Below are 115,343 nucleotides of genomic sequence, written 5' to 3'. Positions count from 1 at the left end.
ATTTAGAGGAACTTATTTAATTTGGAAAAACTTAGGATTAAATTAACGCCTATGATTTTTAGATACAAAAAGTTATAGAGAAGGTATTTTAAATATTATTTTATCTTGAAAAATAGTAGTATTGAAAAAAATGAGGTTGTTTTATGACACCTTTTACTAACACTTTTTACTTTCCTAAAATCTCTAGGATTTTGAAACAGTATTATTATCCTATAGGATTTTGGAAAGTTCCAAAATTACTAGAGGTTATGGGAATGAGGTGTTCCAATTGATATGGGCTTACGTCCTAGAAAATATGGGTGTGGAAGATTTGAGAAGTAATCAGTCAGTTTTTTTACTGATTAAAGACCTAAAAATTGAAGATAAGTATTTGTACTTTGATAATACTTTTGAAAGACCTGAATTAGAAAAACTACTGGATTGCATGGGAATTGGCGATAAACTAATAATTAGGTCTGTTGAAGATATAGCAGATAGCTTATCAGAATTAGCAAATATTTTTCAAAGGTTCTCTGAAAAGAAAATTGTTTTATGTAGTTGTGTGGAGCCTTTTTTATGCGAGGAGGATTATCAGGAAAATCTAAATGGATACGTAAAGCTGTATCTTTATTATAACCAGAAGAAAAAAGACACTGCTTATCAAAAGGCATTATCTGAAGGTAAAGTTGGTAGACCTTTAAAGACGGTAGAAATTGAAAAAGCCATTAATATGTATGAAAGTGGTCAATTTAAAATCTCCCAAATCGAAATGATTACAGGGGTGTCCAAATCTACTATTTACAGATATGCAAATAAAAAACAATAAGGGGGTATTATTATGGCTTTTAAAATAAATGAGTTATCAGGAAAGCTAGGAGAAATAATTGATAAATTGGGTGTTACATTAGGATGTGCTTTAATAGAAGAAATTAAGAAGATTATCAGTTATGGTCACAAACTTGTTTCTATCATATTCCTAAATTAAATCTGGAAATCTACAAATGTGAAGTGCATGAATACTGTGATATAGAAAAGGATTTTGAGTTGTCTGAGAATATGTTTATGATATTTGATAGTACTAGTAAAGATTTGCTTTATACACATTCTGGTCTGGAGATTATGGATTGCTTATATAACCACTGCAATAAGGTTTTAAAGAAAAGGTATTCTATTGGGAGAGTAAAAAACTTAGATTGCACCTACATATTAGAAAAAGGATTATCCAAACCAAAGTTTGAGATAATCCCCCTTGAAAGTGTATCTTCAACTCAAAATACCTATTAATCCATTACTACTAAGGGATTAAGATATAGAGTTCTATCTTTTTCAAGATAAATATAGGAGCTGTCGCATTAGCTGATTAAAATCAGCTAATGCGACAGCTCCATCTTAATTTAAGTATTCGGTAAGGCATAGCCTTACCGATATTTTTCTTGAAAAATATACAGGTACAAAAATCCTTAAAACCTTAATACTTATACCCCATTGTGCATGAGAGGTATCATGTACAAGTTGCCCTCCTGAGTTATGAAAGAAGGCATAAAAAAAGAAAGGTTCTATCCTCTCCTACTCTCTTGTTTTTAATTGGTCATTTCAGTAGCATAAGCCGGAGTGACACTACCTATAATAGTAGCCAACACTAAACCACTAACTAAAACCTTACTCAACACAGCCTTAAACTCTGTTTTACAACTGGATTTACGACCATGTGTTGTTTCCATTAGGATTTCTTGATTTTTTGACATTCGAAAAACCTCTTTCTCTTTTTATTTTTCGATATTTTCTTTCTTAATTATATCACAGGAAAATGTTGGATATCAACTTAAGTTGTGAAGGGCAATCTTTGCCCTTCAGGTATCGTTATTTTTATGATTTCCCTTGAGTTTGCCCTTGAGGGAAGGGCAAAAGGAATTATAGACCACAAATTAAACCTAGTTCTAATTTGAAAGAAATACATAATAAAACCCTCATAAACACCTATTTTAAGGATTTATGAGGGTTAATTTACTTAATATTTAGTTTTTTCTTTGTATTTTGCTTTACATACAAGCTGTGTCATGGTTCCCATTGGACAATAAACACACCAAGATTTTGGTTTATAAAGCATCATCGTGATTATTCCTAAAACAGAAGATGTCAGCATGATACTATAAAACCCAAAAGCAAATTGTGCAATCCATGGCGTTACTCCACTGATATCTACCCAGTTCCAAGGTACCTTAAAGGTCCAAATTAATGTAACCACTTGCTTTAAATCTTTTACACCACTAAATACCAAATAAGTGGTAAATAGCATCACTATAAACATACTTAAAAAGAAAACTAAAAAGCCATATCTAAACCACTTGCTTTTTAAAAAATGAGGGATATCCCTATTTCTAGAGAGTTTAAGCTTTGTTCCCATTAGTTCCAGCATCTGTCCTCTTCCACAGTAGCGATTACAATATTTTTTTCCACCACCTACTAATGCAATAATAAGTGGAATAAAAAAACATAGAAGCCCTAACCATGCAAATAATATATTAAACAAACCTAAAATCAAATAAGTTATACTTAAAATCCACATATAATCCGTCAATTTCTTTTTATTTTTTTGCATTTTACTCCACCTCCATTGTCTCAATAGTTATGACCGATGCGGGACATGCTTTAGCACATTTGCCACATCCAACACATTTATCTTTTTCTAACTTCGCAAATACACCTTGCTCTATCGTTATAATTTGAAGTGGACATACTTTAACACATGAGCCACATGCAACACAAAACTCCGTATCAACCAATGCCTTTCTTTTTATTTTTGCCATCTCTTTACCTCCTTGTTATTCATTCCTTTAAAGTATATACACTAGAAGTATTTTATTCTGTAACTTAGTCACATAGGCGGTAATAACCTATTTAAGTCTTATTAAACTATGTTATAATGAAAATAAAAACTATGTAAAGAAGGATTGTATGATGGAAACGATTAAACTTACAGAATATAGCCATGGAGCAGGCTGTGGCTGCAAAATTGCCCCTGCCGTACTCGAAACTATTCTTCAAAACTCTCGTGGCACTATGACTTTTCCTAACCTTTTAGTGGGTAATGCTACTAAAGATGATGCTGCTGCCTTGGATTTAGGTAATGGTACAGCTCTTCTTAGTACTACTGACTTTTTTATGCCTATTGTAGATGATCCTTATACCTTTGGTAAAATTGCTGCAACGAATGCTATTAGTGATATTTATGCAATGGGGGGTAAACCACTTATGGCACTTTCTATATTGGGCTGGCCTATTAAAGTATTACCACCCGAAATCGCTGGAAAAGTCATTGAAGGGGGACGCGCTGTCTGTGAAGCTGCTGGCATCCCTCTTGCCGGTGGACACTCCATTGATTCCCCAGAACCTATTTTTGGTTTAGCTGTTTCAGGTCTAGTGGAAACTAAAAATCTTAAACAAAATAATAAAGCACAGGAGGATTGTGAGATTTTCCTCACTAAACCCCTTGGAATTGGCATCCTTACTACTGCCCAAAAAAGAAAGAAAATAGAAGAAGGACATATTGAACCTGCCATAGAAGCCATGTGTACCCTCAATCAAATAGGTAGTCAGATTTCAGCTCTTGATGGTGTTGTGGCACTCACTGATGTGACCGGCTTTGGTCTTTTAGGTCATCTAGGTGAAATTTGTGATGGCAGTAATATCTCCGCTACTATTTACTTTGATCGTATTCCACTTTTACCCCATGTTCATAAGTACCTTGCTTTAGACTGTATTCCTGGTGGTAGTCGTAACAATTTTGCAAGCTATGGTCATACCGTATCTGAAATGACAGAAATCCAAAGAAATATTCTTTGTGATCCTCAAACCTCTGGTGGCTTACTTGCTATTATCAAAAAAGAAAGTGTTGAAGCTTTCTTAGAAATAACTCAAACTGTTGGTTTAAAGCTCTCCTCTATTGGTGAAACTTGTAAACGTAAAGAAAAACTGATACAGGTGATTTAAATGTCTACTGAACTTACTCATGATTTTAAACAAATCGTTTTAAATAATACGTCCCTAATAGATGTGAGAGCTCCTATTGAGTTTGAGAAGGGTGCTGTTCCAAACGCTGTTAACCTACCTATTATGTCAAATGAAGAAAGACATGTGGTCGGAACTTGTTATAAAGAAAAAGGAAATGCATGTGCTACTGCTCTTGGTTATCAACTTGTTTCAGGGAAGGTTAAAGAAGACCGTCTTGAGGCTTGGCGTACCTATCTACTCGCCCATCCTGATGCTTTACTCTATTGCTTTAGAGGAGGCTCCCGTTCACGTATCGCACAAGAATGGATAAAGGAAGAGTTAGGCATAGAAATCACACGTCTTGAAGGTGGTTATAAAGCTTTTAGAAATTATCTTCTCCAAGTATTAGAGACCCCACCTGTTTCTATTACCCCTTTACGTCTAGGTGGCTTTACAGGTTCTGGTAAAACGCTGTTACTTAGAGAACTCAAACAAGCCATTGATCTAGAAGGACTTGCTAACCATAGGGGCTCTTCTTTTGGAAGCCATATTACCCCTCAACCTACTCAAGTAAATTTTGAAAACAGCTTGGCCTATGCACTTATTCATCATCAGGCACACAGCTACCGCTATATGCTTGTGGAAGATGAAGGAAGGCATATTGGCTGTAACTTTGTTCCTAGAGCTTTAGGTGACTACTTTAACAGTGCAGGTCTTATTGTATTAGAAGTGCCCTTAGAAGAACGTATACAAATTACACTCAAAGAATATGTAGTAGATTCTCAAGAAGCCTATCAGCATGCCTATGGTGAAGCAGGACTCTCTCAGTGGTATCACTATATCACCGAAAGTATACGTAAAGTACAGCAACGCCTAGGTGGTGACCGCTATAAACAGTTTTTGAATACCTTTGATACGGCTTACAAAGAGCAACTTGCTACTGACACCTTTACCCCTCATGAAAATTGGATTTATCTTTTTCTTCATGATTATTATGACCCTATGTACCGTTATCAACTTTCCCAAAATGAGGAGCAAATTGTCTTTCAAGGTAGCAAAGCTGACATTCTTGACTATCTTCAGCAGCTTGAATACTGCAATGAGCTTTAATAGCCACTAAAAATAGCGCCAAGCTTCACATGCATTGAAGCCTGGCGCTATTTTTAGTGGCTATTTACACAGTAATAGTCTTTTCTGCCGTCATCATTAAATGAACGATTTCTGCCATATCTGTACGTCGCCCTACTTGTAAAACTTCTTTAAGCCCATAGTGGTCGATGCAGGTGCCACAAGCTACTAGCTCTACTCCCTGTTCTTCAAGTCCATGGAGTACTTCTAATAGAGTAGACTGTGGACCTAAGTGCTTTACTCCTGAGTTATAAAAAATAATGGTCTGAGGCTTTTCCTCATTTGCCCATATCTTCCTTAAAAAAGCACCTATTAAAGAAATGCCCAATGTCTCATCGCCTTTTCCAAATGTTTCACTGTTTACAATTATAACTGTATTCATTAGTTCCTTTATCTCCTCATTATCCTTATGGTATGATTCAAACGCTTACCTTATTATATCATAAAACCCCTTTATCTGTTGTGATTGTTTTTACCGACTCTTTAAAGCCCACTCTATGTTCAGCAATGTACACTCCACCTATAATCAAAATCCCTCCTAAAATGGCATAAAAAGAAATGGACTCCTTTAATAATAAACCGGAACAAATCATTGTAATAAAGGGCATGAAATAAATAAAATTATTGGCAGTTACTGGGCCTATGTGCCAAATGGCTCTGTTCCATAAAACAAAGCATATGGAAGAGGCTAAAATACCTAAGAATAATAAATGCGCCATAATACCCGGTGATTGCAAAAGTGTAGCATCCCATCTATAGCCTGTCACTATAACACCAGGTAGCATAGTGAGAATGGAATAAAAAAAGGTTTTACGGGTCACATAAATCCCATTATAAGTATGTGGAATTTTTTTAATTAAAATAGAATAAATGGACCAACTAATAGCTGCACCTATTGCCAAAAAGTCTCCTAATGGGTTCATTTGCACGACAAAGCGCCCATTGAGTACAACCAATGTTACTCCTAAAAAAGAAAGAATAGAGCCCATAATGGCTTGCTTTGAGAACTTTTCTTCCCTTATTAAAAAATGTGAAAAAATAGCTGTTAAAATAGGTGCTACTGCTACTAAAATACCTACATTAGAAGCCAAGGTATATTGAAGTGCATAATTCTCTGTTAAAAAATAGAGTGTCCCTCCAAAAATACCAGCTCCTATAAAGAGTGCTTCTTCTTTTAAACTTTTCATTTTATAAAATTTAGGATGCATCAGCCACAGGAGCACATAGGCTATCATATAGCGATTAAACATAATTTCTACAGGTGTTAATGTGTTTAATAATAGTTTAGTAGAAATAAAAGTGGTACTCCAAATCACCACTACCAAAAATGCTATCACGTAATAAATCCAGTTCTTTTTCATACTTCTCCCTCTACATTCGTTCTTTTATCTGTTCTTTATCTCCCAAGCTATTCTTTTCTTTGTTCAATGTGAATCCCTCATTGATACATAGGAGCTATCCTTTATATAAAAGCGCCATAATTTATCTTGATACTCTTCTGCATAAGGAATATTAATGCGCTTAGCCTCTACTATGTCACCCTCTATCGCCTCACCTTCTGCTAACCACAACGCCCCCTTTTTATTAACTGGCTTCGCATTTAAAGTTTTATCAATTCGTAAAGCTCTACAGAGTTTTCCGGGCCCATTTGTTAAATCTTGCATTTTTTTGGATTTCATTTGCCTATTGGCTTTTGCAAAATCTAATGCCCTTTGATCGAGTGGCTCTACTGCTCTAATTAAAATACACTCTGGTATTTCTTCTTCATTCATCACGATATTCAAACAATTGTACATGCCATAAATGAGGTAAATATAAGCAATTCCACCCGCTTCAAACATGGGTGCTGTACGATTTGTTTTTTTACCACCAAAAGCATGAGCAGCCTTGTCTAAAATACCCATATAAGCTTCCACTTCAACTATTTTAAAACCATAATCTTCTCCTTGATAGGTTCTCACCAATGTTTTCCCTAAAAGTGACTTAGCACCTATAAGGGCACTTTGTTTATAAAAATTTTGACTAAGGGGTGTCATTTCTCGTCTTCCTCTCATTCCTTAAATAATTGCCCTTATTTGTATTCTAGTATATACTAATTTAACTAAAATATAAACATACTTTCCTACCACTTACTCATTCTATTAAGTATAGCCCCTAAAAAACAACTGACTCACCCTAAGCCATGATGAATTATAAGTGGCAAATAAGGTGAGTCATTATTTTTTAACATAAATCTCTCTCATGCTAATATACTTTAACTAGATACTCTTTAGGAGATTATTATGTCCCAAGTTAACTTATTCGAAATAGGTCAAATAGAAAATGAGCTTAAAGAAATTGAAATACTTATTTCATCTCTCCATCACCTGGAACTTAAATATGCCTATCTTCAAAAGATCGCCTCTATTAGAGAACAACTCATTCAATCCTTATTATTTCATTACAATGTGAGAACTCCAACTACTCCCTTTACCTTAGCACAGTTACAACAAAACTATAACGGAAAAAACAATCAACCCGCTTATATTGCAATTGATAATATCGTCTATGATCTCACTTATGAAGCAACCTGGGGAGGTGGCACTCATTTTGGTTTACAAGCCGGCGAAGATGTGAGTCATGCTTTAGCAAACTGTCATAGTCAAAACAAAGAGGAAATTATCAGTAAATTGATGCCTGTTGGTATTTTAGAAAGTCCGGTGATTCCATGAGTTTTTCTCCTTGTCCTATGTTCTATATCCAAACACCTCGAAAGTCATCTTCTAAAATAAACTGTATATGGCTAGAAACCTCGGGCTGTTTTGGTGAGGTTATCTCTTTTTTAAATGGTGAGCATCCAGGTCCTGTAGATTTTCTCCAAGATATGTGTCATGTTGTGTATTTTGGAAGTTTAATGGGTGATGAAGGTGAAGCTGCTTATACACACATCTTGGAAGTTCTCAAACAGAATGAGCCCCTCCTTTTTATTGTAGATGGTGCTATTCCTCTAAAAGATCAAGGCCTCTACACAGTTGTTGTTAACTATCAAAATAAACCTATTACGGCTCTTGAATTAGTGAAGCAGATTGCACCACATGCTGACTATATCATTGCAGCAGGTACCTGTGCTTGTTTTGGTGGGCCTACTGCCGCTAGACCTAATATCTCCGATGGAAAACCTTTGAGTGAAATTCTTTCTTCTACGATTATTCATATCCCAGGGTGCCCTAGTCACCCTATATGGATACTTGGTACCATTGGATATATTCTTCAATACGGTATACCTAAGTTAGATAACTTAGGACGTCCGTTAATCTTCTTTGATCAAAAAATACACGAACATTGCCCTAGACGTTCCTACTTTGACCAAAAAATATTTGCCAAAAATTTTGGTGATCCAGAATGTCTATTTCAACTTGGTTGTAGAGGTCCTGTAACAGCTACACTCTGTCCCCTCATTCGTTGGAATCAGAGCAACAATTGGCCTATTGGTGCGAATACAACTTGCATTGGTTGTGCGAATCGTGGTTTCCCTGATCAAATGGAACCTTTTTATAGCCTATAATAAGGAGATTTTTCTATGTCTAAAAAAACGCTTATCATTGATCCTATCACCCGAATTAGTGGTCTATTAGAGGTACAAGTACATATTGAAAATCATACTATTACCGAGGCAACATGTGGTGGGATGCAACTTAGAGGCTTTGAACAAATGCTACAAGGTCGCCCCCCATTAGATGCTATTTATCTCACAGTTCGTACGTGTGGTATTTGTTCGCTCAATCATGCCCTCACCTCTACATTAGCATTAGAGGATGCCTATCAGGTTATCCCCTCTCCTAATGGACGCCTCATTCGCAATATCTGTCTTGGCCTTGAAATGCTCCAAAACCATCTTAGGCACCTTTGCCAATTTGTTTATCCCGACTATGTGAACTTTGAAGGTTTATCTCCCGTAGCCAAATCGAATCCTTCTTTATGTGATTTTCGTCTACCCTCCCACATTAATCTTTTTCTTGTAAAAGATTATTTTACTGCACTTACCTTAAGCCGTAATGCACATACCGCACTTGCTGCTTTTACTGGTAAAGCACCTCATGCCCATGGTGTTTTTGTCGGAGGTATTACCACTACACCTACTATCGTAGCGTACGAACAAGCTCAATCTATTATTAAGGAAATCTTAGATTTTGCAACCTCTTCTCTGGTTCCAAACCTCTATACCTTAGGAGACTACTATCCAGAATACTATACACTGGGTAAAACTCAAGGTGCCTTTTTAAGTTATGGACTTTATGATCAACCTTCTGATCCTATCTTGTACGGTCCTAGGGGGACTTTTATTAATCACCATTTAGCTCCCCTTGATATCCATCTCATTACGGAGAGTTTCTCTTATTCTTGGTTTAATGCACCGGATGAACCCCTTCCCCTAGAAAGTATGCCTCCCGTTCCCAACCGTCAAAAACAAGGTGCTTATTCTTGGGTGAGCGCTCCAAGATATTTGGGCTTATCTTTAGAAGGAGGACCTTTAGCCAGAATGACGATGAGTGGTCTTTATAACCATGGCTTTGCCACTATGGACCGTCTCATTACAAGAGGTCTAGAAATCCAAAAATTATGCGAATGTCTTTTAGCCTTTTTAGAGCAAGTCACCTTAGAAGATTTTTATAATAGTGACTGGGTGGTTTCTGAAAATGCTCAGGGCATAGGTTTAACTGAAGCTTGTAGAGGTCCATTGGCTCATTTTATTCAGATTGAAAAAAATACTATAAAAAATTATTCTCTCTTACCACCTTCTACTTGGAATCTTTCTCCTAAAGATAACCAGTCCCAGCCTGGTCCTTGCGAGAGCGCCTTACTAAATACACCTATTCAAAACATAGACCATCCTGTAGAGATTGGAAGAATTGTTCGCTCTTTTGATCCTTGTTTAAATTGTGCTGCACATATTACAAGTCCTTATAAAAAGGATTTTATAATACAGGTGATTTAATGATTAAAGTCTTTGGAATTGGTAACCCCTTGTTAGGAGATGATGCTATTGCCCTTCACCTTCTTAAACAGCTTGCTGGCAATCCTCTTTTGATGCCCTACATGAGCTTTTTTCAAGCAGAAACCGATTGTTTTTATGCTTTGGAAGAAATAGAGCCTGATGATTTTATTATTATCTTAGATAGTTGCCATTTCGAAAATACTTTAGGAACTGTCTTTTATATGCCTCTTGATACTTTTCCTAGCCTCCCTTCTCTTTCTGCTCATAGCTTTAATCTTTTAAATGAATTACGCATTTACTTCCCCCAAATACAAGGTTTTTTTATTGGTATTGAAATACATGAGATTAAACCTTCCCTTATACTCTCTCCCCCTCTAAATGAACTTTTACCTGAAATTCATTTAGAGGTTGCTAGTTTTCTTCATGCTTTGATTCACAATCCCTAAAAAGCAACAACTCCCTCTAGACTTGCTCCTTTTTATTAGCAAATTCTTGGCACTTGAAGGGTTGACAAAGGTGCTAGTACATAATAAGTTCCCAACTTTGTTTTCACCCATACCTTCTTCTTATGCACCTTAACCACCTTTCCTATAATAGCAGCCCCTCTGCCTAATTCAAAAGTATGTAGTCTTTTAAGCAGTTGATGGCTTATACGTGCATCACAAACAATCACTGCCTTTCCCTCATTTGCACTATAAAAAGGGTCTATTCCTAGCAGTTCACACACCCCTTGCACACATGCCTGGATAGGAATTTTACTTTTTTCTATTTCTATACCTAATTCTGAACTACTAATGATTTCATTTAGTACAGTTGCTAGACCCCCTCTTGTAGGGTCACGCATCATATGTATTTGCCCCTCAAACTCCTCACAAAGAGTGTTTAGCATCCTACCTAATGGTGCACAATCACTTGTTATTCTTGTTTTTAGTGGCACTTCTTCTCTCGCTAAAAGTAATGCTATTTCATGTTCTCCAATACTTCCCGTTATAATGACATCATCCTCTGCCCTTATTTCCGAGGGACTAATACTTCTTTTATGACGCATGATCCCGATCCCAGCTGTATTAATATAAAGGCTATCTCCCTTTCCATTAGGTACAACCTTTGTATCACCTGTGACAATTTGCACGCCTGCTTCTTTACTCGCTAAATGCATGGATTCAACAACTTTTTCTAAAACAGTTAGCTCTAACCCTTCTTCAATAATCATACTGCAACTTAAATATAAGGGTTGGCTTCCCCTTACTGCTAGGTCATTAACCGTCCCATATACCGCTAACTTCCCAATATCTCCTCCTGGGAAAAAAAGAGGTGTCACCACATAAGAATCTGTTGTAAAGGCAATCCTGCCCTGTCCCATTTCTAGATAAACCGCATCACTATTTTGTCTCAAATACGTATTATCAAAGTACTTATAGAATAATTCTTCAATTAAAACTCTGGATTGTATTCCCCCGCTTCCATGCAGTAGTTCAATAACTCTCTTCATTTTTGCCTCCTTCCTTAAAGTGATAGGCTATGGCACATGCGCCTTCTACCGTAACCATACAAGCGCCTTGAGGATGCATGGGTGTACAGGATTCGCCCCATAAAGGACACTCTTGTGGTTTTTTTCGTCCCCTTACCACTAAGCCACATAGACATAATCCCATTTTGTTATAAGAGTCACCTGTTTCCTCGTTACTAGGAATGATTTCAAAATTTTTATACGCTTCTTTCATGCCATACCCTGAGAATGGCACCTTCCCTATGCCTCGCCATAAGCTTTCCCTTGTTTCAAATACTTCCCTCATCTGATTTTGAGCTAAAATATTCCCCTCACTACTTACCACATTGCCATATTCATTTGTACACGTTGCCTTACCTTCTACACATAAAGCGATCAATCTTGCTAATGCCACTAAAAGCTCATCCATTTTAAAACCTGCAATCACCCCTGGAATACCATAATCTATAGAAATTTGTGTGAAAATCTTTTCTCCAAGAATAACAGCCACATGCCCTGGATATAAATACCCTTGTATGTTTTCTTGATTAGAAATCCAATTTAATACAGGTATCATTCGCTTAAGTCCACACCATACTTTTAGGTTTAATAAATTTAATGCTTTTGCTTTCTTAATAACCCATGCTATTAGTGGTGCTGTTGTCTCAAAAGCAATCGCTATAAATATCACCTGTTTGTCTGGATAAGCTGCTGCTATTTTTAAACACTCTAAGGATGAGTAAATCATCCGCACACGCTTACGGTTTATGCCTTGCATTTGAGGCAATCTCAGTAAATCACCAAAACATACTATAATGTTTTTTTCATCTTGGCAATAACTTCTTATATCTATCAAATAAGCATCAGGTGTGACACAAATGGGGCATCCTGGGCCAGAAACCAACTCCATTGTAGGTGGTAAAATTTGTGTCAATCCATATTCACTGATTGCTTTTGTATGGCTCCCACACACTTCCATGATTCGTATCTTGGGTCCTTCATAATGACTAATATAGTCTATTACCTTGCTCCTTGTAGCATCCTCTAATAGCTCTTCCCCTAATCTCATTTAGTGTTCTCCTAAGCTTTTTAAAAATGCTTGTGCTTCTTTGGCACTCTGCTCTTCAATCTTTCCAATAGCATAACCTGTATGAATGAGTACCCATTCCCCTACTTTTACATCCTCTAAGAAAATGATATTAATTTCTTCTTCAATCCCCCAAATGGATACCCTTGCCTTTTCTTGATAAACAGCTATAACACGTCCTGGAACAGCAATACACATTATCTCTCCTCCTTTTGGAGTTTTACCCAAGCAAGAGCACATTGACCTAGTGAAATACCGCCATCATTAGTAGGTACTTGTTGCTGCCAATACACTTTAAACCCCTTTTTTAAAAGACCATTTATGCATCCTTCTACTATGAAATGGTTTTGAAAAACCCCTCCACTTAAGGCAACTTGATTCAAATGATAGCTATAACGTAGCTTTTCACACATTTCTACCGTCATGCAAATAATGGTTTGGTGAAATTTTGCAGCGAGTGTAGATACTTTTTCTCCTTTACTTTGGTCTCTTATAAGAGCTTTGAACATGCGCTCAAATCCAATCACCCATTTACCCGACTCTTCTTTAGCCATGTCATAAGGGTAACTCTCTTGTGTTAAGTCTTTTACCTGATGCTCTAACCAAATAGCCGCCTGTGCCTCATAACCAATTTCTTCGCCTTTTCCTAGCAATGCAGCCACCCCATCAAAAAGCCTCCCCATACTAGACGTATACGGTGTAAAAAGAGACTTTTTCCAGCTTATAGCAAGCAATTGCTCCCCTTCCTCTAAGGCTATCTTTGCAAACTGATTATAAAGCTTATGACGTCTTGCACTTAAATCTATACCAAGTGCTTCTTCTAAATGCATTAAGTAACTATAGGCCATCCTCCAAGGTTCTCTAATGGCTTGCTCCCCTCCTAGCATTTTTACATACTGTAAATGCCCCACTCGCTCAAGTCCCTTTAAATCGCCTACAAAAAATTCTCCTCCCCAAATCTGACCATCTTCTCCATATCCTGTCCCATCATAAATCACACCTATAACTGGATCCATTAGATGATTTTCTGTTATACAGCTCGCCAAGTGCGCTTTATGATGTTGAATGCCTATTAGAAACTTCTCTTTAAATTCCTTTGCATACTGTGTGGTTATATAGTGGGGATGCAAATCATAGGCTATCCATTGTATATCACAATCTAAAATTTTCTTAAAATGTTGTATACTCTTCTTGTAAAATGCCAAACCATTTATTGTGTCTATACTCCCTAAATGTTGACTTAAATAAGCCTGATCTTCTCTTAAGATACAAAAAGTATTTTTCATATCTCCTCCACAAGCTAGTCCACTTATTGGTGCGAGTTGCAATTGCTCTTTTAAATAAGTTAGCGTAATGGGTTGAGGGGTATATCCCCTTGCCCTACGAATGATTTGTTCCTTTCCCCCTATTACACAGGTGACACTATCATCTATTCCTATTTCGATTCTTCTCTTATGAAAAAGTACATAATCTGCCATACCTTCTAAATGAGAAAGCGCCTTTTCATCCTCATAGTCTATAGGCTCACCTGACAAATTACCACTCGTCATTACCAATGCTTCTAACCCTTCCTCAAACAACAAATGATGGATTCCCATATAAGGTAACATCAGCCCAATCCGTTCTGTATCTGGAGCAAGTACATCACCTAAAGCAAAATCTAGATTCTTTTTCACTAAAACAATAGGTGCTTGATGGGATGTTAAAAGCTTTGCTTCCTCATCACTAACTTCCCCATATTTTTTTGCTGTTTTTAAATCCTTCACCATTATGGCAAGGGGTCTTAAGTCCCTCTTTTTTCTCTCTCTTAGTTTTTCAATCAACTCTTTCTTAATAAGTGTTGCTAAATGATAACCACCTACTCCTTTAATCGCTACAATTTGCTCCTCTTGCAATTTATATCTTAACTTTTGAATCGCATCTACTCTATGGTCTCTTCTTTTGTTTATTCCATCCCATAATAGCAATTGGGGCTCACATTCAGGACAACAAATCGATTCTGTATGAAAGCGATGATTAGAAGGATTCTTATATTCCTCCTCACACTTTTCACACTTTACAAAATCCACCATCGTTGTTTGCTCCCTATCATAGGGTAACTCCTTAATCATCGTAAATCTTGGTCCACACTGAGAACAGTTGATGAGAGCATCTCTATATCTTCTATTGGTAGGTGTATACAGTTCCCCTAGGCATCTATCACATATCTTTCTGTCTGGAGGTAATTCAATCCTACAATCCACTCTTTTTTCGCTTTCTCTAATTATAAATTCCGATTCTTTTATAGGTACTTTCTGTTTTGTTAGAATTTTATTTATTTGAGCAGCCTCTGGTTTTTCATCTACCAACGCAACAAGAAAGGCCTCTATTTTTTCTCCTTGAATCTCCAGTACAACACCTTCTGCATTATTAAATACCCATCCCGATAACTGATACCTTTGAGCCAACTGATACACAAAAGGTCTAAAACCAACACCTTGTACTCTCCCTTCTATTTGAATGCTTATCCTATTAACCACATTAGCCCTCCTTACATCTGAGCTCCTCTAATTTATTAAGAAACCATGCTTCGAGTTCTATAAGTCCTTTCTCCGCTAAGGTAGATACTTCGAACAGCTTAACCCCCGGATGAATGGCTTCTATATCCTTTCTAAAAGCTAACGCATCAAAAGGAACATAGGGTAAAAGATCCATTTTACTAAGGATAATTGCATCACTTACCTCAAACATCAGAGGATATTTCTTTGGTTTATCATTTCCCTCTGTGACACTACTTAACATCATTTTAAAATGTTCTCCTATTTTGAATTCAGCAGGACAAACCAGATTACCTACATTTTCAATAATAATCATATCAAGTTCATCTATAGGCAGTTGCTCAAGGGCTTTTTCAATCATAAAGGCATCTAAGTGACAGGCCCCTTGGGTATTAATTTGAACGACAGGAATGGCTATCCTTTCAAGCCTTTTTGCATCCTCTGCCGTGTAAAGATCCCCCTCAATAACCCCCACATTTATTTTTTGCTTTAAACTTATTAAAAGTTTTTCTAATAAACTGGTTTTTCCAGCACCAGGTCCACTCATCATATTAATCATTACTATTTTCTTTTCTCTTAGTAAAGCTTGTATACGTGTATGACAAGCATCATTTGTAGCCAGTATGCTAATAGGTGTCTCTAGCATCTCCTTCCTCCCCCTCTACTTCACTAATTTGTAATTCATAACCTGAGATTATTTCTAAGTCATTTCCTTTACAATAAAGGCATCTCTTTCTTTCATGGGTTATCGCACTTGTCTGATGACACTGCCTACATACTGCCTTTGCTGATACGCGCTGGATGGTCATTTGGCAATTTTTAAGTCCATTAATAGACTGAGATTGTAGCATAGCCTCAAATGCAAAAAGGAGTGCTTCTGGCATGACATTAGAAAGTTCTCCTATTTGCACGGTTACCTTTTCAATGCTCCTCATCTGTTGATTTTTTATTAATGCATTTAAACACTCTATAATACCCATAGCTAAGCTTACTTCGTGCATATTTCCATCCTTATAAACTTATCTTATTTATATCTATTACTTTTTCTATTAAGTTATTCCTATTTGCGTAACGCTTTGACTTCTTCTATCGTAAGTCCTAGTCTGCTGGCAATGGTCGCATCGTCTAATAAATCCAATAATGCCTTAGCAGCTTGTCTTTTAGTAAAAATAAAAGACTTACCTTACTTATCATTCACGATCTTTAACAAGTAGGGTAAGTCCTTATTCTCTTTTAATAACGTACGTCTAATAAACACATCGCTTTTGGCTTTGCCATAGGATAGCCTGCTGCTCTTTGCTTTTTGTCCATAATATACTGTGTTTGCTCAGCTGTTACGGTGCCTTTTCCTGCTTCAATTAATGCTCCTATCATCATCCTGGGCATATGAAGCAAGAAGTCATCGGCCGTCACTTGGATTGTTATCCGATTACCTACTTGGTTAATCTCAATCTCATTGATGGTTTGCATGGTAGATTTACCATTTGGTTTAAGACTTGTGAAGCTTTGAAAATCATGCGTTCCTTTAAAAACAGCTGCTACTTTTTCCATATTTTCAAGGTCAAAGGTCTCGTCCATATGATGAACATACTTTCTCTCAAATACATTTCTTTGAGCTGCACAATTAATAGTATAGCCATAGGTCTTAGCTTTTACATTATAGCGGGCATGGAAACGCTCATCTACTTCTTCTATACTTTTTACTACAATATCCTCTGGCAAAAATTCATAGCAATAATCTAGCATGCATTCTGGACTTAAGTGGCATTCTGTTTTGAAATTTGCCACATAGTTTTCTGCATGAATCCCTGCATCAGTACGTTCACACCCTATAATAGACACCTTTTCCTCTGCCATCTTTTCAAGTACTGCTTCTAATTTATGTTGCACCGTTAAGTCTGTATCCTTTTGAAGCTGAAAACCTTTATAACGACTTCCATCATATTGAACGATCATTTTAAAATTTCTCATTGTATTTACCTTTTCATATTAAATTTAGACTTTACATAAAGTCTATCCTCATTATATACCATTTTATGATTTTTGTATCTCTCCTTAGGTAGATTGTAGGATAGGTCCACTTAAATCATACATGACTTTAGCATAGTTTGTCTTAATAAGTTCCTTTGCTACAATATCGCCTGTGGTCTTGTCAATACATTCCCTGAAAACTTTCCCCGTACGATAAATACCATCTTCTTCCTGCTTAAAATATTCATCTTCTACTTTTATATGATATTTTGTATCACTGGTCTCACTAGCTCTTATCTCACCATGTAAATACTCCTCAGATGTATAAATAATAAGCTGATATGTATGATTGGTATTATTTTTAAAGCGATAATCTAAATAATTATACATAATAGATGTCCCTGTTCCAAAAGGAATGACTCTACCATAATCTGGAAACCAATCTACCCCTTCATGATGATGATGTTCAACAATATCTAGAGGTGTATGAAGAACAAGCCAGTGAATCAAATTAGTAAACTGGCACATGCCTCCGCCAATACCTTGTGATAGTTTCCCTTTTCCAATGGTAAGCCCTACTCTATACCCCTTCTTTTCCGAGCACTTCCCTACCAATTTCCAAAAAGAGAACACTTCTCCTGGTCGCACCAGAATACCTGTCACCTTTGGCGCTACTAATTGTAAGTTGTGTGCCTTATTTTCTTGTAATGCAAGATTGGTATTACCTAGACGTCTTCTTATAAGCGACTGATACTCATAAACAAGTATAGGTAAAGGCACCTCTGCTTTCTTTTTAGCTATTTTTTCATGTGAAATAATATTTTTCATATGTCTCGTTAACTGGCATTTTATAACTGAGATTTTATACGTCATTGGTGAGATTTCACAAAATAATTTTCTTTGCTTCATATGCTCCCCCTCTAAAAAATTTTACTAAACTAAATTGTATTTAAATCATCTGCTCCCTATCATTATTATAGTCAATCTATGCTTTTGGGGCTTACCATTTGCTCATGAACCTACACTTTGGATAGCTAGAACATCCCTAGAACTCTTTTCACACATTATCTTCTTATTTTACTGCTCTTAACATAAGTTCACTGCCACATTTTGGACAAATACCACTATGATACGTTGTCAATCATTCAAATAATTGGTCTCTATTATTGATTAACTCCACTGCAATTTCCCTCACTTGACACTATTATTTTTAAATTACTAATATTCTAACACATTGTTTGCCTTTTAAAAATATTTTATCTAAATAATGCTTCTCTGTCTTGCATGTCCTTAATGTACTATTTCACCAATCTATAAAAAGGGATAGACTTTTTTTATAGATAGTCTATCCCCTCTTATTTGAAACTATTATTTCATTTTTGGAATGGTTATTTATTTCACACAGTACTCTTCAAGATAAGCTTCCATTCTTGCCTTCATGGCGTCGTCGATGTAGACTTTACCATCGATTTCAACGTTGTGAATGGTATCAATGATTTCGCGGACCGTTACAATCGGGTAGGTTTTAATACCAAATTCTGCCTCGATTTCTTGGATGGCTGTTTTATCACCTTGACCTCTCTCCATACGGTCTACAGAGATTATAAGCCCTTCGATTTGGACGTTTGCAGCACCTTTGAGGATGGGGAATACTTCTCTTACAGCTGTTCCTGCTGTGATCACATCTTCAATGATGAGAACTTTGTCACCATCTTGTAGCTTGTAACCTACCATAGAGCCACCTTCGCCATGGTCTTTTTCTTCTTTTCTGTTGAAGCAGTAGTTTAGGTCTTTGCCAAATTCATTTGATAGGGCAATGGCTGTAGCGACTGATAAAGGAATCCCCTTGTAAGCTGGTCCAAAAAGAGCATCTACCTCTCCTTTACCATTTTCCATAATACTTTTAGCATAAAATTCACCCAGTCTAGCTGCTTGTGCACCTGTTTTGTAGTTTCCTGTATTGACGAAGTAAGGTGTTTTACGACCACTTTTTGTTATAAAATCTCCAAAAGTTAATACCCCTGATCTTACCATAAATTCGATAAACTCTTTTTTGTAGCTCATTTCCTTCATCCCTTCAATTGTTGTTTTTTCTTTCTATTAAGCTTTTACTACTCCTTATTGCTTTAAAGTAAACCTCTGTTTAAAAAGAAAGGAGAGTTGCCTCCCCTACCTTTATATTATTTTCTATCTTTATCCCTCAAAAGCATCTCTTATTTCTTGTAAATTTTTAAATCCATAACGCTCCATATAGTCAATAAGCTCTCTTTTAATAGCAACAGGTGCTGTTGGACTCGCAAATGCCGCTGTACCGACTGAAATAGCATCAGCACCTGCCATAAGGAATTCCACCACATCCTCACCTGTCATGATACCACCAAGTCCGATAATGGGGATATGGACTGCACGCCTTACTTGGTAAACCATACGTACTGCTACAGGTTTGATGGCTGGGCCTGAAAAACCACCCATTTTATTTGCAATCACAGGGCGTTTACGATGTACATCGATACGCATCCCCATTAAAGTATTAATAAGGGAAACAGCATCTGCACCTTCTGCTTCTACTGCCTTGGCAATGGAGGCAATATCCGTTACATTAGGTGAAAGCTTCACAATGATAGGCTTTTTACTAATTCGCTTCACTTCACGTGTCACCTTTGCTGCCATATCACAGGAGGTTCCAAAACCAATACCCCCTTGTTTCACGTTAGGGCAAGAGATATTCACTTCTAGCATGTCCACATCAGCTTCACTTAAACGCTCCACTACATCACAATACTCCAAAATACTATGTCCTGCCACGTTGGCAATAATCTTAGTATCAAACTGCCTTGCAAAAGGTAATTCATGCTCCATATAATAATCTACACCTGGATTTTGAAGGCCTACGGCATTAATCATTCCACCATAAGTTTCTGCAATTCGAGGTACTGGATTTCCATCCCAAGGTGTACTTGCAATCCCTTTGGTAATCATAGCTCCTAGTTCACTTAAATCATAAAACTCACTACTCTCATGGGGTGAGAAAGTACCTGAAGCTGTTGTAATAGGATTTTTAAGGGTGATGCCTGCAAGGTTCACACTCAGGTCAATGCCTTTATCTCTTGCCATTTGATCCAGCTTTGTTAAATTACTCATCCCACTTCACCTCGCTTCCTAAGAAAACAGGTCCATCTTTACATACTTTTTTATGCTCAAAGCCTTTTTCATTGTCTGCTTTTGTTTTGCAAACACACCCTACACAGGCACCATAGCCACAGCCCATACGTTCTTCAAGAGAAACTTGAATAGGTACATTCACTTCAGAGCAATAAGCTGCTAATGCTTTCAGCATCACTTTAGGTCCACAGCTATAGAAGTAATCCCCTTTAATGCCTTCAGCTTGAATCAGTTCAAGTACATTCCCTTTAAAGCCTACTTTCCCACTATCTGTAGCAACATAGACTTTTACGCCTAAGTTTTCTAATTCCTTTACTAAGAAAGGTTCCTCTCTAAAACCTAATACAGCGATTTTTTCACCTTTGATATGCTTAGCAAGTTCCACTAATGGAGGTACGCCAATACCACCACCTACTAAAACAGAAACAGGTGCTTCTTGTACCTTATAGCCATTTCCCATTGCACTACTGATCCGAATGGTATCTCCTGTTACTAGAGTCGCAAACTCTTTTGTTCCTTCTCCTACTACGCCATATACCAGTGTAAGGGTGGTCTCACCTATTTCACAAATACTAATGGGTCTAGGCAGTAAGGTACTTTTAGAGGCTGGATACACATTAACGAACTGCCCACACTTTGCATTTTGTGCTATTTCTGGTGCTTCTATAATCATTTTAAAAATCATAGGGGCAATTTCATCTTGCCCTATGATCTTTCCATTTACTACTTGTTTACTCATGACGACTTACTCCCATATCATAAATATCTGTTTGCTCTGTAGTCATTTGTTTAGACACAATATCAGCTAAAGCTCTTACGGTGTCTAGTGAAGTTAAGATTTGGATAGATGCTTCAATGGCTAAACGTCTGATTTTGAAACCGTCACGTTTAGAATCATTTCCTTTAGTTGGTGTATTAACCACCAGGTCAATCTCACCACTTCTAAGGAGTTTAAAGATTTCATCTGTTTCTTCTACAAATTTATGACCTTTAACTGGTGATAATTTTTCTACCACTCTTGCTTCAATACCGTTTTCTTGTAATTTCTTAGCTGTGCCTTCTGTAGCTACAAATTTATAGCCCATGCTTGCAAAGCGTTTGGCAATCACTGCGAACTCATCTTGATCGTATTTTTGAACTGTGGCAAAGATGGTGCCACCTTGCATTGGAAGTGATTTGCCTGCTGCAATAAAGCCTTTATAAAGTGCTTCTTCTACTGTTGTGCCTACACCCAGTACTTCTCCTGTTGACTTCATTTCTGGTCCAAGGCTTACTTCTACTCTTGGTAATTTTTCTGTTGAGAATACGGGTACTTTCACCGCATAGAAATCTTTTGGTTCTGGATAAAGTCCTGTGCCATAACCAAGGTCTGTAATTTTCTTACCAAGCATGGCTTCTACAGCAAGGTCAATAATGGGTACACCTGTTACCTTTGAGATATAAGGTACTGTACGGCTAGAACGTGGGTTAACCTCGATAATATAGAGATCATTTTTGTATTCAATATATTGAATATTAATCATACCCAGTACTTTAAGCTCTTTAGCAAGCATTTGTGTACAGGTGATGATTTTTTCTTTAATATGCTCTGGAATATTGACACTTGGATAAAGTGTTGTACTATCTCCTGAGTGAATACCTGCTCTTTCTAAATGTTCCATGATTCCTGGAATAAGGATGTTTTCACCATCTGAAAGGGCATCTACTTCAATTTCACGTCCCATGAGGTAACGGTCAATAAGTACTGGGTTTTCTGGATCTCTCTCAAAGGCATTAATGAGATATCTTTCTAATTGATGCGCTTCATAAGTGATTTCCATGCCTTGACCACCTAGTACATAAGAAGGACGTACAAGTACTGGGTACTCTAATTCCTCTGCTACTTTAAGTCCTTCTTCAACGGACCAAATGGCTTTTCCTTTTGGACGTTTGATGTGAAGTTTTTCTAAGATTTCATCAAATTTTTCTCTATCTTCTGCTTCATCCATGTGTTTTGGATGGGTACCCAGTACAGGGATATTCATTTTTTCACAGAATTTAGCGAGTTTAATCGCTGTTTGACCACCAAATTGAAGGATCACACCCATTGGCTTTTCTTTTAAGTAAATGTGGTAGAAGTCTTCATCTGTTAATGGCTCAAAGTAAAGCTTATCCGAGGTATTAAAGTCTGTACTGACTGTTTCTGGGTTATTGTTCACAATGATGGTTTCAATGCCTTTTTTCTTAAGCGCCATGATGGCATGAACAGAGCAGTAATCGAACTCAATCCCTTGACCAATACGAATGGGACCTGAACCAATAACCATGACTTTCTCTTTATCAGATACTTCTACTTCATCTACTTCATCATAAGTGGAGTAGTAGTAAGGTGATTCTGCTTCAAACTCACCACCACAAGTATCAACCATTTTGTAAACAGGTACAATGTTCCATTTAAAACGAATGTCACGAATATCCTCTTCGCTCACACCGATTAAATCTGCAATCGCTTTATCTGAGAAGCCTCTTTTCTTAAGCTTGCGTAAAAATTTGGGTGTGAGTTCATCAAAGTTCATTTCAGAAAGAAGCTCCTCTTGCTCTACAATCCAACGGAATTTTTCTACAAAGAAAATGTCCATGCCTGTAATTTTACAAACTTGCTCTTTTCTATAGTGACGACGCAGCATTTCTGCTAGGGCAAAAATTCTTTCATCATCTGCTGTGATGACTTTTTCTTTCAGTTCATCTAAGCTACATTCTTCAAGCTTTTTATGTTTAAAGCTAAATTTACCTATTTCAAGTGAACGGAGACCTTTTAAGAACGCACTTTCAAAGTTGTTACCAATGGACATGATTTCACCGGTTGCCATCATCTTTGTGCCAAGTGTACGTTTAGCTGTGTAGAATTTATCAAATGGCCATTTGGGTATTTTACATACCACATAGTCAAGTGTTGGCTCAAAACACGCATATGTCTTACCTGTTACCGTATTTGGAATTTCATCAAGGCCATAGCCAAGGGCAATCTTAGCGGATACTCTAGCAATGGGGTATCCTGTTGCTTTAGAAGCTAAAGCTGAAGAACGGCTTACACGAGGATTAATCTCGATAACTGCATACTCAAAGCTCTCTGGATGAAGAGCCAGTTGTACGTTACAGCCCCCTCTAATATCACAAGCTGAAATAATGTCTAGTGAGGCACGACGTAGCATTTGATATTCTCTATCTGAAAGTGTTTGAGAAGGTGCTACTACAATACTATCTCCTGTATGAATACCCACTGGATCAATATTTTCCATGTTACATACTGTAATAGCTGTCCCATAGTTATCACGCATCACTTCATACTCGATTTCTTTCCAGCCCTTAATACATTTTTCAATCAGTACTTGGTGTACACGAGAAAGGTGAAGACCACTTGCACAGATTTCACGAAGTTCTTCTTCTGTTTCTGCAATACCACCACCTGTACCACCTAGGGTATAAGCTGGTCTAACCACTACGGGGTAACCAATTTTTCTTGAAAATGCTACAGCTGCTTCTACCGTTTCTACAATTTCACTTTCGATACAGGGTTGATTGATACGTTTCATAAGGGCTCTAAAGAGTTCACGGTCTTCCCCTTCTTTGATAGCTGAAATTTGTGTCCCAATCACCCGTACATTGTATTTCTCTAAAATACCTTTATCATTTAATTCTACTGCTAAGTTAAGGGCTGTTTGACCACCTACACCTGCTAAAATACTATCTGGTCTTTCTTTCGCAATCACTTTTTCAAGGAATTCTAAGGTTAAGGGTTCGATATAAATTTTATCTGCTATTTCTTCATCTGTCATAATAGTCGCTGGGTTACTATTGACAAGGACTACTTCAATACCTTCTTCACGAATGGCTTGGCAAGCTTGTGTTCCTGAATAATCGAACTCAGCTGCTTGACCGATAACAATAGGACCTGATCCTATAACTAATACTTTTTTGATGCTACAATCTTTAGGCATTTAATTTTCCTCCTTGCATAACAGTGATAAATTCGTCAAAAATATGTGCTGTGTCTGTTGGACCTGGGCATGCTTCTGGGTGGAACTGAACACTGTAAATATCTAAGTCTTTAAAATACATGCCTTCTACCGTTTGGTCATTCATATTGGTATGTGTGACTACGGCACCTTCTGGCAATGTTTCTACATAGTAGTTATGGTTTTGAGAGGTAATGTATACACGGTTTGTGATAAAGTCTTTCACCGGGTGGTTACAGCCATGGTGACCAAATTTAAGTTTCGCTGTATTCCCACCAAGTGCTAAACAAAGTAATTGGTGTCCAAGACAGATGGCTGTAATCGGTTTTTTACCAATTAAGACTTTAACTGTTGCAACTGTATCTGGTACATCTTTAGGGTCAGCTGGACCATTTGATAAAAAGATCCCATCTGGGTTAACAGCCAAGATTTCTTCTGATGTAGCTGATGCTGGGAAAACAGAAAGCTTACAGCCTCTTGCTTCAAAAGAGCGAAGAATATTACTTTTAATACCACAGTCAATAACTGCAATATGTGTGTTATTTCCTTCAATCACATAGCTTTCCTGAGTGGTTACTTCTGAAACAGCCATTTGGTTATTAAAGGCATCTATTTTAAGCTTGATTTGACTTGGCGTGAGTTCTCTTACAGCAATGATGGCGCGCATGGTACCATGTTCTCTTAATACCCTTGTTAAAGCCCTTGTATCAATACCTTCAAGACCGATTACTTTTTGTGACTTTAAATAACCATCTAAAGTCAGTTCACATCTAAAGTTATTGGGATAATCACTATTTTCTCTGACGATTAAAGCACGCACATGAGATTTGCTACTTTCCATATCTTCAAGGTTAATCCCGTAGTTTCCGATAAGGGGATAAGTCATCACTACCATTTGCCCATAGTAGGAAGGGTCTGTTAAGATTTCTTGATAACCTGTCATCCCTGTATTAAATACGACTTCTCCAATTGTTTCTTTAAGGTATCCGAAGGCCTTACCCTCAAAGACCATCCCATTTTCTAAAATTAACTGAGCTTTCATCAACGCATCACTCCTTGTAAGTCATCTCTCATAGCTAATACTGCTTTTTTAGCCGCTATGGCAAATTCTTTTTCTGTTACTTCTTTATCTTTTTGATAAGCTGCAATAATTCCTCTTGAAGAGTTCACAATGATTCCATTTCCGTCCTTGTCAAAATAATCTTTTAGATCTTCTGCCTTACCACCTTGTGCCCCATAACCTGGTACAAGGAAGAACGTATGTGGCATACGTTTTCTAAGCTCTATACCTTGCTCTTTATAGGTTGCACCCACTACAGCCCCAATTTCACTATATCCCATCGTTCCCATAGCCAGCTCCCCCCATTCACTCACAAGGTCTGCTGTTTTATCATAAAGAGGCACTCCGTCTACAAGAAGATCTTGTAATTCTTTGCCACTTGGATTACTGGTTTTAACAAGTATGAAAAGTCCTCTGTGGTAGTCGTTACATGCTTTAATAAAAGGTTCTATTCCATCAAAGCCCATATAAGGATTTAAGGTCACTGCATCTTCTTGCCAAAGATCCATGTGTACGCCTTCAATCTCTACTCCTGCAATATGTCCTGCATAAGCAGCAGCTGTTGAGGCAATATCTCCTCTTTTCACGTCCCCAATGACTACTAACCCTTTTGCTTTGGCATAAGCAATCGTCTCTATATAAGCTCTTAGCCCTTCGAGGCCATATTGTTCATACATAGCTATTTGAGGTTTTACTGAGGGAATAAGATCGTGTACCTCATCTATAATGGCTTTATTAAATTGTAAAAACATTTCTGCCACAGCCTTTGGCGTTTTACCATAAGTCTCTAACATTTCCTCTTTAATAAAGGTAGGAATCATGGCATAAGTAGGGTCTAAACCTACAACAGTTGGGTTTTGAGTTGCTTTAATTTTATTTATCAATTGATCAATCATTTATAAATCTCCTTTTCCAAGTGGTTGGCCTCTATTTTGCATTTTTATGCATTAAATATTATAAATATTCTATCATAAACTTTTGTTTTTGTGAACTAGCTTCTCTCTATTCTTTATGCTTTTTGATAAATTATTTTTCCGTTCACCAAAGTCATACAAACTTCACCCGTTACTTCCATTCCTCCAAAAGGTGTATTCTTAGATTTCCCTACAAAAGTTTTTGGGTCAATGGTATAGGTTTCTTTAGGGTCAATGATGGTAATATCCGCTACTTTACCTATTTCTATGCTTCCTTTATCTAAACCTAATATCTCTGCAGGCTTCGTACTCATCTTTTCAATTAACTCCATAGGAGTAAGGTAGCCTTCTTTTACAAGATGTGTATAGCTTACTGCAAAGCTTGTTTCAAGACCTACAATCCCAAAAGGTGCTTTATCAATTTCTACATTTTTTTCATCGTAGTGGTGTGGCGCATGATCTGTGGCAATCACATCAATGATGCCTTCTTTAAGCGCTAGCTTCATCGCTGCTACATCTTCTTTAGTGCGAAGTGGAGGGCTCATCTTTTTGTTAGCATCGTAATCCCCTAAAATGCTGTCATCTAGCGAGAAGTAATGAGGAGCTGTTTCGGCTGTCACTTCTATACCTTGCGATTTAGCAAAACGAATAAGGTCTATACTCCCTTTTGTACTCATATGGCAAAGGTGAAGCTTTACCCCAGTGTACTTCGCAAGTAAGATATCCCGTGCTACGATGATTTCTTCTGCTTCTCTTGGAATGCCTTTAATCCCAAAAAGTTGTGCATTTTCACCTGCATTCATCGTCCCTCCTGTCAAAGTACGGTCTTCAGTGTGAGAAAGGATTGGAAGATTAAAGGGTTTAGCATATAACATGGCCTTTTTCATAAGTCCTGCATCCTCTACTGTTTTACCATCTTCACTAATGGCACAAATGCCATGCTCTACCATTTTACCAATGTCCGAAAGCTCCTCACCCTTTTGCCCTTTTGTGATGGCACCTATTGGAAGGACATTCACACCATTTGCTTTGGCTGCCATCGCATGAATGTACTCGACAACACATTCATTATCAATAACAGGCTGCGTATTGGGCATACAGCATACTGTTGTAAAACCACCTTTTGCTGCTGCACGGCATCCACTTTCAATATCCTCTTTATGTTCAAAGCCTGGTGCACGAAAATGGACATGCATGTCAATAAGACCTGGTACAACCCATTTACCTTTGGCATCAATGATCTCATCAGCCCTCTGACCATCACCCTCACCAAAAGCAATAACTTTCCCCTCTTCTATCCATACATTGGTTACTTCTTCTTGTTTTGTTTTAGGATTAATCACTAACCCATCTTGAATGCATATCCTCATCGTTGTTTTCTCCCTTCATTTAACTGTGTAAGTATGGCCATACGAATCGCTACTCCATTGGTTACTTGTTCATCTATAACAGATACTTTGCTGTCAATCAGCTCAGGCATTAATTCTACTCCCCTATTAACAGGTGCTGGATGCATTAAAAGAGCCTCTTTATTAGCTTTTGCAAACAACTCTTCATTTAAACCATAAAGCTGGCTATATTCTCTTAGGTTAGGGAAAAGACCACCTTTTTGACGCTCCAGCTGGATGCGTAAGCCCATAACAATATCCGCTCCTTTTAGAGCTTCTTCTATATTGTTGGTTACTCTGCACCCTAAGCTTTCCATGCTTTTTGCTGTAAGTGTACCTGGTCCTGCTAAAGTCACATGGGCACCAAGAGCTGTTAAAGCAAATACATTGGATCTGGCTACCCGGCTATGCGCAATGTCTCCTATGATTGTTACTTTTAAATCTTTAAAGCCCCCCTTTTTTTCGTAAATGGTATAAAGGTCTAAGAGAGCTTGGGTAGGATGCTCATTGGCACCATCTCCTGCATTGATAACAGAAGCCTTTACATTTTTAGCTAAGAGATGGGCAGCACCACTCATTCCGTGGCGGATAATCATGTATTCAATTCCCATACGATCAAGCGTAATACCTGTATCTACTAACGTTTCTCCTTTTTGTACACTACTTGTAGCAATACCTAGGTCTACCATATGAGCGCCTAGATAAAGACCTGCCATATTAAAGGCTGTACGGGTGCGTGTACTATTTTCATAAAAAAGTGTAATGATACTTTGGTTCTTTAAAAGAGTGAGTTTAGTTTTTTGACCTGTAACAATAGGCTTCATCTCCTGAGCGAGCTCCAGTAAACTCATGATTTCTTCTTTTTCTAAACCTCTTATGCCCAATAAATCTTTGCTGCGTAACATAGATACACCTTCCTTTTATAAAAAGTATTTTTTCTGACAAAAAGAAAAGGCAATGAAAAGATAAGTGACCTTATCTCTCATTGCCTTTAAGCTAAAAAAAGAACCAACATTTCTTAAAGCATAAGTCTGCTTACTTATGCCTCTTACAAAAAAAGTTGCTTCTCTATTTTTTATATAATGATTAGACTGACTGCGTAATTTATTAACTAAGTTTCTCATAGCTTCTCCTTTTTGGTCTCTCTGTACCAAGCTTAAAGGTTATATATTATTCTATTTTCTGTTTAATAGAATAGCATACTTAAAGACCCCTGTCAACATTTTAGTCCTCTCATTTACGATAAATCTATCAAATTTTCTTGTATTTTTAATATAGACATTCTGCTCCTTCAGGTAATGCACTTCTAACAACTTGCTCCCATTTCTCACCTAATACCTTATCCATAAAGACGATATTGCCTCTATCTGTTTCTGTTCGAATAAGTCGACCACACCCTTGCTTAAGTTTAAGCCCCATTTCTGGATACTCTACACGCGTAACGGGATCTAACCCTTGAGCTTTTACTTCTTTGCATTGTGCCTCTATAAGTGGATCTGCCACTGGAAAGGGTAGTTCCCATATCACTACTAATGTTAAAGCATTGCCTGGTACATCTATTCCTTCCCAAAAACTTGAGCTTACCAAGACACTCGTTTCATTCTCTTTGAATTTTCTAATTAAATACCCTCTGTCTGCTTGGTCCTCATAAAGCACTTCAAAAGGTAATGTTGATCTTTGTAACTGCTTTCTAATTTGACCCACTTCACTTAAGGTACGTGTTAGCACAAGTGCACGTCCCTCATTATTTTTAAGCAACTCTCTAAGTTTTTCTATACGTTCACTCCTATTATGGGCGTCTTTAGATGTAGCCTCCTTGAATGTGGTAAAAGCTATTTTTACTTGCTTTTCCATATCAAAAGGACTTCCTATAGATGAACTAGAAGGAGCTTTTAATCCCATCTTGCGTATGAAGTACTCAAAGTCTCCTTGGCTACTTAAGGTTGCAGAACTAAAGATAATAGGTAACTTTTTGGTGTAAAGCATTTGATCCAATAGCTTTTGTAAATGTCTTGGTACGACCACCAAGCTTTCTTCACCACTCTCTAACCAGAAAATCACCTCATCCCCTGCACTTTTGCAAAGCATGGCTAGACCTTTCATCACCCCCTCAATCATTCCTTCATAGCCCTGAATTAAACTTATAGGTATACACTCTAAGTAAAGCTCTTGTTCAATTTGTAATTCCATAAGTAAGTTATCACATGCTATACGTAAATTATTTGCCACTCCCAATAACTCAGGGTTAAGCTGAATACTTTGACGTTCCCCTAATGCTTTGGTTTCAATAGATTGCTTGGCTTTATGAAAAAAACGTCTTGCCTGCTCCTCTAGGTTCTCTAGAGCAATATAAAAGCTCTCTCTAGCACCTTGAATCCCTTCTAATGCTCTAATCATCGTCTCTATGTCTTGTTTAATAATTTGCTGTCCCGCTTGTAAAGCTGCTGGTAGTAAAATTTGATGTCCTTCATCAAAAATAACCCCTGAATAACTTGGCAAAATAGGCTGAAGACCATTTGCTAGCTTTTCTTCTCTTGTCCACAAGTCATAAAAAAACGTCTCATGATCCACAATAATTAAATCTTGTGCTTTTCTATAGTGAGCTCTTGCACGTACTATTTTGCAATAACCACGATTCACGCAAATATCACACCTCATCCCTTCATTCCAGGCTATCTTTTTCCACATTTCATCTGATAGATAAGGTATCTCTTGACGTTCACCGCTTGTTGTCTGCTCCAACCATTTATACACTTCTTCTGCTCGCTCCCCCAATGTCTCTATACTCTCATTGGCACGTATATCACAGACGAACTGTTTAGGGTTCTTAGCCATTCTAGCATCTACTTCTAGTCCAAGTAGCTTAGATAATTTAGCAATATCACCACTTTCTGAGGCAAGTTGCTCCTGCAAAGCAGTAGATGCACAAGAAATGACTACTGGTTTTCCCGTATAGCGTGCAAAAGGGATAGCTGATAATAAATAAGCAAAGGTCTTGCCTGTTCCTAATCCCGCCTCTGCTAAATGAATCTTTTTATGGCAAAAAGCATCTGCAATTTGAAACGCCGTATAAATTTGTTCATCCCTTATTTCATAACCATGATCTGGAAGTCTATCATAAAGTACATCCCCTATCCATTCTATTAAATTAACATGAAATTCTTTTTGAGTTGAGTAAGTAAAAGGTGGTTTTATGCACATATTGGTTTTCTCCTATTTGCTACTTTGATTCGTCTCATATCCTTATAAGCACTAGCTGTCATTATAACAAGGGCTCTGGATTTCTTCAAGCCACATACAAAATCGTACACTTAGATTACACAAGAGGCACTCTAAATGTACGATTTTTTAGGGTTGATAGGAACTACTTTTCTACTTGACCTAACATTTTATAGATTTTATAAAAATCTAATTTTGAAACGGTGGTATAGCTTGTTTTATCTAAATCACCTACTACGATGGTGTTCTCATTCTCTCCAAGGGGACTTGGTATACCATTAGTATATTTTATGTGATGACTTAAGGTATGTTGATCCTTATCCACCATTTTTATAATTTCGATTTCATCCGCATAAGCCAGTGCTAAAGCCGCACTTGAAAAAGGCGTTCCTTTCCAAGACATTCTAAGACCATACATACTCACATTAGTAGATGAAATGGCACTAATTTGGTAGAGCTCCTTAACCTGCATCTCACTAAGCATATGAAATTCATCGACAACAATGTAATCATAATTATTGCTAATAATCTCATCAATAGGTAGTGATTCTTCTGGGTTAAGTAAAATATCTGCCTTTACTTTATCTTTTATCAGACGACTGCATATGTATCCACCATCTCGTGTATCTAATTCTGGTTTAATGACTAATGTCTTTAGGTTTCTCACCTTTAGATTCTGAACCTCTGCAATGGCTCTTGCTGATTTGGAAGACCCCATAACCCCCACTGTTACCTTGTAAAAACCCATCTTTTTTCTCCTTCTCTTGCTTGTTAACATCTTTTGTTCTAGTATACTTTATTTTAAGTACTTAAAAAAGGTCCTCGTTTCTCTTCAGAGACTCCCAAAGCCCGTTGCATTCCTCAAAAGATTTATTAGAAAGCTCTCTTAAAAAGGTTTGCTTCTTTTCTTCAGGCCAGCTTTTAGCTAAAACTATTTTTCTTATTTCGCCTAAAAGAGTGACATAAGCTCCATAATCTTCATCATACCTTTTGGCTAATTCCTTTTTGATATGTTTGGCAAGAGCTGGACTGTTACCACCTGTAGAAATACTAAGCACAAACTCCCCTCGTCTTACGACACTAGGGACAATAAAACTTGAAAGACTAGGGCTTGATACTACATTACATAAAATCCCCTTTTCCTCACATGCTTTCCCAATTTGTTCATTGATGTTTGGATGATTTGTAGCTGCCACTACAAGGAAGCACCCTTGTAGCAGGACTTCCTCGTAATAACCTTCTATTAATGTCATTTGCTTATGGAGCCCTTCAAAGACTTTATCAAATTGTGGGCTAATCACTTGCACACAGGCACCTGCTTCTAAAAGACCTTTCGCTTTACCGTAAGCAACTTTACCTCCACCAAAAACAATGACCTTTTTTCCTTGCAGTTTAAGCATCATAGGATAATACACTTTACTCACCCCTTTAGTTTACGAGCTAAATCTTTGGCAAAGTAGGTAATGATCATATCGGCCCCTGCACGTTTAATGGACAATGTGGCTTCATAAATAGCCTCTTCATTTAAGAGACCATTTGCTACTGCCATTTTGAGCATAGCATACTCTCCACTTACTTGGTAGGCAGCTAGCGGCATATTATAGGTATCTTTAATACGGCGAATGATATCCAAATAAGAAAGAGCAGGTTTAACCATAACAATATCTGCGCCTTCTTCTATATCAAGTGCCACCTCACGAAGAGCTTCATTGGTATTTGCCATATCCATCTGATACGTTTTTCTATCGCCAAAAGCAGGTACAGAACCAGCAGCTTCCCTAAATGGGCCATAAAAGCTAGAAGCATATTTGGCACTATAGCTCATAATGGGTATATGATTAAAACCATGCTCATCCAGCTCATGACGCATATACCCTACTCGCCCATCCATCATATCAGAAGGGGCAATCATATCGGCACCTGCTTCTGCATGACTTACTGCAATTTGTCCTAAGTAATAAAGAGACTTTTCGTTATGCACATAACCTTTTTCATCTAAAATTCCACAGTGCCCATGAGAGGTATATTCACACATGCAAACATCTGTAATAACATATAGATGAGGTGCTAAACTTTTAATCTTACGGATCGCCTGTTGCACAATACCCTCTTTATTATAAGCTTCACTTCCCTTATTATCTTTGTGATAAGGAATGCCAAAAAGAAGAACATATTCTATACCTAAAGCTACAATTTCATTGATTTCTTCTTCTAGACTCTCTAGCGTCCAGCGATAAATGCCTTTTAGTGAATGAATTTCTTCTTTTTGCCCTTTCCCCTCTTTAATAAAAAGGGGATAAATAAGATCCGATACTTCCAAGGAAGTTTCTCTTACTAATGTACGAATTTGCGGATTGTACCTAAGTCTTCTAGGTCTCTTATCCATTTGTCTCCCTCCAGTCTATTTTTTATTTAATATGTTCCTCATAAGTCTTCAAAAGCTCCTTAGCTAAACGAAGTCCTATTTCTCTTGCCTCTTCTTGTGGACCCTCTAGTTTTTGGAGGACGAGACATTTCCCGCCTTCATCTCCATAAAGACCTGTTAGTATAAGTCTTCCTTCTGAAAGCTCCGCATAAGCTCCCATTGGCAAATGACAGCTCCCGTTTAGACCATCCATAAAACCGCGCTCAGCTGCCACTGTTAAACAACTTTCTTCATCATACAAAGGCGCAAGGATGTCTTGAACACGCTTATCCTCTTGTCGCATTTCAAGAGCTAAAGCCCCTTGTCCTGGCGCAGGTACCATCTTTGTAACAGGTAAATAAACGCTAATTTGCTCTTTAAGCTTTAAGCGATGCAAACCTGCTGCAGCCAAAACTATACCTTCTAAATTCTCCAATTTTATTTTTTTAATACGTGTATCAATATTGCCACGAATAGGGACGATTTCTAAATCTGGACGCAGTTTCAAAAGCTGATAGCTCCTTCTTTTACTTCCTGTCCCAATGCGTGCTCCTAAAGGTAGCTCCTCTAAAGTCTTATACCCTTCCTTTAAAATGAGTACATCTCTCACATCTTCTCTTTTAGGAACAGGCCCAAAGCAAAGTCCTTCTGGCACATCAGAAGGCATGTCTTTCATGCTATGTACAGCAAAATCAATAGTCCCATTTAAGAGCTCCTCTTCTATTTCCTTTACAAATAATGCCTTTTCACCAATTTGGTCAAGTGCTATATGCTGAATGCTGTCACCTTTGGTTTTAATAATTTTAAGAGTAAACTTTACATGGGGATGATACCCTTCAAGTATCTTAATAATATCTCCTGTTTGACTAAGAGCCAGTTGACTCCCTCGCGTGCCTACAATAATCTCCATTTCCTGTCACCTTCTTCTCTTTTTTTATAAAACATGATTTTTATAGTGATACGTATGATTGAGTACTTCACACACAGCAAAGTCTCCTTCTAAAGTAAAACATGTTAAAGACGCTGGATCAATTTTAAAATGCCAATGCAGCTTGTGACTACCTCCTACTAAGTAACTAATACAATTACGCAGTGTCCCTGCATGGGCACAAAGTAATACTGTTTTTTGTGGAAGTGCCATAAGCGCTTTAAGTCCTTTAATATTTCTTTCATAAGAAGCTACTAAGCTCTCTCCCCCTGGATAAGTATAGTAATCTCCCTCCTTAAGCATCTTTTGCACTTCTTCTGGACTTTTATTTTGAAGCTCCGCAAAGCTTCTCCCCTCAAATTCCCCAAAATCTATTTCACAAAAAGCCTTCTCTTGTTTAATAACAAGACCTTTTTTCTTAGCAAAACCTTCTATCGTTTCTAACGTACGTAAAGAAGTACTCGTATAAATTGCCTCTATAGAATAGCTTTCTAACACCTTCTCCAGTTGCCTAGCTTGCCTTTTTCCTTCTTCACTTAAAGGACTCTCATATTGCCCTAACCACCGCTTCTCTTTATTAGCAAGTGTTTCACCATGTCTGACGAATAAAAGTGTCTGCATCACGTCACTCCTTTTGTTTGGCTATAAGCGTCACAAAAAGCAGACAACTGGCTAGTTCTTTGACCCTGTCTGCTTTTTATTAGTATACCCTATTTCTTCTATTAAATAAACAATAAAAGTGCTAAAATCTCTCCATAATTACTAGTAGCTAATCGAATGGCATATTCCCCTATTTGTTCCACCCCTGGATAAAAAGAATATTTATAGGCATCTTGATGTGCTTTAAACTCTATCTTTAACTCATAGTGCTCTTTCTTAGACATTGTAAAGTGTGTGGCATTTTCCACAGCCTTCTTCGCCATCTTTTGAATCCGACCAATGGCAAGTTCAGGATGAATACTCACAATGGCTCCACCAAACCCTTCCTGAACTGCTACTGTCTTAATCTGAGAATCAAACCCCTTTACACGTCTAATAAGTTCCCCATCTCCACTTACACCTATAACAGGCACACCAATAAAGTGAGCTGCCTCTGCATAAAGTAAAAACTCGTCAGCTTTCTTTCCATTTAATGTTAAGGAGCGAATACTATCAATAGATAAGGTATGTGCTAAAGGTGAGCCATTTGAATGTCCACCACTATGATAACCTATCATCAAAACACCATCAAAGCTAGCATCTAACCCTTCTACCATATTGTAAGGATGATTGCTCCAACCCGAAAGAAGCTTTACTTCTTTCGGTAGCATGTTATGAATCAGGTTTTTACCATCTTCATGCGCATCTTTCACCATAATAAAGTCTGCTCCTGCTTCCAAGGCGCCTAGACAGGCTGCTGCTACTTCTCTTGTCATTTGTAATCTTGCTTTTTCATACTCCCCGTTTCCTTTGTGCGTTTCTTCCCATTTAGAAACACCTGTAATTCCTTCTAAATCTGCACTGATATAAAGTCGCATGGCCTTTCCCCTCCACCTCTTTACTTTTTCTTATCTTTTAGTATAACAAAATTTATTTAAAATATCAAAAAAGAAAGTTTTTTTACTCACTACCGATTTTTCTTCCCAAAATAGAGTATACTATAACTAATTGTTTACTAAAGGAGTGATATGTATTGTCTAAAAACTTACCTCAAAGAAATGAAATAAACGAAATGGATACATGGAAATTAGAAGATATCTTTGCAACGGATACTCTCTTCCTTGAAACACTTCAGAAAGCAAAAGAAGCTATTGGGCCTTTCTCAGCTTATGAAGGAAAGCTCTTAAATCGTAGTGATATCTTATTAGCGTTTCTTAGAGCACAAGATGCTTTATCTGAAAAGATTAATAAACTTTATGTCTATAGTCATATGCGCCTGCATCAAGATGGCCAAAATACAACTTATCAAGACTTTGCTAATCAAACAGAACTCCTTTCTATCCAAGCTGCTGAAGCTCTAGCTTTTGCCTCACCCGAACTGAGTCAGCTTACAATTGAAAAGTTAGATGTCTTTCTTAAAGAAACACCTGCTTTAGGGCTCTATACTCGTTACTTACAAGAAATTCTAAGGCAAAAGGCACATATTCTGGATAGTAAAATGGAAAGCCTTCTCGCCAAAGTCTCTGAAGTGGCTGATGCACCTTCTAACATTTTTGCCATGTTTAATAATGTCGATTTAAGTTTTCCTCTTATTTCTAATGAAAAGGGGGAAGAGGTACGTCTTACTCACGGGACTTATATTCACTATTTAGAAAGTAAAGACCGAAAAGTACGTGAAGAAGCTTTTTCAGCTCTTTATAAGACGTATGCGAGTTACAAAAATATGCTTGCAACTACCTTCTCAGCTAACATCAAACAATATGGACTTTTTGCCTCCGTAAGAGGCTTTGAATCACCTCTTCACTATGCTCTCTCAGCTAATAATATTCCAACTAGCGTTTATAATAACCTCCTTACAACAGTTAATGAAAATTTAACTATTCTTCATGATTATATGACTTTACGCAAAGATTTATTAGGTGTCAAGGAGTTACACATGTATGACCTTTTCACGCCAATGGTCAAAGATTTTGAACTTAAAATCTCCTATGATGAAGCATGTGATATGATTCTTAAAGCGCTTGCACCATTAGGTGAAGAATATGTTTCTATTGTAAAACGTGGTTTTAATGAACGCTGGGTAGATAAATATGAAAATCAAGGTAAACGAAGTGGTGCCTATTCTTGGGGCTGTCATGGTATTCCTCACCCCTATGTGCTGATGAATTATGTAGATAACCTCTCTAATCTATTCACTTTAGCACATGAAATGGGGCATGCCCTCCATAGCTACTATTCTCACAAAGAGCAGCCTTTTATTTATGGAGATTACTGCATCTTTGTGGCAGAGGTGGCCTCTACTGTCAATGAAGCCTTGCTGATGCAATATCTTTTAAAAACAGTAACTGACCCCAACTATAAGAAATACCTACTTAATTACTTTATGGAACAATTTAAATCGACTTTATACCGTCAAACCATGTTTGCTGAATTTGAAAAAGATATGCACAGCATGAACCAAGAAGGAAAAACACTAACTAGTGAGCTTCTCTGCTCACATTACCTTCACTTAGTAAGAAAATACCATGGGGAAGCTGTTACGGTGGATCAACTCATTGAGAATGAATGGTCACGTATTCCTCACTTCTATACCCCTTTCTATGTTTACCAATATGCCACAGGCTACTCGGCAGCTATCGCTTTGTCTACTCGTATTTTAGAGGAAGGCGAACCTGCTGTTAAAGCGTATCTCCATTTCTTAAAAGGTGGTTCTTCAAAAGACCCTATTGACCTATTAAAGGATGCAGGTGTTGATATGAGTACACCCTTCCCTATAGAGCAAGCCCTAGAAAAATTCAAAGAACTTATTATTCAAATGAAAATGTAATTTTTCAAAAGTGTCTTTCGTGTGAAGACACTTTTTTGTTGCATTTTACCTTGAAATTTACTTATTTATTTTCTATTTTTATGAAATATTCTTCCATTGTATTTAATAGATAGAAATGGTATGATAGTTGAAACAACTTTTTAGGAGGCCCATTATGCAGAAACGCTACTCATTAGCAGATGTAACAGAAAAACTTGTATTGACCGCTAGAGGAGAACTTAAAGCCGACCTCGTCATCCAAAACGGTACCTTACTTAACGTAGCAACCGCAGAAATGATTCCTCATACTGATGTAGCTATTACTCATGGGCGTATTGCCCTTGTAGGTGATGCAAGTCACACCATTGGTCCTGATACACAAGTGATTGATGCCACAGGACTTTATATTTCTCCTGGTTTTATGGATGGCCATTTACACGTAGAAAGCAGCATGCTGACGGTTAAAGAATATGCTGCTTCCGTTATTCCTCACGGCACCACTTCTATCTTTATGGATCCTCATGAAATTGCCAATGTCTTAGGGATGAAAGGTGTGGAACTCATGATTCAAGATGGCATGGATGTACCACTTAGTGTCTATACAACGATGCCAAGCTGTGTCCCAGCCACTAGTGGCTTTGAAGATACAGGTGCCACTCTAGATGCCAAAGCCATTGAAGATGCCATGGAAAAGGATACCATTATTGGCTTAGGTGAAATGATGAACTTTCCTGGTGTACTGTGTGCTGATGAAAATGTCCATCGTACACTTAAGGCAACACTTAAGGCTAATAAAACGATTACTGGGCATTACTCTATACCAGAAAATGGTCCTGGTCTTAATGCTTATATTGCAGCAGGTGCAAGATGTTGCCATGAGACTGTTCGTAAAGAAGATGCTCTCGCTAAAATGCGCTTAGGGATGTATGTCCAAATGCGTGAAGGTTCTGCTTGGCATGATGTAAAAGAAGTTATTCGTGCTATTACCGAAGAAAACATAGATACACGTTTTGCTACTTTAGTAAGTGATGATGCTCATCCTCATACCTTGCTTACCAAAGGTCATATGGATCATATCATTCATCGGGCTATTGAAGAAGGTGTACGTCCTATTACAGCTATTCAAATGGCAACCATCAATGTTGCAGAATGCTTCCATTTAAGTCGTGATCTTGGAAGTATCACTCCTGGTAAATGGGCAGATATTGCCTTAATCAGTGATTTAACTAAAGTGAAAGTTGAAAAAGTTATTTTTAACGGTGAATTAGTCGCAGAAGGTGGTAAGCTTCTTCACCCTATTGCTAAAACAGATTACCCAGAGTTTGCTAAACAAAGTATGCACATGGCAAGACCACTTGTTCCACAAGACTTCCATATCGCAGCTCCAGAAGGTTATAGCAAAGCCTCCATTCCTGTTCATGTCATGGGAATTATTGAGGCCAAGGTAGGCATTCTTGCTCAAATTCATGAAGTGGCTATCGCAAATGGTCTTCTCCAAGTAGACTTAAACCGTGACCTTTTAAAGGTAGCTGTTATTGAACGTCATTTAGGAACCAATGGTATGGGCACCGGATTTGTGACTGGCTTTGGTCTTCAAGCAGGTGCTATTGCCTCAACAGTAGCTCATGATGCACATAACCTTCTTGTTCTAGGAACCAATGATAAGGATATGGCATTAGCTGCTAATACCTTAGCTGAAGTAGGTGGAGGTATGGTTGTTGTAAAAGATGGAAAGGTCTTAGCTCTTAATCCTCTTCCTATCGCAGGTCTCATGTCTGAAGACCCTGCTCAAGAAGTAGCTGCACGTGTTGATCAAATTGATAAAGCTTGGCAGTCTCTAGGTTGTCACAAGGTCTCTCCTTTTATGACAATGGCACTTATTTCTTTAGCCGTACTGCCGAGCTACGTCTTACTAATCGTGGACTTATTGATACCGTCAACTTTAAGTTTATTTCTTTATTTGCACACGAAGAAGCCTAGAAAAAAGCTCAAGTTGGTATTCATCACAACTTGAGCTTTTTTTATGGTATTAGTAATCATCTCTTAATAGATTCTAACTTCATATATAGAAGCTTCTTTATTTCCCCATGTTGTATAGATTTTAATTCTTACTTGATTGGCTCTTCTGTTAGCCATGGAATGAATGACATGCCTTTGATAATTATTTTTTACTTGTTTACTATAAATAACCTCATCCTCTAGTAATAATTCTACTTCATAATCCTTCACTAATGTCTCTGGCAGTTGCTCTCTTTGATTGGAGCGTACTGTTTCAGACAAAGTAGTCATGATTTCTGTACCTAAATCAGAGTCAAACGTAATACGCACCTCCTGAATAGGCATTTGTTCCTTCAACTTTAACTCTATCCATTCTCCTGATGCCCCAAGTTCTTGTGAAATCCATGCATTCATTTCTTTTTCCACGTTTCTTGCTATGCCGTTTATAACATGTGTTGCATCATAACCTCGCTTTTGACTAGAAGCCTTCACTTTAGCATTTAAAGCTTTATCCTTTTTATCTTCATTTCTAAAACCTGGGATAAAACAGTCTGCCTTTAATAGTTTTTGTTGTAACTCTGTTTTATACTCTAAAACACCTCTCGGCTCACACCCATAATGAATAGCCAATGCTGCCGCCGTCCCTACTGCTTGCCCTCCAATAGCACAAGTTCCCATGACTCTCGTAGAACCAAAAGCCATATGAGAAGCACTTATATTTCTCCCAGCCATCATAAGATTATGAATATTACGCGAGTAATAGGAGCGATAAGGAATCGTATAAATAGGAACTTGTATATAGTTAGTACTTGGGCCCCTATACTTAAATCCTTCTGGGGGATGCATATCCATAGGCCAACCACCATAAGCAACAGCATCTTCAAAGACTTTACCTTCTAATAAATCTTGCTCCTTAAGAATATAGTCCCCCTCTATCCTCCTACTCTCACGTTTCCCTGGTAGAAATTGTACCCAATCTAAGACATAATTTTGGGCGCCATGCTCTCCACCATTTTTGATATGATCCCATACTCCATAGACTGTCTTTAAAAGTTCATCTCGAATTTCTTCTGCATCACCTATTGTATCTTCCATACCGCCTAACTCAATCCACCAATAACCCGAATCAATCTCATAATGCTCTAGCTCATTATTAATTGCACTATGTCCTCTGTTCACTAAATCCTTCTCTGTAAAAGTATAGGCCCAAGAAGGTTTTTCAAAAGGCATCGACTTACCATAATCAATGGCTCGAAACATAAGTGTATTCCCCATAGTCCTATTATCTGACTTTTCTGGTGCAAATGTTTCTCCTAACTCACTTTTAGCTTCTCTGCCAACCCTATAGTCTGCTCCTGCTCGATAAGCTAGAGTGGCATCACCCGTACAATCAATAAATATTTTTGCTTTAAACTCAAAATCTTTATCTGTCGTTAACTGATGTGCTCTTATACTCTTAATCGTATGATCTTCTACTACTACCTCTGTCATTCTCGTATTCAAATAAAGTGTTAAACGCTCTTGAAAATTTACTTTTTCCCATAACACCGTATCTAAAATCGAAAAAGAGTGCTGAGGATTTCTTTTTTTATTTTCAAGTAAAATCTCTTCTAGAATTCCTGTTTCCCTTGCTTCATCTCTTGTGCCATGCTTATTAGCTCCACAAATATGCATACGTATTTCTGAACTAGCATTTCCTCCTAGTACAGGCCTGTCTTGCACAAGAGCTGTTTTAGCCCCTTCTCTAGCACTAGCTATTGCTGCACATACACCAGATAATCCCCCACCTACTACAATTACTTCATAAGCTTTAGTAATAGTCTCCATCTCATTCTCCTCTATTTCTAAGGTGTCACACCCAATTCTTTTAGTTTAGCTTGTAACGTTTTAATATCTAAATGACGCGGTTTAATATTATCTTTGGTGCACATAGCAGCTGCAACACCTACTGATTGCCCCATATTGGCACAGATAGGCATAACTCTGTAATTAGAATGAGCCATATGTGTTCCTGAAATATTTCTTCCTGCTAACATAAGATTATCAATTTCTTTAGGGATAAAACAGCCATAAGGAATGGTATAACCCTTTGTTTGTTTAAACTCATGCTGAGCCCCTGTTTGATCTAGCCCATTTCCTGTAAGGTTATGTACATCAAAGTTAAATTGCGCTTTAGTAACTGCCCAATCTTCATGTACTCTTGCTTCTAAAATATCTTTTTCAGTAAGTGTCCTTTCCCCTAAGAAATGTCTTGTCTCTCTAACACCTATTACAGATGCTGACTTAATAATATATGCCTCTTCAAAACCTGGGACATGTTCTTTAAGGAACTTTAAAATAAGAGGTAATTGCTTACGGCACAGTACATGAGCTTTTGTAAGATCCTCAGCATTTGTACCATCTACTCCTATACAATTCGTCATATTTAGCGTAACGACATTAGGGTATACAGAAGGATAAATTAAAACATGACCTGCTGGTGATGGGATATATTGTCTAGCTAATTGTTGAATGTCTCCTTCTGGTACCTCATAGGTATCTTCAAAGAATTCCACATATTGGATTTTACTTCTATCTACTCCTGCCACTTGAAACATTAAAGTCATAGGTTGCATCAACCCATCTTTCTCTCTTCCTTTAAAGTAAGGTACACCTGCTTTATATGCAATATCACCATCTCCTGTGGCATCAATAACCACCTTAGCTAAGATGACTTCTCTCCCTGATTTGCTTTCTATAATAACACCTTTAACCTCATTATCTTCTACAATAACATCACTTGCAAAACTATATAACCTTAGATGTGCTCCAGCTTCTTCTAACATTTCTAACATTTTAATTTTACAAGTCTCATGGTCAATAAAGATTTTATAATCTCTTTCATCTTTCACATAGGTATTAGATGTACGCTGTAAAATTTCCTCATAAAAGCCACCTTCTGTTTTGCCTGTCCAGTGACTCATAAGACCTGTCGTTGCTACTCCACCTACATCTCCTGTTTGTTCTACTAGTAAAGTATGAGCACCCTCTCTCGCTGCACAAACAGCAGCCGCAAAACCAGCTGGTCCACCTCCTAGTATAAGAACATCTACTGTCGCGCAAATCGGTAATATTTTTTGTTGTTCAATATAAGTTTTCATAGTTTTTTCCTTTCCATACACTCTATTATTAACCTTTAACACTACCACTAGTTAAGCCTTCAATAAAATATTTCTGTCCTAAAATAAATACAACGACCATAGGTATAAGTGCTATTGTTGTTCCTGCCATAATCAGATGATCCATTGCAAAGCCTGCCTCATCAATAAAATTAGTAAGACCTACTGTCAATGTAAATAGCTTGCTATCTGTCAAGAAAATAAGTGGTGCCTCGTATTCATTCCATCTCCAAACAAAGTTTAAAATCACCACTGTAGAAACAGCTGGTTTTGCTAGTGGTAAAATAAGCTTATAAAAGATACCAAACTCTCCTAGTCCATCTACTCGCCCTGCCTCAATAATTTCAGTGGGAACATCTAGGAAAAATTGCCTCATTAAGAACGTACCTAGAGGTGTAAATAATCGTGGTAAAATAAGGGCCCATAAAGTATTAAAAATACCCATATATTTAAATTGAATAAATTGAGGTACCATCAGTACTTGGAAAGGTACCATCATCGTTACTAAATAAAGTAGAAAGAGTTGATCCCTCCCTTTGAACTGCAACTTGGCAAATGCATATCCTGCCATTGAGGAGGTAAATACCGTTCCTATTACACAAACTATTGTAGTAATAAAGGTATTTTTAAAATAGACTAAGAAAGATGGGTTTTGTCCAAATAGTACTTCTTTATAATTATCTAGGGACATATTGGGTGAAATAAACCTTGGAGGGAACTCGTATAGCTCATTAAGAGGTTTAAAAGAACAGACTATCATCCACATAAATGGAAAAACAACTATTATTGCAAGAACCAACATAATAAGTGTGAGTATTGCTTTTGTTACATTTTGCTTTGATATTTTTAGCTTTGTTTTCATCCTCTTTCCTCCCTAAAAGTTACTTTCATGTTTTTTCTGTACTTTCCATTGAAGTAAAGTAACAATTAAAATGGCTATTAGTAAAAACCATGCCATACTTGCTGCATAACCCATTTTGTAATACCTGAAACCCGCCACATAGATATAATGAGCTAAAACAGTCGTACTATTACCTGGTCCTCCATTTGTCATAATATTAACAGTTCCGAAAACTTGGAAAGATGCAATAATACTTGTTACTAGCAAGAAAAATGTAGTGTTCCTAAGCATCGGAACAGTTATATAACGAAATTCTTGAAGCTTACTTGCACCATCAATTTGTGCTGCTTCATAGAGTGAAGAGGGAATACTTTGCAAGCCAGACATATAAATGATTACATTGTACCCTAGTGTCATCCAAATACCCACAATCATAATGGCGGGAAGTGCCCACTGCATACTTCCTAACCATTGTGGAGGATTATTCACACCTAACACCATAAGTATTTGATTAATAATGCCTTGTGAAGGATTAAACAACATAGACCAAACAACTGATATAGCTACTACACTTGCAATATAAGGTACAAAAATCATCACCCTAATCAGTGTCTTACAATATACTGCCTTATTCAAAATAGTAGCTACAACAATGGATAGAATCATAGTAACTGGAATAGTTACTACGGTATAGATAACATTATTTTTTAATGCTGCCCAGAACCATTCATCCTTTAACATCTCTATAAAATTCTGTAGACCTACAAAACTCGTTCCTTTAAATCCGTTAAAAATATTAAAATCTGTAAAAGATATCACTAAAGAAAAAAGCACTGGTAATACGATAAAGATAATAAATCCTATAAAATTTGGAGCTATGAATACATATGGCTCCCAGTTATATTTCTTTTTTTTCATAGCAAGCTCCCTTCTAGCAAAATGGGAATGTTGAAAACATGTCCTTTTATGCTTCAACACCCCCATTTTATATCATGTATTATTTTGTTTCATTGGCTAATATGTCATCGCATTTTTTCTTTAAGGTGCTATAATATTGCTCCTCATCCATTTCTCCTAAAAGGAATTTTACGGTTTCATCTTTATAAATTTGATTCATTTGCGCTAAACCTACTGTTTTCGTTGTAAGATTATATTTCATATCTTGATTAAGCATAACTGCCTTATAAGCTTCTACATCAAATAGTTTTTCCGGATTTTCACCTAAAACAACAGCTGTAACATCGTCAAGGTTTGCCTTACTCCAAGCCGGAGACTTTTCAATATATTTACCTGCTTCTTGTACCCAAAACTGCATAAAATCCCATGCTGTATCTTTATTTTGAGATTTTGAATTCATACAAATCCAGTTGTTTAGATTTCCAAGATAAGGATTAGGGGTATTTTCATCAATACTTGGATAAGGCACAAAAGTAGTTATAAAATCATGAGGAAAATTTTCTAAATCCTTGACATAACGTAACATCCATGCTGCTGTTGGCATCATAGCAATTTCTTCATTCAAGAAAGCAGGATGCGCATAAGCTGATAATTTTCTAGAGAATACTTCTTCATAAGGAAGTGCTGTACCTTCATCTATCATTTGCTTGAGCATATCATTTACTTTTAGGACTGGATGATCAAAATTACTTTCCGTATCTGATTTATACATCCAGTCTCCACCTAGAATAGATTTGGCAACAGGTAACAACATTTCTTCATAGAAGATTGTCGTTCCATAAACCTTTTTACCATTTCTTTCACCCGTAAGCTTCTGTGCAATCTCCATAAATTCTTTCATTGTCCAGTTTTCGGGAATAGTAATTCCCTTTTCATCTAACATATTCTTATTAACTAAAATACCAATTGTCTCAGAAGCCGTTGGCATACAATATAATTTATTATCTATTTGTGGTACAGACTCAACACCACCTAGAATTTCCTCATTAATGAAAGTGCTTGCATCATAAGCTGATAAATCCTCTAACATACCGCTTTCTGCTCTCTTTTTTAAAATATCTGGTAAATAAGTAAAAAAGATGTCTATTTGCTCTCCTGAAAGTAATGCTGTATCTAACTTTGTATTACCCGCCTCATCATTAACAAAACGAACATATTCAGCTGGTGTATCTGGATTAGCAACATTCCATGCATCAACTAACTTTTGTGGACCACTTTCTGCTGGTACTCCTCCCCAAACAACAAGTTTATTAGGGGTAGTACCTTCTTGTTTAGCTCCTTCTTTCACTGTAGATGTATCAGCTACTGATGCTTTTTCTCCACCACCACACCCTGCAAGTGGTAAGATAAACATTGTCCCCGCTAGAGCGAGGCCCATTACTTTTTTCAACATTTTTTTCATTTTTATACCCTCCTCCTATTTGTTTCTTTCAAGTTCTTCCTTTTTGCTAAAGCCATTATACCCTTAAAAGTGCCTAAAAAAGTAGCTGAAATTAAGCCTATTTTTTATAATTTTTAATAATCAATTTATTATATAATTTTTTTTATAAAATTAAGCTATAACTTATTACTTTTTCAATTTTAAAATATACATTATGTATAATACCGTAAAAAAACACCTAGCTATTAGGTGTTTTTTACGGTATTATTTGCCTTTTGATATTGCTTAGGTGTCACTCCTTCTATTTCTTTGAATATCTGACTAAAGTAACTACAGTTAGTATACCCTATCTTTTCCGAAACTTCTTGAATAGTAAGTTTTTTCCTTATAAGTAATTCTTTTGCCTTTTCTATTTTTATATGATTAACATAGTCAGTAAAATTCACACCAATAATTTTTTTAAAATATTTCGAGAAATAACCTTCACTCATGTTAATATAACTTGCCACTTCCTTTGATCTGATATTCTGGTCATAGCGCTCTTTAATATAGCCTATTGCTTTGTAAATGTTCTCATCATAGGACTCTTTCTTTTCTTGTTCTATTGTTTCTTTTACACAATAAGCTATGTTTTTTAAATAGTTTACCATTTCTTCTAAACTAGTTTCATTTTCTGTTACCTCTTTTATGCACTTAAATTTTGAAAAGAACTGGTTTACATCAATATTATATCTTTTTATCAAGCTAGAAAAAACTCCTATAAGATCTTCCCATTCCCTGCTCTCTTTCCACTTTCCTCTTAGTACATAGGCACCACATAGGATTTCCTGAAAAAGTTTATCAATATCCTCTTTTTCTCCATACTCTATCGCCTTTCTTAACTGCTCATCTTGACTAGAGGTAAAAAAGCTCGGCAATATTTCTTTTAAATCCTTTGTTACATAATTTTTACTCTTATCCACATAACTTATAGCCTTTTTTAACGTTTCTACCAGTTCATCTGTACTCATAGATAATTTAGGAATATAGTCTAATGCTCCGCCAAATTTGAGAGCCTTTCTTACACTGTCCATATCATTGACACAACTAAGTACAATAACTACAGCCCCTGGTCTACACTCCTTTAATCTTTCAATAAGTGTCAAACCATCCATTTTAGGCATTTTAATATCTGTTATTACAATATCTATTTCTTTCTCTCTAATAAGAGATAGGGCTTGTTCTCCATTACCTGCTTCTATAACCTCATTAATTCCCAAACCATCCCAATCAACAGTCATAATGATGCCTTTTCTAACTAATATCTCATCATCAACTATAATCAGCTTCATTCTCAGACCCCCCTTTTACTAACCAGCTTATTTCTACAGTTGTCCCTCCTCGTTCATTATTACTAATACTAAAGCTACTTTCTTTGCCGTAATAGATTTTTATTCTCTCTTGCACATTTTTAACACCTATACTGGATGATTTCTTCTGGCTAGCTAATAAATTTATCATTTGCTCTTCATCTACTCCGCACCCATTATCAGCTATAATGATATGTACCTTACTCCTTTCTCTTTTAGCCTTTATATCAATATGCCCCTTCTCCTCTAAATCACAAAAACCATGAATAATGGCATTCTCTACTAGAGGTTGTAAAAATAATATAGGAACCTCCATATTCTCCACTTCCTCATCAACCTCATAGCTTACCTCAAAAGTCTCCCCATATCGCATTTTTTGTAATGCAATGTAGTGCTCAAGCCCTACTACCTCTTCTTTCAAGGTAATTACATCTCGATTCTTACTTAATGAATATTCTAATATAAAACCTAAAGAAATAAGCATCTTCTCTGCTGTTTTAGCCCCTTCCATTACACAGAGCCACTTGATACCATTTAGTGTATTAAATAAAAAGTGTGGCTGAATTTGGGTTTGAAGAGCTTCTAATCTCGTTCGTTGTTTTTCTTCATAAATACGCTTATTTTCTTCAAATAATTGCTGTAATTTAGAACTCATTATATTAAAGTCTTTACTTAAATCCTGCACTTCCTGATTGGTTTTAGGAATAGTTATTGTTATAAATTCTCCTTTTTTTACACTTTGCATAGCATCTCTTAACTTTATAATAGATCTGGTAATTTTATTAATAATAAGAATATCAAGCCCTATTATAATAAACAAGAAAACGAGATTACCACCTATCGTAAAATTTCTATAAAATTCTAACTTTCTAAGCAAATCATTATAAGGAATAATCTGTATAAGATGCCAATTTGCCTTATTCAACATATTACCACTTACTAGCTGTCTTTCTCCTATAGCATTAACTATCTTATCAGCACCTTTACCCTCCGTCTTTATAAATTGCTGAAACCATTCTTTGTTATAAAATTGCTGATGCACTGCATTATTGATATATTGCAAAATAATATTTCCCTCATCATCTACCAAATAGCGTTCTGTATTGACAAATTCATTTTCTCCAAATAAGATATTGGCTAAATTTCTATCCTCATAAAGCTCGATAGCTAACACACCTATGGTCTTACCGCTAATATCTAAAATATTTCTCGCCATCCCTATAACAGGCTTACTATTCTTATCCTTTTTATTTTCTGATACAAATTGAGTCCATACAAAATGACCCCCAGCTTGTAGAGTTTTCTCTATCCACTCTTTGCTATAAGGCTTCCTTGTATATTCAGGAATTAAAGTAGTAGTCGTATAAATAGATGCCTCTTTATCATAAATAGAAATCTCTGCATTATAACGATAAAGATGAGCAGCATTTACATTAGAAATTTTTTCAGTTACCTTTTTAATATCTGTTATCTGGGTACCGCCTAGAAAATTCTTTTTTAATAGACTCACAATGTCCATATCCAATGTTATAGCATTTGAAGCACCTATTAAGTCATCTAATACCTTCTCCATATCTCTTGTAGTCTGCTCTAGATTTTGCTCTGACTGCAAAATAAGTTGTTCTTCCATAATACCTTGTATATAGAAATAGCCTAACCAAGGCATTATAATAAAAGGAATAGTGGTTAATAAGATAATAACGATAAGAAATTGCTTTTTAATGGTCATAACATACCTTTCCTCATAACATAAATAGCTGTGTCACTTCAATTGAATTTGCATGTATTATACATAATTTTATAAATAATTTCAATTGAATATGTTTATTATTAATAATGAAAAAATTTCTTTCTAATCCTATACTAGAATTAAAAAGAAACTTTTTAACATTATTATCATTTAATTGACGATTTATATCCCACTTTACATAGGTGATAGGGGTACTTCTTAATATGTTTGCTGTACTCTCATAAGCATATTCAAGTGCCTTTGGATTGTCTAAATCAAGTACATACTGCACTCTGTTTTAAATGGCTTCTCTCCCTGTAATTTGAATTGCCCCTTCAGGGTACTTTCTATATAAGTCAGATTTAGATCAAATCATCTCTGACCCAAACCAATTACCACCCATCACCAACATTTCAACACCTGTTTTTTAGTTTCTCTAGCGATATCTAGAAGCTTATCTGTATTAAAATCAAATTTAGTTATCTCCCCAGTTATTAATCAAAATCGGTTGTTTTTTATGTTTTTAAGGACTCCTTATCATATATCCTCTATAAAAATCAATGTAGAAACTGATAAAATGTTTTTCCTTTAAACACAAGCAATACAAGCATTTGAAAGTTCTCATAAGCTGAGGCTCCAAAGCGTTTATGGATTCTAGCTTAATGGAGGAATTTTATAATGCCAAGTAGTTTAAAAGTTGAATATAAAAAAGGAGACTATCCGATTTTTTTCGATTAGCCTCCTTTCTTATTACTATAATTCCAATTTTCTCAGAAGATACATTTTAATCCGTATTCTTTTAACAACTCTTATCTATTCCTTTTAACATAAATTCTAAATGAAGTGCTTTACCTTCTGGTAAAAGAAATTCAGGATGAGTGAGAGCCCCCCAACTATCATCACCTCCAACACCCATTTGCATCTTTGCTACACGAATGACTGTATAGTGGATAGGTGGCAACTCATAAATATGCTCCGCATTCTCTAACTCATGTGGTGTATAAGGTAAAGCATTAAAGGATAAATCAATGCCACTAATAAGAAGCCCTTCCCCTTCTTCATTGGTTACCTTGGCATATCTGACACCGACATGATTCCCACATTCTTGCGGAATCACATAAGGTGTGAGGTTATCTGCTACCTTATTTTGATAAACACCTAATTTAGAACCCTTTTGTCTATCTACGTAGGTTTCTTCTGGACCTTTTCCATACCATTCTAACTGATTGTATAGGGCTGGTAATTTAAAAATAACTCCAAACTCCGGCATAGTAGGTAACTGTACTACTCCATCATAATCTAATGCTATCTGAATAGCTCCATCACTAGTGAGGGTATAAGTCTTCTTTACCTGACTGATTGGATTTGTTGCTAATGTGATTAAAAAGCTAATAATAACCTTTTTATCCTCTTCTTTAATTTTTACTTCTAGAGGTTTTTGGTAGAGGCTCGCTAGCTTCCACTGACTATAACGCTGAGCCATACCATTACCTTTATCATTATCTGTGGGTGTACGCCAGAAGTTCGGTTTAATTTCCTGTGCAAGTCTTTCTTTTCCTTTGTATCTGTAGGAAATAAGCCCTCCTCGTGTTTTTGAAAAAATAGTATGAAAGTCTTCACCTTTCACTCCAATATTGCAATCACTTGGAATCAGAGTAAGCTCCCCACTTACTTTATTTACTAATTTTTCTCCTTTTGTATAGACATATTGTTCAAAGGCAAGTTCATACCCTTTTTCTGCCCATAGGGTATCTTCTTTTAAGTGAAAACTAGCTGTTAATACAAGCTCACCATTGGGTACTTCACCACTTAGTAATTCATGAGCTATAACTGCCTCCTCCATAGGTGCTATACTTATTTCTTTTTGAAGCTGTTTAACTAACTGACCTTCTTTTTCTAATTTCAGTTGACAGGTATAGCGTGCTGTATCTATAAAACGATTAAGGTTTCTTATTTGAAGTGTGTTTTCATCTAATACCATCTTAATCGTTTGATAACAATACTTGACTTCTGCCATTTTAGGTGAAAGTTTGCGATCACCAAACACAATACCATTCACACAGAAATTATAATCTGTTGGATAATCACCATAGTCTCCACCATAAGCTAAATATTCTTTTCCATAGCGGTCTTTATTTTTAAGGGCCTGGTCAATAAAGTCCCATATAAACCCCCCTTGGTAAAGTGGTTCTTCCTCGGTTAACTGTGTATATTTATAAAGTGCACCATTAGAATTCCCCATGGCATGAGCATATTCACAACAGATAAAAGGTTTTTGTCTATTTTCTTTTAAAAAAGCTTTAATAGCTTCTACGCTCGGATACATTTGACTTTCCACATCACTGGTTTCATTATAGCGTCTATCATGGAAAACCCCTTCGTATTGTACTAGCCTTGTATCATCCTTCTTATGAAAAAACTGACTCATCTTATAGATATTGCTACCTCCATAGGCTTCATTACCACAAGACCACATCACTATACTTGGATGATTTTTATCCCTTTCAAATAGAGCCTCTGCTCGGGCTAATACACATCCTTCCCAATCTCGATGATCATTAGGAACAGTATGTTCATCTGCAAGCACCTTTCCTAGCTTTTGCCAAGTTCCGTGAGATTCAAGATTAACTTCATCAATGACATAAAGTCCATATTCATCACAAAGCTCGTAAAAATAAGTTTGATTGGGATAATGAGAGGTTCTAACAGCATTGATGTTATGTTGTTTCATTGTTTTTACATCCCAGAGCATTTCTTCTTTTGTAATAGCTCTGCCATATTTCTCACTAAATTCATGGCGATTTACTCCGTTGAAAACAATAGGTTTTTCATTAATCAGCATACAAGCATCCCTAAGTTCAAACTTTCTAAATCCTACTTTTTGAAGAATGACTTCCTCTAGTACACCTCCTTTATTCCTCACTTCTAGATAAAACTGATATAAATAAGGCGTCTCACTACTCCAAAGTTGTGGCTCAGATACCTCTAAAGAGACATCTAAGGTCGTATCACCTTGCTTATTAATCACTTCTTTTTGTACCACTATTTCTCCATTTGTCTTTTTTAAAGTAAGTATAAGCTGATCAGAATCTTTTAAAGTACTTATTATATTAACATCTAAACTTCCACGCTTTAAACCTTTTTCTAATCGCGTTTTTATAAACAAATCTTGTATGTGACTATCAGGGATAGTGTATAAATAAACCTCTCTAAAAATACCTGAAAACCGCCAAAAGTCTTGATCCTCTAGCCAACTTCCACTGGACCATTTAAATACTTGAACAGCAATTTTATTAACTCCTTCTACAAGTGCCTTAGTAATCTCAAATTCACTGGGCGTAAAACTATCTTCACTATAACCAATAAAAGTCCCATTTACCCATAAAGAAAAAGCGCTTTCTACCCCCTGAAAAGAAAGAAATACAGGTTTATCTTTCATCTCTTTTGGTACTTCAAAAAACTTAACATAGCTTCCTACAGGATTAAAAACTGTAGGAATTTCACCTGGCTGAATATACTCATGTCCATCCCAAGGGTATTGAGTATTTACATAATGAGGCACATCATAGCCTTGAAGCTGCATATGTCCTGGCACTTCTATCTCGTCCCAGCCTTCTAGGTTAAACCCTGCTTTTTCAAAGCCTTCTATTGCCTTTTCTAAATGAGGGGCATAAGCAAACTTCCATTTTCCATTTAAAGAGAAGCGAAAGCTGCTCTTACCTTTTTCTAACTCCTCATAGTCTTTGTAATAGTGATGATCAGAGTGTGGTTTTAATGTATTCACTTGAAATACAGTAGGGTCTTTTAACCAATTCTTGTCAAATTTCATCTCAAACTTACTCCTTTACAGCTCCTACAGCAATACCTGATAGGATATATTTTTGGAAAAATACATAAATAAGAATGGTCGGAATCATAATCACAATAATACCTGCCGCTAGGTTTTGCCAAGAGCCTTGCTGTGCATTGGCATAATTCATAAGGTAAGTTGTCAGAGTACGTAGCTGAGTCTTAGGCATGTATAAATAAGGAATATACATATCGTTGATAATATTAATGGCCTTAATAATAACAACCGTTGCTGTTGCAGGTTTAATAAGTGGGAAAATAATTCGCCAAAAAACACCAAAATAGGTGGCACCCTCAATTAGTGCACTTTCATCTAAGGCAGGCGAAAGCTTAGAGATAAATTGCCTATAAATATAAAGCTGCATCAAATCAGAAGCTACATATATAATAATCGGCGCCCCTAGCGTATTATAAAGACCTAATGCACTAATTATTTTAAAACGTGCAATTTCTGTAACAAAAGTAGGGATAAGCATGCCTAAGAAGAATAAGGTCATGACTACTTTTTTTAACTTAAATTCAAAGCGTTCTAAAATATAAGCGGTAATAGAACCAAATAAAACATTAAATATAACACTGACAGCTACAATAATCCCAGTATTTTTAAAGCCAACATAGAGCCATTTATCCGTTAATACTCTTTCATAATTTTGAAAGGTGATGTTCGCCAAATGAGGAAGTAGTAAGGGTGATGTTTTAATCATGTCTCCTCTTGTTTTAAAGGAAGCAAATAACGTAAGGAGAATAGGTAATATAACGATAATTACCATACCTATTGCAAATAATTGCTTAATCACTTGACTCATCCTATCTGACTTATTTTGAGATAGTTTCATCCTTGCACCTCCTTCTTACTGCCTTTTTTCCCTATTTTTTGCGATAAGAATTTTTTTCCACTAGGGCCATTACTATAATGAAGTATTTTGTTTTGAATGATATAAATAACAACAATCATTCCCATAATTGCTACAGCCATAGTGGATGCAAGACCAAAGTTACCAAAAGTAAAGGCTGTCTTAATCGTATATAAAGTAAAGGTTGAAGAAGCATAACCTGGCCCACCAGCTGTCATGACAAAAGGAATATCAAATACTTGGAGTGCACCTCTAATATTTTCAAATAACATATAATCAATAACTAAAATGATAGATGGCACTTGAATATATCTAAAAGTTTGAAAGCTACTGGCACCATCTACTTCTGCTGCCTCCATATAATCCTTGGGAATAGACTGCAAAGCCGCCATAAAGAGAATGACGTGGTAACCACTAAATCGCCATAATGATACAAAAGAGAGAACATAGTTAACAACCTTTTCATCCGAAAGCCAGTTTCTACATAAAGCTTCTAAATTAAAAAGCCCAAGTAAGGAGTCAAAAGCTCCATTAATAGGTGAAAAGAAATAGGAAAAAGCATAGGCAATAGCTACACCATTGATAATGTATGGTAAAAGTACTGTGGATTTATAAAATTTAGCACCTCTTAACTTAGAAGTAAACATCGTTGCAAATAAAAGCTCAATAGGAATAAAAATTAAGTGAGCAATAAAATAAATACCATTATTTTTTAACGAAACCCATAAATCTTTATTTTTAAACATACTTATATAATTGTCAAAACCAATAAATTGACTGTTCTGACTATAGCCATCCCAATTAGTAAAACTCATACGAAAAAGGTCTAAAGCTGGGATCACGACAAATCCTACGAGCAGTAAAAGAGGTATAATGAGTGACAAGTAGATAAATCTATTTCTCATCTTCTCTATTGAATTCATAAAAGTCTCTCCCTTTATCTAGTAAATTTTTGTAAAAAAAGGCTATCTTGCTAAGACCTTATAAAAAGTATATCAAGATAGCCCTTTTGCTATTGAATATTTAAACTTTGTCTTGCTGCTTTCCATTTCGCATTAAGTTCTGCTAAAGTACTATTTAAATCATAGCCTTTAATAAGCATTTCTGCCCCTAACTTCTTATAATCAAATGTTGTTGCACTTACAAGGGCTGTAAAGTTATCGCCACCACCATCATACATAACAAGCTCTTTATTAGGTTGTAAAGTATCTGCTTCTGCTAAAACAGGGTCTTTTTCTTTTGTAACTGTTTTCATGGTATTATCATCTGTAATGGCATTTATATAGTCTGGATACCAAGCATCACTGAAGTAGAATTCTACAAAAGCTTTTGCAAGCTCCGGATTTTTAGAACTAGAAGTAACAGATAAGAAGCTATCTCCTTGAGTAATGGTTCTAAAAGGTTCACTTTCACTATCACGTACTGGCAAATAGAAAGTACCTAAATTGTCAATGCTATTTGCTCCTTCTTTGATGTTTGCAAGTGCCCAACCACCAGATGCTAAAATTGCAGATTGTTGTTGTGCAAAAAGTGCAGTTGCTTGGTCATTACCAATGCCTAAAGGGTCTTTTCCAAATGCACCGGATTGGAATAAAGAATGGATTTTTTGATAAGCTTTATAAATATCTGTTCCTTCTGCGAAAGGTTCATCTTGTGTACTCATTGTATTCCAGTTTTGACCATTTCCACTTATTAAAGCAGGCATAAACTCTACGAAAGGATACGTTGGCCATTCATCTTTTCCTCCTATAGCAATCGCACTAAAATTAGGATTGGATGAACCATAGTAAGCTTGTAATTTCTTAGCTACTTCTTCGAATTGTGTCCAAGTCGTTGGTACTTCTACTTGTGCTTCCTTAAACATATCCTTCCAGTAATAAACGTATTCACAAGTCATTTTCTCAGGTATGCCAAGGATTTTACCATTTAAGCGATAACCTTCTGCAATGTTATTATTCTTTACAGCTTCTGTGGTAGAGAGGTCTAATAAGTAATCTTGAAAGCGAGAAAGTGTAAAGGTTTTATTATACATAATGTCTGGTAATTGATTAGCAGATGCTCTTACCTTCATGGCATTCCAGTATTCAGAATCATCTTTAAGTTTTTCAAACTCAATATTAGCTTTTGGATAAAGTTTTTGGAAACGCCCTTCTAAATCCATGGATTCAAATAATTCAATAGATACATTGTCCCATAAAGCAAAAACCAAGGTTCCTTCTAATTCTGCATTCCCATTCTGAGTTGCCTCTGTCGGTGTAGCAGATGCAGCTGCTGGTGCTTGTTCTGGTGTGTTTCCTCCTTGACAAGCTGTTAAACAAGTGGCTATCATCATTGTTGATAAAATTTTTGCAAAAGTTTTTTTCTTCATTAAGTGCACCCCCATATAAATTGTATTTCTACTTAAATAGTACTCTTTTTTAGACACTTCCTACTATGATATATAGTCAGTTTTCATGATAAATAGTCAGAACTTACATTCTATTTAGTATTTCTATAGAGGGTTGGACTCACTTCATACAACTTTTTGAACATGCGTGTAAAGTGCTCCACATTGTTATAACCAATTTGTTCACTAATTTCATACATTTTTAAATCTGTTTTATTGAGAAGCTCTTTAGCCTTTCTCATACGAATTTCTGTTAGATAATTCCCAAAGGTACTTCCTGTTTCTTTTGCAAAACGTGTAGAAAAATATTTTTCATTTAATCCCACATAACTTGCTACCATCCTAGGATATTTCTGGGGTAGAATAATTCTCCCAAATAAAGCGCTTCGCCCTTTCAATGATATCTGCTTGCTTACGGTCATAATGGTGTTCCATGTAATCTTGTAACCACCTTAAATAGTTCATCATCCAAATTTCTAATTCTTTTAAGGTTTCTTTCTTTGTAATTCTTTCTATGTAATCCATTCCTTTCTGATAAACCTCTTCCAATGCTAGGTTTTGTTCTTCTAAAGTAAGGGCTATATGATAAATAATATAAAGACACTCTTTTTGTGCCTTCTCTATAGAAAGCTTCAAGAGTTTCTCTCTTAATTGATCCACACCCACTTGAAAGCTCGCTATATCCGACTGCTTAATGGCTGTAATAAGAGTTTGCCATTTTTCTTTTGCTTCTTTCATTTCTTCAAAATTCAAAAACTTTTCTTCCTCAAAACAGATAAGTTGCTCTTTTCCCTTTAAATGTTTGAGATTTAGCATTTGCTCTGCTTCTTTAAGACAATTTGCAAAATGGATCTTTTCTTTACCTAAAGCACTTAATCCCGCAGATACATGAATATTCATATAGTTCTTCCATACACTAGATAGCTGCCTACAAATGGACTTTACTTCTTCTCTTCCCTCCTCATGCTTTTCATGAGTATTCTTATAATACAAAACATATCTAGCAGGTGTTAAGTAGGTTACTACACACTTGGAAACTACCCTTGGTATTTGCTGTGCACAACTCATCATAGGTTTCATTAAATGATTTTCTAAATCACTTTTAAATCGTTCCAACACACCTTGGTAATCATTGATTTCAAATAAAGCAAGGTAATAAGCTGTTTCTGTTAAAAACTGTTTCCCTTCTTCCCTTCCAAGTGCTAAATTCCTTAATTGCTCTTCTTTTTGCACATAGCATTCAGGCTCTAAAGCTGCACGCTTGACTTTTTGTTCTAAAAGGATCTTTTTTGTCTTTCCTAGTAAGTAATTCATACTTTCACTACTAATGGTTGATTTGAGTAAATAATCATGAATACCCAATTTAAAGGCTTCACGTACCAAATAAAATTCATCGTAGCTACTTAATACCACAATAAGTAGCTCGGGGTTTTTTTCTTTCGCTTTTTTAATTAACTTAATCCCATCTAAAATAGGCATTTTAATATCCGTAATAAGCAAGTCTACTGCTAAAGTCTCTAATAGTTCTAATGCTTGCTTGCCATTTTGTGCTTCACCCCTAATTTCAAATCCCTGATTCTTCCAATCCACTAGTGTATGGAGTGTAGTTCTCACAATTGTTTCATCATCAACAATCATCACTTGATACATCTGCATCCCCCTGAATAGTTCCTTTGGTTTTTGGAATATGTACAAATACTGTGGTGTAGGTTAATTTTTCACTCTTAATGCTAAGTCCATAAGCTTCTCCGAAATGCAACTTGAGCCTTCTATCTACATTGACTACACCAATACTCCTATCTTTTGACGACTCTAAAGAGTGCTCTTCTAAAAGCTCCCTCCTCTTTTCTTCACTCATTCCCTTTCCATTGTCAGTGATCTCAATCCATATCTCTTGAGCTTCTTCATAAACTTTTATCTTAATCTTACCGATTCCTTCATTTTCACTGAATCCATGCACAATACAATTCTCCACTAGAGGTTGTAAAATAAGTCTTGGTACTTTGCAACTTTTACATGCTTCCTCAATGTCAAATACTACATCAAAACTATCTGTATATCGAATTTTCATGAGAAAAAGATAGCTTTCAAGTACCTCAAGCTCTTCACCTAAAGTATAAAAGCTTGTACTATTTCTAAAGGAGCAAGATAAAATTTTAATAAGAGCCTCTGCCATATTGACAATTCCTTCAAATTTAGCTACTTTCGCCATAAATCGAATAGATGCTAACGTATTTACTAAAAAGTGAGGATTAATTTGAGATTGTAGCGCCTTAATCTCTGCTTGATGCTTCTCTTCTTCTTCACGCTCTTTAGCAGTAATAAGTTCCTTTAAACGTACCACCATGTGATTAAAGGAATGAATCATATCACGCATTTCAGCCTGTCCTGACTCTTTAATGCGTACCTCCAAATCTCCTTTTTCTAGATGTGCTAAACCTTCAATCAAATGATTAACGGGTTGTATAATATTTTTAAGGAAATAGATTGAGAATTGATAAAAAAGAAAGAAAATACCTATGGTAATCATTAAAATAAAAAACATTATTTGATTAAAATAGGCTAGTAATTCCCTCACATCCACCTGACTAACAAGCTTCCACCCCACTTTATCAATCTTAGAAATAATATAAATATGATGACCTTTTTTCCTTACGCCTTCTTTGTTTTTAAGTTCTGCTGGTAACTCAAAGGCCTCTTCTCCTGAAGCTTCGATCATAACCTGATTGCTTTCATCAAAAAGCATCATCTTTCCTAGATGAGGCTGTTTATTAAAATGTGAAATACTCTCTCCTACATCTGATTTAAACAAAATAACAACCATTTCTACCTGTTGCATACGATCAATTAAATAGTTGGGCGAAAGTACACTTATTAAAGTAAAGGGGTTTTGATACTTATTACCATATAATATAGGACCACTATAAGCACCTATATATACCCAATTAGTATGAACCAGTGCTTTTCTATACCAAGGTTGTGCTTTCATAAAATCTTGTGAAAGTCGGATTTTATCTTTTATATATACAGAAGTACCATCTTTCATATAAAAGGTAACGGATGTAATTGTGTCATTAGGCATAATCATATAGCCTAGACCTTCATTTAGCCTTTCCATGGTATTGTATTTCTCTTTTTCAGCACTTCTGCTGACTTGCTCTACAAGTTTAATCATTTGATTATTATTGACATGAACAATATGAGAAAGTCGAATCATAGCTTCATCAATTTGCTCATTTAGACTGTATACAATATTTTGTTGCGCTAAATTAACCTTATCAACGGCATCACTTAGCATGATATGACGTGCAATTACCGTAATAACAGCAATAATCAAAAAAATTGGGATAGCAATAAGTAGAAAAAAGTTTTTAAAATAGGCTGTTTTTAAAGGATATTTTTTGTTATGAATGCCCTTCATTTTACTCCCCCTCTCTCTATCTATTATTGATTATAGCATCGTTTAAGCAATAAAATGTATAAATTAATATGAATATTGTCAAATTATATATTTAGATTAACAGAATTATCTTTTTTATAACCCACATCCATATTTTAGAATACATATCAAGCTTATTAAGAGAAAAAGAATTAAAAGACCTTTTTTCAGAAGCTGAAAGCGATTTTTGTAACGATTCCACATACAAAAGGTTATCGTTATAAGAATGGGTAAAAAAACATAGCTATTTAACCATAGAGTTACATTACGATAGTGCCACCAGTGAGCAATCTCTTCTTTAAAAATATTCATACCAAAAAAGCCCGTAGCAAAAGTAGGTATAACTAGGGCGGCTCCTACAATAGTAAGAAGTTCTACTTTTAGCCTCGAACCTGATTGTTCTACTAGCATCGCATACTGATGAACTTCATTGATTTCAAAATCCAATTGTTTCAGTTCTTCTTCAATCTTAAATTGTTTAGATAAGGCATCATAAATTTGTGCTCCTTCTGTGTCCTCCGTCACTTCTTTAAAATAAAGCTGATTAATAAACTGGATATAAATCTCATATAAACTTTTAATGGCAGGTACTAACTCTTCTGGTGGTAGTGTAGAGACCCTTGAGATTTCAGTGGAAAGGTTAAGAAGTGTCGCCCGCTGCATTACTACTAAAGTAATGAGTTGATCGTAGAGTTTCATGGCAGGTACTTCTTTTACTAAACACAAAAGAGAGAAGCGACTCATCCCATAAATTGCATTTTCAGTTTGTAGGTACGTATTAAGTCCTAAACTTCCCTTTTCCTTCTCTCTTAAAGTTTTAATATGCTTTTTATTATTATCCAAAAAAGCTTCCAAAGGTTTTAGGGCTCCTATCTGCCACCTAACCTTATCTACCCATTCTTTATTTTTATAAAGGCATAAAGAAAACATTTGGTTGCCCAAAATAGGTTCAATAAAAAGTTTGCTTTTTTTACTTTTTTGCTTACTTCCGATAAAGGAATTTCCCAAAATACCTAAGATAAGTGGGGTGATACTAACAAGCTTTTGATGGTAGTCCTCCTTAAAACATTCTTCTAATTTATGGTTTTTATTAAGCTGAATGCGAATCCAATCAGGAAATAATTCCTCTTTTGCTTTTTCTAGTGGAAGTAAAGGAGGATAAATGCACTTGCTAAAGCTATTGATACGTTCCATATCTTCTAAGGCTTCGTAGCATTTATTGGTTGTCTCTAACGTTAAAAGGCCAATGCCTGTTTTATAAAGCTTGAGTTGTAAGCTACTTAAAACTAATCTATATTCTTTTCCTTCTACTTGCATGATAAAATAATTATCTTCTTCCAAATAGCCATAGCGATAATTACGCACAATAAGTGGTGAGTGTGTAAATGTATAAAGTGCTGCTCGAATAGGTTTATAATAGTAGACAAATTCGTTATAATCCTTATCACTTTCAACCCTCTGATAAAGGGGAGTCCAATTCTCTAAATGGTCAAATAAATTCTCCTTAATCTGACATTGAGGTATAAATAAAGCCGTCTTTTTTTTCCCTACTACCTTCCATGTAAAGGGAAAAATAAAAAGATGTTGACTGATAATTGTTTTTTCCATAAAAAAAGCACCCTATTGTTTTTATCTATAGAGTGCCCTTAAACTTTTCTTTTTATCCTACTTGCTCTTTTTTTATACCCTCTTTTTTCCACTCAATGGAACGACTCACTACTCCTAAAATAACAATTGCCCCTCCTAAAAAAGTATAGAAGCTAGGCACTTCACGCTGTACTAACATAACCCATATAGGATTGAGAATAGGTTCTAATATAGGAATCAATACGCCTTCTAAGGCTGTTACATGTACAATGGCTTTGCTATATAAAATATAAGAAATGCCTAATTGACAAGTACCTAGTATCAAAATACCCATACCATTAGAAATATTCCACTCAAGTTTGCCCATAAAAGGGAGAGCAATAAAAAAGGCTAATAAATTTCCCCAAAAAATGCATTGAACAGGGTCATTGTCCTTTTCCATGCGCATAAAAACAGTCATGAGAGAAAAGGTTACTCCTGAAAAAAGAGCCAAAGCATCTCCTACTAAATTACCACCACTTAAACTCTCAATAAAAAAGATTACCATCCCTCCTAGGATAATGACAATGGAGACCACATCCTTTTTATGTACAGGCTCTTTCAGTAAAACATAGCCAAAAAAAGCGGTATAGATAGGTGCTGTGTATTGAAGCAAAATGGCATTTGCTGCTGTTGTCAACTTAGTAGATACTACAAATATAAGTACTGTACCTGCATAAGCTAAAATTGCCCAGATACGTGGCCAAGTAAAATGAAGTTTAGGTTTCCCTGTTAAACACAAAATAGTAAGAGCAGCAATTAAACTACGTGTGCCTGCTACCCCCATACTGTTCCAGGTAATACCTTTGATTAAAACTCCCCCTAAACTCCATAAAAAAGCTGTTACTAAAAGTAACACTATCCCTTTTTGATGATTATTTTTCATTTTTCCCCTCACACTATGCTATTAATTTGTCACAATATCCTTATTATAGTCAATCCTTTTTTACTTTGCAACCTCTTTCTAAAGCTTTGTATTTTTAACCTATTTACCTTTCTATTAAGCTTATTGCTAGTCATATCTTTAAAAAGAGGCTATCCTCTTATAAGGATAACCTCTTTTCTAGAGCGTTATTTACAATTCTTTGTACTGTTGGAAGACTTGCTATAATTTTTAGTACTCATGTCATTAGCTGCTTCCATGTTGTAAGATTGTTTGTTTGTTTGTTTACTATTTGTTTTGTTTGATGCTTTATTAGACATCATAAGCCTCCTGTAAAATATAAAATATTTTTTACAGTAACAGTATTTCCTATTTAATAATTTTTATACCTTCTTTTTTATAAATTATATCTCATACTTTATAAATAGGTGAAACAGTATCTCTTTTCGCAACGGATACAATAATATCCTCGCCTACTCGTATATTTCTTTCTTCTAAGGCTTGTTTAGCTGTTAAATAAGCTAAATCTGGCACATTATTATCTTTACTTAGGTGACCTAAAACTACCCATTGCATTTCTGCATGATAAATTTCACTTAGCGTTTGAGCCGCCATCTCATTATTTAAATGTCCAACATCACTTAAAATACGTTTTTTAAGATAGAAAGGATAACTTCCTGCTTCTAACATATTTACATCATGATTGAATTCTAACAAAATCCCATTCGATCCTTTTAAGTACGTTTTGATACGTTCATCAACTACACCAATATCCGTAGCTAACGTAATTTTTTTTCCTTGGTATTCAAAAATGTAACCTACAGGATCTACAGCATCATGGTAAATGCCATAAGGAAAAATTTGAAATTCTTCTAACTGTAAATACGTTTCTTTTTCTAAAATCTTGATATTAGCTTCTTTTACTGCACCAAGCATCTTTTCATTTAGCATCTTTTCCCAAGTTTTTTGAGTCGCATAAATAGGCGTATCATATTTACGACTAAATATCCCAACCCCACGAATATGGTCTATATGCTCATGGGTAATAAAAATACCTTCTATTGTTTCAGGGTCTATATCGATTAGCTGAAGACCTTCTGTTACCTTTTTTCCACTAATGCCTATATCTACCAGGATCTTTCGCATACCTGCTTGTATAAATGTACAGTTTCCACTACTTCCACTGGCAATGGCACATAATCTAAATTCCATCGCTTATCCTCCATCTGTCACCGTATCTTTGGCTTCTCTTACTATAGCATATTTTTTTTACAAACACAAAGAGGCTAGCTCTTTCTTTTTAAAAGCTCACCTCTTAATAGTGCTTACTTAAACATTTTCGATAGTAACCTTTTTATCTTCTGAGCAGATAATTTTACGAGAAATTTTAGCCAAATGTGTTTTTAAAATGACCTTCCCTCCCCAAAGTGTTTGAATATATTTAAGAGTTTCCGTAGTATAGGCTAAGTTTAGCTCACGCCCATCATAAAAATGTCCTAGTACTAAACAGTTTTCATTTTTTACTACATCCTCTACATAAATAGTGGGTAGAGAACCTAAACCTACATTCTCAGCTAAGGTATTGCGAATGTTTTGCCAGCCCTTTTCATTAGCTACCTCTGATACCACGTAATAACGCTCTTCTTCTTGTATTTCACAAAGATGGCTTTCCTCACAAAGTGTATAGTCCAAATAACTTCGGATAAAAGAGCTATCTCTCTCACAGCCTCGTATACGTGCCATCTCCTTAAAATCACCATCGAAACGCTCATAAAGACGTTGCCATATTTTAAAACCTATAAAATAGGGGTTTAGACTCCCTGGTCTTTGGCAAATCACATTATTATGCACCTTAAAAAACTCTACTTGCATGCCTTGTGGAAGACCTAATTTATTTAAAAGAGTATAATGCCAAAAAGTCGCCCAACCTTCATTCATAATTTTCGTTTCAATCTGAGGTATAAAATAACGACTTTCTTTCATAACAATCGCTATAATATCCTTCTCCCAATCCTCTAAGTTCCCATATTGACTTAAAAAATAAAGTACATTCTCCTGGGGATACTCTATTTTTTGAGTCACTTCATAGCTAGGTTTACAAAAAGCACCACATTGATATTTAATAGAATGTGCCGCATCTAGTACTCTTTCTACCTTTTCATAACCAATACTAGGGTCTTGAATGTACGTACGAATGCGCGTTCCATGGTTTTTAAACATCTCTATTGTAAGAGCAGCATCTGTATACTCTTTAAAGAGGCGATTATTCTTAAAAAAGTCATTATGTCCATAGACATGAGCAATGGTTAATACTTGTAAAAGTAACGTATTATCCTTCATTAAATAAGCGATACAAGGATTGGAATTAATAACCATTTCATAAGGCAATCCAGATAGATTATACTTATAAGTTGTTTTCAGACGGTCATAGTTTTTGCCATAACTCCAGTGAGGATAATGAGAAGGCATTCCTACATAGGCTTCATAGCAAAGCATATCTTCAAAACTAATAATTTCAAACTCCTGAGGATAGTAATCTAAGCCCATTTCTTTTGCTAAATCTTCTATTTTCTCATTATAGGCCTCTAACTCCTTTAAAGTATAGTTCATCCTTCTTCCCTCCCTGCTCCTTTGCCTTCTACCTTAAGCATTTCTACAAAAGCAGTCCATACATCCTCTTTACGTAAAATACGAACAGCTGTAAAATTAGGAGCATGGATATCTTCCATATAGCGATTCATAATGGTACTGGTATAGGTACTGGTTTTGATTTCACCATAGCCAAATAAATTACATGTTTTACAAAGCTGACTTGCGAGTTTAACTGCTTCCTCATTGTCCTCACCCCAGTTATCCCCATCACTACAATGAAAAGCATAGATATTCCAATTTTGCGGATGGTAGCGTTCCTCAATAATATCCAAGGCTTTTTGGTAACCACTACTGATATACGTTCCTCCACTTTCTCCCTTATGAAAAAAGTCTTGTTCAGACACTTCTTTAGCTACTGTAGTATGCGCGATAAAGACAATCTCTACATTCACATAACGAATAAGTAGAAACTGATACAATAAAAAATAAAAACTACGGGCTAAATACTTTTTGGTCTGCCCCATAGAACCAGAAGTATCCATAATGCAAATAACTACAGCATTAGAATCTCTTTTAAACTTAGGCCGTCTATAAAAATATCTTAAGTCTTCTTTATGAAAAGGAATTCTTTCTATTTCCTTTTCTAAACCAAGTTCAGCCCTTGCCTTAAGTTCTTGTTTCTGACGTTTAATCTTTTCCACCATCGTATGTTTTTTAGAAAGCCTTTGGCGCGGTCCCTTTTCCCGCACACCCGAACGCTTGGAACCATATTCCGTTTGAATTTCATTAAACTTTTTATGTTGCAAATAAGGCAAATTAAGATCTTCAAAGAGGAAGTCAATCGCTTCCTCTATCGTCACTTCTGTTTCGTAAATATCTTCTCCTTCTTCACTTCCTGCACCATTCTCCCCAGTTCCTTTGCTATATTCCCCTTTAGGTACCTTTTGTCCTTTTTCTTCTTGACCACTTCCAGCTACTACATCTTTTTGATTTTTTCCATATTTAAAATAGTATTCTTTTAAACCTTTTATAGGAATTTTAATCTTTTTATTTTTACTTTTACCTATAATACTTTCTTCCGAAATAATGCTCCCTATATTTTCTTTGATACTTTTTTCTACAAGCTCCTTATGTCTACGTCTATCCTCAATGCTACGATCCCGATTATTAGCCTTATATTCTCTAAAAATAGTTCCCATAGGTATCGCCCTAATCTTTCCATAAATTATTAGCTGCATATTTCAGAATCACATTGCAGCAACAACTACAATAACCATTTTTCTTCATTTCCTCCACCATGGCATCGTATTTTACATTTTGCTCTTTATCGCGGACCTTACTCTGAGTGATAATACGGGAAAGTTGACGTACAGAAGCAGTAAGCTTCTTCTCAATAGCCTCTTTTAAGGGTTCATAGGAACTGTATTCTACCTTGCCACCATTTCTAATAATAGAAAACATATAAGCTGTTACATCTTGCCTAAAGCCTTTAGCTCCTGCCTGAGTAATACCTAGCTGCTCTTCAATAGAACGCATAAATTCTTCATCTGGATTTAATTCTTCACCTGTATTACTATCTTTAATTTTTGTTTTATTTGCATAAGCCTCTGCATGATCTAAATAGTTATTAAATAAATCTTCAGCTTGCTCTTTATAACCATGAATAAAAGCCTTGGTTACTTCACTTTCTAAAATACGATGGTATTCCTTCTTTACACCATCTTGTAAAAAAACTAAGTATTTCTTTTTAAGTTCATCTGCAATAGTGAGCTCTTTGACTTCACGTAAAAGAACATCTAAAAGACCAATGGGGTTAATACAGTTGTGCTCTGACTCAGAAATAGCTGTATCAATGGCTTTAGATATAAAACGTGTTGAAATACCTGTCATTCCCTCTCTCTCTGCTTCTTCGCGAAGCTCTAAAATATCAATCCGTTTAGTCGTTCCCTTTTCAATAACTTCCTCTCCATTATAAATTTTAAGCTTTGTAAGTGGATCTACTTTAGCTGAAGGAGATAAACGTGTTAAAATGGCAAACATAGCTGCTATTTCTAAGGTATGTGGTGCAATATGAACTTTAAAATTAGAAGTTCTTAGCATTTTTTCATAGATTTTAATCTCTTCATTTAACTCTAAACAATAAGGTACCTCTACTTTTACAATACGATCTAAAATTGCTTCGTTGGTATGATCCGATTTAAATTTATTCCATTCAGCTTCATTAGAATGTGCTAAAATGACTCCATCAAAGTAAATCATGGCATTTTTCCCTGGTGAAGGAATATTTTTCTCTTGAGTAGCCGTAATCATAGTATGTAGATACTCTACATCGTTTTTAAAAACCTCAATAAATTCAACTAAACCACGGTTACCTGCATTGAAGGCTCCATTTAAAGAAAGCACCCGTGGATCATCTTCAGGATAAAGATCCATTTTAGAAATATCTACACTCCCAATAAGCACTGATGTGTCTTGATTATTGGGATCAACAGGTGGAACAACTCCAATCCCTTTACGGGAACGTACTGAAAAATCAGTTTCTACTACTGGAAATTTTTCATATTCCCCACCCAGTTCATGCACCAAACGGTATTTACAAACAGGGCACAAATCACCTTCTATCTTAAATCCAAACTCTTTTTCAATATCTTTACGTAAATGTTTAGGTATGAGGTGCAAAGGTTCTTCACGCATTGGACAGCCCTCTAAAGCATAAATAGGTGGGCTTTCCTCCAAAAGTCGCTTAATGGCTTCAATTAAGGAGGATTTACCAGCACCTACAGGACCTACAAGATAAAGCACTTGCTTTGATTCTTCACCACGCATGGCTGCCGAATAAAAATAACGCATTATTTTCATCAAGGTTTTGTCAATGCCAAAAAAATCTTCCTTGAAATAATGATATTTTTTTAAAACATCCTTGCCATAAATCCGCATGAGGCGCGCATCTTCTTCTGTCTTGACATTCTCTACCCCCCTCTCAATCAGTAAATGATACAGCCTTTCATGTGCAAGCTTATACAGCTCGGGGTTTTCTATGAGAAGATTTAAATAGTCGAGGAAAGTTCCTTTAAAATACTTTACTTTTCTTTCCTTACGGTCTTCTTGAATGAGTTTCGAAAAATCCACCATATATTATCCACTCCTTTTTTAAGGATAAACTCTCTCTCTAAAATATATGGCATCCTTGAGAAATACATGATAGTTTTTTGGAAAAAGAAAAAAGCAAAAACAAGAGTTTACTCTTGACTTTTGCTTTCATAATACATATCTGTGTAGAGTTTAATATCTTCTAAGAGATAATACTTATCTCCCTTTTCATCCTCTTTCATTTTGCAAAAAGAAGCTGGGAAATCCTTAAATAAAGTAACCGCTAACTTCTTAGGCAAATATAGCTTTCCCTCTATTTCAGTTGCCTCAATACTATATTTCATATATTGTTCTTGCTTTAAACCTTGCACCTCATCTCCTACTTTTTGTACAAAAAGTGATTGCTTTAAAAGGTTTTTAAGATGTTCTGTAAGTTCCTTTTGATTACTTAACCGATAATTTTCCATGCCTCTTTCATTTATTGCTGCCATATCCACATCAATATATAAAATACCTTTTAATCGAGGATACATAAGAGGTATTTCCTTATAGAAGAAATCTAAATTATTTTGTACACTTCTTAAATCATAGGTATGATCTACTCGTGAAAATTGAGAAATCGCCAAAGAAGAAAGGAGCATCGGCTTCGTCTTTTGGAAACTTTTATACCAAAAGTCCATATCTTGGGCATAATTAAAGGTATAACTTGCACCATTTTTATATCTTGGGATATAGACATTAAGTCCTGCCCAATCTACTACATCATCACCTGGATAATAAAGAGGCATGTCATAAATCCGGCTATCTTCTATGCTCCAAACGACAACTGCATGCTTAATATATTTTTTTAAAAGGTCATAACCTCTTCGATAGGCCTGTTTATAGGTTACTGAATCATTCACGCTCTGTTGCACGGGGAAAAGTTCAATAAATACAGGAAGGTCGTATTCCTCTTTTAAATTCATAATTAAACGATAAAGAGCTGTTAAGTCACCCTTTTTACTATAAGCAATTTTAATATACGGAATTTTATCCTCTGCTATACACCTTAAAAAACCACGTACTGGAAGTCCCTCCTCAAGGGTGTAGGACATTACCTCAAAAACGGGATGAAAACCTGCTAAATCCTCTAAACTTTTAGTGTTTTGGTTAATAGGTTTTTCAGGTTCATAAATGCCCAAATAAGTCCCTTTTAATGGCTCCATCTTTTGAAGTGGAATTATTTCTTTAATATATACTTCTACAGCTACTTGCTTTTTTTCTTCTTCTAGGATACGTACAGCTTGCTCCTCTTGAGGCATATGGGACGAACAGCCTACTTGGGACAAGCAACCTACTACAAGGACTAAAATCATCCACAAGGGGATACGTTTTCTCATGGCACTCACCTCTTTTGGATTATTAGCCAAATTTAAACAATTTATACTTCTTCTTGTGTATTTAAATATTTTTCTAATGCCTTTAAATAATTTAAATACAAGCCCCCTTCTACAGGAATGAGACGTTCCTTATTAAATTCTTCATAAGCCATAGACTTTCTACCGCCCGTCTGAGCTCTTTCATAATACTGATTAAGGGTCTCAATATCTAATAAAAAGTAGTCTTCATATTTTTTAAAAGCAACAATTAAAAAAGCTTCTCCTCCTTGCTTTTTAAAATCACGCATAAAAGTAACTTGATGCTCATGTATATTGCTAATAGGTAGAAAGTTTTTAGTTGTTTCCTTCGCATCAAAACAGATGGGAATCCCTTGTACTACACCTATATAATCCACTGTGCTTTTTTGGTCAAAGTAAGCTAAAGTAATAACCCGCTTCTTTTGATCAATGGTAATGGGCTTAATAGGCGTTGGAACTTTTTGCACTATAGCCAACTGTTTTTCACGATATCTGTCATTAGTCAAATTAATCATTTCTTCTAATTCATTTCCTCTTAAGCCTCTTGTATTCCAATAGCCCATAATTTTCCCTCTTTTCTTGATTTATTGTAAATTTTTGGTTATGATAGGAATATATACCTTATTAGGTGGTGATGACTATGCCCTATCTTTCTTTTGGACTGTATTGTTTACGAACAGGTTTTCGCTTTTTTAAATACCGTCCTCATCAACAAGCACGTATCCTTGAAAAGAAAAAGCTATACTTTTTAGCAGGATGCCTTTATATGAGACTTGAAAATTATATCCAAGCTGCTTCCTGTTTTAAAGCTGCCAAAGCCTATCGTCAATTGGTACAAGCCTATGAAGCCCTAGGTCTTTACTCTAAAGCTATTGAAGTAGCTGAGAAGTTAAAGGATTATAGGCTAGGTGCTCAGCTTTGTGAACGTATTGGTAATCATAAAAAAGCAGCTTATTTCTTTTCATATTTTAAACCTCTTTATAGTGCTAAACTTTATAAGTTAGAAGGCTACTACTACGAAGCAGGTCTTTCTTATCTTAAAGCTTATCAGTTTATTAGTGCTATTGAATGCTTTCATGCTTGTTCCTCACTAGCTGAACGGGCTCAAGGTTTAAGACAAATAGAAGAAATTGCTGTTGTCCTTTATTTTTCTCACTCTTATGAGGAAAGCTTTCGCATTTTTTTCAAACTCAAAGACTATTTTTCAGCTTTAGAGTGTGCAAAAAAACTAAGAGAAAAGAAGCTTATTGAAAGCACACAACTTTTACTAGCTTATCAAGAGGAACAAATGGGACATTATCTTTTAGCAGGTAAATACTATGAACCTTTTAATCCCCCAAAAGCTTTAACGTGCTATTATTTAGGTCATCATATCCATGAGGCACTTCACCTACTCATCGAACAAGGTGCTTATGCTAAAGCTGTTAACCTTTGCATTCAGCATAATGAGCTAGCAGCTGCCTACGAGTTAATCAACACTTATAAAATCCCGCTAGAACCCTCTTTAGCTCTTACTTATTCTTAAACAATAAAAAAGGAATGCACCTGTGCACCCTTTATTTGCATTCCTTTTTATATTAAACATTCTCCACGGCAAATTTCAGAATAAATCTGAGGCGCAGTTACAGTAAAGACACGATTTTGCAAATAAACAAAAGGTTCTTTACAAAATTCAAACTTGATTTTATAAGCACATAATACTTGTGATTTGAGACCATACTGGTCTTTAAAATATTTGTTTTCTAGTTGATCCCCATATTTAGGATCACCAATAATAGGATGTCCTACTTGACCTAAATGAGCTCTAATCTGATGGGTTTTCCCCGTTACAAGTTGCACTTCTACCAAGGTATAGCGCCCATTTGTTTTTAAAGGATTAATTCGCGTTTCTACTGGTTTTGCCCCTTCTACATAATGGTCACTAATGATTACTTCATTCTTTCCTTGTTCCTTAAGGTGGTAACCCTTCAAAAACATAGGAGAAGTCATACGTCCTAATACAATACTGAGATAGTATTTAGAAAGCTGCTTAGTCTTTAGCATTTCACTAAGTGCTTGGGTGGCTAATAAATTTTTTCCAACTAAAACAATACCTGCTGTATTGCGGTCTAAACGATTACACGGAGCGGGTGTAAAACCTTTAGAAAGCTCTGGGGAGTAACTTTGGTTTTCTTTCAAATAATAGAGTACTTCATCGGCTAAACTATGCCCTTCCTTTGTATCCTTCTGTGTTAAAAGTCCCATAGGTTTATCGACTATTAAAAGATTGTTATCTTCATAGGCCACTTTAAAGCTAATAGGTACTTCTTCTACTTTTTTTAGGTTCTCAAAGGCTGCAAACTGTTCCTCTGTAAAATACAGAGCAATAACATCTTGTTCTTTTAAGATTTCACTTCCCGTAGGTTTCTTTTTATTATATTTCACTTTTTTAGTACGCATGGCCTTATAGAGAAAGCTCTTTGGACAACGCTTTAAATATTTCAATAAAAATTTATCCAGCCTTTGATTCGCCTCCGTAGCGGTTATGATAATTTCTCTCATCTTTTTCCTCCCACTACATCAACATGCCTTGAATAATATGGGCATAATTTTCCAAATTTTCTCCAGTATAACAAGCATCTTTTTCCATTTTATTCACTGTATTTTTAAGAGTATTCGACTCATTTAAACATACAAAATGAAGTGCCTTTTCCTCTAAACCTTTAGCCATTAGTCTCTGTTTAATCCATTCTTTATTTTTAGCTACTATTTCTTTGCGCGTTGTCAAAAAGTAAATGCTGCGAGCTGTTACCACAATATGTTCAAAAAGTACCGTAGTTCTTGTATCTGGAATAATAGCACTATGGAAAAGAATATAGCTCCCCTTCATGCCTTCTAATAATTTTGCATCGCTTTCTTGTCCATCTTTGAAGCGTATAAAAGAGGTTAAGCGCGTAAAATTTATCGCCATAGGTAAAATCAAAAGACCTGCTACCAAAGTAAAATAATTACCTCGGTTCTTTGTTACTAGTATGCCTATAGCAAAGACACTTGCCATGAGGAGCCCCCACACAATTGTCCATAAAAGATATTTCTTTTTTTGCTTTTGTATATAATTTTTAGCTTGTCTTATCATTTTACCACCTATTCTGCATAAATCATCTTTCGTGTCATACCACCATCTATTACGAAATGGGAACCTGTTATAAAACTAGCTTCATCACTTGCTAAATAAAGGGTTGCATAAGCAATATCCTCTGGAACCCCTACACGACCTACTAAATGTTGTGCATGGTCTTTTTCTGTAAGAGCTACAAATTTACGTTCAGATTTTTTCTTCCACTGTGAAACATCAATCCAGCCTGGACTAATAGCATTGACTCTTACTTTAGGTCCTAAACTACTTGCTAAGGAGTGGGTTAGTGCTAAAAGTGCCCCTTTTGATGCAGAATAAGGTTCTGTATGGGGTTCACTCATTAATGCTCTTGTAGAGGTCATATTAATAATACTACTTCCTTCATTCATGTGCGCACCACAATACTTACTGCACATATAGGCACCTGTTACATTAATACGCATGACTCTTTCAAAATCTTCAATACTTCGTGTAAACAATGTGTTCTGGTCCATATGAGTTGATATACCTGCATTATTAACAAGTACATCAATACGTCCATAACACTCAATTACACGTGCAACCATCTGCTTAACAGAATCTTCTGAGCCTACATCGGTTGGGATAAATAGAGCTGCTAACCCCTCTTCCTTTAATGCTGCCTCTAATTCAAGTCCCGCTTCTTCATCTATCTCTGCAATAACAACTGTCGCTTTTTTTTCGGCAAAAGTTCTTGCAATACAATTGCCTATTCCTTGTCCACTTCCCGTTACAACGACAATCTTCCCAGTAAATTCCATCATCTCACCTCTATATCCCTTCTCAATCCTCTTACCTAGATGTTCCCCTTTACGAAAACCTTTTATCTTTGCTACTTATTATAACAAATAAATTTCTTAACGTATATACTATTATGGTATAAATACAACAAAAAAGGTAGCTGAAGCTACCTTTTTTGTTGTATTTATAAAATTACTCTTTAAACAGATGTTATATCCTGATAAAGTGTTTTAGTCTCTTCTACTGTGTGGCTATTAGCAAATATACAGTACATGTTTTTTGCCATACAATCTTCCAAAAGGCTCGCAAAGCCTTGAAGTACTCTATTATCTGTTGCAAACAGTTCATCACGTGCCTTTTGTAAGGTTGCTTTTTGAATCCCCATTAGATGATACACCTGAGCCGTTTTCCCTTCTGAAGCTGATGTAAAAGGAAAATCAAGATGACTTATCGTTCCAATTAAATACTGCAAAAGTTCTCTCTCTGTTAACTGGATATTTTTAAGATACGTACTTACTTTTTTATAAGTAGCAAGTGTTTCTTTTACATAGGGGTCACGATAGGAAACAAAAAACATATTTCCACTACGCCTAAAATCACAGAAGCACCCGTACGCACCATTTTGTACTCTTACTTTATTCCATAAATAATCCATAGATAAAAGTGATTTTAGCATCATTAAACTGCCATGATAAGCATAACCCAATGCTTTAAAATTATATCCCATAGCTACATAATTAACATTCGTTGGATAAACCAATGCTTCTTGACAATTACTTTGTTCAAAATGCATTTTTAAAGGTATAAGTGCCTCATATTTTAAGTCTTCTATACCTCTTTCTATTTCTTTGATTACCTTCACAACTTGGTCTTCATCTACAGTAAGTCCAACGATTAACCTTGCTTTATTACTAAGCAATTGATAGGCTTCTTGAAGTGCTATGACCACTTCATCTTGGCGTAACTGCCACTCCTTTTCAATCTCACAAACAAAATGGTAAAAGGTAAGCCCTTTTGTCTTCTCTTCAAAAAGCTCTGCCCCTGTAAAATGGGAAAGCAACCGACTATATGCAACCCGGTGCCCTTCTCCACTTAAACTACTTTCCATAATAGCCTTCATCTCACGAATAATTTCTAAAAGTCTATTTTTATCCTCAAAAAGTGTCTCACAAAGAATCTCCTTCATTAAGTCCACTTGTTCTTTTACTTTTCCTATAAGTGCCTTTGACTTAAAGAGGAAAACAGGTAAATATTTTTCTAGGGAATCTGGATGACTTATGGCTTGAATATGATATTCCATTCCACCTAAATGCTCATCAATGGTTGTAGAAAGTGCTTCATAAGAATAATTCTTTGTGCTCAGCTTACCTAACATTCCTACAATCATTCCTAAATAAGGCATTTTGCCATCTTCTATATCTTCTAAATGCAAGTACCAGTTCATATAAACAATTTGGTTGGTAAAAACAGGCGTTACAATATACTCTGTAGTACCTTTTTTGATTACTTTATAACGTGGATAACTTACTTCACGTCTTAAATCTTCTTTAGTAAGAAGAGGGATTGTATGAAGTGCTTCTTCACTATCTACACGCTCTTGAAAGGCATTAAAGGCCTTCGTTTCTTCTACTAATTGTTTAATAGCCTCTGATGTTAACTGCATCTTATACGCTGCTAGCTTCTGTGTAGTTTTTTCTTCTATTTCCTTTTCAAGTCCTACTTTGGGATAAAGCTCCACTTGTGTACAATGCTGACTGTTTAAAAGATAGGTCTTTATTAAATCTTCAAAATATCCTGTCTGAATCCCCTCTTTAAGTATTTCTAGCTCTTTTTCAAATTTTAAATAAACAAAAGGAGAGGCTTCATAAATCCAGCTTTTAATAGCCGCAATACTATAAAAAAGTCCCTTGGAATACCCACTTGAATCCCCTTCACGCAGTTCAAATTCCTTCACCTGTAACGCTCCACTTATTAACGCTTTAGGTATTCCTTCTTTTACAAGCTTTTCTAAAGTTTCCTTTATAAGACTATAAAAACGTTCTCTTTTTTCAGGAATTACATTTTTAGCTACAATGCTAAAGATAGGCTGTTTTAAATGGGTCTGGAACATTCCATAAACATCTTCCCCGATCCCTTCAGCAATTAAGGCCTTTTTAAGAGGAGCTGCTGGGGTATCAAGGAGCAAATATTCAAGAACATTCATCCCTAGCATAAGCTCCCGATTTGTCATCTCTCCTACTACAAAATTACAGCTTAAAAATAAACCATTTTCCTTACCTTCTGCAGCAGAATAAAAAGCTTTATGTGTTTTAACTTCCCCTAAAGGCTGTTGCAGCTGAATGCAACTTTGAGGAGATTCATAATTAAAATGAGAAAGATACTCTTCGTCTATATATCTTAAAGTTTTTTCTGTATGACTATTGCCATAAAGACAAATGTAGCTATTGGAAGGGTGATAATGGGTTTTATGAAAGGCAAGTAGCTCCTCATAACTTAAATCAGGAATATCTGAAGGTGCACCACCTGATTCATTTTTATAAATCGTATCTGGGAAAAGTGAAGACTTAATAAAACGAAAAGCAATTTCTTCTGGAGATGAAAAGGCTCCTTTCATCTCATTATAAACAACCCCTTTATACTCTATTGGATCATCTTCCTTTTCTAAATGATAGCGCCAACCTTCTTGCATCACAATTTCTTTAGACTTATAAATATTAGGAAAAAATACCGCATCTAAATACACATCCATTAAATTATGAAAATCTTTATCATTTTGACTGGAAATGGGATAAAGGGTTTTGTCAGGATAGGTCATGGCATTAAGATACGTATTTAAAGATCCTTTTGCTAATTCCACAAAAGGATCTTTAAGAGGATATTTACGTGACCCACAAAGTACAGAGTGCTCAATAATATGGGCTACACCTGTACTATCATGAGGGGGGGTCCGAAAACCTATACAAAAGCTCTTGTGTACATCCTCATTTGCAATGACTAAAATATGTGCTTTGGTTTTATCATGTGAATAGCAGTCTACCTGGCTATCAATTTCTTTAATATATTGACTCTCAACGAGCGTATAACCTTTTATTGTTTCCGTCACATTATTTCCTCCTACTTGTTTTCAAATCTAGTAAAAATATACTTTAGTTTAATTATATGCCTATTAATAGACTTTGTCTACTTTATACCCTATTACTCCTAGTATGTGTAAAGAAAAAAAAATAACACCCATTTGGGCATTATTTTTATATTTATTCTTCTCTTTCATTCATTTGTGTATTCATAACCTTAAGTTCTTGACGATTATCATAAAGTTCCCTTAAGACATCCGTTACATAGGCTTCAAAATCTTGCATTTCTTTATGTACTGTTTCAAGACAATTCTTAAGCTTTAATTCTACTTTACGAACAGTCTCATCTGCATAAGCCACAGAACCATGATGAATTTCTCTGGCATCTTGTCTAGCTGCCTCAATAATTTCTTCTGCTCTTCCTTTAGCATACTTAGTAATTTCATGTTGCTCAATCATATTTTGCAACTTTTCATGTGCCTCTTCCATGACGAGGTGTGCTTCTTTTTGTGCTTCTGTTAAGATTTTATTTCTCTCTTCTACAATCCAAATGGATTGCTGTACTTCTGTCGGCAACTTAAGACGAATTTCACGAATTATCTCAATCATTTCTTCACGATCAACAGAAATTCTATTCGATAAAAAGCTTGTCTTACCTTCCTCAATTAAATCTTCCAGTTGATCTAATAAAATTGCTAATTCACCACATCTTGCATTTTCGTCCACCCTTTAACCCCTCCTTACATAAATTTTTCTTTTAGCTTTTGACCTACATAAGTAGGAACTAAATCTTCCACTTGCCCCTTAAACATTGCAAGCTCTCTAACAGCACTTGAACTTAAAAAAGAATATTGGGCATTGGTCACAAGGAAAACCGTTTCCACTTCTTCCACAATGTTTTTATTGATTTGAGCCATTTGCATCTCATGCTCAAGGTCTGTAATAGCTCTTAACCCACGTACAATCATATGGGCCTTTTTCTCTCTTGCATAGTCTACTAAAAGTCCTGAAAAACTATCTATCTCCACATTAGGCAAATGCTCCGTGGTTTTTTTTAACATCTCCATTCTTTCCTCAATAGTAAATAATCCTCCTTTTTTTTGAGGATTAATGAGAACTGAAACAAGGAGATGGTCAACAAGTTTAGATGCTCTTATAATAATATCCATGTGCCCATTTGTCACCGGATCAAAACTACCAGGATAAATACCAATTTTCACTTTTTTATTCCTTCCTCAGAAAACTTAATGTTGTTGTTTTATACGTCTTTTCTTTCCATAATACCAAATGTTGGGGTAAAGTGACAAGTGTATTTGTCCCTCTTTCTAAAATAATATACCCATTTTCTGCAATTAAATCACAGGCTACAATTTTTTCTAGAATTTGGTCGATAATTCCTATGGCATAAGGGGGATCCATAAAAATAATATCAAATTGTTCACCTTGCTCTTTAAGGTTTTTCAAAGCTTCTATTACATCACAACTATAAACAATTGCCTTATTTCCTAAACGTGTACGTTCTAAATTTTGCTTAATACACGCAAGTGCCTTTTTGTCCTTTTCTACAAAAACAGCTTTTTCTGCACTACGACTTAAGCTTTCAATACCAATACCCCCACTCCCACTAAATAAATCTAAAAAACGGCAGCCTGGCAAATCAAAAGCAATGATATTAAATAATGTCTCCTTTATACGATCTGTGGTTGGACGTGTCTCTAGCCCTTCTGGACATACAAGATGAGTTCCTCTACATTTTCCACTAATAACACGCATACGTTATCCTCCTTTTATAATGCATGATGAAGCTCTTCTTCCATAATGCGCTCTTTTACTTCCTGAACAAGAGCTTGTACTGTCGCTCCTCCCATTAGAGAATCTTCTTCTCTTAATCTAGCTGCACACACTTGTACTTCTTTTAAAATTTTAGCATCTGTGTACAGGTTAGCAATTTTCATCTCTGGCAGCCCATGTTGACGTGTTCCAAAAAACTCTCCTGGACCCCTTAATTTTAAGTCTGTTTCTGCAATGACAAAACCATCCGTACTTTCTTCCATAATTTTTAAACGTTTACGTGTAACTTTATTCTTAGAATCACTTACTAAAATGCAATAAGACTGATGTTCTCCACGACCTACACGCCCACGTAATTGATGGAGTTGTGCAAGTCCAAATCGCTCTGCATTTTCAATGAGCATAATGGTTGCATTAGGTACATTCACCCCTACTTCTACAACCGTTGTGGACACCAAAATTTGAATATCTCCTTTAGAAAATCGTGCCATGATTTCATTTTTTTCTTTAGGTTTCATTTTTCCATGTAAATAAGCAACCTGAAACTGTGGGAAGACCTGCTCTTTTAAATATGCTGTATAGTCCACTACATTTCGTAAGTCACTACTGTTTTCACTTTCCTCCACCATAGGACAAATCACATAGCACTGCCTTCCCTCTTGTATATGCCGTGTTATAAATTGATAGATCCGAGGATGATAAGCCGAGTCCACTGCATTGGTTTTAATAGGCTGCCTACCTGGTGGCAATTCATCGATAATGGAAATATCCATATCTCCATAAAGAATAAGAGCAAGTGTTCTTGGGATAGGTGTAGCTGTCATCACCATAACATCTGGCATTTGGCCCTTTTCAGAAAGCTTTAGGCGTTGACGTACACCAAAACGATGCTGCTCATCGGTAATGACTAACCCCAACTGAGGTATTTCTACATTGTCTTCGATAAGAGCATGTGTTCCTACTAAAATCTGAATTTCACTTGACTTCACCTTTTCTAATAATAACTCTTTTTGTTTCTTGGTTGTAGAACCTGTTAAAAGGCCCACTTGAATCCCAAAAGGCATCATAAGCTTTTCTAAAAACATAAAGTGCTGAATGGCTAAAACTTCTGTAGGTGCCATAAGAGCTCCTTGATAGCCACCTTGTACAGCCAAGTACAAAGCTAAAGCAGCAATAACAGTTTTACCTGAACCCACATCTCCTTGAACAAGGCGATTCATAGCCCACTTGCTCTCCATATCTTTTAAAATTTCTTTTAGTACGCGTTTTTGAGCACCTGTTAAAGCAAAAGGGAGGGCTTTAATAAATTCTCCTAAGCCTTCTGATTTTTTATGAGTAATTCCTTCTGTCCTTTTGGCGAAATCAGACTTTAGAAGATAAAGAGAGAGTTGGAGCATTAAAAGCTCTTCAAATACCAAACGTTTACGCGCTTCAAAAAATATCTGATTATCCTTTGGAAAATGGATATTTTGTAGGGCTTCTTTTTTACTGATTAGTCCATATTGCTTTAGGATAAAGTTAGGGAGATTTTCTCTTAAATCTCCTTCACATTTTTCCAAACTATTGGCAATCAAAGTACGAATAACCTTTTGTGAAAGCTTTGCAGTAGAAGGATAGATTGGTGTAATCTTGGCTACTGATTGAGCGGTTTGGCCTTTTGTAACCCTTTGATATTCAGGGGATTCCATTTCTATCTTGCCATACTTATATTTGACTGTGCCATAAAACAAATAGGTTTCACCTAAGGTAAATTGATTTTTCATATAAGCTTGTCCGTAAAAGGTGATATAAAGTCCTCCACTTTGGTCTTTCACTCTGAAGCTAACAATAATAAGATTTCCTTTGCGTGTCACCGTAGGAGAAGATACAACAGTCGCTAATATACTATTAGGTTCATCCCTTTCACACTCATTGATAGGTGTAATCTGACGACGATCTTCATACTCCTTTGGGTAATGCTCAATCATATCCTTTAACGTAAAAATTCCTAATTTATGAAGTTTGCTTGCTACTTGAGGACCTACTCCTTTTAATTCATTGATCGCTGCACTTAAACTCATCCTCTCACCTTCTTCTCTTTATCACCTTTATATCTCTTTTATCTACTTAACTTTTCACCACATGAAAATTTTTATTCATAATAAAAGTGCCGACAGAATCGGCACTTTTCCTTAACCTTACGTAGCTACCTTTTTCTTATTCTGCAGAAATCATGAAATAATATACTGGCTGCTTACCTGCATAAACTTCAACATCTGCATCAGCAAATTGGCTTTCTGCTAAGGTCTTATACTCCTCAGCACCTTCCTTCGTAATATCTTCTCCATAATAGAGGGTAATCACTTCTGCATCTTCTTTCATTGCTTGAAGAAGAAGTGAGAAGGTTTCTTTTAAATCAGGGTGATTAACTACAATTTTGCCCTCTAATAAGCCAAGATAATCTCCTTCTTTGATATCTTGACCATCAATCACTGTATCTCTTACTGCAATGGTAATTTGACCTGTTTGTACAAAACTCATGGCTTCCTTCATACCCTCTACAACGGCCTCTATATCTTCTGCATCTGGTTCATGGGCTATCATGGCAGAAATCCCTTGTGGCATAGTAGTGGTTGGTACCACATAAACTTTACTCTTTTCTTCAATACGTGCAGCTTGTTCAGCAGCTAAAATAATATTTTTATTATTAGGAAGTACAATGACATTTTGTGCATGACAACGGGCAATAGCTTCCAAAATATCTTCTGTACTTGGATTCATTGTTTGCCCACCTTCAATAACTTCATCTACACCTAAGCTTGTCATAATCTCAGCAATACCACTACCTGCTGCAACAGAAACAAAAGCTAACTCCTTACGAGGTTGTTCTATTTGTGCTTTCTCTTCCTTGCTTTCATTTAAAATAGTAGAATGCTGTGTACGCATATTTTCAATTTTAACAGTAAAAAGTGCTCCAAATTCTAATCCTTTTTGAAGGGCTAGGCCTGGATTATCTGTATGCACATGGACTTTGATATATTGCTCATCAGATACCACCACAATACTATCACCAATACTATCTAAGTAAGCTTTGGTCTCTTCTTCATTATAGGGTTTACTTAGCTCTCTTTCTACAATAAACTCGGTACAATAACCAAAGGTAATATCCTCTGTATTAAAGTTTTTAAGGGCCGTAAATGCACTTACATTAGGTTTAGTTTCTGGTTTTTTAATTTCCACTTGAAGATTTTCTACAATAACACGTGCTGCACCTTCTAAAATGCATAGTAAGCCCTGACCACCGGCATCTACTACTCCTGCTTCTTTCAGAACAGGTAACATGTCAGGTGTCTTATGTAGCACTTCATAACCATGCTTTAAGACTTCCTTTATAAAAGCCTCCATATCACTTGTCTCTAAACTAAGTTCTAAGGCTTTAGTTGCAATCTCACGTGCCACTGTTAAAATGGTTCCTTCTTTAGGTTTCATCACTGCTTTATAGGCTGTATCTACTCCTTTTTGGAAAGAGTTTGCTAAAACGATGGTATCTATAACACTTTGCTCTGCAATACCTCTTGAAAAACCACGAATAAGTTGAGAAAGAATAACACCTGAGTTTCCTCTTGCTCCTCTTAATGAACCTACTGCTGCTGCCTTTGCAATCTCTTCAGCACTGATAGGATCTAACTTTTCAACTTCCTTTGCCGCTGCCATCATAGTAAGTGACATGTTTGTTCCAGTATCCCCATCAGGCACTGGAAAAACATTCATCTCATTGACCATTTGTTTTTTTTCATCAAGCTCTCTTGCACCAGCCACAATCATAGCCTGTAGGGCTTTTGCATCTATTGCTTCTATTTTCACCTTAATATGCCTCCTCAAATCTGTTATTCTTTCAACAAATTGATCTTACTCTTTATCTACTCTTACACCTTCAATAAATATCTTTATATGCTCTACTTCAATTCCTAATGTATCACTTACTTTATATTTTACTGTACTCATTAAATTATCTGCTACAGCAGAAATCTTCGTGCCGTATTCTACAATAATATGAAAATCAATACTTGCTTTATTTTCATTTAAACGCACAGCAATACCTCTTGTCAAACTCTCACCTTTTAAAAGATGAACAATACCATCCTTTACATTGCGAGCTGCCATACCTACTATACCATAGCATTCCATTGCTGTCATACCGCTTATTTGAGCTACAACTTCTTCATCAATAATAATGTTTCCAAATTCACTTGTAAATTTACTTGGCATCTCTAACAGACCTCCTCGCCTATTTTACGTCTCATTTACGTTTATTTATAATATTATCCATTTTTGCTTATTATATCACACTGTGCACAGATAAAAAAGTAGTAATCCTTTTAAAAAACAAGGCTTTGGTTTTTTCTTTAATAAAAATACAATCTACACTTGAAATCTCTATAAGTTTCTGCTAAAATGTAATAGTTATGTCACGGATTAAATTCAAGGAGGTGTTTCAATTGGCAAAATGTGAAATTTGTTCAAAAGATGTGCATTTTGGTATTCAAGTTAGTCACTCTCATAGAAGATCTAATAAAATGTGGAAATCTAACGTAAAGAAAGTTAGAGTTGCTCAAGGTGGAACTGTAAAAACAATGAATGTATGTACACGTTGTTTACGTTCTAACTTAGTAGCACGTGCTTAATGACTGAATACAATTGCTTTTACTAAATAGCGGACAAGCTCTTAAGAGATTGTCCGCTTTTGATTTTTTTATGCTTAACATTTAAAACATTTATAGCCTATACATATAAGGCCTATGCCTACTAATAGAACCCATCCTATGATGGGTAAAGTAATCACTAGAAGCATTCCTACTCCTATACATAAACAGCAAAGGCCCATTAATCTTCGTCTCACCTTTTCCATCCCCTCACTCTTTATGAACCTACTTCTATGATATGCTAAAAAAGTAAAAAAGACTTCTAAAAAGAGAGATATTTATCAAACAGTTTATTCATCTCTTACTTGTATCACAAGAAGTAAACCTTCCTCTATAGATACCTCTACCCATTCTTCCAGGAATACATTACTTACGCCATAAGGCTTGCCGATTTCAAAGCTTCCACCACAAACAGCATATGCCAGATTAGTAGTATAGACTCCTCTTACCAAAGGTGTCAGTGGAAGAAGACTTAATATATCTCCTTTTTTCCCTTGGATACGTAACTTCTTGTCCATTAACTGCACTGTATTTTGAGGGTTGCATAATCTTAACTTTACTCCCCGCCTTAAAGCCCCTAAAAGAAGATGCACATTGGCTAAGGTATGGTCAAAGCGACTTCCAAGACCTCCCCATATATCTATTTCTGTACCACCTAATGCTATAGCCTTTTCAACTGCAATTTCTGTATCTGTTTCATTCTTTTGACTTGGATAAACATCTACATGTACACCTTGTTCTTTGTAATATAACCAGTCTTCTTTTGAACAGCTATCTAAATCCCCTACAATATAATCGGGTTTTAGCTGGAGCCTTTTGGCATGTTTTAGTCCATTATCTGCACAAACAATACAGTCATACACTTCTGTATTCTCACAAAATGCATAATCACCATATTCTCCATTGGTCAGAATAAGTATTTTCACCTTATGCCCCACACCCTTTGAAAAGCTCTAAGAATGCTTTGGCATTCGCTGCTGTTTTTTCACCTTCAAAAACAGATGACCCTGCTACAATCAAATTCGCTCCTGCATCTATTAAAGTTTGAACATTATCCAGTGTAGCTCCACCATCTACTTGAATGAGGATATCTCTTCTTGCTTTATTTAACATGGCTTTTACTTGACGTAATTTCTCAAGGGAATAAGGAATAAACTTCTGACCACCAAATCCAGGATTAACAGACATGATCAGCACTAAATCTACATCATTTATAATAGCTTCTAATGCACTCACTGGTGTTCCTGGATTAATAGATATCCCTGCCTTCATCCCCAAATCATGAATGCGCTGAATGGTACGATGGATGTGATGAGTAGCTTCTAAATGAACAGTTAGGATATCTGCTCCAGCTTCTTTAAAATCTTCTAAAAAGCGCTCTGGCTCTTCAATCATTAAGTGTACATCCATGACACCTGTAATATGTTTACGAAGGGATTTTACAACAGGAAGACCTATTGAAATATTTGGCACAAATTGCCCATCCATTACATCAACATGAATGTATTCTACACCTACTTCTTGTACACACCTAATATCTCTTTCTAAATTGGCAAAGTCTGCCGCTAATATGGACGGATCTAAATGAATCATGCTACCATCTCCTTGTCTCTTTTAATTGATTATAATATGTGACATAGCTGTCATAACGCTCTTTAAAAATTTCACCTGTTTCTACAGCTTTTCTTATTTTACACCCTGGCTCATGAACGTGGGTACACCCTGAAAATTTACAAGACCCCTCTAAGGGCACAAACTCCGGAAAATACTGCTTAAGGTCTTCCTTTGTAATACCATCTAATTGCAAAGACGTAAAACCAGGTGTATCTAATACAAAGCCCCCCATACTAAGAGGCATTAATTCCACATGGCGTGTGGTATGTTTTCCACGCTTAATTTTTTCACTCACTACACCTGTTTCTAAAGATAAGTTTTTTTCTAAGGCATTCAGTAGTGTGGATTTCCCAACACCTGATGGTCCTGCAAATACAGTGGTCTTGTCTTTTAAGTGAGGTTTTAAAAGTTCAATATTTATCTTCATTTTTGCAGACAAAGCCATTACTTTGTAACCTATCTTGCTATAACGCTCCACAATATAACTATACTCTGACTCATTTCCTTCATCAATTTTATTTAAAACAATATAAGGTGTAATGTTTTCCTTCTCAATGGTAAGTAAAAATCGTTCTAATAGGTCTAAATGAATGACAGGATAAGTGACAGAAAAGACCACTATAGCTTGATCCACATTGGCTACAGGTGGCCTGATTAAACTATTTTTTCTTTGTAGAATCTCCTCAATTGTAGCAATGGGGTAACGATCACTCGAATTCTCTTCTTCTGAAAGCGTAATAAGGACATTATCCCCAATTAAGGGGATAATGTTTTCCTTTCTAAACTTACCTCTGGCCTTACATTCATAGATTCTTTGCTCAGCTTCTACATAGTAAAATCCTGCAATACCTTTTATAATAGTACCTTGTACCATTTTATTGTACCTCATTAAAATTAATTTCGTCCTGGTAAACCTCTTCACCATCAAAGGACGTATAGAGTAGCCCTCTTCCTCTTCCTTTTAAAGGAATACTAATAGGGAAGTTATCTTTTTCAACTACTGCATCGTATGCTACCTTAGTCGTACCATCTTCTAAAACAAGTTTTGCAAAAACATGATAACTTGTCTTATTACCACCATCTAAAGGTGCACTGATAGAGAAGTTCTTTGTCACCATTGGTGTATTATCTGGCACTTGCGTTCCATCTGGACTAGAAGGATTTTGACCATCAGTTGGTGGTGTCGTTTCTTCTTCAGCCTTTCCTTTGCTGACTACAACATCAATGCTACTTCCTTCTTCAACCTCACTGCCTACTGCAACACTTTGATTAATAATCTTACCTTTTTCCACTGTATCATTATACTCTTCCTTTTTACTGCCAAGTTGTAATTTTACATTACGTAATTTAAGCTCTGCTTCTTGAACCGTTGCACCTTTTAAATCTGGAACAGTAGCTAAAACTACTTTTGGCCCTCTACTAATAACCATTTGTACCGCTGAACCTGTCGCTACAGTTGCGCCATATTTGGGATTTTGACTAATAACCTTCCCTTTTTCAACTGTTTCATCATACTCATGGCTAATATCAGGAATCAAATCAGCTGCCTCTAAAAGTTGCTCTGCTTTAACACTTGTTTCTCCTTCAATATAAGGTACCTTTGTTGTTTGCGTTTGTGATGGTGTTTCCGTTATAAGCCCGTTCTTTCCACTGGATAGGGTGAGTTGAATGGTCGTTTTTGTGGGAACACTTTCACCACTTTCTGGTAACTGTTTAGCCACTGTACCTGTTGCTTCATTAGAAGGTTCTTCTCCTACTATTTCAATTTTAAGATTATAAGATTTTGCTAAACTCTTAGCCTGATCAATGGTTTTACCTATAAAGCTAGGTACAATAGCTTCTTTGCCCTTTCCCATAGAAGGAAGCCAAAACATAAGTACAACCGATAAAATAGTAATCAAAAGTAAAGTGGCTAAAACACCACCTATACTTGCTAATACCTTGTAAAAAGTAGAAACTTCTTCTGGTTCCTCTTCTTGCAAAGGAGGCATTGTCGTTTCAAATCTTGGAATATGCGTCTCTCCTATAGGATTCATCTTATCTGACTGATAGCTATTATTACGTATATAGTTTGTATCTTCTGCTGACATTAAAATAGTATGATCATCAAATTCTTCTTCTTTGATAACATAATGAGGATCTAATAAGATTCCTTTCATATCCTTTAACATTTCATCCGCATTTTGATAACGTTCACCTTGCACTTTACGAGTCGCTTTTAAAATGAGTTTCTCAAGGTTTGGCATGATGTTAGGATTATAAATAGAAGGATGAGGCATTTCTTCATTAATGTGTTTAAGAGCAATAGAAATGTGTGAATCTGCTTCAAAAGGCAACTTTTTAGTAGCTAACTCAAAAAGTACAATCCCACAAGAATATAAATCACTGGTTTCATTGACATATTTACCTTTTGCCTGCTCTGGTGAAAAATAATGTACAGAACCAATAGCATTTCCCGTTGCCACAACTGTTGATGAATCCACAGCCTTAGCAATCCCAAAATCTGTCACCTTGAGTACGGAGTCATGTGTAATTAAAATATTTTGGGGTTTAATATCACGGTGAATAATTTTCTTACGATGGGCATGCCTAAGTGCAGATACCATCTGCACACCGTAATCCAGTACAACCTTTGAGTTAAAAGGTCCTTCTTCTGCAATCACTTCTTTTAATGTGCGACCTTCTACTAGCTCCATAACAATATAGTGTAAGTCATGATCACTTCCCACATCATAAATCCCTACAATATTAGGATGTGAAAGACTTGCTGCTGATAAGGCCTCTTTTCTAAACTTCGCTACAAACTCGTCATCTTTAGCAAACTCTTCTCTGAGTACTTTGATGGCTACAAAACGTTGTAATCTATTACATTTAGCTTTATAAACAATAGACATGCCACCGGCACCGATTTTTTGTATAATCTCATAACGGTCACCGAGCAATGTTCCTGGTTCTAACATCATGATCTCACCTCGTATTTCTTTGCTATTATTACGGCTATATTATCTGAGCCACCTTGTTCATTTGCCTCGTTAATAAGTTGGTCAACTATTTCTCCTAGGTCGCTTTGGTGTGCATATACAATTTGATGAATAACTGCATCTGTTAACATGGTGGTTAAGCCATCCGAACAAAGCAAAATGTATTCTACCCGGTCCATATCATACATCAAAGTATCCACTTTTACTTTTTCATATGTACCAACAGCCCGTGTAATAATATGACGTTGAGGATGCTCGCTGATTTCGCTTTGTGAAATATAGCCATTCTCTACCATCTCCTGTACTAACGAATGGTCTGTTGTCGCCTGATAAATACTCTTCTCATTCACTAAGTAAAGACGTGTATCACCAACATGGGCCAAATAGAGAATCTCTTCTATAATCGTCGCAACAGTAAAAGTTGTACCCATTCCTTTACATTCTTCATGTGTAGAAGCCTGTTTAAAAATAATATGATTGGCATGTAAAATACCCATCTTAAGGAGCCTTAATACATCTTCTCTTGTTTGTATATTGGCACTCGTATGCTCTTGTATATATTCTAAAAAAGATTCTATAGCCAACCGACTAGCTGTTCCACCTGCCCGATGTCCACCCATCCCATCTGCAACAATATACAAATTGGGTAAGCTACCTATGGGCGTACTGGATACAAATAGAGCATCTTCATTCTGCTTTCTCTTTCTTCCAATATCTACTTTGCCAACGGCAATCATGCTATTCACCTCTTTTTTTTATATAGCGACGTCTCAGTTGCCCGCAAGCAGCATCAATGTCACTTCCTAGCTTTCTTCTAACTGTAGCAGGAATATGGTATTCTTCAAGTACTTTTACAAATCTTTGTATATGAGATACTGAGCTTTCCTTGTAATCTCTTTCTTCTATTTTGTTAACCGGAATAAGGTTGACATGACAAAGCAAGCCCTTTAAAAGCTTCCCTAATATTCTTGCTTCTTCTTCCGAATCGTTTTCACCGTAAATAAGCGCGTATTCAAAGGTTATCCTTCTTCCTGTTTTCTCTACATAATACGCACATGCATCCATAAGCTCTTGAATACTATATTGATAAGCAATAGGCATAATACGCCTTCTTCCTTCATCCGTAGGCGCATGAAGAGAAATTGCCAGTGTAACTTGTGGTAAACTCTCTGCAAGCTCTTTGATACGAGGTACTAACCCACAGGTTGAGACCGTAATATGACGCTGACCTATATTTTGTCCTTGAGGGCTATTAATTAACTCGACAAACCTTTTAGTCAACTCAAAATGTTCTAAAGGCTCACCACTTCCCATCACTACAATATTGGAAACACGTTCTTTAATATCTTGCTCAATAAGATATATTTGACTTACCATTTCACTAGGTGTTAAATTGCGTACTAAGCCTTCTAAAGTAGAAGCACAAAACTTACATCCCATCCTGCATCCTACTTGTGAAGAGATACAGACTGAATTACCATGTTTATAACGCATTAAAACACTTTCTATTATATGTGAATCTTCACATTCAAACAAGTATTTTATCGTGCCATCTAACTTAGACTCATACTTTTTTACAATTTTCATAGAGCGAATAGGGAAGTCCCTTGCTAACTGCTCTCTTAAAGTAAGCGGCAAATTGGTCATCTCATCATAACTTCTAACCATCTTTTGATGTAACCACTCAAAAAGTTGCTTTCCACGAAAACCACCTTGTCCATATCCCTTCATAAGCTCTTGTAATTCTTCTATACTTTTACTTGCAATATCCATTAACTGTGTTATCCTCTTTTCTTAAAGGCTGCTATAAAAAAACCATCTGTATCTGCCATAGTTGGCAAGATTTGCAGTCTATTTCCTTCTTTAATAAAGGCTCTAAGACTCTTAGGTATAGTATCTACTATATTTAGCTTTTCTAAACCTAAGCTTTGCTCAATCCAATGAGCCATCTCTTCATTTTCACTTTTAGAAATCGTACATGTACTGTAAACCAATACCCCTCCTGCCTTTAGATAACATGCAGCCTTCTGAGCTAGTTGTCGCTGAATATTAGCTATGGCTCCTAAATCTTCTTTTGTTTTGTTATAACGAATATCTGGTTTACGTTTTAAAATTCCTAAGCCTGAACAAGGTGCATCGAGAAGTACACGATCAAAGCTTTCTATGAATTTCTCTTCTAAAAGTGTCCCATCCTGCAAGGTAGGATGTACAATGGTTGCTTGCATACGCTCTGCATTTTGGCGAATGAGTTCTACTTTATGAGGATAAATATCACTACTTATAATTTCCCCTTGATTCTTCATAAGAGCTGCTAGATGCAAACTCTTACCGCCTGGTGCACTACACATGTCTAAAATACGCTCTCCTGGCTGAGGATTTACCACATGTGCCACTAGCATAGCACTTTCATCTTGAACAGTCCACTTCCCTGCTTGATAAGATGGTAAACGCTGAATATCTTCACTCTTTTTAAGATAGAGTGCTTCTTCTAAAAAAGTACCTTCTTCTGTTTGGATTCCCTCTTTTAAAAGTATCTTTTGCACTTCTTCTTTTGTGGTACAAAGTGTATTGATACGAATGGCCACACGTGCCCTTTCATTCATAGCCTCACAAATAGCCTCTACTTCTTCAAAGGAATAGTCTTTAAGCCACTCCTGAATGATCCATTCAGGTATAGAGTAAATAACACTTAAATAAGTAAGTGGTTTTTCTTGACGATTTGGGTAAGTAAGAGACTCCTTCTGTCGGTCAATCGTGCGAAGTACTCCATTTACAAAACCAGATAAATTTATAAAACCACGTTTTTTTGTAAGTTTAACAGCCTCATTAATAACTGCTGAAGCAGGTACCTTATCTAGACTTATAAGCTGATAAACGCTCATGCGTAAAAGTTGTCTTATAAAAGGTTTCATTTTATGCACAGATGTTTTTGAAAATTGATTAATCACATAATCTAACTTTAAACGATATTTAAGTGTACCATATACAATTTCTGTGACAAATCCTTTGTCTTTAGAGTCCACTCCCCTTAATTCTTCCTTTAAAACTAATTGGACATAGCCCTTTTCTCTTTCTAATAAAACAAGCAAATCTACGATTTGTTCTCTTGCATTTTTCATTTTATTCGTTCCTTTCTACTCAACTGTTTTATAAAAACAGCAGAAAAGACGCTAAAAAGCGTCTTTTAATCATCTCTCCTTGTCATTAAAAAAAGTCTAATAAGGGATAAAATAGAAACCATTGCTGCTGCTACATACGTAAGGGCAGCAGCTGTAAGTACTTTCTTAGCCCCTTCTAACTCTTGATCACTTAAAATACCACTGGATTCCAAAGCTACAAGTGCACGCTTTGAAGCATTAAATTCTACAGGTAGAGTAACTAATGCAAAGAAGGTGGTAAAAGCAAATAAAACAATCCCGATTCCTGTTAAGCCACTTATACTTGTAATAAGACCTAAGATAATAAGCGGCATAGATAAACGACTTGCAAAATTAGTAATAGGGTAAATGGCATGGCGCATACGTAAAAAAGCATACCCTTTTGAATCTTGGATAGCATGCCCTACCTCATGTGCTGCTACACCTAATGCCGCAATGGAAGCTGAACCATATACGGTTTGTGACAAAGCAAGCTGTTTGCGCACAGGATCATAAAAGTCTGTCATCGAGCCACCTATTTGATTGATTGGTATATTTATATTATTAATCATCAGAATACGTCTTGCTGCTTCTTCCCCTGTATAGCCTGATAAGCTTCTTACCTTTGAGTAGCGATTAAAAGTATTTTGTACCTTCATACTCGCATAAATAGGAATAATCATAATAGCGATTATTAAAATAAGTTGCGTGCTATTCATACCATATAAACCATAACTATAAGGATAAAAACCCATTCTATCACTCCTTTATTCGTATGTGCCTAATACCTCTCCTACTAAGAGCGTGTTACCTTTGATGTATTCAGATACTGGCATACGTTTTTTATTAGGCATTTGAAGCTCTTCAATCAGCAGGCTACCTACACCTGTTTGTACCTGTAAACCTTCTTTGTCTACCTTTAAAAGGGTACCAGGTTTTTCATTAGAGGTATCTAAAAGCACTTTAGCTTTCCACACCTTCATAACTTCACCCTTATAAGTTGTATAGCAAACCGGCCATGGATTAAGCCCTCTAATGAGGCAATCTAAAGTTGTGGCGGGTTTGCTCCAATCCATTTCACCTAAAGACTTCTGAATCATAGGTGCATAGGTGCTTTCTGCTTCTTCTTGCTTTTCTCGGGAATCCCCACCCGCTACAATAAGGGGCATTGCTTCTAGAAGGGCCTTTGCACCCACTTCCTTCATCTTACCATGAAGTGTCTCATAAGTATCCTCTTTTGTAATAGGGATCTCCTTTTTAAGAAGCATATCTCCTGTGTCCATCCCTTTATCCATATACATAATCGTTACGCCTGTTAAGTCTTCACCATTAATGATAGACCACTGAATCGGTGCAGCACCACGGTACTTAGGAAGTAAAGAACCATGGATGTTGATACAGCCGTACTTTGGAATAGTGAGTATGCTCTCTGGAAGAATCTGTCCAAATGCTACTACTACTATAATGTCTGGATTTAAAGATTGTATGTGGGTAAAAAAAGCTTCATCCCCACGAATACGTTGGGGCTGTAGAACAGGTAAATTATACCTTAGTGCTAATTCCTTTATAGGAGGCATCGCCTCTTTCTTTCCACGCCCTTTGGGTTTATCTGGCTGAGTGACTACCGCACACAGCGTATGCCCCTCATCAATTAACATTTGTAGAGTTGGAACCGCAAAATCAGGGGTTCCCATAAAAACAACACGCATGGCAGCCTCCTTATTCATCTTGATTTGTTATCTCAACTAATTCCCCTTCTACTTTATCAATAAAAAGGGTTCCTTCTAAATGATCATTTTCATGAAGCATGGCTCTTGCCATAAACTCTTCACCTTCTATTTCAAACCACTCTCCCTTACGGTCTTGTGCACGCATCTTAACATAATTCGGACGTCTTACATGTCCATAGCGTTTAGGGACACTTAGGCACCCTTCTTCTCCAAATTGTTCTCCTTCTACTTCCAAAATCTCAGGATTGACAAACTCAATAGGGCCTTCACCGATATCTACTACAAATACACGCTTTAATACACCTACTTGAGGTGCAGCAATCCCTACACCCTGGGCCAAATACATGGTTTCCTTCATATCTTCTATAAGGCTTGCTAAGTTCTCATCAAATTTTTTAACTACCTTGGATTTTTTTCTAAGTAATTCTTCTTTCTCAGTGCGAATAGTACGAACAGCCATTAGATCCTCCTTATTTATAACATAGTCAGTGGGTCAATATCCCACTGCATTTTTACAGTTTTTATTTTTTCTTGCTCTTCAAAACGAGTTAAACAATAACGCCCATAGACAAGTAATTTCTCACGATTATCTGATACTATTATAATACGCCATCGGTATTCGTCAACTAGCTTTCCAATTGTTGCTACACTAGGTCCTATAATGCGAAAATCTGTTTTTGCACGTTGGGCATAGTGCCGATAATAATTTCCTAAAAGACTGATACTCCTTATGACTTCCTTTTCACTTTTCCCTGTTACCATCACAGTAAAAATATGCCCATAAGGCGGATATTCTAAAAGCTTACGGTTAGCAAGCTCCTCTTTATAAAAGGCTTCCCCTGCATTCAGCCTAATAGCCTCTAATACGCTATGCTCAGGATTATAGCTTTGTATGATTACTTTTCCTTTAATATGACTCCTACCTGCCCGCCCCATAGCTTGTGTGAGGAGCTGAAAGGTTCTTTCATTACTCCTAAAATCTTGCATATAAAGAGACATATCCGCTGACACAATCCCTACTAGGCCTACTGCTGGAAAGTCATGTCCTTTTGCAATCATTTGTGTACCTACTAAAAGGTTGATTTCTCGTTTCCTAAAGGCTTCTAAAATAACAGTATGCCCATCCTTACCACCGGTTGTATCAAGATCCATACGCCCAATACCATATGCATGAAAATATTTCTCTAAATATTCCTCTATCTTCTCCGTTCCACTCCCAAAAAACTTGATATGTGAAGAACCGCAGCCTGGACAGGTTTCTGGGATTTTTTCTTTATGTCCACAGTAATGACACTCCAGTTGCTGCCTGGAACGATGATAGGTCATGGAAACATCGCAATGATGACATTTTATAACATAGCCACAATTCCTGCAATTAATAAAGGTAGAGTGCCCTCTCCTATTAATGAGAAGCATCACTTGATGCCCTCTTTCAAGGGTTTCTAAAATACCTTGATGCAAAGCACGGCTAATGGCTTGATTATTACCTTCTCTAAGTTCGAGCCGCATATCTACCATTTGAACCTCAGGCAAGGTAGCTTCTCCAACCCGGCTCTTTAAAACAAGCTCCTCATACTCACCTATTTGAACCTTGTAATAGCTTTCAAGACTAGGCGTAGCCGTTGCAAGCAAAACAACCCCTTCTTCACTTTGCATCCTTTTAAGCGCCACATCAATAGCATGATATTTAGGATTCATTTCTGATTTATAACTGGCTTCATGGGCTTCATCAATCACTACCATTTTAAGATGAGTAAATGGCATAAAAATTGCACTACGAGGTCCTATCACAATCGTTACTTCACCACGAGCTACCTTGGCATAAAGCCTTTGTCTTTCTTTAGGTGTCATTCGGCTATGGGTAAGGGCCACTTGGTTCCCAAAACGCTCTTGAAAGCGTTCTAAGGTTTGCTTTGTTAAAGCAATTTCAGGTACCATTACTATGACCTGTCCGCCACTTTCTATTACCTCACGTATAGCATATAAAAAAACCTCTGTTTTTCCACTGCCTGTTACACCCTTTAACAAGAAAACACCATACTCACCTGCTCGAATCTTTTGTACAAGTCTTTCTTTTGCAGCACTTTGTTCACTATTTAAGATTTTAAACTTCTCCTCTGCTATGGGGTCCGGTCGAAAACTTAAAGGTGCTTTAAAAACACGAATAAGCCCTTTCTGTTCTAAAGTTTTTAAAGAAGAAAGGCTCACTTCCTCTTGTGTTTTTAAATCTCTTTGTCTGATAGGGCCTTTTTCTTTTAAGTAGTTAAGGAGTAGCCGTTGCTTTTCAAAAGTCTTTTTATGCTGATTTTGAAGGGTGTAAAGCGTGACTTCTTTTGTATCAGGTGTAAGTGCCACGTAAGTTTCCTCTTCTTCAAGTGAAAAGGGTTTTGCATTTAATCCCGGTGGGAGTACAGCATCAATGGCAGCAGCAAAACTGGTCCCATAATACATGACCATAAAGTGAATGATTTCCCACTGTTTACTATTTATAATAGGCGCTTCATCTACTAACCCCATTAGAGGCTTAGTCGTATAGCCAAGCTCTTCTATCTCTTCTAATAAAAAAGCTACATAACCTACTTGTGGGGCATTATGATTACCAAAAGGCACCTTAACTCTTTGTCCTACCCTTATGTGAGGACGAAACGCTTCTGGAATTTCATAAGTAAAGAAGCGGTCAATTTCAGGTAGGGTAGCAAATTGGATAATAACCTGTGCATACTTGTACATCACCTTTTCTCCACTCCTCATTAAAAATAGCTTCTTTTAAATATAGGAAAAGGGCATGGTATCTATTTACACCCATTACCCCTTTACCTTCAGCCTTTATTTTAGTTTGCTTTCTTTACTTACTCTTCTCCCCTTATAGCGTCCTCTTCCTTTTCTTGATGAAACTCACACATATGAATTTTACTATTATAGATTTCATCAACTGCAATAGAGATTGGCTTTTTTGTTTTTAATTTTTCATTTAGTTCAGCTGCTTTTTTCATTTTAACAGGGTCAATGATTTTTTCTCCTGTTTTATCCGCTTCTTTATTAATACTCGCTTGTTCATTAACAACATCAATAATTTGTCTTGCACGTTTTGCTGTAGCAATAACAATTGAGTAACGACTCGTAAGCTTTGAGTCTCCCTCCGCATTTAACTTCTTCATAATTTGTGTATAAGATGGTTGTAACATTTAAAATCCTCCTTAGGCATTCCATACCTTTTCTATTTCTTGTTTAAAACGAGAGCTTCTTAACTTTTCTGCCGCAACAATGGTCTCAATATCACAAATGGCTTCCTCAAGACTATCATTAATAACTACGTAGTCATATTCTTTGTAAAAAGCAACCTCTTCTTTCGCTCTTGCTAATCTCTGAGCAATCACAGCCGGTGTTTCTGTGTTTCTACCTACTAGCCTATTTTCCAGCTCTGTAAGAGTAGGTGGCATAACAAAAACAAAAAGAGCTTCAGGATAAATTGCTTTTACTTGCAATGCTCCTTGTACTTCTATTTCTAGTATAACATCTTTTCCATTTTTTACACTTTCTTCAATAAAAGTTTTAGGCGTACCGTAGTAGTTATCACAAAACTGTGCATACTCTAAAAGTTCATCATCCTTAATCATCGTCTCAAACTCTTCTTTTGTTTTAAAAAAATAGTGTACACCATCTTGTTCTCCTTGTCTAGGTAAACGTGTGGTTGCTGACACAGAAAGGATAAAATGTTCTTTCTTAATAAGCTCCCTAACGATGGTCCCTTTCCCTGAACCAGATGGCCCTGATAAAATAATTTTTAATCCTTCAGCTTTCATGCCCTTCTCCTTTAACTTCTTTCTTCTTTAGATGTCATAAGCCGACTCGCCATTGTCTCTGGCTGAAGTGCAGATAATATTACCTGATGATTATCAGTAATAATCACACCCCTTGTCTTTCTACCTTGAGTGGCATCAATAAGTTCAGAGTTTTCCTTTGCCTTGTTAATGAGGCGCTTAATAGGAGCTGACTCTGCAGCTACAATGGCTACAATGCGGTCTGTTGAAACAATATTTCCATAACCAATATTTATAAAATGGCTCATTTTCTCACCTACTCTATATTCTGCACTTGTTCTCTTACTTTTTCAATTTCTGCCTTAAGAAGTACAACATCCTTGGTAATCCTATAGTCATTGGCCTTTGAACCAATGGTATTGGCTTCACGATTCATCTCTTGCATTAAAAAGTCAAGCTTGCGCCCAATAGCCCCCTCCTCTTGTAAAATAGTAGTGAGTTGGGAACAGTGACTTTTAAGGCGTGTTAATTCTTCATCAATTGCACATTTATCTGCCATAATAGCTACTTCTGTAGCTAATCGGTTTGGGTCTACAATGTCTTTTCCAAGAAGCATTTCTAGCTTGGTTTCTAACCTCTTCTTATATTCTTCTACTACCAAAGGACTACGCTCTTCAATACTTGCTACTAAATCCTTAATGCTATTATTTTTAAGAAGAATATCCTCTTTAAGAGCCTCTCCTTCTTTTTGACGCATAGCCAAAAGTTCTATGAGTGCTTCATCAAGGCTTTCAAAGAGAAGCTCCTCTACAGCCTCTTGATCTCCTGCTTTTTTTTGCAAAGTCACCACATCACTTAGTTCTAAGAGGTGGGATAGCTTAAGGTCATCTTCTAGTGCAAAGCTTTTCCCTATTTCACGAAAACCTTTTAAATAGCCTTCACATAGAGCCGTATTGATTGTAAATTCAAGATCTTCTTCTGCAGTAGAGACATAAAAAATAGAAGCTTCTAATTTTCCTCTTTGTATCTTTTGCTTAATCCGCTCTTTAATTTTTTCTTCAAGACTAGCTAAAGTACGGGGCAATTTAATGTTTACATCACAATAACGATGATTAATGGTACTCATCTCTACTGTTATTTTACGATTGTTTTCCTGCTTCTCACTTCTTCCATAGCCTGTCATGCTATAAATCATATACTTCCCTACTTCCCCATTCTGTCTTTAATTTATTTCTTCATTGCCTTTTATTATAGCACAGCTGACTTTTATTTTCAAAAAAATTATGCTATACTTTGTCCATTAACTAAAGGAGGTCATTACATTATGGCTTTAGATGGCATTGTCCTTGCAAGTCTTTTACATGAACTACGTACTGCTCTTGTAGGAGGACGTATTGATAAAATTTACCAAATCGAAAAAGAAGATCTTTTAGTGGCTGTACGCAATAACAGCTCTACCTATAAATTACTTTTAACAGCTAATAGTAATTACCCTCGGTTACACCTTACTGAACTAGCTAAAAATGCAGCAACTGAACCTCCCATGTTTTGTATGATGCTTAGAAAACATATTGGGGGTGGCAAAATTTTAGCTATTACACAACCTCATTTTGAACGTATTGTGGAACTTGATATTGAGGCAACAAATGAAATGGGAGATAAAGAAGTTAAAAAACTCATTATTGAAATAATGGGCAGACATAGTAATATCATTCTTACCCGTGAAGAAGGAACCATTATTGATAGTATCAAGCATATTTCTTTTGATACAAGTAGTGTTCGGGAAGTACTTCCTGGTAGATGTTATGTCTATCCTCCCAATCAGAATAAGCTTAATCCTTTAGCAACAACTAAGGAAGCTTTTATTGAGGCTTTAAAAAGTAAAGCTGTACCACTTTTTAAAGGGCTTTATCTTTCCTATAGTGGTCTTAGTCCTGCAATTGCCCATGAAATTTGTCTAGATGCAGGTTGTAATGAAGATGAATTAGGTGAAACAGCGGATGCACATACCCTTAGTATGCTTTATAAAAGCTTTGAACAGGTCCTAGTGCACACTCAAAAAAATCAATTTGTACCTGTTCTCTATTGTCATGAGGATGAACTCCCCTTTGACTTTTACGCTTTCGAACTTTCATTGTACTCTGCTTACCACCAGCGCATCTTCCCTTCTATGAGTAAATTGTTAGAACATTTTTATTTTGAAAAAAGTACACGTTTTAATGTTTCTCAAAAAACGGGAGACATAAAAAAATTAGTGCATACTTTTATTGATCGTAGTGTACGTAAAAAACAAATTCAAGAAAAAGCCCTTGAAGAATGTAAACAAAAAGAACTCTACAAAATATATGGGGAGCTCTTAACTGCTTATTCCCATCAAGTACCTGAAAAGGTAACTTGTTTTACCACCATCAACTATTATCAAGAACCTTATGAGGACATTACCATTCCTTTAGATGAAAAACTTACAGCTATTCAAAATGCACAGCGCTATTTTAAACTTTATAGTAAGGCCAAACGCACACAAGTTGCAGCTAGTGAGCAGCTTATCCAAATCGAAGAAGACTTGAAATATTTAGATTCAGTCCTTCTTTCATTAGACTTTTTGGAAACTAAGGAGGATATTTTGCAGCTTCGTGAAGAGCTTTTCACTATGGGGTATATTAAAAAACGTAAAAACGGTGGCAAAAAGATGTCTGTAAAAAAGCAGCTTCCCTATTTACAGTTTACTTCTTCAACAGGATTACCTATTTATGTAGGTAAAAATAATTTTCAAAATGATCAACTCACGATGAAGTTTGCTAAAAATAACGATCTTTGGCTTCATATTAAAGATGGACCAGGTTCTCATGTCATTGTTCGCTTAGAGCATTTAGAAGAAATCGATGAAACCTCCCTCTTAGAAGCAGCTACTCTAGCTGCTTACTACAGCAGTGGTAAGCTCTCTAGCCATGTTCCTATTGACTATACCCTTAAAAAGTATGTAAAAAAAGTCCCAAATGCTAAACCAGGAATGGTTATTTATACAAATTTCAAAACGCTTTTTGTAACTCCTACTGAACAAGCTGTTAAAAAACTTCTTTCGCATTAAAGCTATTAATAGCCGTAGTTTAAAGGGCTTGCTCCTTTTTTCTACGGCTTTCCTGCTTCTTTTTAGCTTTTCCCACCTCTCATACGATATGTTTAACCATACATTAATGCGAATATTATTGATTTGTCTGCCAATTTATGTTAAATTAGAAACAATAGCATATTTCTATGTTAATTTTAAAAAGAGAAAGGTGATGAGAAATGAACACAAGCCCATTAAACAATTGTAACCAGCTCCTACATGAACTTAGCCTCTTATGCGAACGTAATGGTGTCATTGACCCGGAGCTCTATACCAAATATCAAGTAAAACGTGGTTTACGTGACCTTGATGGACGTGGTGTACTCGTAGGTTTAACAGAAATAGGTGATGTCCACTCTTATATCGTGGATGAGAACGAAATCATTCCTGTTCCTGGTAAACTCAGCTATCGTGGAATCGATGTTGCTGAAATCACACAAGGTTACTTAACAGACGGACGCTTTGGTTTTGAAGAAACAACCTACCTTCTTCTTTTCGGTAAACTTCCTACCAAAGAAGAACTTAGTAACTTCGAAGCGCTTTTAGGTAGTTATCGTCAACTCCCTATTTCCTTTGTCAATGATATGATTTTAAAAGCACCTAGTAAGGATGTTATGAATTCACTGGCCCGTAGTGTTTTAGCCCTCTACAGCTTTGATGAAAATCCTGATGATACCTCTATTGAAAATGTTTTAAGGCAGTGTCTTTCTCTTATTGCAGCCTTTCCTGCTTTAGCGGTATATGGTTACCAAGCCTATAAGCATTATCACTGTCACCGTAGCCTATTTATACATACGCCTAAACCTGAGCTTTCTACAGCGGAAAATATCCTTTATATGCTTCGTGCAGATAAACAATATACCAAACTCGAAGCAACTCTTTTAGACCTTGCTCTTATTTTACACGCAGAGCATGGTGGCGGAAACAACTCATCCTTTACAACTCACCTTGTAACCTCTTCAGGTACAGATACCTATTCTGTTATGGCGGCTGCTCTTGGTTCTCTTAAAGGACCTAAACATGGTGGTGCCAATATCAAGGTTGTTCATATGTTTGAAGATATGAAAGCTCATATCAGTGATTTAGAGGATGAAGCACAAATTGAAGATTACCTTACAAAACTTCTTAATAAACAAGCTTTTGATAAGTCTGGTCTGATTTATGGTATTGGGCATGCGATTTATTCCGTTTCTGATCCTCGAGCTATTATTCTTAAAGAATATGCTGCTAAGCTTGCTATTGAAAAAGGACTAGAAAAAGAATATAATTTCTACAATAAAGTGGAAGAACTAGCACCTAAAATTATTAGTAAAAGCCGCAAGATGTATAAAGGTGTTAGTGCCAACGTGGACTTCTATTCAGGCTTTGTTTACAGTCTACTCGGCTTGCCTCAAGAACTTTATACCCCTCTTTTTGCCGTAGCACGTATTGCTGGTTGGAGTGCACACCGCCTTGAAGAACTCGTTCAAAAAGGTAAGATTATCCGCCCAGCTTACAAAAATGTTTGTCCTAAGAATTCTTATATTCCTTTAGAGGAAAGAGCTTCCAAAGTAGAAAAATAAAACTAAAAATGCCTTAGAACCCATTCACTGGTTCTGAGGCATTTTTAGTTTTAAGGGTGACATCTCTTTAGATAGGCTTTCTGCTATGGGAGTAATGGCTGAGTCAATAAAGGTAGCCCTCATAACAGCACTGTCCCCATATCTTTGACGAATGGTATCTAAAGCTTTATCTAGCTTACCATACTTCTCATAACACTCTCCAGAAAAAAGATTATATTGATAAGTCTGTCCATCTGAGAGTTTGCTTGTATGAACACCTAGTTGTCTAATGGGTGTGCGGTGATTCCATAAGTCTTCAAAAAGATTTAAAGCTTCTATATACAGTTCCTTCGTAACATCCGTAGAGGAAGTCAATGTTTTTTGTTTGGAATGCTGCTCAAAAAAGGTATCCACTAAACTTACGCTAAGTAACCCTGCTTTTACTCCACCTTGCCTTAATCTTATGCCTACTGTCTCACATAAAGAAAGCAATACACTTTTAGCTCCTTCTACCGAATCAACATCATAAGGAATCGTCATCAAATTGCCATACCCCCTATTAGCCTGCTTCTCTTCTATGACTAAACGACTGTCTCTACCATTAGCATAACCATAAATGATTTCTCCTTGTTTGTGCAGATGCTTCTTAAGTAAATTTACATCAGCTTTTGCCAATTGTCCAATGGTTTTAATACCTAACTTAATTAAAGTTGCCTCTGCTGCCTTTCCTACAAAAAATAATTCACCTACTGGCATAGGCCACATCTTTTTGCTTATTTCTTCTGGAAATAAGGTGTGCACACGATAGGGTTTTTCAAAATCACTAGCCATTTTAGCTAGGAGTTTGTTAGAAGAAATCCCCACATTCACTGTAAAGCCCAGCTCACTATAAATACGTTCTTTAAGCCGGTGAGCCAAAGCAATTAAATCACCATAAAGCCCTTCTGTTCCTGTCATATCCATAAAGGCCTCATCAATGGAACACTGCTCTACTACAGGTGAATACTCTTTTAAAATAGCTATAAAAGCTGTGGAATACTTCACATAAATTTCAAAATTGGGCTTAGTTAGTTGAAGCTGTGGACATTTAGAAAGAGCTCGAATAATCGGTTCTCCAGTCTGTACTTTATAGGCTTTTGCTGGAATAGAACGTGCCAATATAACCCCTCTTCGCTTCTCTTGATCTCCTCCAATAGCCGAAGGGATTTCCCTCAAATCTAAAGATTCTCCTAAATCTCTTAATCGGTGTACAGCCTCCCAACTTAAAAAAGCAGAGTTGACATCAATATGAAAAATTACCTTCTGCTCCACATTTCCCACCCTCTCGAACACTTGTTTGGTTTTATTGTAACAGAAGTATTTTTTAATGTAAAGAATCCTCTCTCTCACTTTTCCATTTTTTGTCCCTATACAATATGAATTTTACCTTCCTTCCCTTTTAATGCTCCTGGGAAAAGTTCACAAGCCATTATATATTTTTGAGGTACATTACTTTCATTAATAATTCCAAAAGCACAGGTTTCTTTAAAGCCAAAATGACTATAATATTCAGGATTTCCACATAAAAACACAGAAGAATACCCTTTTTCGCGAGCTAACTTAAAGCTTTTTTCGATTAACTTACCACCAATTCCTCTATTTCTATAAGCATAAGCCACACATAGTGGAGACAGTAAAAGGGCATCAAAGGTTTGCTCTTTCCCATTAATCACCATTTTAGTTAACATGATATGACCTACAATATGTCCATCTTTTTCCGCAACAAGGGCTAGTTCAGGTATGTATTTTGAACTTTTTCTTAAATGACTTACATAATCTTGTTCATCACCATCCTTAACTGCAGCTGTTTCAAACGCTGTTTTAATCACCTCATAAATGGTTTCATAATCCGTTGGTTGCTCTTGCCTGATCATTCCTTTTCACCTTTCCTTTTTTATTTAACTTACTCTTTTTTTATTATCCTCATTCTAATTCTCATTGTCTTATAATACTTGTTGATAGTTACTTATATTTTATTATGAATTTTATTTAATATTATATCATAATTTTATAAATATACATAATGATAATTAGAAAAGTAGCAATTTCTAGTGTTTATACACTAATAATTGCTACTTTTCTAATTATCATTACTATCTAAAATGCTTATATCATTCTATTTTCTAAAAAGCCCATAGACCATCACAAGTACAATAGGCATAAAATTGCCCCCCTCGCATTTGGGGTATACGAACTTCTGCATTTTGTTCTGGATATAACTTGACAAGTAAAACTCTATCGTATCTCACATAAGCTACAAATGAAATAAAATGTTCTTTGCGCATCTCATGCGAAAAAGTGATATAATAATCATCTTCTATCTCTTCTAATAGCATTGTATGTTTTTTGTCTTGCTTTTGGGCTTTAAGCGCTTCTAATTTCCTCCCACAACAGGAGATATCTGCTTCTCCTGTTGCAGTCATCACATTACCGCAACTTGGGCATACATAAAATTTAATTCGTTTCATATTTCCTCCATCAGCATCATTAGGATTTAAATCCCCTATTAAGATTTTTTCAATATTTACACCAAATAGGGTAGAGAGTTCGTTGAGTAGTGAAATATCTGGACACCCTAATCCACGCTCCCATTTAGAGATGGTCTTATCACTTAAAGAGAGGATGTCAGCTACCTCTTTTTGAGTCATACCCCTTTCTTTGCGTAAATAGGTTAATAATTTTCCTACTTTACTACAATCCATTAGTCTCACCTCCTCCTTTATCTTAATAGCTGATGTGTTATTTTTCAATCCACGCTCCGTAGAGTTTTACCTTTCTATACTTGACTTCTTTTTTGAGTTAGAAAGGGCGAGTACAGTTTACTCACCATTGTCCCTCTAGATATTTTTTCCTACTTTTAAACATAGCTGATAATCCTGTGTTGTATCATTATAAATCATCAAATCACGATAAGGATAGATACAAGTCACTCCATCTAGCTTTTCTACAGCCAACTTTAAATTAATTATCTTATTATATTGATACTGCATATCTACATCACAGAGCTGCCTAAGTAAGAGTGATTGATGTTCACATTGGATATAGGGTAGTTGTCCTAGATAGTATCTTTTGCAAATTAGTTGTTCTTCCAAGGGCGTACCTTTCCTGTCCAACCTTGCTCTTCCCAGTATAAAACATCTGGTGGATTAGCTTTTATTTTCTTTTGCATGAAGCGGCTGATATAAAACCACTTTTTTACTCTCCAACAGGGTTTAACTTTTCCCTGTCTTTTCTTGACTTGGGCTATTACCTTCTGAATACGTCTACTCACCCTTGCCTTCACTTTAGGTGATACTCTTTGCCATTCAGACTCCATAAGAGCTACCCCTATTTTATAGGTCTTCGCTACTCCCCAAAAGTCTAAGCTATCCTTTATCCCATTTAAGGTTTTAGCATAAACAGGTCCACTGGCTGCTGCAATCACAATAGCTTGCTTTAAAAACATGGCTTTTTCGGGGCGATGAACCATCCACATATTTGCAAAATGATCGAGAAAAACCTTCATTTGCCCCGACATGTGATAAGCATAAACAGGTGATGTTAAAATAAGTATATCTGCTGCTAAAAGCTTGGCACGCAAGGGCTCTGTATAGTGTTTATGTGAACAACTCCCTTTTTCTTCACAAAAACAACGTAAACAAGCACTGCAATACTCTGGTAAATCTCGAGGTAAAAAAATCTCTTCTATTTCTGCTCCTTTAAAACTGCTAATTACTTCTTGTGCAATATGATAAGTTGCTCCTTTATGCTCTGTTCCATAAACAATTGTTAGTCTCATTTTTTTCTCCCCTATTTTTAAACGATTACCTATTCCTACTAATTTTAATACTTTAATAGTAATATAAGCTCTTTATAATGTAAACTTCATTTTCAGATTAATTCTTTCTATTTTCTCAATTCTTCATGAACATAAACAAAAAAGAGGCATAGCCTCTTTTTAACGTCCTATAATATAAACCATATAAATTGCATAGAGAAGAACCAATAAGCTTCCTTCTACTTTATTGATTTTCGTTTTTGTAATAGCAAATAGATAGGCTAATAAGCTAACAACTAATAAAATAACCATATCTACCAAAACTTCTCCTTGTACTGCCATTGGAGAAATAGTTGCTGATAAACCTAAAATAAAGAAAACATTAAATATATTCGAACCAATAACATTTCCTAATGCTATATCACTTTTCTCTTTAGTAGCTGCTACGATAGAAGTAATTAACTCTGGTAAAGAGGTTCCTATAGCTACAATCGTTAATCCTACTAAATTTTCACTCATTCCCCACGCCAAAGCAATATCTGTAGCTCCATCTACTACTAGCTTACCACCTATAATAATTCCTATCATGCCACCTATAGCAATCAAAATCTGTTTAGTTAGGCCCATCTCTTTATGCATTTCTTGTTGCTCTTCTTCATAACGTTCACTTTCCAGCACACTTCTTCTATGATTCATTGCAATATCAATCAAATAATACATATAAATACCAAATAAAACTAAAAGAACTACTCCATCTGCACGTGTTAGCAAGTTATTCGGCATTTGTTGAAATAGTTGATCTTGTGCTAAGATAAGAAGCATAAAGCTTGAAAGAATAGCAAAAGGAAACTCTTTTGTGATGATTGATCTTTTAACTTGCAACGGATAAATAAATGCAGCAATCCCTACTACAAATAATAAGTTAAACAGGTTTGAACCTACTATATTTCCAATTGCGATGGCATTTTGTCCATTTAGCGCAGAAGTAATACTTACTGCTGCTTCTGGTGCACTTGTTCCAAAGGCCACAATTGTTAAACCAATCACTAGGGGCGGCACTTTTAAGCGTTCTGCTAAATTAGAAGCTCCCTCTACAAAAAAATCTGCCCCCTTAATCAATAAAACAAAACCTATTATTAATAATAGATAACTCATCATTTCTCTCCTTTATGTATGTTATGTCCTTATTTTGCATCTATTACTTTTTAATTATTCACTTCTCTGTTCTAATCTTATTCTAACTTATTAGAAAGGTCCCTACTAAAAAACCAATACTGTTAATCGTCATATGCGCTATAATACTACTTTGTAAATGTTTCTCTTTTTCACGTATAAAACCCAAACCTATTCCTAATACAATAGCATAAATTTTTTGTAAAGCTATTGCATGAATAAGCCCAAATAATACACCTTGAAAAATAATAGCTAAAGTAGGACCAAAGCCTTTCTTTAGAACCTCTTGAATCTTATAGCGGAATAAGTATTCCTCTACAAATGGAGCTAAAATAATTAGATTAATAAAACGTAAAACTCTTTCATTATTGGCAAATAATTGACTTATATGTGTACCATATTCTTCAAAAAAGGGCAATAGAAAGGCATTGAGTAATGTTGAAAGCATCCATAAACCTATCCCATATCCTATATAACTTATCCATTTTTGAGAAACCATTAATCCAAAAACTTGTTTTAAATCTTCTTTCTTTAGCTTATCCACTATAAGTAGTATGAAAAGATAACTTGCTTGTATGGTTCCATTAATTAAATATAGATGCGTCTCATAATAGCTTTGAAAGGGTACTCCCTTTAACTCTATACCGATCTTAAATAGAGCCATTATACTGTACTGCATAAGTATAAAGAACGCTACTAATCCAAAAGCTTTACACACTACTTCTACTTTTTTATACATCTTTTTTACCTCTTAGTCTATAAAAAGAAGAGACTAGTTCCCTAGTCCCCACTTACTTATTCTTCTGTTGTTTTGGTCTCTGGTTTTGGCAAGAGTACTTTATGGGATAGATTCACACGACCTTGTTTATCAATTTCAATAACTTTTACTTGAAGTTCATCGCCAACAGCTACTACATCTTCTACTTTTGCTACACGCTCATGTGCTAATTGAGAAATGTGCACTAAACCTTCTTTACCTGGTACAAGCTCTACAAAGGCACCAAAGTTCATAAGACGCATTACTTTTCCCTTAAAGATTTGTCCTTCTTCAATAGGTTTTGCAATACCTTCAATCATTTCAATAGCACGTGCTGTTTTCTCACTATCATTACCACAGATAAATACACGTCCATCATCTTCAATATCAATTTTTACACCTGTTTCATCAATAATACGATTAATCATCTTACCTTTTGGTCCAATTACTTCACTAATCTTTTCAGGGTCAATAACAATCTGTGTAATAACTGGAGCATAAGGTGATAATTCTTTGCGAGGTTCTGAAATAGCTTTTAACATGACCTCATCCAAAATATAATAACGTGCTTTACGTGTTTGCTCTAAAGCTCCCTTAATAATGGCAGGTGTTAATCCTTGAATTTTCATATCCATTTGAATAGCTGTAATCCCTTTGTGTGTACCACCTACTTTAAAGTCCATATCTCCAAAAAAGTCTTCTAAGCCTTGGATATCTGTTAAAAGGACAAAATCTTCATCTGTTTCTCCTGTTACAAGACCTACTGAAATCCCTGCCACTGGTGCTTTGATAGGTACACCAGCAGCCATCAAAGATAGGGTTGAACCACAAATACTTGCTTGAGAAGTTGATCCATTTGAGCTCAAAACTTCTGATACTAAACGAAGAGCATAAGGGAATTCCTGCTCTGTTGGAAGTACAGGTATAAGTGCTCTCTCAGCTAATGCGCCATGTCCAACTTCCCTACGCCCTGGTGCACGTGGTGAACGTGCTTCACCTACTGAATAAGGTGGGAAATTATAGTGATGCATATAACGCTTAGACACCTCTAATTCATCTAAGCCATCTAACATTTGCATTTCAGCTAAAGGTCCTAAGGTAGTTACTGTAAGCACTTGTGTTTGTCCTCTGGTAAAAAGACCTGTACCGTGTGTACGTGGTAAGATATCTACCTCCGCAGCAAGATGTCTGATTTCATCCAAAGCACGACCATCTGGGCGTTTAGATTCCTTTAAAATCATACGTCTTACTGTCTTCTTTTCAAAATTATAAAAAGCTTCTTCTAAATACCCTAATTCTTCTTCTTTACCTGCTTCTGTTAAATTCTGAATAACTCTTTCTTTTAATACTTTAAGTTGTTTTTCACGCACTTGTTTATCATCTGTGAAAACTGCTTCTTCCATCTCTTTATCACCAATGCAGGCTACAATATCCGCATAAACATCTTCTGGCACATTGAATCTAACATAATTTTCATTTTTTTCTTTACCACAATCTGCTTTAATTTGATTAATGAAGGCTACGATTTCTTGATTAGCCTCATGTCCTTTCATAATTGCCTCAAACATAATCTCATCTGAAATTTCATTAGCACCTGCTTCAATCATCATCACTTTTTCATTTGTTGATGAAACAGTTAAGGCTAAATCAGATAATGTACGTTGTTCTGAATTAGGATTAATGATAAATTCTCCATCAATATACCCTACTTGCACAGAACCAACGGGACCTTTAAATGGAATATCTGAAATATCCACTACTAAAGAAGCCGCAATCATTGCTGTTACTTCTGGACTACATTCAGGGTCTACAGACATAACAGTTGTTGTAATAACCACATCATTACGATAATCCTTTGGGAAAAGTGGGCGCATAGGACGGTCAATAACACGAGAGGTTAAAATCGCTCTTTCAGAAGGGCGTCCTTCACGTTTAATAAATCCTCCTGGTATTTTACCTACTGCATAAAACTTTTCTTCATAATTGACACTAAGTGGGAAAAAGTCAATCCCCTCCTTAGGTTCGTCACTAGCTACTACTGTAGCTAAAATCACGGTATCTCCATAACTTACCATAGCTGCTGCATTTGCAAGCTCTGCTACTTTACCAATTTCCACTGAAAACTTTCTTCCAGCAAGTGTTGTTGAATAATTTCTTACCATTTTCTTTCTCCCTTCACAGTGTAGTAAGAAGAGAAACGTCTGTTGCGCAATCTTATAAAGCTCTCACTGTTTGAGAGTTTTATAACATTGCACAAAAACATCCCTCTCTCTTCTTTGTTAAATTGATAAAAAAGAGCGGAATAATCCGCCCTTTTTATTATTTTCTAATTCCAAGTTCAGCAATGATTGCACGGTATCTTTCGATATCAGTTTTAATAAGATAGTCAAGAAGACCTCTTCTTTTACCAACCATCATTAATAATCCACGACGAGAATGGTGATCTTTTTTATGTGCACGTAAATGCTCTGTTAAATGATTAATTCTTTCTGTTAATAAAGCAATTTGCACTTCTGGAGAACCTGTATCGTTTGTAGTTCTTCCATATTTTTCCATTAATTCTTGTTTGCGTTCTTTTGTCATTTTTATGACCTCCTTAAATTATAAATTACACCACTTACTAAGATTGGGTCGGAGTGTCCCAAATCCGAGTAAAGGTATACACCACTTGCTAGTATAACATACACCTAGTTATTTTGCAAATAAATCCTTTAGGACTGAAAAAAGACTTCTACCCCTTCTTTATCCTTTTCAATTTGTCTTCTCAAATCTTCAAAAGAAGGAAACTTTCTTTCAGAACGAATATACTTATAGAAAGCGACTTTTACTTCTTGTCCGTATAAGTCTTCACTTATATTAAAAATATGCGTTTCAATACGTTTACTTGTACCATCTACTGTTGGATTAAATCCAATATTTGTTATTGCCTTGTACCATTTATTATAGATGTATACCTTCGTCGCATAAACACCATTGGGTGGATAAATACGGTCCGGATCTGCAATAAGGTTAATGGTTGGAAATCCTATTGTTCGCCCAAGTTGTTTGCCGTGTATAACTTGTCCAATTATCAAGTAGGGATGTCCAAGCAATGCATTGGCTTTTTCAATATTCCCTTTTTTTATTAGCTCTCGAATACGTGAACTAGAAATCACCTTTCCTTCTTGCATAACAGCATCTACAATATAAACTTCCACTTGGTACTTATTACCGCATTCTTGTAAATAAGTCACATTGCCTTTCTTACCTTCACCAAAAAAGTAATTACTTCCAACTATTAATACCTTTGCTTTTAATTCCTTTAAGAGTATTTCTTCAAAAAAAGCTTGAGGTGAAATCATAGCAAATGCTTCTGTGAAAGGATACTCAATAAGTAAATCCATCCCTAACTCACTTATTGTTTCCTTCTTATCTTTTCGTGACATAATAAGAGGTTTAGGTTCTTTACCAATCACCCATGTAGGATGTGGATAGAACGAAAAAACAACTGTTTTTAAGCCATACTGTTTGGCTTTATCCTTAGCTATTTTAAATAATTTTTGATGGCCTTTATGTACACCATCAAAATTGCCCAATATAACAACACAGGCTTCATTTTGTGTGATATCCTTTGTCCCGTAAATATATTGCATCCTTTACACCTCTTACTAACAAATTCTCTCTTACTGTTATTTTCTGTTGTATTAAAGGAACATTTTCTCTACCTGCAATATTTTTTGTGTTTTATTTACCTTATAAAGAGCGATAAAGTCTCCTTTAGGTGTATGGACACGAATAAGCTCCCCCTCATTCCAAGCCCCTACTTCTTCTAAGTATTTAAATTGAAGCTTATTACCATTTTGAAGTAACTTGATCCCATTTTCCTTTACTGTAACAACCTTATAATCTTTAAAAATCTCTTCAAAAGGATAAAGATAACTTTGCACCTCTTCACGATGACTCTCTAAAACATCTAAAGTAACACTATCTTCTACTAAAAAAGTCCCTACTTGTGTACGCAAAAGTTCCCCCATATATGCACCACACCCTAGCTTCCTACCAATGTCTGTGCAAAGTGTACGAATATAAGTTCCTTTGGAGCAACACACACGTATTTTAAAACGTAATTCACTTAACCATTCTATCATTTCACAGCTATAAATCTTTACTTCACGTGAAGGTCTATCTACTACTAACCCTTGTCGTGCTAGTTCATAAAGCCTTACACCATTTACTTTAATAGCTGAATACATAGGTGGTGTTTGAATATAACTTCCTTCAAAGCTTTTAATGACCTCACTTATCTGTTCCTTGGTAGTAGCTACCTCAAAACGCTCTATCACTTCACCTGTAGCATCTTCTGTTGTTGTATAAGCACCCAAAATAACTTCTGCTTCATAGCATTTGTCTGCATCTGTTAAGTAAGGAACAACTCCTGTGGCTTTCCCTATACAAATAGGAAGTACCCCTTCTGCTTCTGGATCTAAGGTACCTGTATGCCCAATTTTTCTTTCTGAAAGGATACGTCTTGCTTTTGCAACTACATCATGAGATGTGTATCCTTTTTCTTTGTAAATATTAATTATTCCATTTAGCATGGTAAATCCTTTCTAAAACTAAGAAGCTTGCATCCTTTTAAAAGTTCATGTGATCTTTGAGGACTATAAAAACTTCTTCTAGCGTACCTATAATACTTGCACCTGCAGCACGTTCATGTCCTCCACCACCTAAACACTTAGCTATAGCCGCTACATCATAAGGTGGATTACTTCTTAGACTTACTTTGTATTCCCCCTCTATTTTACCTGGATAAATTACAATAGCTACTTCACACCCTTTTATATTTTTAAGATAGGTTACAATGTGGGAGGCATCTTCTCTCGTTGCACCCTCTTCTTTTAGATTTTCTGGCGTAAGATAGGATACATAAATTTGTCCTTGCCCCCATTTTATGAGTTGCTGAATAGCTCTACTTTGTAAACGTACAGTTGCCTCTGTCTTTTCATGAATGAGCTTATAATAAAGAGTTGTAAAGTTAAAAGGTGTTTGAAGGAGGTCAGCCACTGCTAAGTGTGTACTGGAATGGGTACATGAATGCATGAATCCACCTGTATCTGTAACAAGCCCTGTATACAGACTTTCAGCAACCTGTGCAGTAATGGGCATACCTGCCTCCTTAATAATTTTATAAACAAGCTCTGAAGTAGAGGAAGCTTCTGCCTGAATAAATGCATAATTACCAAGACCTTCATTCGTAACATGATGGTCAATATTGATTGTTACCTTAGCCTTTTCAAATAATTTTTCATAATTCCCTAGTCTTTTAGTATCGCCACAATCCAGGCTTAAAAAAACATCAACAGGCTTTTCCCATTCTTTACTTATGGAAACCTTTTCTAAAAGAAAAGCATATTCAGTTGGTAACTCCTCTAAAAGGAGCGTATAAGGCACATCATAGTATTGACAAAGATGCGCCATCGCCACACTCGAACCAATAGCATCCCCATCAGGACTCATATGTGTAGCAATTAAAATATGCTGTGCATTTTTTAAAACTCCTATTATTTTTTCAATCATTTATCTTCACTATCTTTCATTACATCATTAATCATTTTAGACATACGAAGTCCATATTCAATAGACTCATCTAGTTTAAAAATAAATTCAGGTGTATTTCTTAAGTTAATACGACGTGCAATTTCCTTACGAATATAACCTTGTGCTGCATGAAGCCCAGCCATCGCATCTGTCTTTTTATTTTCCTCTAAAATACTAATATATACCTTAGATGTCTTAAGGTCATTTGTTGTGTCTACATGAACCACACTAATCATTGTATCATTTACGCGTGGATCTTTAATTTCTGTACGAATAATTTCAGATAATTCACGTCTAATTTCTTCGTTAATGCGAGTAAGTCTTTGACTTGCCATTTTATCTCATCCCTTTATCTGTAAAATAATGTTATCTAGGCACTTCTTCCATAATAAAGGCTTCTACGATGTCACCTTCTTTAAGGTCGTTGAAGCGTTCAAACATAACACCACATTCATAGTTTGTTGCTACTTCCTTAGCATCATCTTTAAAACGTTTAAGAGAAGTTAAATGTCCTTCATAAACAACAATACCATCTCTTACAATACGTACACCTGAATTACGTACAATTTTACCATCTTGTACATAAGCTCCACCAACAGTTCCTACACCAGATACTTTAAAGGTTTGTCTAATTTGTGCATGACCAATTACTTTTTCCACATATTCTGGATCAAGCATACCTTTCATCGCTGCTTGAATATCTTCTATGGCACTATAAATAACACGATACAATCTCATATCTACTTGCTCTTTTTCTGCAATAGACTTTACGCTAGCCTCTGGTCTTACATTAAAACCAATGATAATTGCACCTGAAGCTGAAGCAAGCATAACATCTGATTCTGTAATAGTTCCTACACCACCATGAATTGTACGAATACGTACCTCTTCATTACTTAGACGTTCTAAGCTTTGACGTACAGCTTCTACAGACCCCTGTACATCTGCTTTAATAACAATATTAAGTTCTTTCATTTTACCTTCTTGAATTTGTGTAAAGAGGTCATCAAGTGAAACTTTTTGTGGCGTCTGCCCCATCATTTGAACACGACCTTGTGCTTTGATACGTTCTGCTACCTGACGAGCTTGCTTATCATTATTGGCTACATAGAACATATCCCCTGCTGTAGGTACTTCTGAAAGCCCTAATATTTCTACTGGTGTAGAAGGTCCTGCCTTTTTAACTATACGGCCCTTATCATCAACCATTGCACGAATTCTACCATAAGAAGCACCTGCTACAATAGGATCTCCTACTTGAAGTGTTCCACTTTGAACAAGAACAGTCGCTACTGGTCCTCTTCCTTTATCAAGCTGTGCTTCAATAATTGTGCCTCTTGCTTTACGATTAGGATTTGCCTTAAGATCTCCCATTTCAGAAACAAGAAGAACCATTTCAAGTAAAGTATCTAACCCTTCTTTTTTAATAGCCGATACGGGTACACAGATAGTATCTCCGCCCCATTCCTCTACAATCAATCCATGCTCAGAAAGTTCTTGTTTTACACGGTCAGGGTTGGCTCCTACTTTATCTATTTTATTCATAGCTACAATAATTTGAACATTAGCTGCCTTTGCATGATTAATAGCTTCGATTGTTTGAGGCATTACACCGTCATCAGCTGCTACTACAAGAATAGCAATATCTGTCACTTGTGCACCACGCATACGCATAGCTGTAAAAGCTTCGTGCCCAGGTGTATCTAAAAAAGTTATTTTCTTTCCACTGATGCTTACTGAGTAAGCCCCTATATGTTGAGTAATACCACCTGCTTCTTTAGCTGTTACGTGTGTTGAGCGAATGGCATCTAGTAAAGATGTTTTACCATGGTCTACGTGTCCCATAACAACAACTACAGGAGGCCTTTCTACTAAATCTTTTTCATTATCAACGATTTCTCCAAAAGCCTCTTCCATTAAGTCTTTTTCTTCTTCCATCTCTACAAGGATATCAAAATCCTCTGCAATTTGAGCTGCCGTGTCATAATCAATTTCTTGATTGATATTAGCAATCTTACCTTTTTTCATTAAATTTTTAATAATGTCAGTAGCAGATACTCCTAGGAGTCCTCCTAAATTCTTGATTGAAATACTTACTGGAACCTGAATAATTTTTATATCATTATTTTCTACTAATTGGGTTGGTTGGGTTTGATTTTCATTATTTTTTTTGTTTTCGGTCATATTTCCATTCTCTTTGCTGTTTTTATTTTTCTTTGCTATTTCTTGTTTACTATCTTCTTTTGGTGCTTTTTTCTCCTCTACAGGAGTAGGCTCTAATTCTTTACTCATTTCTACCTTTTGGGTATTATTAACTTCTTTAGCGGCTTCTTTATAGTAGCTCATAATCAGTTCAGCTTCTTCTTTCTCTAGTGAACTCATATGGCTATGTACCTTGAAACCATATTCCTTTAACTTATCCATAATATCTTTTGTACTAATGTCCAGTTGTTTAGCTACTTCATATACTCTTACCTTAGACATACATCCACCTCCACATATTTAATGGATACCACTTATCATCTCACTTATTCTATTCGCAAAATTTTCATCTAATAAGGCAACTGTGGCTCTTATCTCTTTTCCTAATACTTTTCCTAGCTCCTCTTTAGTTCCCCATTCTACATAAGGGACTTTACGATAGGCACACTTATCAGAAAAGCATTTTTTAGTATTTGCTGAAGCATCACTTGCTACTATAACAAGATAAGCAGCTTGTTCCTTAATAGCTTGTTTAACTGTGAATTCTCCCGCTGTCAATTTACGCGCTTTTTGACATAAAGCAATCATCTGATAAATTCTACTGTCCATCATATTGTTTAAACTCTTCTCTTAACGTGTTATATATTTCTTTGTCTACAGGGGTTTTAAAAGAACGTTCCAATCCTTTATTCTTTTCAGCATGATTAAGACATTCTACATTTTTGCAAATATACGCCCCTCGTCCCGGTTTCTTTCCATTGAAGTCTAAAGAAAATTCACCTTCATTATTTCTTACAACACGAATCATTTCTTTTTTATTCTTCATTTCATTGCAACCCGTACATTTACGCAAAGGAATCTTTCGTTGCTTCATTTTATCCCTCCCTTACTTATACATTATCTTCTTGCACACTTTTAATATCTATTTTCCAACCTGTTAATTTGGCCGCTAAGCGTACATTTTGTCCGCCTTTACCAATGGCAAGGGTCAAAATATTAGCAGGTACAAGGACCTTCGCACTTCTTTCACCTTCATTTTCTACTAGCTCCACATCTAAGACTTTAGCTGGACTTAAAGCTTCTTTTATAAACTCTTTAGAGTCTTCTTGCCAACGTACCACATCTATTTTTTCACCACATAACTCATTAACAATTGTATTGATACGTTTTCCTTTTTCACCTACACAAGCTCCTACTGGATCTACTTGTGGATCATTAGAGTATACGGCAATTTTTGTACGTGAGCCTGCTTCTCTTGCAATACTTTTAATAACAACTGTTCCATCTTTAATCTCTACAACTTCTTGCTCAAATAAACGTTTAACGAGTTCAGGATGTGTACGT

At 36.1% G+C, this 115,343-nt stretch carries 111 protein-coding genes (1 of these 111 cut by a window edge); 14 read left to right on the top strand and 97 right to left on the bottom strand.

The genetic code is table 11. The annotated features are described in order from the left end of the window. Nucleotides 1-268 precede the first annotated feature (268 nt). Complete coding sequence (locus CS063_RS04810) at nt 269-805, top strand: helix-turn-helix domain-containing protein (protein ID WP_099448539.1); 537 nt, start codon at nt 269-271, stop codon at nt 803-805. A gap of 12 nt (nt 806-817) precedes the next feature. After that, nucleotides 818-964 (top strand): hypothetical protein, encoded by a 147-nt coding sequence (locus CS063_RS17595; protein ID WP_180270687.1) that lies wholly within the window; start codon nt 818-820, stop codon nt 962-964. Between the two features lie 595 nt (nt 965-1,559). On the opposite strand, the gene CS063_RS17590 is transcribed toward CS063_RS17595, so the two are convergent. The 3 genes from CS063_RS17590 to CS063_RS04800 form a co-directional block, all read right to left on the bottom strand. Then, a complete protein-coding gene (locus CS063_RS17590) occupies nt 1,560-1,724 on the bottom strand; it encodes a hypothetical protein (RefSeq protein ID WP_180270686.1) in 165 nt (54 codons plus the stop codon). 263 nt (nt 1,725-1,987) lie between these two features. Continuing rightward, a complete protein-coding gene (locus CS063_RS04805; RefSeq protein ID WP_099448538.1) occupies nt 1,988-2,578 on the bottom strand; it encodes a 4Fe-4S binding protein in 591 nt (196 codons plus the stop codon). 1 nt (nt 2,579) lies between these two features. Further along, complete coding sequence (locus CS063_RS04800) at nt 2,580-2,786, bottom strand: DUF362 domain-containing protein (RefSeq protein WP_099448537.1); 207 nt, start codon at nt 2,784-2,786, stop codon at nt 2,580-2,582. A 148-nt stretch (nt 2,787-2,934) separates the two neighbouring features. On the opposite strand from CS063_RS04800, the gene selD reads away from it, so the two are divergent. Both selD and mnmH read left to right on the top strand, forming a co-directional pair. Further along, nucleotides 2,935-3,969: a selenide, water dikinase SelD gene (gene selD, locus CS063_RS04795; protein WP_308415427.1), complete on the top strand. Its 1,035-nt coding sequence runs from the start codon at nt 2,935-2,937 to the stop codon at nt 3,967-3,969. Next, the gene (gene mnmH / locus CS063_RS04790; protein ID WP_099448535.1) at nt 3,970-5,079 is read left to right on the top strand and encodes a tRNA 2-selenouridine(34) synthase MnmH; all 1,110 of its coding nucleotides are present in this window, start codon (nt 3,970-3,972) and stop codon (nt 5,077-5,079) included. A gap of 64 nt (nt 5,080-5,143) precedes the next feature. On the opposite strand, the gene yedF is transcribed toward mnmH, so the two are convergent. From yedF to CS063_RS04775, 3 genes are all read right to left on the bottom strand, one after another. Then, entirely contained in the window at nt 5,144-5,491 is a 348-nt protein-coding gene (yedF, locus tag CS063_RS04785) for a sulfurtransferase-like selenium metabolism protein YedF (RefSeq protein WP_308415430.1), read from the bottom strand. Between the two features lie 46 nt (nt 5,492-5,537). Next, nucleotides 5,538-6,458: a DMT family transporter gene (locus CS063_RS04780; protein ID WP_099448533.1), complete on the bottom strand. Its 921-nt coding sequence runs from the start codon at nt 6,456-6,458 to the stop codon at nt 5,538-5,540. A gap of 63 nt (nt 6,459-6,521) precedes the next feature. Next, nucleotides 6,522-7,133: a DNA-3-methyladenine glycosylase gene (locus CS063_RS04775; protein ID WP_099448532.1), complete on the bottom strand. Its 612-nt coding sequence runs from the start codon at nt 7,131-7,133 to the stop codon at nt 6,522-6,524. 246 nt (nt 7,134-7,379) lie between these two features. Between CS063_RS04775 and CS063_RS04770 the strand changes: the two genes are divergently transcribed. From CS063_RS04770 to CS063_RS04755, 4 genes are read left to right on the top strand one after another with little or no spacing between them, the layout of a single operon-like run. Continuing rightward, a complete protein-coding gene (locus tag CS063_RS04770; RefSeq protein WP_099448531.1) occupies nt 7,380-7,808 on the top strand; it encodes a cytochrome b5 domain-containing protein in 429 nt (142 codons plus the stop codon). Then, entirely contained in the window at nt 7,805-8,641 is an 837-nt protein-coding gene (locus tag CS063_RS04765; protein WP_099448530.1) for a hydrogenase small subunit, read from the top strand. The genes CS063_RS04770 and CS063_RS04765 overlap by 4 nt, the downstream gene beginning before the upstream one ends. A gap of 15 nt (nt 8,642-8,656) precedes the next feature. Beyond that, on the top strand, nt 8,657-10,072 hold the full coding sequence (locus CS063_RS04760; protein ID WP_099448529.1) for a nickel-dependent hydrogenase large subunit: 1,416 nt from the start codon (nt 8,657-8,659) through the stop codon (nt 10,070-10,072). Continuing rightward, a complete protein-coding gene (locus CS063_RS04755; protein WP_099448528.1) occupies nt 10,072-10,518 on the top strand; it encodes a hydrogenase maturation protease in 447 nt (148 codons plus the stop codon). The genes CS063_RS04760 and CS063_RS04755 overlap by 1 nt, the downstream gene beginning before the upstream one ends. 35 nt (nt 10,519-10,553) lie before the next feature. Here CS063_RS04755 and hypE read toward each other — a convergent pair whose 3' ends face one another. From hypE to CS063_RS04635, 24 genes are all read right to left on the bottom strand, one after another. After that, nucleotides 10,554-11,564, bottom strand: a complete 1,011-nt coding sequence (hypE, locus tag CS063_RS04750; protein ID WP_099448527.1) for a hydrogenase expression/formation protein HypE — start codon at nt 11,562-11,564, stop codon at nt 10,554-10,556. Next, nucleotides 11,548-12,630, bottom strand: coding sequence for a hydrogenase formation protein HypD (gene hypD / locus CS063_RS04745; protein WP_099448526.1), 1,083 nt, complete (start codon nt 12,628-12,630; stop codon nt 11,548-11,550). The genes hypE and hypD overlap by 17 nt, the downstream gene beginning before the upstream one ends. Next, a complete protein-coding gene (locus tag CS063_RS04740; protein ID WP_180270685.1) occupies nt 12,631-12,846 on the bottom strand; it encodes a HypC/HybG/HupF family hydrogenase formation chaperone in 216 nt (71 codons plus the stop codon). It lies immediately after the preceding gene. Next, nucleotides 12,846-15,167 carry a carbamoyltransferase HypF gene (gene hypF, locus CS063_RS04735; RefSeq protein WP_099448524.1) on the bottom strand — a complete coding sequence of 774 codons (2,322 nt, stop codon included), beginning with the start codon at nt 15,165-15,167 and terminating at the stop codon, nt 12,846-12,848. The genes CS063_RS04740 and hypF overlap by 1 nt, the downstream gene beginning before the upstream one ends. A 1-nt stretch (nt 15,168) precedes the next feature. After that, nucleotides 15,169-15,831, bottom strand: a complete 663-nt coding sequence (gene hypB / locus CS063_RS04730; RefSeq protein ID WP_099448523.1) for a hydrogenase nickel incorporation protein HypB — start codon at nt 15,829-15,831, stop codon at nt 15,169-15,171. Next, the gene (locus CS063_RS04725) at nt 15,812-16,186 is read right to left on the bottom strand and encodes a hydrogenase maturation nickel metallochaperone HypA/HybF (RefSeq protein WP_099448522.1); all 375 of its coding nucleotides are present in this window, start codon (nt 16,184-16,186) and stop codon (nt 15,812-15,814) included. Before CS063_RS04725 ends, hypB begins: the two co-directional genes overlap by 20 nt. Before the next feature lie 232 nt (nt 16,187-16,418). Further along, entirely contained in the window at nt 16,419-17,156 is a 738-nt protein-coding gene (gene truA, locus CS063_RS04720; protein ID WP_099448521.1) for a tRNA pseudouridine(38-40) synthase TruA, read from the bottom strand. Between the two features lie 84 nt (nt 17,157-17,240). Further along, nucleotides 17,241-18,065, bottom strand: a complete 825-nt coding sequence (locus tag CS063_RS04715) for a VanW family protein (RefSeq protein WP_099448520.1) — start codon at nt 18,063-18,065, stop codon at nt 17,241-17,243. Nucleotides 18,066-18,548: 483 nt separating this feature from the next. Next, nucleotides 18,549-19,220, bottom strand: coding sequence for an orotate phosphoribosyltransferase (gene pyrE / locus CS063_RS04710; RefSeq protein ID WP_330400971.1), 672 nt, complete (start codon nt 19,218-19,220; stop codon nt 18,549-18,551). A 129-nt stretch (nt 19,221-19,349) separates the two neighbouring features. Next, nucleotides 19,350-20,297 (bottom strand): dihydroorotate dehydrogenase, encoded by a 948-nt coding sequence (locus CS063_RS04705; protein WP_180270684.1) that lies wholly within the window; start codon nt 20,295-20,297, stop codon nt 19,350-19,352. Beyond that, nucleotides 20,290-21,057 carry a dihydroorotate dehydrogenase electron transfer subunit gene (locus tag CS063_RS04700; protein WP_099448518.1) on the bottom strand — a complete coding sequence of 256 codons (768 nt, stop codon included), beginning with the start codon at nt 21,055-21,057 and terminating at the stop codon, nt 20,290-20,292. Before CS063_RS04700 ends, CS063_RS04705 begins: the two co-directional genes overlap by 8 nt. Further along, the gene (gene carB / locus CS063_RS04695) at nt 21,050-24,295 is read right to left on the bottom strand and encodes a carbamoyl-phosphate synthase large subunit (RefSeq protein ID WP_099448517.1); all 3,246 of its coding nucleotides are present in this window, start codon (nt 24,293-24,295) and stop codon (nt 21,050-21,052) included. Before carB ends, CS063_RS04700 begins: the two co-directional genes overlap by 8 nt. Further along, complete coding sequence (locus CS063_RS04690) at nt 24,288-25,355, bottom strand: carbamoyl phosphate synthase small subunit (protein ID WP_099448516.1); 1,068 nt, start codon at nt 25,353-25,355, stop codon at nt 24,288-24,290. Before CS063_RS04690 ends, carB begins: the two co-directional genes overlap by 8 nt. Next, complete coding sequence (gene pyrF / locus CS063_RS04685) at nt 25,355-26,269, bottom strand: orotidine-5'-phosphate decarboxylase (protein ID WP_099448515.1); 915 nt, start codon at nt 26,267-26,269, stop codon at nt 25,355-25,357. Before pyrF ends, CS063_RS04690 begins: the two co-directional genes overlap by 1 nt. Before the next feature lie 113 nt (nt 26,270-26,382). Continuing rightward, complete coding sequence (locus CS063_RS04680) at nt 26,383-27,657, bottom strand: dihydroorotase (RefSeq protein ID WP_099448514.1); 1,275 nt, start codon at nt 27,655-27,657, stop codon at nt 26,383-26,385. After that, on the bottom strand, nt 27,654-28,580 hold the full coding sequence (locus tag CS063_RS04675) for an aspartate carbamoyltransferase catalytic subunit (RefSeq protein WP_099448513.1): 927 nt from the start codon (nt 28,578-28,580) through the stop codon (nt 27,654-27,656). The genes CS063_RS04680 and CS063_RS04675 overlap by 4 nt, the downstream gene beginning before the upstream one ends. Nucleotides 28,581-28,595: 15 nt before the next feature. Continuing rightward, on the bottom strand, nt 28,596-28,799 hold the full coding sequence (locus CS063_RS04670) for a hypothetical protein (protein WP_099448512.1): 204 nt from the start codon (nt 28,797-28,799) through the stop codon (nt 28,596-28,598). 145 nt (nt 28,800-28,944) lie between these two features. Next, nucleotides 28,945-30,876: an ATP-dependent DNA helicase gene (locus CS063_RS04665; RefSeq protein WP_099448511.1), complete on the bottom strand. Its 1,932-nt coding sequence runs from the start codon at nt 30,874-30,876 to the stop codon at nt 28,945-28,947. A gap of 163 nt (nt 30,877-31,039) precedes the next feature. Next, nucleotides 31,040-31,642, bottom strand: coding sequence for a thymidine kinase (locus CS063_RS04660; RefSeq protein ID WP_180270683.1), 603 nt, complete (start codon nt 31,640-31,642; stop codon nt 31,040-31,042). Nucleotides 31,643-31,703: 61 nt separating this feature from the next. Further along, nucleotides 31,704-32,309 carry a precorrin-2 dehydrogenase/sirohydrochlorin ferrochelatase family protein gene (locus tag CS063_RS04655; RefSeq protein WP_099448509.1) on the bottom strand — a complete coding sequence of 202 codons (606 nt, stop codon included), beginning with the start codon at nt 32,307-32,309 and terminating at the stop codon, nt 31,704-31,706. Between the two features lie 5 nt (nt 32,310-32,314). After that, nucleotides 32,315-33,280 carry a porphobilinogen synthase gene (gene hemB, locus CS063_RS04650; protein WP_099448508.1) on the bottom strand — a complete coding sequence of 322 codons (966 nt, stop codon included), beginning with the start codon at nt 33,278-33,280 and terminating at the stop codon, nt 32,315-32,317. Nucleotides 33,281-33,302: 22 nt separating this feature from the next. Continuing rightward, the gene (hemC, locus tag CS063_RS04645; protein ID WP_099448507.1) at nt 33,303-34,208 is read right to left on the bottom strand and encodes a hydroxymethylbilane synthase; all 906 of its coding nucleotides are present in this window, start codon (nt 34,206-34,208) and stop codon (nt 33,303-33,305) included. Nucleotides 34,209-34,232: 24 nt separating this feature from the next. Beyond that, entirely contained in the window at nt 34,233-34,847 is a 615-nt protein-coding gene (locus CS063_RS04640) for a histidine phosphatase family protein (RefSeq protein WP_099448506.1), read from the bottom strand. Nucleotides 34,848-34,948: 101 nt separating this feature from the next. Continuing rightward, a complete protein-coding gene (locus CS063_RS04635) occupies nt 34,949-35,743 on the bottom strand; it encodes a M55 family metallopeptidase (protein ID WP_099448505.1) in 795 nt (264 codons plus the stop codon). Nucleotides 35,744-35,898: 155 nt separating this feature from the next. Between CS063_RS04635 and pepF the strand changes: the two genes are divergently transcribed. Further along, nucleotides 35,899-37,692: an oligoendopeptidase F gene (pepF, locus tag CS063_RS04630; protein ID WP_099448504.1), complete on the top strand. Its 1,794-nt coding sequence runs from the start codon at nt 35,899-35,901 to the stop codon at nt 37,690-37,692. Between the two features lie 154 nt (nt 37,693-37,846). Next, the gene (gene ade / locus CS063_RS04625) at nt 37,847-39,685 is read left to right on the top strand and encodes an adenine deaminase (RefSeq protein ID WP_330400970.1); all 1,839 of its coding nucleotides are present in this window, start codon (nt 37,847-37,849) and stop codon (nt 39,683-39,685) included. A 29-nt stretch (nt 39,686-39,714) separates the two neighbouring features. Here ade and CS063_RS04620 read toward each other — a convergent pair whose 3' ends face one another. From CS063_RS04620 to CS063_RS04510, 24 genes are all read right to left on the bottom strand, one after another. Continuing rightward, nucleotides 39,715-41,496: an FAD-dependent oxidoreductase gene (locus CS063_RS04620; protein ID WP_099448503.1), complete on the bottom strand. Its 1,782-nt coding sequence runs from the start codon at nt 41,494-41,496 to the stop codon at nt 39,715-39,717. Between the two features lie 17 nt (nt 41,497-41,513). Beyond that, nucleotides 41,514-42,809 (bottom strand): FAD-dependent oxidoreductase, encoded by a 1,296-nt coding sequence (locus CS063_RS04615; protein ID WP_099448560.1) that lies wholly within the window; start codon nt 42,807-42,809, stop codon nt 41,514-41,516. 28 nt (nt 42,810-42,837) lie between these two features. Continuing rightward, a complete protein-coding gene (locus tag CS063_RS04610; protein WP_099448502.1) occupies nt 42,838-43,689 on the bottom strand; it encodes a carbohydrate ABC transporter permease in 852 nt (283 codons plus the stop codon). A 12-nt stretch (nt 43,690-43,701) separates the two neighbouring features. Beyond that, a complete protein-coding gene (locus tag CS063_RS04605; RefSeq protein WP_099448501.1) occupies nt 43,702-44,586 on the bottom strand; it encodes a carbohydrate ABC transporter permease in 885 nt (294 codons plus the stop codon). A gap of 79 nt (nt 44,587-44,665) precedes the next feature. Then, the gene (locus CS063_RS04600) at nt 44,666-46,027 is read right to left on the bottom strand and encodes an ABC transporter substrate-binding protein (RefSeq protein ID WP_099448500.1); all 1,362 of its coding nucleotides are present in this window, start codon (nt 46,025-46,027) and stop codon (nt 44,666-44,668) included. 224 nt (nt 46,028-46,251) lie between these two features. Continuing rightward, nucleotides 46,252-47,337 carry a response regulator transcription factor gene (locus CS063_RS04595; RefSeq protein ID WP_099448499.1) on the bottom strand — a complete coding sequence of 362 codons (1,086 nt, stop codon included), beginning with the start codon at nt 47,335-47,337 and terminating at the stop codon, nt 46,252-46,254. Continuing rightward, nucleotides 47,318-49,084 carry a cache domain-containing sensor histidine kinase gene (locus CS063_RS04590; RefSeq protein ID WP_099448498.1) on the bottom strand — a complete coding sequence of 589 codons (1,767 nt, stop codon included), beginning with the start codon at nt 49,082-49,084 and terminating at the stop codon, nt 47,318-47,320. Before CS063_RS04590 ends, CS063_RS04595 begins: the two co-directional genes overlap by 20 nt. A gap of 13 nt (nt 49,085-49,097) precedes the next feature. Next, nucleotides 49,098-49,376 (bottom strand): alpha-galactosidase, encoded by a 279-nt coding sequence (locus CS063_RS18125; RefSeq protein ID WP_308415426.1) that lies wholly within the window; start codon nt 49,374-49,376, stop codon nt 49,098-49,100. Nucleotides 49,377-49,883: 507 nt separating this feature from the next. Continuing rightward, on the bottom strand, nt 49,884-52,913 hold the full coding sequence (locus CS063_RS04580; RefSeq protein WP_099448497.1) for a glycoside hydrolase family 2 TIM barrel-domain containing protein: 3,030 nt from the start codon (nt 52,911-52,913) through the stop codon (nt 49,884-49,886). Between the two features lie 7 nt (nt 52,914-52,920). Further along, nucleotides 52,921-53,769, bottom strand: coding sequence for a carbohydrate ABC transporter permease (locus tag CS063_RS04575; protein ID WP_099448496.1), 849 nt, complete (start codon nt 53,767-53,769; stop codon nt 52,921-52,923). Then, nucleotides 53,766-54,710 (bottom strand): carbohydrate ABC transporter permease, encoded by a 945-nt coding sequence (locus CS063_RS04570; protein WP_099448495.1) that lies wholly within the window; start codon nt 54,708-54,710, stop codon nt 53,766-53,768. The genes CS063_RS04575 and CS063_RS04570 overlap by 4 nt, the downstream gene beginning before the upstream one ends. Nucleotides 54,711-54,799: 89 nt before the next feature. Continuing rightward, a complete protein-coding gene (locus CS063_RS04565) occupies nt 54,800-56,155 on the bottom strand; it encodes an ABC transporter substrate-binding protein (RefSeq protein ID WP_099448494.1) in 1,356 nt (451 codons plus the stop codon). Nucleotides 56,156-56,265: 110 nt separating this feature from the next. Then, nucleotides 56,266-56,514, bottom strand: a complete 249-nt coding sequence (locus CS063_RS04560; protein WP_180270682.1) for a helix-turn-helix domain-containing protein — start codon at nt 56,512-56,514, stop codon at nt 56,266-56,268. 1 nt (nt 56,515) lies between these two features. Beyond that, on the bottom strand, nt 56,516-57,823 hold the full coding sequence (locus CS063_RS04555; protein ID WP_180270681.1) for a response regulator: 1,308 nt from the start codon (nt 57,821-57,823) through the stop codon (nt 56,516-56,518). Next, nucleotides 57,801-59,594, bottom strand: coding sequence for a sensor histidine kinase (locus CS063_RS04550; RefSeq protein WP_099448491.1), 1,794 nt, complete (start codon nt 59,592-59,594; stop codon nt 57,801-57,803). The genes CS063_RS04555 and CS063_RS04550 overlap by 23 nt, the downstream gene beginning before the upstream one ends. 114 nt (nt 59,595-59,708) lie before the next feature. Further along, nucleotides 59,709-61,220: a hypothetical protein gene (locus CS063_RS04545; RefSeq protein WP_099448490.1), complete on the bottom strand. Its 1,512-nt coding sequence runs from the start codon at nt 61,218-61,220 to the stop codon at nt 59,709-59,711. 52 nt (nt 61,221-61,272) lie between these two features. Beyond that, a complete protein-coding gene (locus tag CS063_RS04540) occupies nt 61,273-62,124 on the bottom strand; it encodes a DMT family transporter (protein ID WP_099448489.1) in 852 nt (283 codons plus the stop codon). 185 nt (nt 62,125-62,309) lie between these two features. After that, nucleotides 62,310-62,441, bottom strand: a complete 132-nt coding sequence (locus CS063_RS17825; RefSeq protein ID WP_308415425.1) for a hypothetical protein — start codon at nt 62,439-62,441, stop codon at nt 62,310-62,312. 91 nt (nt 62,442-62,532) lie between these two features. After that, a complete protein-coding gene (locus CS063_RS04535; RefSeq protein WP_099448488.1) occupies nt 62,533-63,333 on the bottom strand; it encodes an MBL fold metallo-hydrolase in 801 nt (266 codons plus the stop codon). A gap of 117 nt (nt 63,334-63,450) precedes the next feature. After that, nucleotides 63,451-64,731, bottom strand: a complete 1,281-nt coding sequence (locus tag CS063_RS04530; RefSeq protein WP_099448487.1) for a SpoVR family protein — start codon at nt 64,729-64,731, stop codon at nt 63,451-63,453. Beyond that, the gene (yhbH, locus tag CS063_RS04525; protein WP_099448559.1) at nt 64,728-65,912 is read right to left on the bottom strand and encodes a sporulation protein YhbH; all 1,185 of its coding nucleotides are present in this window, start codon (nt 65,910-65,912) and stop codon (nt 64,728-64,730) included. Before yhbH ends, CS063_RS04530 begins: the two co-directional genes overlap by 4 nt. Nucleotides 65,913-65,922: 10 nt before the next feature. After that, nucleotides 65,923-67,845 carry a PrkA family serine protein kinase gene (locus CS063_RS04520; RefSeq protein ID WP_099448486.1) on the bottom strand — a complete coding sequence of 641 codons (1,923 nt, stop codon included), beginning with the start codon at nt 67,843-67,845 and terminating at the stop codon, nt 65,923-65,925. A gap of 107 nt (nt 67,846-67,952) precedes the next feature. Further along, nucleotides 67,953-69,182, bottom strand: coding sequence for a glycosyl hydrolase (locus CS063_RS04515; RefSeq protein ID WP_099448485.1), 1,230 nt, complete (start codon nt 69,180-69,182; stop codon nt 67,953-67,955). 41 nt (nt 69,183-69,223) lie between these two features. After that, nucleotides 69,224-69,763: a Holliday junction resolvase RecU gene (locus tag CS063_RS04510; RefSeq protein ID WP_099448484.1), complete on the bottom strand. Its 540-nt coding sequence runs from the start codon at nt 69,761-69,763 to the stop codon at nt 69,224-69,226. Between the two features lie 77 nt (nt 69,764-69,840). On the opposite strand from CS063_RS04510, the gene CS063_RS04505 reads away from it, so the two are divergent. After that, nucleotides 69,841-70,725, top strand: coding sequence for a hypothetical protein (locus CS063_RS04505; protein WP_099448483.1), 885 nt, complete (start codon nt 69,841-69,843; stop codon nt 70,723-70,725). 47 nt (nt 70,726-70,772) lie between these two features. Here the strand turns inward: CS063_RS04505 and CS063_RS04500 are convergent, their stop codons facing one another. The 10 genes from CS063_RS04500 to CS063_RS04455 form a co-directional block, all read right to left on the bottom strand. After that, complete coding sequence (locus tag CS063_RS04500; RefSeq protein WP_099448482.1) at nt 70,773-71,741, bottom strand: RluA family pseudouridine synthase; 969 nt, start codon at nt 71,739-71,741, stop codon at nt 70,773-70,775. Between the two features lie 13 nt (nt 71,742-71,754). Beyond that, nucleotides 71,755-72,315: a hypothetical protein gene (locus CS063_RS04495; RefSeq protein ID WP_099448481.1), complete on the bottom strand. Its 561-nt coding sequence runs from the start codon at nt 72,313-72,315 to the stop codon at nt 71,755-71,757. Between the two features lie 8 nt (nt 72,316-72,323). After that, the gene (locus CS063_RS04490) at nt 72,324-73,097 is read right to left on the bottom strand and encodes an SDR family oxidoreductase (protein ID WP_308415424.1); all 774 of its coding nucleotides are present in this window, start codon (nt 73,095-73,097) and stop codon (nt 72,324-72,326) included. 176 nt (nt 73,098-73,273) lie between these two features. Next, on the bottom strand, nt 73,274-76,177 hold the full coding sequence (locus tag CS063_RS04485) for an insulinase family protein (protein ID WP_099448479.1): 2,904 nt from the start codon (nt 76,175-76,177) through the stop codon (nt 73,274-73,276). Between the two features lie 151 nt (nt 76,178-76,328). Further along, a complete protein-coding gene (locus tag CS063_RS04480) occupies nt 76,329-76,874 on the bottom strand; it encodes an ATPase (RefSeq protein WP_099448478.1) in 546 nt (181 codons plus the stop codon). 14 nt (nt 76,875-76,888) lie between these two features. Then, a complete protein-coding gene (gene coaD, locus CS063_RS04475; protein WP_099448477.1) occupies nt 76,889-77,368 on the bottom strand; it encodes a pantetheine-phosphate adenylyltransferase in 480 nt (159 codons plus the stop codon). Nucleotides 77,369-77,372: 4 nt separating this feature from the next. Further along, the gene (gene rsmD / locus CS063_RS04470) at nt 77,373-77,921 is read right to left on the bottom strand and encodes a 16S rRNA (guanine(966)-N(2))-methyltransferase RsmD (RefSeq protein WP_099448476.1); all 549 of its coding nucleotides are present in this window, start codon (nt 77,919-77,921) and stop codon (nt 77,373-77,375) included. A gap of 14 nt (nt 77,922-77,935) precedes the next feature. After that, a complete protein-coding gene (gene recG, locus CS063_RS04465; protein WP_099448475.1) occupies nt 77,936-79,999 on the bottom strand; it encodes an ATP-dependent DNA helicase RecG in 2,064 nt (687 codons plus the stop codon). Between the two features lie 136 nt (nt 80,000-80,135). Then, on the bottom strand, nt 80,136-81,782 hold the full coding sequence (locus CS063_RS04460) for a DAK2 domain-containing protein (protein WP_099448474.1): 1,647 nt from the start codon (nt 81,780-81,782) through the stop codon (nt 80,136-80,138). Nucleotides 81,783-81,827: 45 nt separating this feature from the next. Beyond that, complete coding sequence (locus tag CS063_RS04455) at nt 81,828-82,187, bottom strand: Asp23/Gls24 family envelope stress response protein (protein ID WP_099448473.1); 360 nt, start codon at nt 82,185-82,187, stop codon at nt 81,828-81,830. Between the two features lie 230 nt (nt 82,188-82,417). Between CS063_RS04455 and rpmB the strand changes: the two genes are divergently transcribed. Continuing rightward, on the top strand, nt 82,418-82,603 hold the full coding sequence (gene rpmB, locus CS063_RS04450) for a 50S ribosomal protein L28 (RefSeq protein ID WP_099448472.1): 186 nt from the start codon (nt 82,418-82,420) through the stop codon (nt 82,601-82,603). 74 nt (nt 82,604-82,677) lie between these two features. Here the strand turns inward: rpmB and CS063_RS17585 are convergent, their stop codons facing one another. The 16 genes from CS063_RS17585 to CS063_RS04375 all read right to left on the bottom strand — a co-directional run bounded on the left by CS063_RS17585 (nt 82,678) and on the right by CS063_RS04375 (nt 97,039). Continuing rightward, nucleotides 82,678-82,818: a hypothetical protein gene (locus CS063_RS17585; RefSeq protein ID WP_180270680.1), complete on the bottom strand. Its 141-nt coding sequence runs from the start codon at nt 82,816-82,818 to the stop codon at nt 82,678-82,680. A 93-nt stretch (nt 82,819-82,911) separates the two neighbouring features. Next, nucleotides 82,912-83,547, bottom strand: coding sequence for a thiamine diphosphokinase (locus CS063_RS04445; RefSeq protein WP_180270679.1), 636 nt, complete (start codon nt 83,545-83,547; stop codon nt 82,912-82,914). 1 nt (nt 83,548) lies between these two features. Then, nucleotides 83,549-84,214, bottom strand: coding sequence for a ribulose-phosphate 3-epimerase (gene rpe, locus CS063_RS04440; RefSeq protein ID WP_099448470.1), 666 nt, complete (start codon nt 84,212-84,214; stop codon nt 83,549-83,551). Nucleotide 84,215: 1 nt separating this feature from the next. Next, nucleotides 84,216-85,109 carry a ribosome small subunit-dependent GTPase A gene (gene rsgA, locus CS063_RS04435; protein WP_308415423.1) on the bottom strand — a complete coding sequence of 298 codons (894 nt, stop codon included), beginning with the start codon at nt 85,107-85,109 and terminating at the stop codon, nt 84,216-84,218. A gap of 1 nt (nt 85,110) precedes the next feature. Beyond that, nucleotides 85,111-87,198 (bottom strand): Stk1 family PASTA domain-containing Ser/Thr kinase, encoded by a 2,088-nt coding sequence (gene pknB / locus CS063_RS04430; protein WP_099448468.1) that lies wholly within the window; start codon nt 87,196-87,198, stop codon nt 85,111-85,113. Next, the gene (locus CS063_RS04425) at nt 87,195-87,953 is read right to left on the bottom strand and encodes a Stp1/IreP family PP2C-type Ser/Thr phosphatase (RefSeq protein ID WP_099448467.1); all 759 of its coding nucleotides are present in this window, start codon (nt 87,951-87,953) and stop codon (nt 87,195-87,197) included. The genes pknB and CS063_RS04425 overlap by 4 nt, the downstream gene beginning before the upstream one ends. Nucleotide 87,954: 1 nt before the next feature. Beyond that, nucleotides 87,955-88,989 carry a 23S rRNA (adenine(2503)-C(2))-methyltransferase RlmN gene (rlmN, locus tag CS063_RS04420; protein ID WP_099448466.1) on the bottom strand — a complete coding sequence of 345 codons (1,035 nt, stop codon included), beginning with the start codon at nt 88,987-88,989 and terminating at the stop codon, nt 87,955-87,957. Nucleotides 88,990-88,997: 8 nt separating this feature from the next. Next, entirely contained in the window at nt 88,998-90,335 is a 1,338-nt protein-coding gene (rsmB, locus tag CS063_RS04415; protein WP_099448465.1) for a 16S rRNA (cytosine(967)-C(5))-methyltransferase RsmB, read from the bottom strand. A gap of 65 nt (nt 90,336-90,400) precedes the next feature. Further along, nucleotides 90,401-91,108 (bottom strand): zinc metallopeptidase, encoded by a 708-nt coding sequence (locus tag CS063_RS04410; protein ID WP_099448464.1) that lies wholly within the window; start codon nt 91,106-91,108, stop codon nt 90,401-90,403. 12 nt (nt 91,109-91,120) lie between these two features. Continuing rightward, nucleotides 91,121-92,062: a methionyl-tRNA formyltransferase gene (gene fmt, locus CS063_RS04405; RefSeq protein ID WP_099448558.1), complete on the bottom strand. Its 942-nt coding sequence runs from the start codon at nt 92,060-92,062 to the stop codon at nt 91,121-91,123. 10 nt (nt 92,063-92,072) lie between these two features. Next, entirely contained in the window at nt 92,073-92,543 is a 471-nt protein-coding gene (gene def / locus CS063_RS04400) for a peptide deformylase (RefSeq protein WP_099448463.1), read from the bottom strand. Nucleotides 92,544-92,557: 14 nt separating this feature from the next. After that, entirely contained in the window at nt 92,558-94,813 is a 2,256-nt protein-coding gene (gene priA / locus CS063_RS04395; RefSeq protein WP_180270678.1) for a replication restart helicase PriA, read from the bottom strand. Between the two features lie 119 nt (nt 94,814-94,932). Continuing rightward, entirely contained in the window at nt 94,933-95,268 is a 336-nt protein-coding gene (rpoZ, locus tag CS063_RS04390) for a DNA-directed RNA polymerase subunit omega (RefSeq protein ID WP_099448461.1), read from the bottom strand. A gap of 12 nt (nt 95,269-95,280) precedes the next feature. Beyond that, on the bottom strand, nt 95,281-95,886 hold the full coding sequence (gene gmk, locus CS063_RS04385) for a guanylate kinase (RefSeq protein WP_099448460.1): 606 nt from the start codon (nt 95,884-95,886) through the stop codon (nt 95,281-95,283). 11 nt (nt 95,887-95,897) lie between these two features. After that, complete coding sequence (locus CS063_RS04380) at nt 95,898-96,152, bottom strand: DUF370 domain-containing protein (RefSeq protein WP_099448459.1); 255 nt, start codon at nt 96,150-96,152, stop codon at nt 95,898-95,900. Nucleotides 96,153-96,160: 8 nt separating this feature from the next. Continuing rightward, nucleotides 96,161-97,039 (bottom strand): YicC/YloC family endoribonuclease, encoded by an 879-nt coding sequence (locus tag CS063_RS04375; protein ID WP_099448458.1) that lies wholly within the window; start codon nt 97,037-97,039, stop codon nt 96,161-96,163. A 129-nt stretch (nt 97,040-97,168) separates the two neighbouring features. On the opposite strand from CS063_RS04375, the gene CS063_RS04370 reads away from it, so the two are divergent. Then, entirely contained in the window at nt 97,169-98,932 is a 1,764-nt protein-coding gene (locus CS063_RS04370) for an Rqc2 family fibronectin-binding protein (protein WP_180270677.1), read from the top strand. Between the two features lie 200 nt (nt 98,933-99,132). Beyond that, the gene (locus CS063_RS04365) at nt 99,133-100,515 is read left to right on the top strand and encodes a citrate/2-methylcitrate synthase (RefSeq protein WP_099448456.1); all 1,383 of its coding nucleotides are present in this window, start codon (nt 99,133-99,135) and stop codon (nt 100,513-100,515) included. Nucleotides 100,516-100,539: 24 nt separating this feature from the next. Here CS063_RS04365 and CS063_RS04360 read toward each other — a convergent pair whose 3' ends face one another. From CS063_RS04360 to nusA, 17 genes are all read right to left on the bottom strand, one after another. Next, complete coding sequence (locus tag CS063_RS04360; protein WP_099448455.1) at nt 100,540-101,805, bottom strand: DNA polymerase Y family protein; 1,266 nt, start codon at nt 101,803-101,805, stop codon at nt 100,540-100,542. 95 nt (nt 101,806-101,900) lie between these two features. After that, nucleotides 101,901-102,407: a GNAT family N-acetyltransferase gene (locus CS063_RS04355; RefSeq protein WP_099448454.1), complete on the bottom strand. Its 507-nt coding sequence runs from the start codon at nt 102,405-102,407 to the stop codon at nt 101,901-101,903. 249 nt (nt 102,408-102,656) lie between these two features. After that, entirely contained in the window at nt 102,657-103,235 is a 579-nt protein-coding gene (locus CS063_RS04350) for a helix-turn-helix domain-containing protein (protein WP_099448453.1), read from the bottom strand. Between the two features lie 135 nt (nt 103,236-103,370). Then, nucleotides 103,371-103,625: a hypothetical protein gene (locus tag CS063_RS17580; protein WP_180270676.1), complete on the bottom strand. Its 255-nt coding sequence runs from the start codon at nt 103,623-103,625 to the stop codon at nt 103,371-103,373. Further along, the gene (locus tag CS063_RS04340; RefSeq protein ID WP_099448452.1) at nt 103,610-104,311 is read right to left on the bottom strand and encodes a flavodoxin family protein; all 702 of its coding nucleotides are present in this window, start codon (nt 104,309-104,311) and stop codon (nt 103,610-103,612) included. The genes CS063_RS17580 and CS063_RS04340 overlap by 16 nt, the downstream gene beginning before the upstream one ends. Nucleotides 104,312-104,470: 159 nt before the next feature. Next, nucleotides 104,471-105,445 carry a calcium/sodium antiporter gene (locus CS063_RS04335; RefSeq protein ID WP_099448451.1) on the bottom strand — a complete coding sequence of 325 codons (975 nt, stop codon included), beginning with the start codon at nt 105,443-105,445 and terminating at the stop codon, nt 104,471-104,473. Nucleotides 105,446-105,527: 82 nt separating this feature from the next. Continuing rightward, nucleotides 105,528-106,202, bottom strand: coding sequence for a CPBP family intramembrane glutamic endopeptidase (locus tag CS063_RS04330; protein ID WP_099448450.1), 675 nt, complete (start codon nt 106,200-106,202; stop codon nt 105,528-105,530). 56 nt (nt 106,203-106,258) lie between these two features. Further along, nucleotides 106,259-108,382, bottom strand: a complete 2,124-nt coding sequence (locus CS063_RS04325; protein ID WP_099448449.1) for a polyribonucleotide nucleotidyltransferase — start codon at nt 108,380-108,382, stop codon at nt 106,259-106,261. 157 nt (nt 108,383-108,539) lie between these two features. Continuing rightward, the gene (rpsO, locus tag CS063_RS04320; protein WP_099448448.1) at nt 108,540-108,803 is read right to left on the bottom strand and encodes a 30S ribosomal protein S15; all 264 of its coding nucleotides are present in this window, start codon (nt 108,801-108,803) and stop codon (nt 108,540-108,542) included. A 128-nt stretch (nt 108,804-108,931) separates the two neighbouring features. Then, a complete protein-coding gene (locus CS063_RS04315; protein ID WP_099448447.1) occupies nt 108,932-109,852 on the bottom strand; it encodes a bifunctional riboflavin kinase/FAD synthetase in 921 nt (306 codons plus the stop codon). Nucleotides 109,853-109,903: 51 nt separating this feature from the next. Then, nucleotides 109,904-110,797 carry a tRNA pseudouridine(55) synthase TruB gene (truB, locus tag CS063_RS04310; RefSeq protein ID WP_099448446.1) on the bottom strand — a complete coding sequence of 298 codons (894 nt, stop codon included), beginning with the start codon at nt 110,795-110,797 and terminating at the stop codon, nt 109,904-109,906. A 37-nt stretch (nt 110,798-110,834) separates the two neighbouring features. Next, the gene (locus tag CS063_RS04305; RefSeq protein WP_099448445.1) at nt 110,835-111,776 is read right to left on the bottom strand and encodes a DHH family phosphoesterase; all 942 of its coding nucleotides are present in this window, start codon (nt 111,774-111,776) and stop codon (nt 110,835-110,837) included. Continuing rightward, on the bottom strand, nt 111,773-112,132 hold the full coding sequence (rbfA, locus tag CS063_RS04300; protein WP_099448444.1) for a 30S ribosome-binding factor RbfA: 360 nt from the start codon (nt 112,130-112,132) through the stop codon (nt 111,773-111,775). The genes CS063_RS04305 and rbfA overlap by 4 nt, the downstream gene beginning before the upstream one ends. A gap of 31 nt (nt 112,133-112,163) precedes the next feature. Beyond that, nucleotides 112,164-114,281 carry a translation initiation factor IF-2 gene (infB, locus tag CS063_RS04295; protein ID WP_099448443.1) on the bottom strand — a complete coding sequence of 706 codons (2,118 nt, stop codon included), beginning with the start codon at nt 114,279-114,281 and terminating at the stop codon, nt 112,164-112,166. Nucleotides 114,282-114,299: 18 nt separating this feature from the next. After that, complete coding sequence (locus CS063_RS04290; RefSeq protein WP_308415422.1) at nt 114,300-114,611, bottom strand: L7Ae/L30e/S12e/Gadd45 family ribosomal protein; 312 nt, start codon at nt 114,609-114,611, stop codon at nt 114,300-114,302. Beyond that, a complete protein-coding gene (gene rnpM, locus CS063_RS04285; protein ID WP_099448442.1) occupies nt 114,598-114,873 on the bottom strand; it encodes an RNase P modulator RnpM in 276 nt (91 codons plus the stop codon). Before rnpM ends, CS063_RS04290 begins: the two co-directional genes overlap by 14 nt. A 16-nt stretch (nt 114,874-114,889) precedes the next feature. After that, a protein-coding gene (gene nusA / locus CS063_RS04280; protein WP_099448441.1) for a transcription termination factor NusA crosses the window boundary here: on the bottom strand, nt 114,890-115,343 show its 3' end. The gene runs 668 nt beyond the window's last position; the window shows 454 of its 1,122 coding nt (coding positions 669-1,122); its start codon lies beyond the right edge, outside the window; it ends in the stop codon at nt 114,890-114,892.

This window comes from Sporanaerobium hydrogeniformans (genome assembly GCF_002735925.1).
GTDB classification, from domain to species: Bacteria; Bacillota; Clostridia; order Lachnospirales; family Cellulosilyticaceae; genus Sporanaerobium; species Sporanaerobium hydrogeniformans.
Note: the sequence above shows the minus strand (reverse complement) of the source record. Positions and strands in the feature narration are given on the sequence as shown.

Bases quoted from the DNA above. Each gene is read 5' to 3' on its own strand.
- CS063_RS04315 (WP_099448447.1), bottom strand. From the start codon at position 109,852: ATGCAATATATTTACGGGACAAAGGATATCACACAAAATGAAGCCTGT.
- CS063_RS04580 (WP_099448497.1), bottom strand. From the start codon at position 52,913: ATGAAATTTGACAAGAATTGGTTAAAAGACCCTACTGTATTTCAAGTG.
- hypE (WP_099448527.1), bottom strand. From the start codon at position 11,564: ATGAAGAGAGTTATTGAACTACTGCATGGAAGCGGGGGAATACAATCC.
- CS063_RS04635 (WP_099448505.1), bottom strand. From the start codon at position 35,743: ATGCGACTTTATATCAGTGCAGATTTAGAAGGAATTACAGGTGTTTCT.
- CS063_RS04800 (WP_099448537.1), bottom strand. From the start codon at position 2,786: ATGGCAAAAATAAAAAGAAAGGCATTGGTTGATACGGAGTTTTGTGTT.
- CS063_RS04455 (WP_099448473.1), bottom strand. From the start codon at position 82,187: ATGCCAAGTAAATTTACAAGTGAATTTGGAAACATTATTATTGATGAA.
- ade (WP_330400970.1), top strand. From the start codon at position 37,847: ATGCAGAAACGCTACTCATTAGCAGATGTAACAGAAAAACTTGTATTG.
- CS063_RS04725 (WP_099448522.1), bottom strand. From the start codon at position 16,186: ATGCACGAAGTAAGCTTAGCTATGGGTATTATAGAGTGTTTAAATGCA.
- pknB (WP_099448468.1), bottom strand. From the start codon at position 87,198: ATGATGTTAGAACCAGGAACATTGCTCGGTGACCGTTATGAGATTATA.
- CS063_RS04355 (WP_099448454.1), bottom strand. From the start codon at position 102,407: ATGATCAGGCAAGAGCAACCAACGGATTATGAAACCATTTATGAGGTG.
- CS063_RS04370 (WP_180270677.1), top strand. From the start codon at position 97,169: ATGGCTTTAGATGGCATTGTCCTTGCAAGTCTTTTACATGAACTACGT.
- rpsO (WP_099448448.1), bottom strand. From the start codon at position 108,803: ATGACAAAAGAACGCAAACAAGAATTAATGGAAAAATATGGAAGAACT.
- rsmB (WP_099448465.1), bottom strand. From the start codon at position 90,335: ATGAAAAATGCAAGAGAACAAATCGTAGATTTGCTTGTTTTATTAGAA.
- CS063_RS04560 (WP_180270682.1), bottom strand. From the start codon at position 56,514: ATGGTAGCAAGTTATGTGGGATTAAATGAAAAATATTTTTCTACACGT.
- CS063_RS04805 (WP_099448538.1), bottom strand. From the start codon at position 2,578: ATGCAAAAAAATAAAAAGAAATTGACGGATTATATGTGGATTTTAAGT.
- def (WP_099448463.1), bottom strand. From the start codon at position 92,543: ATGGCTGTTCGTACTATTCGCACTGAGAAAGAAGAATTACTTAGAAAA.
- rsgA (WP_308415423.1), bottom strand. From the start codon at position 85,109: ATGGTACAAGGTACTATTATAAAAGGTATTGCAGGATTTTACTATGTA.
- CS063_RS04305 (WP_099448445.1), bottom strand. From the start codon at position 111,776: ATGATTGAAAAAATAATAGGAGTTTTAAAAAATGCACAGCATATTTTA.
- yhbH (WP_099448559.1), bottom strand. From the start codon at position 65,912: ATGGGAACTATTTTTAGAGAATATAAGGCTAATAATCGGGATCGTAGC.
- CS063_RS04575 (WP_099448496.1), bottom strand. From the start codon at position 53,769: ATGAAACTATCTCAAAATAAGTCAGATAGGATGAGTCAAGTGATTAAG.
- CS063_RS04690 (WP_099448516.1), bottom strand. From the start codon at position 25,355: ATGAAAGCTCAGTTAATTTTAGAAAATGGGATGGTCTTTGAGGGTAAG.
- CS063_RS04600 (WP_099448500.1), bottom strand. From the start codon at position 46,027: ATGAAAAAAATGTTGAAAAAAGTAATGGGCCTCGCTCTAGCGGGGACA.
- recG (WP_099448475.1), bottom strand. From the start codon at position 79,999: ATGAGTTTAAGTGCAGCGATCAATGAATTAAAAGGAGTAGGTCCTCAA.
- CS063_RS04495 (WP_099448481.1), bottom strand. From the start codon at position 72,315: ATGATAAGACAAGCTAAAAATTATATACAAAAGCAAAAAAAGAAATAT.
- CS063_RS04755 (WP_099448528.1), top strand. From the start codon at position 10,072: ATGATTAAAGTCTTTGGAATTGGTAACCCCTTGTTAGGAGATGATGCT.
- CS063_RS04505 (WP_099448483.1), top strand. From the start codon at position 69,841: ATGCCCTATCTTTCTTTTGGACTGTATTGTTTACGAACAGGTTTTCGC.
- CS063_RS04640 (WP_099448506.1), bottom strand. From the start codon at position 34,847: ATGCAGACACTTTTATTCGTCAGACATGGTGAAACACTTGCTAATAAA.
- CS063_RS04715 (WP_099448520.1), bottom strand. From the start codon at position 18,065: ATGAAGCAAAGAAAATTATTTTGTGAAATCTCACCAATGACGTATAAA.
- fmt (WP_099448558.1), bottom strand. From the start codon at position 92,062: ATGCGTGTTGTTTTTATGGGAACCCCTGATTTTGCGGTTCCAACTCTA.
- CS063_RS04740 (WP_180270685.1), bottom strand. From the start codon at position 12,846: ATGTGTATTGCTGTTCCAGGACGTGTTATAGCTGTTTATCAAGAAAAG.
- CS063_RS04660 (WP_180270683.1), bottom strand. From the start codon at position 31,642: ATGGGTTTTTACAAGGTAACAGTGGGGGTTATGGGGTCTTCCAAATCA.
- CS063_RS04325 (WP_099448449.1), bottom strand. From the start codon at position 108,382: ATGGTAAGAAATTATTCAACAACACTTGCTGGAAGAAAGTTTTCAGTG.
- CS063_RS04700 (WP_099448518.1), bottom strand. From the start codon at position 21,057: ATGAGTAAACAAGTAGTAAATGGAAAGATCATAGGGCAAGATGAAATT.
- CS063_RS04595 (WP_099448499.1), bottom strand. From the start codon at position 47,337: ATGAAGCTGATTATAGTTGATGATGAGATATTAGTTAGAAAAGGCATC.
- CS063_RS04340 (WP_099448452.1), bottom strand. From the start codon at position 104,311: ATGAGACTAACAATTGTTTATGGAACAGAGCATAAAGGAGCAACTTAT.
- truB (WP_099448446.1), bottom strand. From the start codon at position 110,797: ATGCTAAATGGAATAATTAATATTTACAAAGAAAAAGGATACACATCT.
- infB (WP_099448443.1), bottom strand. From the start codon at position 114,281: ATGTCTAAGGTAAGAGTATATGAAGTAGCTAAACAACTGGACATTAGT.
- selD (WP_308415427.1), top strand. From the start codon at position 2,935: ATGATGGAAACGATTAAACTTACAGAATATAGCCATGGAGCAGGCTGT.
- CS063_RS04510 (WP_099448484.1), bottom strand. From the start codon at position 69,763: ATGGGCTATTGGAATACAAGAGGCTTAAGAGGAAATGAATTAGAAGAA.
- CS063_RS04780 (WP_099448533.1), bottom strand. From the start codon at position 6,458: ATGAAAAAGAACTGGATTTATTACGTGATAGCATTTTTGGTAGTGGTG.
- CS063_RS04375 (WP_099448458.1), bottom strand. From the start codon at position 97,039: ATGATTTATAGCATGACAGGCTATGGAAGAAGTGAGAAGCAGGAAAAC.
- CS063_RS04605 (WP_099448501.1), bottom strand. From the start codon at position 44,586: ATGAAAAAAAAGAAATATAACTGGGAGCCATATGTATTCATAGCTCCA.
- hypD (WP_099448526.1), bottom strand. From the start codon at position 12,630: ATGAGATTAGGGGAAGAGCTATTAGAGGATGCTACAAGGAGCAAGGTA.
- hemC (WP_099448507.1), bottom strand. From the start codon at position 34,208: ATGGAGATTATTGTAGGCACGCGAGGGAGTCAACTGGCTCTTAGTCAA.
- hypB (WP_099448523.1), bottom strand. From the start codon at position 15,831: ATGCTAGAGACACCTATTAGCATACTGGCTACAAATGATGCTTGTCAT.
- CS063_RS04565 (WP_099448494.1), bottom strand. From the start codon at position 56,155: ATGAAGAAAAAAACTTTTGCAAAAATTTTATCAACAATGATGATAGCC.
- CS063_RS04760 (WP_099448529.1), top strand. From the start codon at position 8,657: ATGTCTAAAAAAACGCTTATCATTGATCCTATCACCCGAATTAGTGGT.
- hemB (WP_099448508.1), bottom strand. From the start codon at position 33,280: ATGGATAAGAGACCTAGAAGACTTAGGTACAATCCGCAAATTCGTACA.
- CS063_RS04500 (WP_099448482.1), bottom strand. From the start codon at position 71,741: ATGAGAGAAATTATCATAACCGCTACGGAGGCGAATCAAAGGCTGGAT.
- CS063_RS04665 (WP_099448511.1), bottom strand. From the start codon at position 30,876: ATGTGCATAAAACCACCTTTTACTTACTCAACTCAAAAAGAATTTCAT.
- CS063_RS04775 (WP_099448532.1), bottom strand. From the start codon at position 7,133: ATGACACCCCTTAGTCAAAATTTTTATAAACAAAGTGCCCTTATAGGT.
- CS063_RS04555 (WP_180270681.1), bottom strand. From the start codon at position 57,823: ATGTATCAAGTGATGATTGTTGATGATGAAACAATTGTGAGAACTACA.
- CS063_RS17595 (WP_180270687.1), top strand. From the start codon at position 818: ATGGCTTTTAAAATAAATGAGTTATCAGGAAAGCTAGGAGAAATAATT.
- CS063_RS04550 (WP_099448491.1), bottom strand. From the start codon at position 59,594: ATGAAGGGCATTCATAACAAAAAATATCCTTTAAAAACAGCCTATTTT.
- CS063_RS04520 (WP_099448486.1), bottom strand. From the start codon at position 67,845: ATGGTGGATTTTTCGAAACTCATTCAAGAAGACCGTAAGGAAAGAAAA.
- CS063_RS04670 (WP_099448512.1), bottom strand. From the start codon at position 28,799: ATGAGAAACTTAGTTAATAAATTACGCAGTCAGTCTAATCATTATATA.
- CS063_RS04515 (WP_099448485.1), bottom strand. From the start codon at position 69,182: ATGAGAAAACGTATCCCCTTGTGGATGATTTTAGTCCTTGTAGTAGGT.
- CS063_RS04425 (WP_099448467.1), bottom strand. From the start codon at position 87,953: ATGATTGCCGTTGGCAAAGTAGATATTGGAAGAAAGAGAAAGCAGAAT.
- CS063_RS04535 (WP_099448488.1), bottom strand. From the start codon at position 63,333: ATGGAATTTAGATTATGTGCCATTGCCAGTGGAAGTAGTGGAAACTGT.
- CS063_RS17825 (WP_308415425.1), bottom strand. From the start codon at position 62,441: ATGTCTAATAAAGCATCAAACAAAACAAATAGTAAACAAACAAACAAA.
- CS063_RS04335 (WP_099448451.1), bottom strand. From the start codon at position 105,445: ATGAGTTATCTATTATTAATAATAGGTTTTGTTTTATTGATTAAGGGG.
- rlmN (WP_099448466.1), bottom strand. From the start codon at position 88,989: ATGGATATTGCAAGTAAAAGTATAGAAGAATTACAAGAGCTTATGAAG.
- CS063_RS04680 (WP_099448514.1), bottom strand. From the start codon at position 27,657: ATGAGGATATGCATTCAAGATGGGTTAGTGATTAATCCTAAAACAAAA.
- pyrE (WP_330400971.1), bottom strand. From the start codon at position 19,220: ATGAGCTACAAAAAAGAGTTTATCGAATTTATGGTAAGATCAGGGGTA.
- rbfA (WP_099448444.1), bottom strand. From the start codon at position 112,132: ATGGCAAGTCAAAGACTTACTCGCATTAACGAAGAAATTAGACGTGAA.
- CS063_RS17590 (WP_180270686.1), bottom strand. From the start codon at position 1,724: ATGTCAAAAAATCAAGAAATCCTAATGGAAACAACACATGGTCGTAAA.
- CS063_RS04350 (WP_099448453.1), bottom strand. From the start codon at position 103,235: ATGGATTGTAGTAAAGTAGGAAAATTATTAACCTATTTACGCAAAGAA.
- CS063_RS04610 (WP_099448502.1), bottom strand. From the start codon at position 43,689: ATGAAAACAAAGCTAAAAATATCAAAGCAAAATGTAACAAAAGCAATA.
- CS063_RS04380 (WP_099448459.1), bottom strand. From the start codon at position 96,152: ATGAGCCATTTTATAAATATTGGTTATGGAAATATTGTTTCAACAGAC.
- CS063_RS04615 (WP_099448560.1), bottom strand. From the start codon at position 42,809: ATGAAAACTTATATTGAACAACAAAAAATATTACCGATTTGCGCGACA.
- rpoZ (WP_099448461.1), bottom strand. From the start codon at position 95,268: ATGTTACAACCATCTTATACACAAATTATGAAGAAGTTAAATGCGGAG.
- pyrF (WP_099448515.1), bottom strand. From the start codon at position 26,269: ATGATTGATCAATTGATAAATAAAATTAAAGCAACTCAAAACCCAACT.
- CS063_RS04545 (WP_099448490.1), bottom strand. From the start codon at position 61,220: ATGGAAAAAACAATTATCAGTCAACATCTTTTTATTTTTCCCTTTACA.
- truA (WP_099448521.1), bottom strand. From the start codon at position 17,156: ATGAGAAATTTTAAAATGATCGTTCAATATGATGGAAGTCGTTATAAA.
- CS063_RS04330 (WP_099448450.1), bottom strand. From the start codon at position 106,202: ATGTATAAAAAAGTAGAAGTAGTGTGTAAAGCTTTTGGATTAGTAGCG.
- carB (WP_099448517.1), bottom strand. From the start codon at position 24,295: ATGCCTAAAGATTGTAGCATCAAAAAAGTATTAGTTATAGGATCAGGT.
- rnpM (WP_099448442.1), bottom strand. From the start codon at position 114,873: ATGAAGCAACGAAAGATTCCTTTGCGTAAATGTACGGGTTGCAATGAA.
- CS063_RS04590 (WP_099448498.1), bottom strand. From the start codon at position 49,084: ATGACCATTAAAAAGCAATTTCTTATCGTTATTATCTTATTAACCACT.
- CS063_RS04540 (WP_099448489.1), bottom strand. From the start codon at position 62,124: ATGAAAAATAATCATCAAAAAGGGATAGTGTTACTTTTAGTAACAGCT.
- priA (WP_180270678.1), bottom strand. From the start codon at position 94,813: ATGTACAAGTATGCACAGGTTATTATCCAATTTGCTACCCTACCTGAA.
- CS063_RS04410 (WP_099448464.1), bottom strand. From the start codon at position 91,108: ATGGGTTTTTATCCTTATAGTTATGGTTTATATGGTATGAATAGCACG.
- CS063_RS04765 (WP_099448530.1), top strand. From the start codon at position 7,805: ATGAGTTTTTCTCCTTGTCCTATGTTCTATATCCAAACACCTCGAAAG.
- rsmD (WP_099448476.1), bottom strand. From the start codon at position 77,921: ATGCGTGTTATTAGTGGAAAATGTAGAGGAACTCATCTTGTATGTCCA.
- CS063_RS04570 (WP_099448495.1), bottom strand. From the start codon at position 54,710: ATGAATTCAATAGAGAAGATGAGAAATAGATTTATCTACTTGTCACTC.
- mnmH (WP_099448535.1), top strand. From the start codon at position 3,970: ATGTCTACTGAACTTACTCATGATTTTAAACAAATCGTTTTAAATAAT.
- CS063_RS04365 (WP_099448456.1), top strand. From the start codon at position 99,133: ATGAACACAAGCCCATTAAACAATTGTAACCAGCTCCTACATGAACTT.
- CS063_RS04705 (WP_180270684.1), bottom strand. From the start codon at position 20,297: ATGAGTAATTTAACAAAGCTGGATCAAATGGCAAGAGATAAAGGCATT.
- CS063_RS04490 (WP_308415424.1), bottom strand. From the start codon at position 73,097: ATGATGGAATTTACTGGGAAGATTGTCGTTGTAACGGGAAGTGGACAA.
- CS063_RS04770 (WP_099448531.1), top strand. From the start codon at position 7,380: ATGTCCCAAGTTAACTTATTCGAAATAGGTCAAATAGAAAATGAGCTT.
- CS063_RS04290 (WP_308415422.1), bottom strand. From the start codon at position 114,611: ATGATGGACAGTAGAATTTATCAGATGATTGCTTTATGTCAAAAAGCG.
- CS063_RS04530 (WP_099448487.1), bottom strand. From the start codon at position 64,731: ATGAACTATACTTTAAAGGAGTTAGAGGCCTATAATGAGAAAATAGAA.
- CS063_RS04675 (WP_099448513.1), bottom strand. From the start codon at position 28,580: ATGTTACGCAGCAAAGATTTATTGGGCATAAGAGGTTTAGAAAAAGAA.
- gmk (WP_099448460.1), bottom strand. From the start codon at position 95,886: ATGAAAGCTGAAGGATTAAAAATTATTTTATCAGGGCCATCTGGTTCA.
- rpe (WP_099448470.1), bottom strand. From the start codon at position 84,214: ATGATTCATTTAGATCCGTCCATATTAGCGGCAGACTTTGCCAATTTA.
- CS063_RS04620 (WP_099448503.1), bottom strand. From the start codon at position 41,496: ATGGAGACTATTACTAAAGCTTATGAAGTAATTGTAGTAGGTGGGGGA.